84 protein-coding genes and 4 pseudogenes (2 of these 88 only partly in view) are annotated in these 115,343 nt (G+C 65.2%); 34 read left to right on the top strand and 54 right to left on the bottom strand.

Annotated features, from left to right (window positions below; genetic code table 11):
* The 14 genes and pseudogenes from lpxL to edd form a co-directional block, all read right to left on the bottom strand.
* Positions 1 to 926, bottom strand: partial view of an LpxL/LpxP family Kdo(2)-lipid IV(A) lauroyl/palmitoleoyl acyltransferase gene (lpxL, locus tag WQQ_RS10950; RefSeq protein ID WP_007185232.1) — the 5' portion only. 7 nt of this gene lie to the left of the window's left edge; the window shows 926 of its 933 coding nt (coding positions 1-926); its start codon is at positions 924 to 926; its stop codon lies off the left edge, out of view.
* 127 nt (positions 927 to 1,053) lie between these two features.
* Complete coding sequence (locus WQQ_RS25100) at positions 1,054 to 3,069, bottom strand: glycoside hydrolase family 32 protein (protein WP_040453404.1); 2,016 nt, start codon at positions 3,067 to 3,069, stop codon at positions 1,054 to 1,056.
* Positions 3,070 to 3,143: 74 nt separating this feature from the next.
* Positions 3,144 to 4,874, bottom strand: a complete 1,731-nt coding sequence (locus tag WQQ_RS10940) for a RagB/SusD family nutrient uptake outer membrane protein (RefSeq protein ID WP_007185230.1) — start codon at positions 4,872 to 4,874, stop codon at positions 3,144 to 3,146.
* Between the two features lie 54 nt (positions 4,875 to 4,928).
* Positions 4,929 to 7,940, bottom strand: coding sequence for a SusC/RagA family TonB-linked outer membrane protein (locus WQQ_RS10935; protein ID WP_202800623.1), 3,012 nt, complete (start codon positions 7,938 to 7,940; stop codon positions 4,929 to 4,931).
* A gap of 396 nt (positions 7,941 to 8,336) precedes the next feature.
* The gene (locus WQQ_RS10930; protein ID WP_007185228.1) at positions 8,337 to 9,308 is read right to left on the bottom strand and encodes a carbohydrate kinase family protein; all 972 of its coding nucleotides are present in this window, start codon (positions 9,306 to 9,308) and stop codon (positions 8,337 to 8,339) included.
* Positions 9,309 to 9,371: 63 nt separating this feature from the next.
* The gene (locus WQQ_RS10925) at positions 9,372 to 10,307 is read right to left on the bottom strand and encodes an ABC transporter substrate-binding protein (protein ID WP_007185227.1); all 936 of its coding nucleotides are present in this window, start codon (positions 10,305 to 10,307) and stop codon (positions 9,372 to 9,374) included.
* A gap of 61 nt (positions 10,308 to 10,368) precedes the next feature.
* A pseudogene (locus WQQ_RS10920) lies at positions 10,369 to 11,289 on the bottom strand (ABC transporter permease subunit); the annotation flags it as partial.
* Positions 11,290 to 11,403: 114 nt separating this feature from the next.
* Positions 11,404 to 12,948 (bottom strand): sugar ABC transporter ATP-binding protein, encoded by a 1,545-nt coding sequence (locus WQQ_RS10915; RefSeq protein ID WP_040453401.1) that lies wholly within the window; start codon positions 12,946 to 12,948, stop codon positions 11,404 to 11,406.
* Complete coding sequence (locus tag WQQ_RS10910; protein WP_007185224.1) at positions 12,938 to 14,182, bottom strand: ROK family transcriptional regulator; 1,245 nt, start codon at positions 14,180 to 14,182, stop codon at positions 12,938 to 12,940. Before WQQ_RS10910 ends, WQQ_RS10915 begins: the two co-directional genes overlap by 11 nt.
* A 221-nt stretch (positions 14,183 to 14,403) precedes the next feature.
* Complete coding sequence (locus WQQ_RS10905) at positions 14,404 to 17,184, bottom strand: glycoside hydrolase family 32 protein (RefSeq protein WP_157534584.1); 2,781 nt, start codon at positions 17,182 to 17,184, stop codon at positions 14,404 to 14,406.
* A 1,135-nt stretch (positions 17,185 to 18,319) separates the two neighbouring features.
* Positions 18,320 to 19,822 carry a glucose-6-phosphate isomerase gene (pgi, locus tag WQQ_RS10900; protein ID WP_007185219.1) on the bottom strand — a complete coding sequence of 501 codons (1,503 nt, stop codon included), beginning with the start codon at positions 19,820 to 19,822 and terminating at the stop codon, positions 18,320 to 18,322.
* A 27-nt stretch (positions 19,823 to 19,849) separates the two neighbouring features.
* On the bottom strand, positions 19,850 to 21,286 hold the full coding sequence (pyk, locus tag WQQ_RS10895; RefSeq protein ID WP_040453400.1) for a pyruvate kinase: 1,437 nt from the start codon (positions 21,284 to 21,286) through the stop codon (positions 19,850 to 19,852).
* A gap of 16 nt (positions 21,287 to 21,302) precedes the next feature.
* Positions 21,303 to 21,941, bottom strand: a complete 639-nt coding sequence (locus WQQ_RS10890; protein WP_007185217.1) for a bifunctional 4-hydroxy-2-oxoglutarate aldolase/2-dehydro-3-deoxy-phosphogluconate aldolase — start codon at positions 21,939 to 21,941, stop codon at positions 21,303 to 21,305.
* Between the two features lie 14 nt (positions 21,942 to 21,955).
* Entirely contained in the window at positions 21,956 to 23,776 is a 1,821-nt protein-coding gene (gene edd / locus WQQ_RS10885) for a phosphogluconate dehydratase (protein WP_040453399.1), read from the bottom strand.
* A 232-nt stretch (positions 23,777 to 24,008) separates the two neighbouring features.
* On the opposite strand from edd, the gene zwf reads away from it, so the two are divergent.
* The 12 genes from zwf (at position 24,009) to WQQ_RS10825 (ending at position 43,126) form a co-directional block, all read left to right on the top strand.
* The gene (gene zwf / locus WQQ_RS10880) at positions 24,009 to 25,469 is read left to right on the top strand and encodes a glucose-6-phosphate dehydrogenase (protein ID WP_007185214.1); all 1,461 of its coding nucleotides are present in this window, start codon (positions 24,009 to 24,011) and stop codon (positions 25,467 to 25,469) included.
* A gap of 5 nt (positions 25,470 to 25,474) precedes the next feature.
* Entirely contained in the window at positions 25,475 to 26,203 is a 729-nt protein-coding gene (gene pgl, locus WQQ_RS10875) for a 6-phosphogluconolactonase (RefSeq protein WP_040453398.1), read from the top strand.
* Positions 26,204 to 26,205: 2 nt separating this feature from the next.
* Positions 26,206 to 27,141, top strand: a complete 936-nt coding sequence (locus tag WQQ_RS10870) for an SIS domain-containing protein (RefSeq protein ID WP_007185212.1) — start codon at positions 26,206 to 26,208, stop codon at positions 27,139 to 27,141.
* Positions 27,142 to 27,390: 249 nt separating this feature from the next.
* Positions 27,391 to 28,635, top strand: coding sequence for a lipid IV(A) 3-deoxy-D-manno-octulosonic acid transferase (waaA, locus tag WQQ_RS10865; protein WP_007185211.1), 1,245 nt, complete (start codon positions 27,391 to 27,393; stop codon positions 28,633 to 28,635).
* Between the two features lie 112 nt (positions 28,636 to 28,747).
* Positions 28,748 to 29,785, top strand: coding sequence for a ligase-associated DNA damage response exonuclease (locus WQQ_RS10860; RefSeq protein ID WP_007185210.1), 1,038 nt, complete (start codon positions 28,748 to 28,750; stop codon positions 29,783 to 29,785).
* 30 nt (positions 29,786 to 29,815) lie between these two features.
* Complete coding sequence (locus WQQ_RS10855) at positions 29,816 to 32,602, top strand: type I restriction endonuclease subunit R (RefSeq protein ID WP_007185209.1); 2,787 nt, start codon at positions 29,816 to 29,818, stop codon at positions 32,600 to 32,602.
* A complete protein-coding gene (locus WQQ_RS23730; protein ID WP_007185208.1) occupies positions 32,599 to 33,672 on the top strand; it encodes a restriction endonuclease subunit S in 1,074 nt (357 codons plus the stop codon). The genes WQQ_RS10855 and WQQ_RS23730 overlap by 4 nt, the downstream gene beginning before the upstream one ends.
* Positions 33,669 to 35,660, top strand: coding sequence for an RNA/DNA-binding domain-containing protein (locus tag WQQ_RS10845; protein ID WP_007185207.1), 1,992 nt, complete (start codon positions 33,669 to 33,671; stop codon positions 35,658 to 35,660). Before WQQ_RS23730 ends, WQQ_RS10845 begins: the two co-directional genes overlap by 4 nt.
* Complete coding sequence (locus WQQ_RS10840) at positions 35,657 to 37,171, top strand: class I SAM-dependent DNA methyltransferase (RefSeq protein WP_007185206.1); 1,515 nt, start codon at positions 35,657 to 35,659, stop codon at positions 37,169 to 37,171. Before WQQ_RS10845 ends, WQQ_RS10840 begins: the two co-directional genes overlap by 4 nt.
* Positions 37,172 to 37,198: 27 nt before the next feature.
* Positions 37,199 to 38,458: a serine/threonine-protein kinase gene (locus WQQ_RS24895; RefSeq protein ID WP_007185205.1), complete on the top strand. Its 1,260-nt coding sequence runs from the start codon at positions 37,199 to 37,201 to the stop codon at positions 38,456 to 38,458.
* Complete coding sequence (locus WQQ_RS24325; RefSeq protein WP_040453397.1) at positions 38,346 to 40,097, top strand: tetratricopeptide repeat protein; 1,752 nt, start codon at positions 38,346 to 38,348, stop codon at positions 40,095 to 40,097. Before WQQ_RS24895 ends, WQQ_RS24325 begins: the two co-directional genes overlap by 113 nt.
* 224 nt (positions 40,098 to 40,321) lie before the next feature.
* Positions 40,322 to 43,126, top strand: coding sequence for a Calx-beta domain-containing protein (locus tag WQQ_RS10825; protein WP_157534582.1), 2,805 nt, complete (start codon positions 40,322 to 40,324; stop codon positions 43,124 to 43,126).
* Between the two features lie 36 nt (positions 43,127 to 43,162).
* Here the strand turns inward: WQQ_RS10825 and WQQ_RS10820 are convergent, their stop codons facing one another.
* Complete coding sequence (locus WQQ_RS10820; RefSeq protein ID WP_040453396.1) at positions 43,163 to 43,720, bottom strand: ECF-type sigma factor; 558 nt, start codon at positions 43,718 to 43,720, stop codon at positions 43,163 to 43,165.
* A gap of 158 nt (positions 43,721 to 43,878) precedes the next feature.
* Between WQQ_RS10820 and WQQ_RS10815 the strand changes: the two genes are divergently transcribed.
* On the top strand, positions 43,879 to 45,621 hold the full coding sequence (locus tag WQQ_RS10815; protein ID WP_007185201.1) for an ATP-dependent DNA ligase: 1,743 nt from the start codon (positions 43,879 to 43,881) through the stop codon (positions 45,619 to 45,621).
* 29 nt (positions 45,622 to 45,650) lie between these two features.
* Here the strand turns inward: WQQ_RS10815 and rarD are convergent, their stop codons facing one another.
* Positions 45,651 to 46,625 carry an EamA family transporter RarD gene (rarD, locus tag WQQ_RS10810; RefSeq protein ID WP_007185200.1) on the bottom strand — a complete coding sequence of 325 codons (975 nt, stop codon included), beginning with the start codon at positions 46,623 to 46,625 and terminating at the stop codon, positions 45,651 to 45,653.
* A gap of 231 nt (positions 46,626 to 46,856) precedes the next feature.
* Here rarD and csrA point away from each other — a divergent pair, with 231 nt between their 5' ends.
* Positions 46,857 to 47,084, top strand: coding sequence for a carbon storage regulator CsrA (gene csrA, locus WQQ_RS10805; protein ID WP_007185199.1), 228 nt, complete (start codon positions 46,857 to 46,859; stop codon positions 47,082 to 47,084).
* A gap of 243 nt (positions 47,085 to 47,327) precedes the next feature.
* On the top strand, positions 47,328 to 48,860 hold the full coding sequence (locus tag WQQ_RS10800) for a flavin-containing monooxygenase (RefSeq protein ID WP_007185198.1): 1,533 nt from the start codon (positions 47,328 to 47,330) through the stop codon (positions 48,858 to 48,860).
* Between the two features lie 60 nt (positions 48,861 to 48,920).
* Here the strand turns inward: WQQ_RS10800 and WQQ_RS10795 are convergent, their stop codons facing one another.
* The 3 genes from WQQ_RS10795 to WQQ_RS10785 form a co-directional block, all read right to left on the bottom strand.
* Entirely contained in the window at positions 48,921 to 49,343 is a 423-nt protein-coding gene (locus WQQ_RS10795; protein WP_007185197.1) for a hypothetical protein, read from the bottom strand.
* Between the two features lie 253 nt (positions 49,344 to 49,596).
* Entirely contained in the window at positions 49,597 to 51,033 is a 1,437-nt protein-coding gene (locus WQQ_RS10790) for a M20/M25/M40 family metallo-hydrolase (RefSeq protein ID WP_157534581.1), read from the bottom strand.
* 131 nt (positions 51,034 to 51,164) lie between these two features.
* Positions 51,165 to 52,097 (bottom strand): extracellular catalytic domain type 1 short-chain-length polyhydroxyalkanoate depolymerase, encoded by a 933-nt coding sequence (locus tag WQQ_RS10785; protein ID WP_157534580.1) that lies wholly within the window; start codon positions 52,095 to 52,097, stop codon positions 51,165 to 51,167.
* Positions 52,098 to 52,197: 100 nt separating this feature from the next.
* Between WQQ_RS10785 and WQQ_RS10780 the strand changes: the two genes are divergently transcribed.
* Positions 52,198 to 52,614 carry an HIT family protein gene (locus WQQ_RS10780; RefSeq protein ID WP_007185194.1) on the top strand — a complete coding sequence of 139 codons (417 nt, stop codon included), beginning with the start codon at positions 52,198 to 52,200 and terminating at the stop codon, positions 52,612 to 52,614.
* A gap of 112 nt (positions 52,615 to 52,726) precedes the next feature.
* Here WQQ_RS10780 and WQQ_RS10775 read toward each other — a convergent pair whose 3' ends face one another.
* The 6 genes from WQQ_RS10775 to aceE form a co-directional block, all read right to left on the bottom strand.
* Entirely contained in the window at positions 52,727 to 53,110 is a 384-nt protein-coding gene (locus WQQ_RS10775; RefSeq protein ID WP_157534579.1) for a hypothetical protein, read from the bottom strand.
* Positions 53,110 to 53,517 (bottom strand): VOC family protein, encoded by a 408-nt coding sequence (locus WQQ_RS10770; protein WP_007185192.1) that lies wholly within the window; start codon positions 53,515 to 53,517, stop codon positions 53,110 to 53,112. Before WQQ_RS10770 ends, WQQ_RS10775 begins: the two co-directional genes overlap by 1 nt.
* 145 nt (positions 53,518 to 53,662) lie before the next feature.
* Positions 53,663 to 53,938 carry a hypothetical protein gene (locus tag WQQ_RS10765; protein ID WP_007185191.1) on the bottom strand — a complete coding sequence of 92 codons (276 nt, stop codon included), beginning with the start codon at positions 53,936 to 53,938 and terminating at the stop codon, positions 53,663 to 53,665.
* 58 nt (positions 53,939 to 53,996) lie between these two features.
* Positions 53,997 to 57,449, bottom strand: coding sequence for a pyruvate carboxylase (locus WQQ_RS10760; RefSeq protein ID WP_040453926.1), 3,453 nt, complete (start codon positions 57,447 to 57,449; stop codon positions 53,997 to 53,999).
* Positions 57,450 to 57,772: 323 nt separating this feature from the next.
* The gene (gene aceF, locus WQQ_RS10755) at positions 57,773 to 59,491 is read right to left on the bottom strand and encodes a dihydrolipoyllysine-residue acetyltransferase (protein WP_007185189.1); all 1,719 of its coding nucleotides are present in this window, start codon (positions 59,489 to 59,491) and stop codon (positions 57,773 to 57,775) included.
* Positions 59,492 to 59,499: 8 nt separating this feature from the next.
* A complete protein-coding gene (gene aceE, locus WQQ_RS10750; RefSeq protein WP_040453393.1) occupies positions 59,500 to 62,157 on the bottom strand; it encodes a pyruvate dehydrogenase (acetyl-transferring), homodimeric type in 2,658 nt (885 codons plus the stop codon).
* A gap of 148 nt (positions 62,158 to 62,305) precedes the next feature.
* Here aceE and WQQ_RS10745 point away from each other — a divergent pair, with 148 nt between their 5' ends.
* On the top strand, positions 62,306 to 63,241 hold the full coding sequence (locus tag WQQ_RS10745) for a LysR family transcriptional regulator (protein WP_007185186.1): 936 nt from the start codon (positions 62,306 to 62,308) through the stop codon (positions 63,239 to 63,241).
* 161 nt (positions 63,242 to 63,402) lie between these two features.
* Here WQQ_RS10745 and WQQ_RS10740 read toward each other — a convergent pair.
* From WQQ_RS10740 to WQQ_RS23015, 3 genes and pseudogenes are all read right to left on the bottom strand, one after another.
* Positions 63,403 to 64,023 (bottom strand): annotated as a pseudogene (locus WQQ_RS10740) (SDR family oxidoreductase); the annotation flags it as partial.
* A gap of 3 nt (positions 64,024 to 64,026) precedes the next feature.
* Entirely contained in the window at positions 64,027 to 65,613 is a 1,587-nt protein-coding gene (locus tag WQQ_RS10735; RefSeq protein WP_007185184.1) for a DNA recombination protein RmuC, read from the bottom strand.
* Positions 65,614 to 65,713: 100 nt separating this feature from the next.
* On the bottom strand, positions 65,714 to 68,596 hold the full coding sequence (locus WQQ_RS23015) for a tetratricopeptide repeat protein (protein ID WP_007185182.1): 2,883 nt from the start codon (positions 68,594 to 68,596) through the stop codon (positions 65,714 to 65,716).
* Between the two features lie 343 nt (positions 68,597 to 68,939).
* Between WQQ_RS23015 and WQQ_RS23010 the strand changes: the two genes are divergently transcribed.
* The 4 genes from WQQ_RS23010 (at position 68,940) to WQQ_RS10710 (ending at position 73,688) form a co-directional block, all read left to right on the top strand.
* Complete coding sequence (locus WQQ_RS23010) at positions 68,940 to 71,510, top strand: Calx-beta domain-containing protein (RefSeq protein ID WP_192812956.1); 2,571 nt, start codon at positions 68,940 to 68,942, stop codon at positions 71,508 to 71,510.
* Positions 71,511 to 71,546: 36 nt separating this feature from the next.
* Positions 71,547 to 72,173, top strand: a complete 627-nt coding sequence (locus WQQ_RS10720) for an outer membrane beta-barrel protein (protein ID WP_007185180.1) — start codon at positions 71,547 to 71,549, stop codon at positions 72,171 to 72,173.
* Positions 72,174 to 72,286: 113 nt separating this feature from the next.
* Positions 72,287 to 72,922 carry an outer membrane beta-barrel protein gene (locus tag WQQ_RS10715; RefSeq protein ID WP_007185179.1) on the top strand — a complete coding sequence of 212 codons (636 nt, stop codon included), beginning with the start codon at positions 72,287 to 72,289 and terminating at the stop codon, positions 72,920 to 72,922.
* Between the two features lie 88 nt (positions 72,923 to 73,010).
* Complete coding sequence (locus tag WQQ_RS10710; protein ID WP_007185178.1) at positions 73,011 to 73,688, top strand: nitroreductase; 678 nt, start codon at positions 73,011 to 73,013, stop codon at positions 73,686 to 73,688.
* A gap of 46 nt (positions 73,689 to 73,734) precedes the next feature.
* Here the strand turns inward: WQQ_RS10710 and WQQ_RS10705 are convergent, their stop codons facing one another.
* The 3 genes from WQQ_RS10705 to WQQ_RS10695 all read right to left on the bottom strand — a co-directional run bounded on the left by WQQ_RS10705 (position 73,735) and on the right by WQQ_RS10695 (position 79,039).
* Positions 73,735 to 75,912, bottom strand: a complete 2,178-nt coding sequence (locus tag WQQ_RS10705) for a TonB-dependent receptor family protein (RefSeq protein ID WP_007185177.1) — start codon at positions 75,910 to 75,912, stop codon at positions 73,735 to 73,737.
* A gap of 216 nt (positions 75,913 to 76,128) precedes the next feature.
* Positions 76,129 to 78,186: a M13 family metallopeptidase gene (locus WQQ_RS10700; RefSeq protein WP_007185176.1), complete on the bottom strand. Its 2,058-nt coding sequence runs from the start codon at positions 78,184 to 78,186 to the stop codon at positions 76,129 to 76,131.
* Positions 78,187 to 78,394: 208 nt separating this feature from the next.
* Positions 78,395 to 79,039, bottom strand: a complete 645-nt coding sequence (locus WQQ_RS10695) for a lysoplasmalogenase (protein WP_007185175.1) — start codon at positions 79,037 to 79,039, stop codon at positions 78,395 to 78,397.
* A gap of 169 nt (positions 79,040 to 79,208) precedes the next feature.
* Here WQQ_RS10695 and msrB point away from each other — a divergent pair, with 169 nt between their 5' ends.
* The 3 genes from msrB (at position 79,209) to WQQ_RS10680 (ending at position 82,520) form a co-directional block, all read left to right on the top strand.
* Positions 79,209 to 79,622: a peptide-methionine (R)-S-oxide reductase MsrB gene (gene msrB / locus WQQ_RS10690; RefSeq protein ID WP_007185174.1), complete on the top strand. Its 414-nt coding sequence runs from the start codon at positions 79,209 to 79,211 to the stop codon at positions 79,620 to 79,622.
* 23 nt (positions 79,623 to 79,645) lie between these two features.
* A complete protein-coding gene (locus WQQ_RS10685) occupies positions 79,646 to 80,347 on the top strand; it encodes a type 1 glutamine amidotransferase (RefSeq protein WP_040453390.1) in 702 nt (233 codons plus the stop codon).
* A gap of 304 nt (positions 80,348 to 80,651) precedes the next feature.
* Positions 80,652 to 82,520, top strand: coding sequence for a glycosyl hydrolase family 18 protein (locus tag WQQ_RS10680; protein ID WP_007185172.1), 1,869 nt, complete (start codon positions 80,652 to 80,654; stop codon positions 82,518 to 82,520).
* A 133-nt stretch (positions 82,521 to 82,653) separates the two neighbouring features.
* Here WQQ_RS10680 and WQQ_RS23005 read toward each other — a convergent pair whose 3' ends face one another.
* Together WQQ_RS23005 and WQQ_RS24320 are read right to left on the bottom strand one after the other, a co-directional pair.
* Positions 82,654 to 85,062 carry a putative bifunctional diguanylate cyclase/phosphodiesterase gene (locus tag WQQ_RS23005; RefSeq protein WP_007185171.1) on the bottom strand — a complete coding sequence of 803 codons (2,409 nt, stop codon included), beginning with the start codon at positions 85,060 to 85,062 and terminating at the stop codon, positions 82,654 to 82,656.
* A gap of 27 nt (positions 85,063 to 85,089) precedes the next feature.
* Complete coding sequence (locus WQQ_RS24320) at positions 85,090 to 85,227, bottom strand: hypothetical protein (RefSeq protein ID WP_157534578.1); 138 nt, start codon at positions 85,225 to 85,227, stop codon at positions 85,090 to 85,092.
* On the opposite strand from WQQ_RS24320, the gene WQQ_RS10670 reads away from it, so the two are divergent.
* Positions 85,226 to 86,293, top strand: a complete 1,068-nt coding sequence (locus WQQ_RS10670) for a DNA topoisomerase IB (RefSeq protein ID WP_157534577.1) — start codon at positions 85,226 to 85,228, stop codon at positions 86,291 to 86,293. The two genes, WQQ_RS24320 and WQQ_RS10670, sit on opposite strands and share 2 nt — an antisense overlap.
* 150 nt (positions 86,294 to 86,443) lie before the next feature.
* On the opposite strand, the gene WQQ_RS10665 is transcribed toward WQQ_RS10670, so the two are convergent.
* From WQQ_RS10665 to WQQ_RS10635, 7 genes are all read right to left on the bottom strand, one after another.
* Positions 86,444 to 86,662 (bottom strand): hypothetical protein, encoded by a 219-nt coding sequence (locus tag WQQ_RS10665; RefSeq protein ID WP_040453388.1) that lies wholly within the window; start codon positions 86,660 to 86,662, stop codon positions 86,444 to 86,446.
* Positions 86,649 to 87,353, bottom strand: coding sequence for a glutathione binding-like protein (locus WQQ_RS10660; RefSeq protein ID WP_007185167.1), 705 nt, complete (start codon positions 87,351 to 87,353; stop codon positions 86,649 to 86,651). Before WQQ_RS10660 ends, WQQ_RS10665 begins: the two co-directional genes overlap by 14 nt.
* A gap of 13 nt (positions 87,354 to 87,366) precedes the next feature.
* Positions 87,367 to 88,911, bottom strand: a complete 1,545-nt coding sequence (locus WQQ_RS10655) for an efflux transporter outer membrane subunit (protein ID WP_007185166.1) — start codon at positions 88,909 to 88,911, stop codon at positions 87,367 to 87,369.
* Between the two features lie 28 nt (positions 88,912 to 88,939).
* Positions 88,940 to 90,016: an alkene reductase gene (locus WQQ_RS10650; RefSeq protein WP_007185165.1), complete on the bottom strand. Its 1,077-nt coding sequence runs from the start codon at positions 90,014 to 90,016 to the stop codon at positions 88,940 to 88,942.
* Positions 90,017 to 90,251: 235 nt separating this feature from the next.
* Positions 90,252 to 90,977, bottom strand: a complete 726-nt coding sequence (locus tag WQQ_RS10645; protein WP_007185164.1) for an SDR family oxidoreductase — start codon at positions 90,975 to 90,977, stop codon at positions 90,252 to 90,254.
* Between the two features lie 48 nt (positions 90,978 to 91,025).
* Positions 91,026 to 94,214: an efflux RND transporter permease subunit gene (locus WQQ_RS10640; protein ID WP_007185163.1), complete on the bottom strand. Its 3,189-nt coding sequence runs from the start codon at positions 94,212 to 94,214 to the stop codon at positions 91,026 to 91,028.
* Positions 94,215 to 94,239: 25 nt separating this feature from the next.
* Complete coding sequence (locus WQQ_RS10635) at positions 94,240 to 95,421, bottom strand: efflux RND transporter periplasmic adaptor subunit (protein ID WP_050997624.1); 1,182 nt, start codon at positions 95,419 to 95,421, stop codon at positions 94,240 to 94,242.
* Between the two features lie 220 nt (positions 95,422 to 95,641).
* Between WQQ_RS10635 and WQQ_RS10630 the strand changes: the two genes are divergently transcribed.
* Positions 95,642 to 96,271, top strand: a complete 630-nt coding sequence (locus WQQ_RS10630; protein WP_007185161.1) for a TetR/AcrR family transcriptional regulator — start codon at positions 95,642 to 95,644, stop codon at positions 96,269 to 96,271.
* Between the two features lie 70 nt (positions 96,272 to 96,341).
* The gene (locus WQQ_RS10625; protein ID WP_007185160.1) at positions 96,342 to 97,130 is read left to right on the top strand and encodes an aspartyl/asparaginyl beta-hydroxylase domain-containing protein; all 789 of its coding nucleotides are present in this window, start codon (positions 96,342 to 96,344) and stop codon (positions 97,128 to 97,130) included.
* Positions 97,131 to 97,280: 150 nt separating this feature from the next.
* On the opposite strand, the gene lexA is transcribed toward WQQ_RS10625, so the two are convergent.
* Positions 97,281 to 97,928, bottom strand: coding sequence for a transcriptional repressor LexA (gene lexA / locus WQQ_RS10620; RefSeq protein WP_007185159.1), 648 nt, complete (start codon positions 97,926 to 97,928; stop codon positions 97,281 to 97,283).
* A 92-nt stretch (positions 97,929 to 98,020) separates the two neighbouring features.
* Between lexA and WQQ_RS10615 the strand changes: the two genes are divergently transcribed.
* Positions 98,021 to 98,572 (top strand): phospholipase D family nuclease, encoded by a 552-nt coding sequence (locus WQQ_RS10615; protein WP_007185158.1) that lies wholly within the window; start codon positions 98,021 to 98,023, stop codon positions 98,570 to 98,572.
* A 74-nt stretch (positions 98,573 to 98,646) separates the two neighbouring features.
* Here WQQ_RS10615 and WQQ_RS10610 read toward each other — a convergent pair whose 3' ends face one another.
* From WQQ_RS10610 to WQQ_RS10600, 3 genes are all read right to left on the bottom strand, one after another.
* Positions 98,647 to 99,804: a M14 family metallopeptidase gene (locus WQQ_RS10610; RefSeq protein ID WP_007185157.1), complete on the bottom strand. Its 1,158-nt coding sequence runs from the start codon at positions 99,802 to 99,804 to the stop codon at positions 98,647 to 98,649.
* Positions 99,805 to 99,870: 66 nt separating this feature from the next.
* The gene (locus WQQ_RS10605) at positions 99,871 to 100,593 is read right to left on the bottom strand and encodes a site-2 protease family protein (RefSeq protein ID WP_007185156.1); all 723 of its coding nucleotides are present in this window, start codon (positions 100,591 to 100,593) and stop codon (positions 99,871 to 99,873) included.
* Between the two features lie 19 nt (positions 100,594 to 100,612).
* On the bottom strand, positions 100,613 to 101,506 hold the full coding sequence (locus tag WQQ_RS10600; RefSeq protein ID WP_007185155.1) for a DUF2167 domain-containing protein: 894 nt from the start codon (positions 101,504 to 101,506) through the stop codon (positions 100,613 to 100,615).
* Between the two features lie 293 nt (positions 101,507 to 101,799).
* Between WQQ_RS10600 and WQQ_RS10595 the strand changes: the two genes are divergently transcribed.
* On the top strand, positions 101,800 to 103,713 hold the full coding sequence (locus tag WQQ_RS10595) for a hypothetical protein (protein WP_007185154.1): 1,914 nt from the start codon (positions 101,800 to 101,802) through the stop codon (positions 103,711 to 103,713).
* Between the two features lie 21 nt (positions 103,714 to 103,734).
* Here the strand turns inward: WQQ_RS10595 and WQQ_RS10590 are convergent, their stop codons facing one another.
* Positions 103,735 to 104,097: a four-helix bundle copper-binding protein gene (locus WQQ_RS10590; protein ID WP_007185153.1), complete on the bottom strand. Its 363-nt coding sequence runs from the start codon at positions 104,095 to 104,097 to the stop codon at positions 103,735 to 103,737.
* A 150-nt stretch (positions 104,098 to 104,247) separates the two neighbouring features.
* Between WQQ_RS10590 and WQQ_RS25255 the strand changes: the two are divergent.
* A pseudogene (locus WQQ_RS25255) lies at positions 104,248 to 104,390 on the top strand (glutathione-dependent formaldehyde dehydrogenase); the annotation flags it as partial.
* A 303-nt stretch (positions 104,391 to 104,693) separates the two neighbouring features.
* Here the strand turns inward: WQQ_RS25255 and WQQ_RS10580 are convergent.
* Complete coding sequence (locus WQQ_RS10580) at positions 104,694 to 105,272, bottom strand: redoxin domain-containing protein (protein ID WP_007185150.1); 579 nt, start codon at positions 105,270 to 105,272, stop codon at positions 104,694 to 104,696.
* 278 nt (positions 105,273 to 105,550) lie between these two features.
* On the bottom strand, positions 105,551 to 105,769 hold the full coding sequence (locus WQQ_RS24650; protein ID WP_007185148.1) for a hypothetical protein: 219 nt from the start codon (positions 105,767 to 105,769) through the stop codon (positions 105,551 to 105,553).
* Positions 105,770 to 105,792: 23 nt separating this feature from the next.
* Between WQQ_RS24650 and WQQ_RS10575 the strand changes: the two are divergent.
* Positions 105,793 to 106,047: pseudogene (locus tag WQQ_RS10575) on the top strand (NADPH-dependent FMN reductase family protein); the annotation flags it as partial.
* An 80-nt stretch (positions 106,048 to 106,127) separates the two neighbouring features.
* Here the strand turns inward: WQQ_RS10575 and WQQ_RS10570 are convergent.
* Both WQQ_RS10570 and WQQ_RS10565 read right to left on the bottom strand, forming a co-directional pair.
* Entirely contained in the window at positions 106,128 to 106,691 is a 564-nt protein-coding gene (locus WQQ_RS10570) for an ATPase (protein ID WP_007185146.1), read from the bottom strand.
* Complete coding sequence (locus WQQ_RS10565; RefSeq protein WP_202800622.1) at positions 106,691 to 107,074, bottom strand: TA system antitoxin ParD family protein; 384 nt, start codon at positions 107,072 to 107,074, stop codon at positions 106,691 to 106,693. The genes WQQ_RS10570 and WQQ_RS10565 overlap by 1 nt, the downstream gene beginning before the upstream one ends.
* 178 nt (positions 107,075 to 107,252) lie before the next feature.
* Here WQQ_RS10565 and WQQ_RS10560 point away from each other — a divergent pair, with 178 nt between their 5' ends.
* The gene (locus WQQ_RS10560) at positions 107,253 to 107,798 is read left to right on the top strand and encodes a type I restriction enzyme endonuclease domain-containing protein (protein ID WP_040453385.1); all 546 of its coding nucleotides are present in this window, start codon (positions 107,253 to 107,255) and stop codon (positions 107,796 to 107,798) included.
* A 469-nt stretch (positions 107,799 to 108,267) separates the two neighbouring features.
* On the opposite strand, the gene glmS is transcribed toward WQQ_RS10560, so the two are convergent.
* The 3 genes from glmS to glmU all read right to left on the bottom strand — a co-directional run bounded on the left by glmS (position 108,268) and on the right by glmU (position 112,217).
* Positions 108,268 to 110,103, bottom strand: a complete 1,836-nt coding sequence (glmS, locus tag WQQ_RS10555; RefSeq protein WP_007185144.1) for a glutamine--fructose-6-phosphate transaminase (isomerizing) — start codon at positions 110,101 to 110,103, stop codon at positions 108,268 to 108,270.
* A 78-nt stretch (positions 110,104 to 110,181) separates the two neighbouring features.
* Positions 110,182 to 110,802: a glutathione S-transferase family protein gene (locus tag WQQ_RS10550; RefSeq protein WP_007185143.1), complete on the bottom strand. Its 621-nt coding sequence runs from the start codon at positions 110,800 to 110,802 to the stop codon at positions 110,182 to 110,184.
* A 47-nt stretch (positions 110,803 to 110,849) separates the two neighbouring features.
* The gene (glmU, locus tag WQQ_RS10545; RefSeq protein ID WP_007185142.1) at positions 110,850 to 112,217 is read right to left on the bottom strand and encodes a bifunctional UDP-N-acetylglucosamine diphosphorylase/glucosamine-1-phosphate N-acetyltransferase GlmU; all 1,368 of its coding nucleotides are present in this window, start codon (positions 112,215 to 112,217) and stop codon (positions 110,850 to 110,852) included.
* Positions 112,218 to 112,364: 147 nt separating this feature from the next.
* Here glmU and WQQ_RS10540 point away from each other — a divergent pair, with 147 nt between their 5' ends.
* Entirely contained in the window at positions 112,365 to 113,282 is a 918-nt protein-coding gene (locus WQQ_RS10540; RefSeq protein ID WP_007185141.1) for an alpha/beta hydrolase family protein, read from the top strand.
* Positions 113,283 to 113,394: 112 nt separating this feature from the next.
* Positions 113,395 to 113,826 (top strand): MarR family winged helix-turn-helix transcriptional regulator, encoded by a 432-nt coding sequence (locus tag WQQ_RS10535; protein ID WP_040453383.1) that lies wholly within the window; start codon positions 113,395 to 113,397, stop codon positions 113,824 to 113,826.
* A gap of 77 nt (positions 113,827 to 113,903) precedes the next feature.
* On the opposite strand, the gene WQQ_RS10530 is transcribed toward WQQ_RS10535, so the two are convergent.
* On the bottom strand, positions 113,904 to 114,323 hold the full coding sequence (locus tag WQQ_RS10530) for a F0F1 ATP synthase subunit epsilon (RefSeq protein ID WP_007185139.1): 420 nt from the start codon (positions 114,321 to 114,323) through the stop codon (positions 113,904 to 113,906).
* An 18-nt stretch (positions 114,324 to 114,341) separates the two neighbouring features.
* Positions 114,342 to 115,343: the 3' portion of a F0F1 ATP synthase subunit beta gene (gene atpD, locus WQQ_RS10525; protein WP_007185138.1), read on the bottom strand. 402 nt of this gene lie beyond the right edge of the window; only the last 1,002 of its 1,404 coding nucleotides appear in the window; the start codon falls outside the window, past its right edge — the gene reads right to left on this strand; it ends in the stop codon at positions 114,342 to 114,344.

Raw genomic sequence — 115,343 nt, 5'->3', positions numbered from 1 at the left:
AGCTTTCTCTCACCGGCAGGTCGCTTCTTGAAGCGACGATGGATCCAGAAATACTGGGGCAGCGCAAGCTGCACGCCCTCCTCGATGAGCGCATTGATGCGCCGCGCGTCGACCAGCTCGTCGCCGCTCGGGAAGTTTTCGAGCAGCGGCAGGAAACGGACCACCCAGCGCGAGCCCTCGCGGCGCGGGAAGTACGGCAGCACCCCGGCCCGGCCCATCTGCGCAAGCCGGGCGGTGGCGGTCAGGGTGAGCGTCTGCACGCCGAAAAAAGGGGCGAACACCGAAATCTTCTCGTCGAGGGTCTGGTCGGGCGCGTACCAGATCGCCCGGCCTTCGCGCAGGGCACGCACGAGCCGGCGCAGGTCGTCGCGCGGCAGGGCCGGCAGCTTCGATCGGTTCTCGCGCCAGCGGTGCATGCAGAAATCGAGCACCGCGTTGTTGTAAGGCCGGTACATGGCGTGGAACGGCAGCCGCGCGGAGGTGCACAGCACGCGGGCGCCGATCTCGAGCGTCGTGAAATGCCCGGTCAGCAGCAGGAAACCGCGGCCGGACGCCAGCGCCGCGTCGAGATGCTCGCGCCCTTCGATCGCAAACCGGGGGGCCAGCCGGGCATCCGACGCGAACCAGGCGATGCCGGCTTCGACCGCGCCCGCGCCCACCGCGGCGAAGTGCTCGCCCGCGAGCCGCTCGTGCTCCTGCTGCGGCAGATCCGGAAAGCAGACGCGCAGGTTGGTCAACACGACCTGCCGCCGGCTACCCGCGAGCCGGCCCAGTGCCCGGCCGAAACCCGATCCGAGGGCGAGCACCCAGGGCACGGGCAGCTGGACGACCAGCCAGAGCAGGCCGATCGCAAGCCAGGTCGGCCAGTACCAGGGGGCGATCAGGCGCGCGGTGAACGGAGGGGCTGCGGAGGAGTGCGGAGTCATGGCTTGCGCAGTCTAGGCAAGCCGCCGACCTGGCGTGCATTTTTCCGCAGTCCGAAGGAACTCTCTGCAAGCGGGAGAAAGTTCCTTCGGATATGGATCAACGTGCCTCCAGCACCATTGGGATGCCCTATCGAGAGGTGCCCTCCCAGATCGATCGCAGCTCATACGCCTGCGCCGACAACAGCGTGGTTTCGCCATCCGCGCTGAGCACCGCGGAGTCATAAACGGCGGTCGGAAACAACAAGCTTGTGAAGACCGTTCTTCCGCCATCGACGAATATTTCGATGGACGAGCGATCAACGAATATCTGCAGGGAAATCTTCTTGCCAGCATCCGCCATGGGTGCGGTCTGTATCGCGTTGAACGGGTGGCTGAACTTTGTTACCCCAGACAACGACCGGTCCAGTTTGTACTGGCCTGAGCTTCTGTCGATGCGGAAAGTCGTTTTCTCCCCTGCCTTGCTGGAGAGAACCAGATCCAGCGCTTTAGTGCCACGAAGATCCACGTCGATGTTCAGCTCGAACTGACCGGAACTCCTGGCGTTCAGCTGATCCAGCAGCTCGATCGGCTCGCCGATGGGCCCGCTCGCCAGCTCGACGCGCTCTGCACGAAGCACTTGCAGCTCTTTGACTGGCACGGAGATCAATTCGAGACCTTGCTTTCCGCGGCTCAGCTTCAGCTCACGAGGCAAGGTCATCGCACCGCGCCAGCCTTCGGTCGGGAGCTTCTGGGCGTACTCCCAATTGTTCATCCACCCCACCATGAGCGTGCGTCCGTCGGACCTGGGCACACCTGCCCATGAAACGCCCGCGTAGTTGTCCGTACCGTAGTCGAGCCAAGCCGCGATCACGGGTTTGATCGAGGCCGGCTTGTCCGAAAACCGGATGTCGCTGACCTCGGTGTATCCCCAGTCACCGCCAACCCCATCGACGATCTCGAGCGTTGCGGACTTCCCGATCCAAGCTGAAACATCCCAGTTGACCGTCACCGGATGCTCGGCGAGATCGTTGTTGCGACCGGTCTCCGTGCGCACGACGACATCGTCGACCAGAAGCTGCATGCCGGCGATTCCGGGATATCGTCCACCGCCGATCTGGAAATTGATGTTGCGCTTTTCGATTTTGAACGGGCGCGACCGCAGGACGCCGGTCGCGTCGGGGATATCCTTGGAGGATCGAATCGATAGCGGCGGGCGCAGCGCCGCCTCCGCGGCGAACGCGTTGCCGGAAGCCTTCCACTGCACATCGCTGAACGGATCGAAGGCGCTTCCCATTCGCTGGGCGGAAGGCGTAATCGCAAGCCGTTTTTGGAACTCCCTGTCGAGCGTGAACGCATGGCCGTCGAAATGGCCGACGAAATACTGGGTCCCGGAACCGCCATTGGGGCCTCCTGGATTCAGACTGACCACGAGCACGGTTTTCTTGGTGCCTTCGCCTTCAACCGGCATCTCGATGAGGTCGGGACACTCCCAAACACCGCCGTGTCCGCCCCATTGCTCGCCGAAGTCACTTTCATGTGTCCAGGTTTTCAGATCCTTTGAGGAATAGAAGCTGACATGGTCCGACACGGCCAGAGTCATGATCCATTTCTTCTGCGGTTCGAACCAGGAGACTTTTGGATCCCTGAAGTCCTGGATACCTGGATTGGGCAAGACCGGATTCCCTGCAAACTTCACCCAGGTGCGCCCTTTGTCCAGGCTGTACGCCATACCCTGTGCCTGGAAATCCTTGCGCCCGGCGCTTTCCGCTATCGCATCGTGATAGGTGAACAAAGCCACCATCGCGGGATTGCCTTCCGTGCCCAGGCCCGAGGTATTGTTTTGGTCTACGACGGCGCTACCCGAGAACATCGCCCCATGCCGATCGGGAAACAGCGCGATCGGAAAGTTTTCCCAATGCACCATATCCGGACTGATCGCATGCCCCCAATGCATTGGCCCCCAGGTGTTTCCGTAGGGGTTGTACTGATAGAAAAGATGATATTCCCCCGCATGGAACACCATTCCGTTGGGATCGTTCATCCATCGCTGAGGCGGCGAAAAATGAAATTGGGGCCGTAACGGCTCTCGGTACATTTCATCCGCCATCGCGACCCCGCTGGTGATGCATGTCGCAAACACCAGAATGCCAAGCTTGGTTCTCATTGCTTTTCTCGCTGTCCAAAGTGGCGGCGCAACTGGGCGCCGCCACCGATCGCTGCTGCGAAGAGTCTGATGGCTCAATAGCCGGGCAACTGCTGGTACAGGCCGCGACTCAAATTGATCTGCTGCTGCGGAATGGGCAGATACTCGTCCCTGCCTGCCGTGAACGAGGCACTCTGGAGGTAGGGCTTGCGGCCCCCTTCCACCGCGAGATAGGCATCGATCGTCGACTTGGCGACGCCCCAACGTACCAAGTCGAAGAAGCGATAGCCCTCAAGCCCAAGCTCCAAACGCCGCTCGATCCTCAACGCTTTGCGTGCGGCCTCCTGATCGGCGAATGACGAATAGGTCGAGATGCGGTAAGTACTGCCCGTGCCGACGAGCCGGCCCTGACTGTTGGCAGCCCGTGTTCTCAAGCTATTGATGATGGGTAGGGCTTCGTCTTGCCGCCCGAGTTCGATCAGGGCCTCGGCTTTCCACAGCAGCACATCGGCGTACCGAACCAGCACGGTGTTCATCGAGGAAATGAAGAACGGTCCATTCTGAGCAAGCGCCGGACTGTCGCGACTCACGAGTTCCTTCATCGACACATAGCTACCGTAAGTGGCCGGGTTGCGTGCCCATGCGTTCCCCTGATGAACGGCGGTCGGACCGGTGCCGGTGCTGTACTTGAAAGGCTTTCCCTCCATCGAGACCGTGTGATCGAGGCGTGGATCGACCGGATCTGACAGCTTGTAGTTCGCGTTGTTTGCCGCGTCGTACGGCAGCCCATTTTGAGTCTTGAAGGAGTTGACGAAGTTTTCCGTCGGAATATGGAACCCGCAGCAGCCGAACCCGCTGTTTCCGACCGGATAGTTCAGCGCAGTAGGCCACGATCCGCGCCCGCCGTTGCCTTCAACCGAGCCATCGTCGACCGAGCGCTGAATCGCAAAGACCGACTCCTTGTTGTTGTCGAACTGCGGCAGGAAGTTGTCGCCGTAATCCGATAGCAGTCCATACAGCCCCGAAGCTTCGATTTCCTCGACCAGGCTCACTACCTCCCGGAGCTTGGCCTGATCGATCGATACCACAGCGTGCGTATCGTTCTGGACATAGGCCTGATACAGCAGCGCCTTGGCCAGCATCGCCTTGGCGGCGAACTTTGCCGCACGACCCACCTGAGTTTGAGTAGGCGGAAGCTTTTCCGCCGCGATCCTGAAATCGGTGACGATCAGATCCCACAGCTCCTGATCGGAGAACTGCATGTTGGAGATGTTCTTGATGTCGTCCTGCGGGACATTCTCGTCGATGTAGGGAACGTGCTTGTGATGAATCTTCAAGTCGAAGTAGACGAGGCCACGCAGGAAATGAAGCTCGCCCTGGCGTATCGCCTTCTGCGGATAGTCGGCATCCGAAACGTCGGCCATCGTGCGCAGGGCTGTATTGGCACGAGAGATGGCAGTGTAGTTTCGTTGCCATTTCTTGTCGTTCAGATCGACGAAATCGGGCGGGAACGACGCCATGTCGGGCACGATCAGGTTGTACATCGACAGCGCGTGATAGACGAAGATATCGCTGGGACCGTTACCTCCCTTGTGCGCGTCGCCTGCCCTCAGGTTTCCCGTCGGCCACAGGAAGTTGGGAGCCGTGTAGTGGTCGTTTCCAATATAGGAATACGCTGCAGTCACCAGACCATCGAGATTCTCGATGGTCTGAACTTCAGCTTCGGTGAGTGTTCCGGAAGGCTCCTTCTCGAGCCCTGCCTCGCCGCACGCCGACAGCGCAAGGATCAGCGCAAGCGGCAGCAGTTTCTTGTGATGGATCTTCATGTCCAGCTCCTCATCGCTTAATTTGGTTTGTCCGGGTCGGATCGCAGCGCCGGACTAGAACGTGGCCTCGAGGCCAAACGTGTACCGCTTCGGTACCGGGAACGAACTGCCGGGGCTCTCCGGATCCTGGATGAGCGTTCCACTTGGCTTGACGGTCAGAATGTTCTGCGCCTGCAGGAAAACACGGGCAGTCTTCAAGTTGAAAAAGCTCAGTACGCGACCCGCCGGTGAATATCCGACGGAAAGGTTACGCAGCTTCAGATACGTGCCCTTTTCCCAGTAGTAGGTCGATTCCCGTCCTTCATTGTTGCTGTCCACCAGGGTCAGCGCCGGAACACTGCTGCCCGTGTTTGACGGCGACCAGGCATCGAGGGTGCGATAGCCGTAGTTGGAGCCTGCATTCAGCGATGTGAAGTCCGTGAAGCCCTGCCAGTAGTTCTTCACCAGGCCACCATGCACGCCTTGCCAGAACATGTTGAAGTCCCAGTTCTGGTACTTCACATCGAAGTTCAGGCCGAACGTGGAATCGGGATCGGTGGTACCGAAAAAGTCCTGGTCCTTGTCGTTGATGACGCCGTCGCCATTGAGATCCCGGTATCGAATCCGGCCTGGTGCGGCACCCGACTGAGTGGCGTGGGCCTCGACCTCGGCCTGATTCTGGAAAAGTCCGTCGGCGTAGTAGCCGAAGATCGAGTTGACCGATCGGCCAAGGATGGTTTTGGTCTGGCCATCGCCACCGAACGAGTTCACGACGTCATCGGGCAGCGCAAGCACCTTGTTGGTGACGACGGAGTAGTTCGCCGACACGCTGACGTCAAACCGTCCGATACGATCGAACTCGAGCGCCGTGTTGTATCCCAGCAGGATTTCGAAACCTTTGTTCTCGATCGTGCCGCCGTTGACCACCCGAAGTGCACCCTCCCCCTCGGCGGCGAGCGGCTTGGTGAGGGTCAGGATGTCGTCCGTGCGCTTCCTGAACCAGTCGAAAGAGCCGAAGAACTGGTTGTCCAGCATCGAGAAATCGAGGCCCAGATTCGTCTGGGTCGAGGTCTCCCACTTCAGATCCTCGTTGCCCATCTGAACTCTCGCGAAGCCCGATGGCAGGCTGCCCGAATTGACGCCATTGAGATCGTAGGCCGTTCCCTCATCCTGCTGGTTGGTGAACAGCGACGTCGTCGAGTATCGCGGCACGAAGATCGTAGACGTGGCGCCGGTGCTGATCTCCTGGTTTCCGTTCTGGCCCCAACTCGCACGGAACTTCAGATCGTTGATCGAATCGAGGTTGAAGAACGGCTCGTTGGAGATTCTCCAGCCCGCGGATACCGAGGGAAAGTTGCCCCAGCGGTTGTTGCTTCCGAACCGCGAGGATCCATCGCGACGTACCGTCACGGAGGCCAGGTATTTCTGGTCGTAGTCGTAATCGATCTTCGTGAAGTAAGACTGCAATCCCCAGGAATCGCCGCCGCCTCCCACTGAAGGGTTGGTCGTCCCTTGGCTGAGGTAGGCGAAATTCCGGTTCAGGGAAGCGAAGCCGCTGACGGCCCCAAAGAAGTTCTCGGACCTGAAATCGATGGTCTCGGTGCCCGCCAGGACCGTGAAGTTGTGATCGTCACCCAACGTGAATTTGTATTCGCCGGTGTTGGAGAAGACCAGCGTGTACTGCCAGGATTCGGAAGTGTTGAGACTGTCCAGAAAGCTCAGATTTCCCGCTTGCGCAGCGCGTTTGTAGTTCCTGAAATAGAACCTGCCGTAGTCGATGCCCAGGTTGCTTCTCAGCTGGAGATCTTCGATCGGGCGATACTCAACAAAGATGTTGCCCATGACCTTGTTGAACCTGCTGATGTTGTCCTTGTTCTGATCGATGATCCGAACCGGATTGTCGCGATCCGTGACGCCCCCGGTCGGTCCTCCATAGCCCTTGCCGTCCGCGGTGCGGATCGGCACGATCGATTGCTGCTCGATGGCGAGGCCGAGGATCTGTCCGGCCAGATCGTTGACCACATTCTCGCGTTGATTGTTGATGTAGAAGTTTTCGCCGATGGTGACTTTGTCGTCGAACAGGCTGTGATCCGAATTCAGTCGCAGCGAAATCCTTTCGAAGCCGGATTCCTTCACGATGCCTCTGGCATCGTAGTAACCGACCGATGTATAGAACCTCGATCCTTCGCCGGCGTTCGAGAGCGATACGTTGACATCGCGAACGGTTGCCTGCTGCGTGACGGCCTCGAACCAGTTGGTGTTGGCCGGCTGCATGGTCATTGCACCGTCGATGTAGCGATTGCCCGCGGCATCGGTAAAGCGACCGTAAGTCACTCCATTGAGGACAGGGTTGTCGAAGTCGTTGTTCCAGTCGTAGAGATAAAGCGAGCTGGCATTATTCGGATGGGTTCGATCATTGATCGCAGCATTGAACACAGCCTGCGCACGCTGCGGGGTGTTCAAGGGGTGAACGTTGTAGCCGAACTGCTCGATCGACTGGTTCGCACGGATGGACAGATCCATTCCGGGCGCGCCCTTCTTCGTCGTGATGACGATGACGCCGTTACCTGCGCGCGCGCCATAAATGCTCGCAGTCGCCGCATCCCTCAGAACCTGGATCGAATCGATATCGTTCGGGTTGAGGGACTCCAGCCCCGCAAGCGTGGGCACACCATCAATGACGTACAGCGGGTCGTTGAACCCCAGAGGTCCCAGTCCTTGTCCACGAATGCGTATCAGCGCTTTGGCATTCGGGTTGCCGCTGGTGGTGATCTGCACACCGGGTAATCGGCCCTGCAAGCTGCGAATGACGTTGCCCGAAGGCTGATCGGCGATCTCGCCGATATCCACGACCGAGGCGGCGCCGATGATGTCTTTCTTAGCGGACGTCGAGTAGCCCGTCACGACGATCTCTTCGATGGCACCGGTCGAAGCGGCCGGTTCCTCGCCTTGCTCGGATGCGTCCTTGTCCTCGCTGACCTCCTGCGTACTCGGCGCCGCCGAGTCGTCCTGCGCATGAGCCACGCTGCAGCCAGCCACACAGGCGGCCGCGAGCGTGTACAACATATATAATGGCGTGGTGTTCATGGTTCTCCCCCTCTCTCCTCACGTTAGTTGTCATCGTTGCTGCCAGAGAACTGCTTGCTGCTGAAACTCGAATCGAGCTTCTGGCGGTTTTCTCCCCACCGACGTGGAGATACGGCTACCTGAAACCGACGATGGGCAGGCCAAAGAGAGCCCCCCCCACATCGCAAAGGCGATCTGGAAAATGTTCGCTGGGAGATATCGGCTGCCGTCGGCAAAGAGGGGACGCTGCCGATTTGAGTCAAATCGGACAATCCCGCGCGGCCAGCGCTATCTCGGTGCAATGTTCCAAGCGAGCCTGCGTTGCACCGCCGCAGTGCCTGGTTAGTTGGTTTCAGATTTCCGCTGCTGGTTTTCCTCTTGTCGCGTTGCTTGGACCGTCTGAAACAGACGGACCAGTTACCCGAGCCAGGCGCGGTCGGCCGTTGAGCGACTGCACATCCAATCGATGATGTCCGCCTTGTACGGCATGTCGGCGCCCAGCCTGGTACAGGTCAATGCGGCGGCTTGGGCGGCGTATTCCAGCATGCGGTGGAGATGGATCGAATCGATGGACGAGGCCGCGCCTGCCGCCAGATTTCCGGTATCGGCCAGCCAGCTCAGCATTGCCGACTGAAATGTATCTCCCGCCCCCACCGTGTCGATGACATCGACGGGCTTGCCATCCACTTCCGCAAAGGCAGAATGATTCCAAGCCCGCGCACCGCGCTCGCCTCGAGTGATCACCACCAGTGCGGCGCCGGCATCGAGCCAGCGATGTGCAAGCTCCGCATGCTGGATTCCGTGATAGATGAGCTGAACATCTTCTTCGCTGATCTTGATGACATCCGACAGTTTCACGAGTTGTTCTATACGCGCGAGCCAGACTTCGATCGATGGCTCGACGTTGAGCCGCACATTCGGATCGTAGGAAATCAGGCGAGTGCCGCGCTCACGACGGATCAGGGTTTCAAAAGTCAGGCCGACAGGCTCCACTACCGCGCTGAACGAGCCGATATGAATCGCCCGGATGCTCTCGTCCAGCCTCATCAGATGCTGGACCGTGATCCCGCGATCCGCCGTGCCCACGCCGTAAAAGGCATATTCCGGATTCCCGCCGATGTCCGCGCTGACCAGCCCCAGCGCCGTTGGAGCATCGAGCCGAACCAGGTACTGGACGCCGACTCCGTCGGCCTCCAAGGCGGACACAAGCCGGCTTCCCAACATGTCGTTGGCGATACCTCCAAAAAACTGGACCGGCTTTTCCTGGCGCGCCAAGCCGATGGCGACGTTGAACGGCGAGCCGCCGGGCCGGGCAGCCATCTGCAAATGCGCGCCGGCACTTCCCGCAATGAACACATCGAACAGCGCTTCACCACACACCAGAAACATGGGACTACCTTTCGCAGGAGGAATCACGGGGAGAGACGTCGGTTGCGCGCACGACCAATCCGATCATTGAGGCGTGGCCCAGCCCCGATAAGTGGCGACGTCATCACGCGTGACCAGGGTCGGAGGGATCAGCAGTACCGGTTGCTCGGGACGCTTGCCACCGACGATGCCAGCGCCCAGCTCCACTGCCTGGCGCGCCATCGCCCAGGGGTTCTGGCTGGCGGAGGCGGAGATCAGGCTGTTCTTGTTCTTGAGGGCGACTTCGATGTCCGGAGCGCCGTCCACAGAGGTGATCACGATGCCGGTACGCTTGAACTGCCGCGCGGCCAGATCGCTGCCGATCGCCTGCGGATCATTGGTGGCGAACACGCCGTCGATCTTCGGAAAGCGCACCAGCAGCCCCTGCATCACGCTGAGGCCGCCATCGCGTGAACCCTTGCCATCCTGATCATCCGACAGCACCTTGATGCCGGGCTGCTTTGAAAGCACGCTCTTGCAGCCATTGACGCGATCGATCACGGCCGACACCTGCGGCCCGTTCTCGATGATGACGTTGCCCTTGCCTTGCAGCTTGTCGACGATGTGCTGACAAGCCATCGCTCCGGCTTTGACGTTGTCGGTTTGCACCGTGGCATCGGCCCCTGCGGCCGACACGTCGACAGCGATCACCACGATTCCCGCTTTCTGCGCACGACGCACGGCGGGCTCGATGGCTTTCGGATCGGCTGCGTTGATGACGATCATGTCGACGCGCGCCGATATGAAGCTGTCGATCTGATTGAACTGCTTGTTGAGGTCGTAGTCCGCAGACAGCGCAGTCACCTTGACGTGCGGGTTCAACAGCTTGGCCTGGCTTTCCACACCACGCACGATGGCGACAAAAAAGGGATTCCCCAGCGAACCGACGGTGACCCCGATGGACTTCAGTTCCTTGGCCGCCGCCGGGTTGGCGATGCAGGCCAAGGACACCAGCGCTGCGGTGAAAAACAATCTGATCATGCAACTCCTCCTCGGCTTCTGCCGGCGACGCTCGGCCGGGAAGCCTGATGCTTGTCAATGGTTATGTACGGGCACCCGAACGGCGGTAACGATCGAGCACGACAGCGCCGATGATCACGATTCCCTTGATGATGTACTGCCAGATATCGGACACGCCCAGCAGGATCAGGCCATTGGTCAGAACCGCGATGATCAACGCGCCTACCAGGGTGCCCACGATCGAGCCGACACCGCCGACGAAACTGGTGCCGCCGAGTATCACGGCGGCGATGGCATCGAGCTCGTACGACTGGCCAAGTTGCAGACCATTGGCGGCAAACAGCCGCGACGTCGTCATGATCGCGCCAATGCCCGACAACAGCCCGGAGATGGCATAGGTGAACAGCAGCACCTTCCAGACTTTGATGCCGGAAAGCCGGGCGGCATCCGGGTTGCCGCCGACACAGTAGATCTGCACACCGAGAACCGTGCACCGCAGGATGAACCACGAAGCTCCCACAACCGCCATTGCGATCACCACCAGCCACGGCATCCCCAGAACGGACTCGTTGCCGACGAAGGCAAACGGCAGGTCCGGGTTGAACACGGTCTTGTCGTCCGCCATCAGTCGGGCGATACCGCGAACCGCCGTCAGCGAACCGAGGGTCACGATGAACGGAGGGAGTTTCAGACCCGCGATCAGGCCGCCGTTGATCAGACCGAATGCCAGCCCGGTGAAAATGGCCGCCGGAATGCTCAACATGCCGTAACCGGGCACGTTCGACACCAGCACTGCAATCACCGCCGAAGCCGCCAGCACCGAGCCGACGGACAGATCGATGCCACCCGTGAGAATCACGAACGTGAGCCCTGCTGCCAGAACGATGTTGATCGACGCCTGCTGCGTCACGATGGACAGGTTCTGTGCACTCAGAAAGCCCTCTGCACCCAGGCTGAATCCAAGGCAGAGCACCAGGAGCACGGGCAACATGCCGGCGGCGCGAAACCATCGCATCAAGTGCTCGCGAAAATGGGTGCCGGGCTGGCCTGACAGGGGGGGCATGGTTGTCGTACCTGAAGATTTCATGGGCGTTTCGTTTGCTGTGTGGGTACGGAATCAGGCTGCTGCGGACAAGCTCGCCCGATCGCCGCTGGTCGCCAGGGCAATCACCGCTTCCTGCGTAATCGGCTGACCGGTATCGCCTCCAAGCTCGCCAACGAGCTCGCCCTCCCGCATGACGAGGACCCGATCGGCAGTGCCGATGATCTCGGGCAGTTCGCTGGAGATCACGACGACCGCCATGCCTTCCTGGGCGAGCTTCGCGATGATCCTGTAGATCTCGGATTTCGCTCCGATGTCCACGCCTCGCGTCGGCTCATCGAGGATCAGAACATGCGGGCTCAGTTCGATGAGCCGCGACAGCAGCACTTTCTGCTGGTTGCCACCGGAGAGCGATCCGACATTGACGTCCGGCGAGTGCACACGAATGCCGAGCGTTCGAATGGCATCACGGCTGCGCAGCCGTGCTTTCGACAAGCTCAGCACGCCTGCGCGCGCCTCGCGGGAATAGGTGCAGACGTTGATGTTCTCGTTGACGCTCATGTCGAGAAACAAGCCCTGCGCTTTGCGATCCTCGGTCAGATACGCCAGGCCCGCGCGGATGGCGTCCAGAGGCGTGCGCATATTGATGTCGGCGCCGCGCAGGCGAATCGAACCGGAGCGCCGACGCTCGGCGCCGAACAGCAAACGCGCCAGTTCCGTCCGTCCGGCGCCCACCAGACCGGCGATGCCGAGCACTTCACCGGCATGCAGATCGAAACTGCAGTTGCGGACACGGCGCCCGTCGGAGAGGCCACGTACGGAGAGCACGCATTCGCCGCGTTGATAGACGTCGTGGGTTTTTTTGTAGAACCCCGAAAGGTCGCGCCCGACCATCATCTTCACCAGCGTTTCGGCCGAGAGCACGCTGCGATCCAGCGTCCCCACGTAGGTTCCATCGCGCAGCACGGAAACCTGGTCCGCGAGCTCGTAGATTTCTTCCATCCGATGGCTGATATAGACAATCGCCATTCCGTCTTCGCGCAGCTCGCGGATCATGCTGAAAAGCTGACCGGTTTCGCGAGACGACAATGGCGTGGTGGGCTCGTCCATCACCAGGATGCGCGCCTTGGCATGCAGCGCGCGTGCGATTTCCACCAGCTGACGCTCCGCGATGGAAAGATCACTGACCAGCGCCTCGGGACCAAAGCTTGCTCCGAGGCGCCGCAGGATGGGCTCGCACCCCTTCGCCATCGCGCGGCGGTCGACCACGCCTAAGCGACGCAACTCCCTGCCCAGATAAATGTTCTCCGCGACGGTGAGATTGGCGGAAAGACTGAACTCCTGATAGATCACCGCAATGCCGAGCGCGCGTGCGCTCAGCGGTCCGTTGATCGTCACTTCGCAGCCATCGATCAGGATGCGACTGCCCGGATCGGCCGTGTAGGCACCGGACAAGATCTTCATCAGGGTCGATTTGCCCGCGCCGTTCTCCCCCATCAGTGCGTGAATCTCTCCGGCCCGCAAGGTCAACGACACCTCGGACAGAGCCTTGACTCCGGGAAAGCTTTTGGAGATCCGGCGCATCTCCAGGATGGGGGCCTGCTTCTGTTCAACCGGCATGATCTGCCTCTATCGATTCGACGCTGCCGCGCAGGATTTCAGCGCGCGGCGAATAACTGAAAAACATCGGCAGGCAGGCGGCTCCAACGGCACCTGCGTCGGATCCGAAAGTGCCACGGACGAACTCGGGCACACTTCGCGCTTCGGGCGCCTGTTGCTGCAGCAGGTTTCTCAGGCGCTCCATCAAGCAGTCGATCAACCCCGCATCGACGTCGGAGTCGATGACCAGAACCGGCACGTCGAGCAGACACACGATCGAGCGTAAAGCCGGCGCGAGTGCATCGACGCAGTCGTCCAGCCACTCCATGACGGCTGGATGGCGCTGCGCCACATAGGGTTCCAGTTCGGCAACGTTTGAGCCTATGTGCAGGCCGGAGTGACGCAGGTGGCGCTCCAGCGCGTTCAGCGATGCACGAGATAGCAGGATGTCCCATGCGGCTCGATTCGGACGTGCAGAAGGCAAGGTGCTCGAGGGCACCGGCATGACGGCGATGTCGCACGCGTTCCCGGACGCACCGAGGAGGCATTCACCGGCGATCACCGCACCTCCGCCGATGACAGCGCCCATGAACACATACGCGAAGTCATCGAACCTGCGGCCACAACCGTAGAACAGTTCGGCGATGACCGCGGCGTTGGCGTCGTTCTCGCTGAAGACCGGAATGCCGGTCGCGCGGGAAAGTTCCGCCGCGAAGTCATAGTCGTCCCAGGGCAGAAAATCCTTGCCGGCGTAGCCCAGTTCGTTTAGCCAGGCGCCCAGATTGTAGGGCTGTGCCAACCCGATACCGGCCAGTCGCTCTCGCTGCCGTGGCGGGATCACCTTCAGCACGTCCTTGATGTCCCGACACACCAGCTTCAATGCGTCTTGAGGCAACGGAAGCAGCTGACGATGTACCCGGCGCGTGAGGATTTCGCCGTTGAAATCGGTAAGAACAGTTTCGATCAACTCGCGGTCGAGGCGGACGCCTACTCCGAAAGCCCCCTTGGGATTGAGCATCAAGAGCGTGGCCGGCTGGCCGCGCTGCCCGTCGAGCATGCGTCCCTTGAGTTCGACCAGCCCATCGTTTTCCAGCGCCTGCACGATGTTGCCGATCGCGCTGTTGGCCAGATTGGTACGACGCGCCAGATCCGCTTTGGATGCCGGGCCCACGCGACGCAGCACCTGCAGAACAAGCCGCTCGTTGTAGCGTCTCAGATTGATCGAGTTTCGGCCCTGGCCGACGCGCGTTGCCATGCTTTTCTATCTCCTCGCCGCTGATCCAGTATTATTTATTTCTGGTGAATTAATTAAACAGGAGGCCCAAACCCCTGTCAACAAAATGGTGGATGCGTCAGCGACGTTGGCTTCATGTCGCGGATCACTGCCAGTCCTTGCAGCGATCCGCGACACGACTTCAGACCCAGCAACACAATGCAGGCACGAGGACTTCCTCATCCTCCGATGCTCCGCATCTCTTACTTGGTGTAGCGACTCAGATCGGTCACGGTCAGACCGTCCGCGTTGGAAAACAGGCCGACTTGGTAGTTGGCCAACGCATAAAGCCGGAAGCTGAGCGCGCGATTCCGATTCAGATACACCGCCCCCACACCCGCCACCGGATCGAGCAGCACTTCGATATCGATCCCGTCCGAACTATCGAGCGGAACAGCGACTTTCGGATTGGAGGCCGCGCCCTCCTCGCCCTGAAAGTAGAACTCGGCCTTGTCCGCTGAGGCATCTATTTTCAGGAACGCCCGTTCGTCAGGCTGCCCGCTGATTTCGCGACGCAATTGAATGCCGAACGTACTGCCTGCATTGGCACTCGTGACTTTGAAGGCCATGCGGTTCTTCACACCGAGTTCGGCGAGCGTGAACGCTGAGTTCGCCTCCATATTGACGGTCGTACCGATGGCCGAGACTCCTCCGGCAGACCACTCCATGGCGATGGGCTGTATGGCAGCAAGACCGTCGCGAATGCGCTGGGGCATCGATACGGCCAGCGCTCCGCTGCCGAGCGAGGCCACCTGATGCACCATCAGGCTGCCCCCAAAATCCGGGCCTGCATGGTCGACCCGGCCGACGGTATGGGGAACCCATCCGAACAGCAGGCGCTCGCCGGCCGTTCCCGCGCTTCTCGCGGCATAGAACCACTTGCCATCCAGTGCATCGAATGAGGGTTTGATCCAGTTGGCACCGCTCTGCTGGAGATACTTGACCTGGCGGGAAGCATCACGCTGATCGGAGTAGACGATGTAAGGCGTGTCGCCGAGCGTGAATTGATCGGCCACTTCGAAATTCAACGGAGATGCCTCGATGTACAACGGAGGCTCGGCAGACCAGTTGCTCAGATTGGTCGACGTGTATAGACCAATGGCGGCTTGCGAGGAATGCCGTGTGGTGATCAGCATCCAGTATTTTCCGGCAGACTGGTTCCAGTAGACGAACGGATCGCGGAAATCGAAGTCGCTGTAACCCGCCGATCCGCTGAAGGTATCGGCAGCAACGGGTGTCCATTTCGTCAAGGTGTTGTCGGCGGCCGTGGCGTGCATCACGGCTTCGACCGGCGCATGGTCCGCGTTGTGACCCGAATAGAAAAGATGGTACTGACCATCCTGCGCTTTCAGCACGCTTCCCGACCCGACGAACTGGTCTTGTCGGCTCGCATCACCCGAAGCCGGCAGCACTTCCTGCGGAAAAGTCGAGTTCAGCAGATCGCTGGTCTTCGCCAGTGCCCAGGAATGGAATCCCAGATTCTGCAGGTAGTAGATGTAATAGACGCCGTTCTCGTAGTACGGATTGGCATCCGCCATATCGAGATTCAACAGCTGCGTGTGACCCTCCGCTGTGCTGACGATCGAACTCGGGACCGGCGCGACAGCCGCCTTGTTCGCGGCGCGAATTTCATCGACCAGGATGAAGGGGCAGGCCCCCGTGCTGGCCGAGTTGTCGTGCCGATCGATGATCTCGATGACCGCAGTCTGACCAATCAGCGCGGATACATCCCACGACACCCAGCTCAGCTGCTTCTCCATGCCGTTACCGGTAGCGTGGCGAACGATCTTGCCGTTGACTCTCAGCACCACTGCCGTCGCCAGCGGCTGATCGTAAGCATTCGTGCCGCCACCGATGAGCAGGTTGAGATATCGCGTGGTGACCGTGAACTGGGGACTGGTCATCGTGCCGGTCGCCTCCCATCCGTAGTCGACGCCCGACGAACCCATGTCGTCGGCGAATCCCGGACCGTAACTGGCGAACAGGCGCTCTCCGACCGTACCCGCGATATCGGCGCCCCACTGGCCGCCATTCAGCCGGATGATATCCCCCGTGCTGACAAAGCCATGCTCCTGATAGGTGTTGTAGCCACCACAACAGAACTCGAAGCCCGCGATGTTCTGCCCCGGGTTGCCCACGCGCGTAAAGGCCGACGCGCCCTCGCTGGCCGGTGCCGCGCTCAAGACCGGAGTTGCGGGCACTTTGCTGGCGGCAGGCGGAGCCACGGCGGCCTTGTCCGCAGCGCGAAACTCATCCGCCAGGATGTACGGAACCGCAGTATCGGAGCCGTCGTTCGGATGATGGTCGATGAACTTGACGACGGCCGTCTGCCCCTCGAGATCCCTCACGTCCCAACTGGTCCAGACGATCTCGTTCTCCTCGTCGTTGCCGGGGGCCTGTCTTACGACGGCCCCGTCGACGATCAGGACGACAGCCGTTGCATTGACTCCATCGAATCGATTCCTGCCGCCGCCGATCAGAAAATTGATGTAGTCCTTGGTGATGACGAAGGCGGGGCTGGAGATCTCGCCGGTGGCACCCGGGCCGAGCTGTGCGGCGGTCGTATCCGTATCATCCTCGTAGCCGTCGCCATAGCTCGAAAAGACCCGCTCGCCGATGTGGCCCGCGATATCGGCGCCCCAGAAGCCGCCGTCGAGCTTGATGAAGTCTCCCTGTGCATCGGTAAAGCCGTGTTCTTGATAGGTGTCGTACTGCGCACAGCAAAACTCGAAGCCGGCGATGTTCTGCCCCGGGTCCGAGCTCCTGACGAAGAGGCTCTGCCCCTCCGTCGCGGGCACGTCGGTGATCGGCACGTCGGATTCGCCCGGTTCTTCCGGCTCTTCCGGAACCTCGGGCATCCCGCCCGCGCCCAAATCCGCCTCATCGAACTGAATGCTTACGCTGCAACCCGGAACCAAGGACGCACTGGCCACATAGAAGGCGCCGTGCATCAAGACTCTCAGCAGCTTCTCAACATTTTTCATTATTTTCTCCTCGCAAAAGCTGGCTACGTCGGCCGTTTCATTCGACGCCACGCAGCGTCGATCCGTACTTCCAGTCACCGGCGCGCATACGGCGAGCCAGTGGCCGTTGTTTCGTGGGTGATGCCGTGAAGCCTTGCGGATGCGCCATCGCCCGCTCCGCGCTCCGCCAAGAGCCGATCCGCGACGCGGGACGCTCAGGCGGGGAAGCGAATTCCGAACCAGCGCTTCCGGAAAGCGCTCACGACCGATCGGCAGAAGATTTCGTGAATGTTCGAAGCCCTGAGGGGGACTGCGTCCGCCTCTTCTTTCGACGACGTGAATCGCTCGTGATTCCCGCAGGGCGCAGAGCGTTCACCCGAAAAGGCGAACGCCGATGGACACTGCCGCCGCGCGGCGAATGCACGCCCGATTCACAGTTGAAGGCCATGTTGATTCTCCCCACCGCCGCTTCGTACTTCTATTTATTTTTTTCTCGTAAACAAATTAAATGACCCTCCCCGGGAGTGTCAACAGAGAAATTAAACCGCGAGATTTCCCCGCAACCGGCTGAGTGAAGCCGAAACAAGCCGATTCCTATCAATCAATTAAGAGACGGGTCGGCTAGGCCAGCGATCGGCTCTGCGCGATGAAAGGCGCTACAGGCAGGGCCGCGAGCGCTTCGACGTTGTCGCCACGGCTCACCGCGAGCACCCGCGCCCCTTCTTCGACGAGCCTCAAGGCGCCGGCGCGCGATGCCGGCGCCGGTCACGAGCGCGACCTTGTTCTCGAAGCGGCGAATGCCCGTCATGAGGCGGGCTCCAGAATCGGAACGTAAACCGGGCCGGCCATGTGACAACCACCCTCCGAGCAACAGAAGAACCGCGGCATGCGAGCTTGCGTTCGCCGGGGCGGGGACAAGCCGGTGCCTCCGATTGCGGCAACCAGGCCCGATGCCGCCAGGCATGGTCGTACTCCGACGCAAGCGCCGTCAGAGCCGTGCTGGCATGAACGCGCTCCGATCAAGCGTGGGAGCGAGCAGCGGCAGGATCGAGGGAATCCGACGATCTGCCGCCGTGCAGGCATGGCGGCGATTCACGACTTCATCAGCGCAACGCGGCGGGTCTGACTCGCACGTCCGCCGATGAATGCATCGCCCTCAGGCCTGTTCCAGCGCTGCCGCCATCTGCTTGCCGAGTTCCACACCAGGCTGATCGAAGGAGTTGATGCCGAGCGCCGCTCCGATCATCGCAGTGCGGTGCTCGAAGGCCGACAACAGCATGCCGAGCATGTGCGGGTCGAACTTTTTCATTGAGAGTACGGACACGGCATTTCCGCCAGCGCGACCGCCTACGCGGTCGGCCAGCGCATCGGCTTGCGCGCGGGCGTTGGCCAACAAGGCAACGTGGTGCTCGGCGCAAGCATGTGAAGGCTGCTGAACGCAAAGCAGATCGATGCTGGTTTCGCGCGTCCCTTCACGCAGCAACTGGAAGTAGGCGTGCTGATCATTGGTGCCGAGTCCTCCCCAGACCACCTGGCTGGTGGCATAGGCGAGGCGTTCGCCGGAAGCGGTGCGCCCCTTTCCATTGCTCTCCATTTCCAGTTGCTGCAGCCAATCGACGAACAAGCGCAGGCGATCGTCGTACGCCACTGCGCAATGGCTGGGCATGTTCAGAACCGTGCCGTTCCATATCGCCAGCAAAGCCATGCGCATCGGAAGGTTCTGTTCGAGTTCGGCCTTGGCAAAATGCTGATCCATGGCTGCAGCCCCGGCGAGCATTTCCTCGAACTTTCGATAGCCCAGCTGCAAGGCCACCGGCAGTCCGATCGCGCTCCATACCGAGAAGCGGCCACCGACCCAATCCCAGAGTGGCAGGATGTTGTCCGCTGCAATGCCGAATTCTTCAGCCGCAGCAGGTCGGGCGGTGACAGCAAAGACCTGCGCCTGCAACTCGCTCGCCGACAGTCCCGAGGCCAGGCACCACGCGAACAGGGTTTTGGCGTTGAGGCGTGTTTCCCGCGTCGCAAAGCTCTTGCTGCTGACAATGAACAGTGTCGCGGCAGGACGCAGCTTGCGCATCAGGCGAGCAGCGCCGGTGCCGTCGACGTTCGACAGGAAATGCACGCGCAGATGGTCGGGGGCTTCATCCTGCAATGCGTCGCAGACCAGGCGCGGCCCGAGATCGGAGCCACCGATGCCGATGTTGACGATGTCCGTGATCGGGGTGCCGCCGGCGCCGGTCAGCCGGCCGGCATGCAACGCGTCCGCAAGCTCGCGCATGCGCGCCAACGTTGCGTGCACCAGCGGCACGACATCCTGGCCGCCGGACACGATCGAGGCCGTCTTCGGCGAACGCAAGGCGCCGTGCAGCGCCGCCCGCCGTTCGCTGTGATTGACGAGCGCACCGCCGAGCAGCGCATCGCGCCGAGCTTCGAGCTGCTGTGCACGCGCGAATGCGTGAAGGCTATCGAGCGCCGCCGCATCCAACCATTGACGCGTGCCGTCGAGTTCGATGCCCAGTTCCTCGATCGCAAGCACGGCCGCGGGATCGCAATGGCGCAACACGCCATCGTCGCGGATTCGGTGCCGGATGCGAGCAGCGGCGGATTGCAGGGAACTCCATTCCGGTGACTGATCAGCAGGAATTTCTGGAAAACTCATGATGCCTCGAGGCTGTATCGAACTGTTCTAGAAAGATGGCCAAACCACATGCAGCTGATTCGTAGAGCCCGGCAGGCCGAACGGCGTGCCGCAGACAAGCACCATGGCCTTGCCCGGTTCAGCCAGTGCCTGTTCGTGCAGGAGTCGGGTCGCCCGCTCCACCGTGCGGGTATCGCCTGCCATCGCGGTGTCCGCATGTGGATGGATGCCCCACACCATCGTCAGCCGCTGTGCGACGGTGGTGCTCGGAGTGAGGCACAGGACCGGCGATCGCGGTCTCTGCTGCGCCATGCGCATCGCGGTAGCACCGGAGGCGGTGTAGGCCACGGTCGCCGACAGCGGCAGCAGCTCCGAGACGCGCCGCAGAGCCGAACCCAAGACATCCGTCGTGGTGGATTCGCCGTCCTTGCCGATCGCCTGCATCAGCGGCTGGCGCAAGCTGTCGCTCTCGGTGTGGCGGACGATGCCGTCCATCGCGCGCACGGCCTCTACGGGATAGCGGCCGGAAGCGGTCTCGGCCGAAAGCATCACCGCATCGGCACCGTCATAGACCGCTGTCGCCACGTCGGAAGCTTCCGCGCGCGTCGGACACGGCGAGCCGATCATCGATTCCAGCATCTGCGTTGCAATCACCACTGGCTTGCCGGCGCTGCGCGCGAGACGGACCAGTTGCTTCTGCACGCTGGGCACTTGCTCCATCGGCATTTCCACACCGAGATCGCCGCGCGCGACCATGATGCCGTCGGCGGCCGCGATGATGGCTTCGATCTCCTGCAAGGCGCCGGGCTTTTCTATTTTTGCCATCAGCAGGCAGCGCTGCTGCACCAGCTCGCGGGCTTCGATCACGTCCTGCACCCGCTGCACGAAGGACAGCGCGATCCAGTCGACACCGAGATCCAGGCCGAACTGCAGATCCCTGCGATCCTTGCCAGACAGCGCCGACAGCGACAGCGCGCGCGACGGCACATTCACGCCCTTGCGATCGGATAACGTCCCGGAGCGCAGGGCACGCACCCGGATCGACCCCGGTCCGACCTCGGTGGCGATGAAGGCCATGCGGCCATCATCCACCAGCAACTGATCGCCGGGCTGCAGCGCACTGAAGATCTCCGGATGCGGCAGGCAGACCCTGCGTTCGTCGCCCGGGGACGGATCGAGGTCGAAGCAGAAGGGCGCCTCTGCCGCGAGCGTGATGCTGCCGCTCGCGAAGGTGCCGATGCGCAGCTTCGGCCCCTGCAAGTCCAGCAGGACACCGAGCGGACGGCCCAGTGCCGCGGATACGCGGCGCACACGCTCATAGGTCAAGGCATGATCGGCCTGCGTGCCATGGCTGGCGTTGAGGCGAAACACGTTCGCGCCCGCCATGGCGAGTGCCTGGATGGTGGCCTCGTCGCGACTGGAGGGCCCGAGTGTCGCAATGATCTTGGTGCTTCGGGGTACGGCGCCGCTTCTGTCCGCGTTCATGCTTTGAAGGCTCCGTTCACTTGCGCAGTTGCAATGACTGCTGCGCCAGACGGGTAATCCCGTCCCAATCCCGCGCCTCGATCAGATCAGGCGGCGTCAGCCAGGAGCCACCGACACAAGCGACGTTCGGCAGCGCAAGGAAATCGGGCGCCGATTGCGGACTGATACCGCCCGTGGGACAGAAGCGGATTTGCGGAAACGGGCCGTTCAGCGCCTTGAGCATGCCGATGCCGCCTGCCTGCGCCGCCGGGAAGAGCTTGAGCGCCGTATAGCCCGCATTCATGGCCGCGATCACATCGGAAGGCGTCATGACACCAGGCAGCAGCGGGAAGCCCGCTTGCGTCGCGGCGGCCAGCAGCGACGGCGTCGCACCCGGGCTCACGCCGAAGCGCGCACCGGCGGCCTGCGCGCGCCGAATGTCGGCGTCGTCGATCAAGGTGCCGGCCCCGACCAGCGCCTCCGGCACCGCATTCGCGATTGCACGGATGCTGTCGATCGCGGCGGCCGTGCGCAGCGTGACTTCCAGTACCCGCACGCCACCGGCGACCAAGGCGCGCGCCAGCGGTACGGCATCCGAAATGTCCTCGATGACAATGACCGGAATCACCGGGCCCGACGACAGGACTTCGTCGATTGCGTACTGGGAAGGATGCATGTCTGGGTGATCGCTCAGGCTGTCAGAAACGAAACGGCGCCCTGCTCGGCACCGGCGACGGAGGCGCGGGCGGCGGAGAACAGTTCGCGGCCGACGCCGTAGTGGTTGGACGAAAGATCGGGCCCGGCCACTTCACGTTGCAGCCAGTCGGCCGCATCGACCAAGGCCTCCAAAGTCCCAGTCCCGGCATCCAGTCGGATGAGGTCGCCGTCTCGCACGCGAGCGAGAGGCCCGCCAGCCAGGCACTCGGGCGTCACGTGTATCGCCGCCGGAATCTTGCCGCTGGCGCCCGACATACGTCCGTCGGTGACCAGTGCGACCTTGAACCCCTGGTCCTGCAGAACGCCCAGCGCCGGTGTCAGCTTGTGCAGCTCCGGCATGCCATTGGCGCGCGGTCCCTGAAAGCGCAGGACCGCGACGAAGTCACGGTGAAGCTCGCCCCGCTTGAACGCGGCGAGCATGTCGTCCTGATCATCAAACACCCGTGCAGGCGCCTCGACCACCCGATGTTCCGGTTTGACGGCCGACGTTTTGATGATCGCCCGACCGAGATTGCCGCTCAGAAGCTTCAATCCGCCATCAGCGCTGAAAGGCTCACGAACAGAGGCCAGCACCGCGCGGTCCAGGCTGCTGGCAGCCCCGGGAACCCAGGTCAGGTTTCCGGAGGCGAGCGCGGGCTCTTCGGTGTAGCGGCGCAATCCTTTGCCCGCCACCGTCATGACGTCGTCATGCAGCAGTTCTTCGTCGAGCAACTGGCGGATCAGCAGGCCGATACCGCCGGCGGCATGGAAGTGATTGATATCGGCACTGCCATTCGGATAAACCCTGCAGAGCAGAGGCACGACGGCGGAGAGCGTATCGAAATCGCTCCAGTCGATGACGATGCCGGCTGCACGCGCGATCGCCACGAGATGAATCGTGTGGTTGGTGGAACCGCCGGTCGCGAGCAAGCCGATGATGCCGTTGACGATGGCGCGTTCATCGATCACCTCGGCGATCGGCGTGTACTCCGCGCCTGCTCGCGTTATCTGCGCCGCCCGCGTCGCGGCGGCCGCCGTCAAGGCGTCTCGCAGCGCAGTGTTGGGATTGACGAATGCGGCGCCGGGCAAATGCAGCCCCATCACCTCCATCAACATCTGATTGCTGTTGGCGGTGCCGTAGAAGGTGCAGGTTCCGGGACCATGATACGAGGCCATCTCCGCCTCCAGCAGCGCCTCGCGGCCAACCTTGCCTTCGACGTGAAGCTGCCGCACCTTGGCTTTTTCCGGATTCGGGAGTCCGGTGGTCATCGGCCCGGCAGGCACGAAAATGGCCGGCAGATGCCCGAACTGCAGCGCACCGATCAGCAGCCCCGGCACGATCTTGTCGCAGACACCCAAGTACAGGCCACCGTCGAAAACATTGTGCGAGAGGGCAATCGCGGTGGACATCGCGATCACATCGCGCGAAAACAACGAAAGCTCCATCCCCGCCTGGCCTTGCGTAACGCCGTCGCACATCGCGGGCACACCGCCTGCGAACTGGGCAACCGCCCCCGCCTTGCGCGCGGCGTCCTTGAGAATCGCCGGAAAGCGTTCGAAGGGCTGATGCGCAGACAACATGTCGTTGTAGGAAGAAACGATGGCGAGATTGGGCCACCGCCCGGCGCGCAGATTGGTTTTGTCGTCGGCAGGCGCAGCGGCAAAGGCGTGAGCCAGATTGGTACACGAGATCCGCGACCGAACCGTTCCCGCCTCGGCGGCATCGGCAGCACGCTTCAAATAGGCATTCCTCGAAACGAGGCTGCGGGCTTGTATGCGTTCGGTGACGGAGCGGATGACGGGATGTAAAGGCATGGCCTCGGACGTTCTTGGTTCGGTACAGGGACGCGGCGATTTAGGTAGCAATACTACATTATATTTTGAATCATGGAGGTTGCCTCCATCGCTTCACTCGTCAGAACAAGCTGAAAATCACGAGTTACTCGAATTTTCATGCATTCCACTGGGTCCGATAAATTTCTTGAAGGGTCGGACCGGCGCGCTATAGAATGTAGTAAAACAACATAACCTGAGTGCACGGCGGCCCATGTCATCGCTTGAATCGTTCGATTTCATTCTGTTTGGAGGCAGTGGCGATCTGGCCATGCGCAAACTGCTGCCGGCCCTGTTCTATCGGCATCGCGATACCTCGCCGAACCACGGCTGGCGAATCATCGGAACCGGCAGGGATGCGCTCAGCCGCGACCAGTACCTGGCCCTCGTCGAACAGAACTGCAGAAAGCACGTTCCCACCGACGATTTCACCGACGCCGCCTGGAACGCGTTTGCGCAGTGCCTCGACTACACGCAGCTCGATGCCAACAGCGAAAAAGACTTCGCCCTGCTGGCCGACTGGTTGAAGGACAGCGGCAGCCGGATCCGTGTCTTCTACCTGGCGACTGCCCCGGGCCTGTTCGCCAGCATCTGCGCCAACCTCGGCAATGCGGGACTGGTGACACCGAACAGCCGCGTCGTCGTGGAGAAGCCATTGGGACGGGATCTGCCTTCGGCGACGCGGATCAACGAAGACGTCGGCAAGGTGTTTTCGGAGGAGCAGATCTTTCGCATCGACCACTATCTGGGTAAGGAAACGGTCCAGAATCTCATCGCGCTGCGCTTCGGGAACGTGCTGTTCGAGCCGTTGTGGAATCGCTCGTGGATCAGCGATGTGCAGATCACCATCGCCGAAACCGTCGGCGTCGAAGGCCGTGGCGAGTTCTACGACTCAACCGGCGCGCTTCGCGACATGGTCCAGAATCACTTGCTGCAATTGCTCTGCATCGTGGCGATGGAGCCGCCTGTCAGCCTTCAGCCCGACGCCGTGCGGAACGAAAAGCTGAAGGTGTTGTGCGCGCTTCGTCCTTTCACCGATGCCGACGTGGGAACCAAGACCGTTCGCGGCCAGTACCGCGCCGGCGCCATCCGCAACAAGCCGGTCGCGGGCTATCTGGAAGAAGAAGGCATCGCTCCGAAAAGCCAAACCGAGACCTTCGTCGCCATCAAAGCCGAACTCGACAACTGGCGCTGGGCCGGCGTGCCGTTCTATCTCCGCACCGGCAAGCGCATGGGCGAAAGACTGGCCGAAATCGTGGTCAATTTTCGCGGCGTGCCTCACCCGATTTTTCCCAACGGCGGCGAAAGCGGCGCCAACCGCCTGGTCATCAGCCTTCAACCGAACGAAGGGCTGAAGCTCGAGGTGATGGCAAAACTTCCCGGCGAAGGCATGCAGGTTCAGCGGATTTCGCTGGACGTAGCGTTCGCCGAGACGTACCAGATGCGTCAATGGGATGCATACGAGCGCCTGATCATGGACGTGATACGCGGCAAGCTGACGCTGTTCATGCGTCGCGACGAATTGGATGCGGCCTGGAGCTGGCTGGAGCCGATCATGAGTGCCTGGGATCGACAGGTCACGCCGATGAAATTCTATCCATCGGGCACCTGGGGGCCCACCGCAGCAAGCGCCCTGCTCATGCGCGAATCCCACGCCTGGCATGAAGAGATGTAATCCTCATGGCGAAGGATCCACTACCGACATCCCGACACTCACTGCAGAAGCACTGCTGTGCAGACGATGAAAGCATCGGCGTGACCGCGGCCAGTGTCGTCGCCGGCATTCTCGCCCAGGCGCTCGACACGCGACCCCTTGCTTCGCTGATCGTCTCCGGCGGTCGCAGCCCCGCGCGCTTCATGGAATCGCTATCGACTGCGGCGCTCGACTGGAGCCGCGTGGTGATCGGCCTGGCCGACGAACGCTGGGTCGATCCGGCGTGTGCCGCCAGCAACGAACATCTGGTGCGCACCCATCTGCTCCGCAACGCGGCAGCCCGGGCTCGGTTCGTTCCCTTGAAGAACGCATCGCGGAGCGCGGCCGCCGGAGTGGGCTTCGCCGAACGCGCCATCGCCGAAATTCCCCGCCCTTTCGATGCCGTCGTGCTCGGCGTGGGCGAAGACGGGCACACGGCCTCCCTGTTCCCCTGCGCTTTGGAGACGGCCCGCGCGCTCGATCCGAAGCGGCCCGCAAATGTGGCGGCGATCAATCCCGAAACCGCCCCACACGAGCGAATGACCCTGACGCTGGGCGCCCTGTTGGACAGCCGTCAACTGATCATCATTGCAAGCGGCGAAAAAAAGCGGGAGGTTCTCGAGCGCGCTGCCGCGTCCGGCGATCCGCTTTGCTTTCCAATCGCGGCTGTTCTATTGCAGGATGCGGTCCCCACGCACCTGTTCTGCGATTTCTGACTTTGAAGAAACCCCGAAACCTTTCGTCCAAATCCGCAAACCCGAAGGAACAGACGGCGCCGACACCGGTTTCCAGCCGCAATCCGTTTCTGGAGCGCATCAAAGGCGAACTGGATCGGTTGCGAAAGTCGGAAAGGGCGGTCGCCGAATTCGTGCTGGCGCAAAGCCTCGAAGTGCTCAATCTGTCGATTGCCGAAACCGCATCACGCGTCGGCGTGAGCCAGCCGACGGTGGCCCGATTCTCGGCCGCGTTGGGATTCAGCGGCTTTCGCGAGTTCAAGCTCAGGCTGGCGCAAAGCCTGGCCGCCGGCGTTCCGTTCGTCCATCAGGACGTCAATCCGGACGACAAGATGGCAGTGGTCGCACAGAAGGTTTTCGACAGCACCATCGGTGCGCTGATGTCCGTGCGCAATCATTGCGATCCCGCGCGGATCCAGCAGGCCGTCGACATCCTCGCCAAGGCCAGGCGAATCGAGTTCTACGGCATCGGCAACTCCGGCATCGTCGCGCAGGACGGACAACTCAAGTTCTTCCGGTTCGGAATTCCCTCCGTCGCCTATCTGGACGGTCATTCCATCGGCATGGCGGCGACGGTCCTGAAGCGTGGTGACGCCGTGGTTGCGGTCTCGGCGACGGGGCGCACATCCGACATCATCGGCGCCGCCGAAATTGCGCGCGAGTGCGGCGCCGCCGTCATCGCCGTCACGCCCGGCGGCTCGCCGCTGTCGAAACAGGCCGACATCGCGCTGAACGTCGATGTGCCGGAAGACCCTGATGTCTACGCACCGATGACCACGCGTCTGGCCCACCTGGCGGTTCTCGACGTCCTGTCGGTGGGCGTCGCGCTCGCATTGGGCCCCTCCCTGCTCGAACGTCTCGAGCGAAGCAAGAGGACGTTGCGCGACAAACGCATTGGCCTGCCGGAGAGTCGCGCCTAGCCCCGTTGCCGGATCAGCTGCGCTTCGAGGTCGACATTGACACCGACGCCGCTGCATCATGCCTGCGGCGGCACGGCATGCGAAACGCTGCAGTCGCAACCGATTGGTTTCCCGGCGGTGGCGTGGCGGCATGTTCAGGCCGCGGTTTCATTGTTCTGGCCGGCCGAATGCGCCCGGACGGCTCCAATATCGGGGCCCGGTATCGCGCCGCCCTGATCGATCCCTCACTTGCCGATATGCTGGCCGGCCATGCGCCCGCTCTACACCCTGCTGCTCTACCTGTTGACGCCGTTCGTGCTGCTGCGCCTGTTGCTGCGCAGCCGGGCCCTGCCGGATTACCGCCGACGCTGGAACGAGCGCTTCGGCTTCGTGCCTCGGCCCGAGCAGCCGGTCGCGGTCTGGGTGCACGCGGTTTCGGTCGGCGAATCGCTCGCCGCGATGCCGCTGATCAAGGCGCTGGTCGAGCGCCACGGTCGCGGCCGGGTCTGGGTCACCACGACCACGCCGACCGGCTCGGCCCGCGTCACCGAGGCGCTCGGCGACGCCGTGCTGCACAGCTACATGCCCTACGACCTGCCCGACGCGGTCGCTCGCTTCATCGATCGCATCCGCCCCGGGCGCGTCGTGATCATGGAAACCGAGCTCTGGCCCAATTTGTTCCAGGCGCTCAAGCGCCGGCGCATTCCGCTGCTGGTCGCCAACGCCCGGCTGTCGCCGCGCTCGTTCCGCGGTTATTCGCGAGTGCGCGGCTTCGCGGCCGACACGCTGGCCTGCTGCCGCGTGGCCGCGCAAAGCCCGGCCGATGCGGAGCGCTTTCGCTCGCTCGGCGCCCCGCAGGTCACGGTCATGGGCAACATCAAGTTCGATCTCGCGCTACCCGAGGCCCAGCTCGCCGCCGGGCGTGAGCTGCGCGAGCGCGTCGGCACGCAGCGTCCGGTGTGGATCGCCGCGAGCACGCACGAAGGCGAAGAGCTCGCCGCGCTGCAGGCCCATGCAGCGCTGCGCCGGCGCTGGCCCGACGCGGTGCTGATCCTGGTGCCGCGGCATCCGCAGCGCTTCGACGAAGCCGCACGCACCATCGAGCGCCAGGGCCTCGCGTACCGACGCCGTTCCGAGCCGCGCGCATTCGGCGACGCCGCCGTGCTGCTCGGCGATTCGATGGGCGAAATTTTCGTGTACTACGCCGCGGGCGATGCCGCCTTCGTCGGCGGCAGCCTCGTCGACGTCGGCGGCCACAACGTGCTCGAACCCGCCGCGGCCGGACTGCCCGTGCTGTTCGGCCCGCGCATGCACAACTTCCTGCCCGCGCGCGAGCTGCTGCTGGCCCGCGAAGCCGCCGTCGAAGTCGCCGACGCCGCGGGCCTGGAACCCGCGCTCACACGCTTGTTCGAAGACGCCGCGCTGCGCGAACGCATGGGCGCGGCCGGCCGCGAAGCGGTCGCCGCCAATCGCGGGGCTTTGCACAAGCTGCTGCAGGAACTCGAAAGCGCGTGAGCGCCTTCAAGCCCTGCCCTGCAAGTACGCTCGGGCTCACGCGCTCGCGCCGACTCGCGACGCTACGATCCCCATGCTTCGCACGGGGCCCCTCCACGCTGCTCGCGCCGCTATGACCGACCTGATCATCCCGACCGACCAGGGCCTGTACTGCCCGGCCGGCGATTTCCACATCGACCCGTGGCGTCCGGTGCCGCGCGCGGTCATCACGCACGGCCACGCGGACCACGCGCGCTCGGGCTGCGGACGCTACTGGGGCGCGGCGCCCGGGCTCGGCCTGATGCGCGAACGCATCGGCTACGGCGCCGGCATCGTGCCGCTGGCTTACGGCCAGCGCGTCGAATTCGGCCCGACGACGGTGTCGCTGCACCCGGCCGGACACGTGCTCGGCTCGGCGCAGGTGCGCGTCGAGCATCAAGGCGAAATCTGGGTCTGCTCGGGCGACTACAAGCGCGATCCGGACCCGACCTGCGAACCCTTCGAAGTCGTTCCCTGCGACGTCTTCATCACCGAAGCCACCTTCGGTCTGCCGGTGTATCGCTGGCAGCCGACCGAAGAAGTCGCGCAGGAAATCTTCGACTGGTGGCAGCAGTGCAAGACCGACGGCGTCACCGCGATCCTGCATTGCTACGCGCTCGGCAAAGCGCAGCGCATCCTCGCCGAACTCGCGCGGCTGACCGACGAAACGGTTTACCTGCACGGCGCGATGACCAGGCTCGTGAAGCTCTACCGCGATGCCGGCATCCGCATGCTGCCGACCGACGCGGTCGGCAACCAGCCCAAGTTCTTCGACTGGAAAGGCAAGCTACTGCTCGCTCCGCCGGGTGCCGGCGGCACGCCGTGGATGCGCCGCTTCAAGCCGTTCTCGGCCGCCTTCGCCTCGGGCTGGATGCGCGTGCGCGGCACGCGCCGCCGCGAAGCCTACGACCGCGGCTTCACACTCTCCGACCACGCCGACTGGCCCTCGCTGCTGCGCACGATCGAGGAGACCGGCGCCCGGCGCGTGCTCGCCACCCACGGCAACACCGACGCGCTGGTCGCCTGGTGCCGCGAACGCGGCATCGAAGCACGCGAGCTCAAGACCGAGTACGAGGGCGAGCCGACGAAGGCGGACAAGGACGTGGAGGAAAGCGGAGCCGATCCGGCGTAAACCGGCCACAAGCCCAGGTAAGCTCACGGCATGACACCGGAACTGCGCGCCCGCCAACTCATCGACCAGCGGCTCATGGAAGCCGGCTGGCAGGTGCAGGACTACAGGACGCTGAATCTCGGAGCTTCGGCCGGGGTCGCGGTGCGCGAATACCCGACCGACACCGGTCCGGCCGACTACGTGCTGTTCGTGGACCGCCACGCCGTCGGAGTCATCGAAGCCAAGCGGGATGAGGCCGGCGAGAACATCACCGTCGCGGAAGACCAGACCTCGCGTTATGCCAACGCCACGCTCAAGTGGCGAAGCTCGGACCTGCCGCTCCCATTCCTTTTTGAAGCTACCGGCCAGATCATCCGCTTCACCGACGGCCGCGACCCGGTGCCGCGCTCTCGCGAAATCTTTCATTTTTTCCGCCCGCAGCAACTGGCCGAGTGGCTGGCGGAACCAGCCCAGCCCAACACCCTGCGCCGACGTTTGGCCCAGCAGATGCCGGACTTGCCGGCGCAGAACCTTCGCGACTGCCAAGTGGGCGCCGTTACCGGCCTGGAGGAATCGCTGGCCCTGGCCAAGCCGCGCGCGCTGATCCACATGGCCACGGGCGCCGGCAAGACCTTCACCGCCATCACCGCCATGTACCGTCTGCTCAAGTTCGCGGGCGCGCGGCGCATCCTGTTTCTGGTGGATACGCGGAACCTCGGCCAGCAGGCGCACCAGGAATTCATGGCCTACACGCCGCCGGACGACGCGCGCAAGTTCACTGAGCTGTACAACGTGCAGCGGCTGGCCAGCGCCAGCATCGACCCACACGCGCAGGTCTGCATCAGCACCATCCAGCGCATGTACTCGATTCTCTCCGGCGAGCCGATGGACGACTCGGCCGAAGACATCTCGCTCTCTGAGGTCAGGCAGACCGGCAAGCAGCAGAAGCTGGTGCGCTACAACCCGCAGGTGCCGATCGAGACTTTCGATTTCATCGTCATCGACGAGTGCCACCGCAGCATCTACAACCTGTGGAAGCAGGTGCTGGACTACTTCGATGCCTTTCTCGTCGGCCTCACCGCCACGCCGGACAAGCGCACTTTCGGCTTCTTCAACGAGAACATCGTCGCCGAATACACCTATGAGCAGTCCGTGGCCGATGGCGTCAACGTGGGCTACGACGTCTGGGAGATCGAAACCGAAGTCACCCGCGCCGGCGCCGAGCTGAAGGCGCGCGAATGGGTGGACCACCGCGACCGCGCCACGCGCGCCAAGCGCTGGGCCGAGACCGAAGAAGACACGCTCTACACGGGCAAGGAGCTGGACCGTTCCGTGGTCAACCCCAGCCAGATCCGGCAGGTGATCCTGGCCATGAAGACGGCGGTGGAAACCCAGATCTTTCCGGCGCGGCAGGAAACCCCCAAGACCCTGATCTTCGCCAAGACCGACAGCCACGCGGATGACATCATCCATTGCGTGCGCGAGGTCTATGGCCAGGGCAACGCCTTTTGCCGCAAGGTCACCTACAGCGAAAAAGAAGCCGACAGCGTGCTGCAGGCCTTTCGCAACGACTACCACCCGCGCATCGCCGTCACCGTGGACATGATCGCCACCGGCACCGACGTGAAGCCGCTCGAAGTGCTGCTGTTCATGCGCGACGTGCGCAGCAAGGGCTACTACGAGCAGATGAAGGGCCGCGGCGTACGCTCGCTGTCCGCCGACAAGCTGCGCAGCGTCAGCGCGAGCGCGGATGGCGCCAAGACCCGTTTCGTGCTGATCGACGCTGTCGGCGTGGAGAAATCCTGCAAGACCGAAACGCGCTCGCTCGAACGCAAGCCCGGCCAGTCGCTGAAAGACCTGCTGCAAGGCGTCGCCCTGGGCCATCGCGACGACGATACGGTGTTGAGCCTGGCCAACCGGCTCGTACGCCTGGCCAGGCTGCTGGATGCCAAACAGCAGGCGCGCATCGAAAAACACAGCGGCGGCGCGCCGGTAAGCGAACTCGGAAGGGCCCTGATCGCGGCCCTGAACCCGGACGCGATCCAGCAGGCCGCGCTGGCGGCCGCACAAGCCGCTGGCATCACGCGCAGCGCCGACACGCTCACGCAGCAGGAAATCACCGCTGCCCGCAATGCCCGTGTCGCCGCCGCCTGCGCGGCCTTTGACAAGCCCGAACTGCGGGACGAGATCGAATCCATCCGCCGCGAACGCGAGCAGATCATCGATCACGTCAACCTCGACACCGTGAACTTCTCCGGCTATTCCGGGCAGGCCGAGACACAGGCTCAGCAGACCGTGCAAGCCTTCCGCGACTACATCGCCGCGCACAAGGACGAGATCGCGGCCCTGAGTTTTTTCTATGCACAGCCCTATCAGCGGCGCGCGCTGACCTTCGACATGATCGAAGAACTGCACGAAGCCCTGAGCCGCCCGCCGCTGATGCTCACCACGGAACGATTGTGGAGCGCCTACGCCCGCGTGCAGCAGGCCCAGGTGCAAGGCGCCGGCATCCGCCGCCAGCTCACCGATCTCGTTTCCCTGGTGCGCTTCGCGATCGGGCTCGATGGCGAACTCCGGCCTTTCAGCGAAGCGGTGGACAAGCGTTATGCCGACTGGATCTGGCGCCACAACGCCAAGCGCGCCACCGCGTTCACGCCCGAACAGATGGAGTGGCTGCGACTGATGAAGGAGCACATCGCCACGTCGTGCAGCATCGGGCGGGAGGATTTCGATTATGCCGAGCTGGCGAGCCGCGGCGGCTTGCAGAAAGCGTGGGCGGTATTTGGAAAGGAGATTGATGCGTTGATGGTGGAGATGAATGGGGAGTTGGTGGCGTGAGTAAAACACTGCCTCACGGCTGGCAGATTTCCAATCTCAACGAACTGGCGCGCGCTGTCGGAGGCGGAACACCGTCCAAAGCAGAACCCGCCAACTGGATCAACGGCACGATTCCCTGGGTTTCACCCAAGGACATGAAGCGTTTTTTTATTGGCGCGGCCGAAGACCAAATTACAGAAGCCGCAGCGGAACGGCTTTCAGTGGTGCCGGCTGAAAGCGTGATGACCGTTGTTCGCTCGGGCATCCTTTCTCGCACGTTGCCCGTTGCAATCAATACGGTTCCAGTGACCGTCAATCAGGACATGCGGGCTTTCGTACCTGAGCCACAGGAGATTGCAAAACTAACCGCACTTCCTCCGGGCTGGGCTTGGACTTCTATTGGGCAGTGTTTCCACGTTGGCGTAGGCGCGACACCGAGCCGTAAAGAGGCAGCTTATTGGAACGGCCCGATCCCATGGGTCAGCTCTGGTGAAGTGCAGTTCGGCAGAGTCAGAAAAACCAAGGAGTGCATCACTTCTTCGGGATTAGAAAACAGCAGCACTCAGCTCAATCCGCCCGGCAGCGTGCTCCTTGGGATGATTGGCGAAGGCAAGACCAGGGGACAGGTTGCGATCTTGGACATTGAGGCAGCCAACAATCAGAACTGTGCTGCGATATGGGTCAGCGAAGCAGGCATCCCGCCTGAGTATGTGTACTTCTGGCTTTGGTCCCGCTACGACGAGACACGGCGTGGCAGCAGCGGAAATAATCAACCCGCGCTCAACAAGTCCATTATTGAAGCAATACCTCTGCCTCTTCCGCCACTAGCGGAGATAAAGGAGATCACGGCATTGGTTGAGCAGCGCTTCGAACAGATTCACAGGCAAGTCGATGCACTCTCTCTGAGCCTCAAACAATCCACCGCCCAACGCCAGAACATCCTGCGCGCCGCCTTCGCCGGCCAGCTCGTGCCGCAAGACCCGAACGACGAACCCGCATCCGTGCTGCTGGAGCGCATTCGCGCCGAACGCGCAGCAACGCACGGCACCAAACCGCGCAAATCGAAAGCTACGCGTAAGGAAAAGTCATGACCGGCAAGTGGCGCCTGGAAGATGTGGCCGCTCTGTCCGAGGGCGTGGACGTGGAATGCAAGGCGGCGCAAGGGCGTGATGGTCGCGGCGAAGTACCGGACGATTTCTGGAAGAGCTACAGCGCCATGGCCAATGGCGAGGGCGGTGTCATCTGGCTGGGCATCCAGGAGAAGCCGCGCGGCAATTTCTCGGTGCTGGGTCTCGCCGACGTGGAACGCGTGCGCAAGACCGTTTGGGATTGCCTGCATAACCGCCAGAAGATCAGTGCCAATTTGCTAAGCGATGTGCATGTGCAGCCGCTGATCGTGGATGGCAAGACTGTGCTGCAGATCGACGTGCCTCGCGCCACACGCAAGGACAAGCCGGTCCACATCGGCGGCAACCCCTTCGGTGGAACTTATCTGCGCCGTCATGAGGGTGATTATCAAGCCGATGACGAAACCGTGCGCCGCATACTGGCCGAGCGGGTGGAGGATTCACGCGACGACCGGGTTCTTAAAAACTTCGGTTTCAATGATCTCGACATGGAGACGGTTGCCGCATACCGCAATCGTTTCTCCGCAGTGAAGCCGGGCCATGTGTGGTCCGACCTTCCGGTAGAAGTGTTCCTTGAGAGAATCGGCGCCTATGGCACGGACCGTGAAAAAGGGCATGGCGGGTTGCGTATCGCCGGTCTATTGATGTTCGGTCGGGCCGAAGTCGTGCGCGATGCACTGCCCTACTACATGGTGGACTATCAGGAACGTCCGGAGGCACGAACCGAAAAGCGCTGGGTGGACCGCCTTGTGCCGGACGGTAGCTGGTCCGGAAACTTGTACGACTTTTTCCGACGCGTGTACCAGAAGCTCACCGCCGACCTGAAAGTACCGTTTCAGCTCAAGGAAGGACAACGCATCGACGATTCTCCAGTGCATGAAGCCTTGCGCGAGGCATTGGTCAATACGCTGATCCACGCGGACTATACTGGTCGAGTATCAGTCATGGTGGTCAAACGGCCGGACATGTTCGGTTTTCGCAATCCGGGGCGCATGAGGATTCCACCCGAGATTGCAGTGCATGGCGGAAACAGTGACTGCCGCAATCGACGCTTACAGACCATGTTCCAGCAAGTAGGCTACGGCGACCATGCAGGGTCTGGTCTACCGAAGATCTACAGCAACTGGGCCGGGCAGCACTGGAGCCGGCCGATCTTGTATGAGCTTGCCGAACCGGAACAGACGCTCATGGAATTGCGCATGAGCAGCCTGGTGCCGGAACAGGCAGTGGCGGAAATCGTTTCGCACTTAGGGGATCAGTTCTGGGCATTGCCAGAGCTAGCCCGGTTAGCGCTAGTCACAGCACAGAGCGAGGGCGTGGTCTCGCATGCCCGCCTACGAGAGATGTCGACAGAGCACCCGACCGATATCACCAAGATGCTGGCCGGTCTGGTCCGGAATGAAATGCTGGTTTCCTACGGCGCCGGGCGAGGGACGGTCTACTGTCTGCCATGGCAAGAGCGGGAACCCAAAGGGCTCTTCGAGACGACAGGTAGCCGGCCCGAATCACCGGAGCTGCATGCAAAACCACCGGAGCTGCATGCAAACACACCGGAGCTGCATGCAAACACACCGGAGCTGCATGCAAACACACCGGAGCTCAGCACCGAATCACAGGAGCGTGTCGACGAAGCTTCTAGCAAACCCGACGCGCCAATCTTGGATTGGTCATCGATCGCTCCCAGCGAGCAGGCTCGGTTGAGCGACCTGGCTTTGCCTGTTAGTTCCAATCGTCACGCCAGGAAAGAAGTTCTTCAGGGCGCGGTCCTAGCATTGTGCCGTGGCCAATATCTGGGCACACGTGTGCTTGCTCAACTACTGAGCCGCGACCCGGACGACCTCCGTAAACGCACGCTCAATCCCATGGTGAAAGCCGGCCAGCTCAAAGCGGCCTATCCAGCAGCTAACGATCCCCGGCAGGCCTACACCGCAGCCGACAAAGCATCTGAATGAACACCACCACCCTGATCCAGAAAGTCTGGAACTTCTGCCACACCCTGCGCGACGACGGTGTGGGCTATGGCGACTATCTGGAGCAGCTCACCTACCTGCTGTTCCTGAAGATGGCGCACGAGTACACGCAGGAGCCCTATAACCGCGATACGCGCGTGCCCAAAGGCTATGACTGGCCCAGCCTGCGGCGGCTGACCGGAGAGCCGCTGGAGGCGCATTACCTGGCCACCTTGCATGCGCTTGGCAGCAACCCCGGCATGCTCGGGGCGATCTTCTTCAAGGCGCAGAACAAGATTCAGGATCCAGCCAAGCTCAGCCGGCTGGTACAGATGATCGACGAGCAGAGCTGGATCGGCCTCGACGCCGATACGAAAGGCGACCTCTACGAAGGCCTGCTGCAGAAGAACGCGGAAGACACCAAGAGCGGCGCCGGCCAGTACTTCACGCCGCGCGCGCTAATCCAGGCGATGGTGGCCTGCCTGCGGCCACAACCGGGCAAGTCCATCGCGGACCCGGCTTGCGGCACCGGCGGGTTCTTCCTGGCCGCCAACGAGTGGCTGACCGGCACCGGCCACTGGATCGAGGACAACCGCAGCTGGCTCGACTACCAGCCGTCCAAGCTCAACCCGAAGCAGAAGGCTTTCCTGCGCGACGCCACCTTTCACGGCAACGAGATCGTGCCGGGTACGCGCCGCCTGTGCCTGATGAACCTGTTTCTGCACAACATCGGCGACGTCGTGGGCGAACCCTGCGTGGAGCGCTCGGATGCCTTGATCGCCGACCCGGCCAAGCAGGTGGACTACGTGCTGGCCAATCCGCCCTTCGGCAAGAAAAGCAGCATGACCATCACCAACGAGGATGGTGAAGAAGACCGCGACGCACTGACTTACGAGCGCCAGGATTTCTGGGAAACGACGTCCAACAAACAGCTCAACTTTTTGCAGCACATCGTCAGCCTGCTCAAGCCCGATGGCCGTGCTGCAGTGGTACTGCCAGACAACGTGCTGTTCGAAGGTGGCGCAGGCGAGAAGATTCGCCGCAAGCTCCTAGAAAGCTGCAACGTACACACGATCCTGCGGCTACCTACCGGCATCTTCTATGCGCAGGGCGTGAAGGCCAACGTGGTGTTTTTCGACAAGGCGCCCAAGGACGGCAAAGTGCATACGAAGGGTGTGTGGTTCTACGACCTGCGCACCAATCAGCATTTCACGCTCAAGACGCGCCAGCTCAAGCTCGCCGACCTGCGCGACTTCGTGACCTGCTACAACCCAGCCAACCGGCACGAGCGTCAGCCCACCGAGCGCTTCCGCCATTACGGCTACGACGAGCTGATCGCCCGCGACAAGGCCAGCCTCGATCTGTTCTGGCTCAAGGACAAAAGCCTCGACAGCCTCGACGATCTGCCGACTCCGGACGTATTGCAGCAGGAGATCATCGACCACCTGGAAGCCGCCCTGAGCTCGTTTCGCGACGTAGCCGCGGCCCTGCCGCGATTTTCCGCACGCGAGTAGCCGCAAGCACGCCTCGGGAATCAAGGCATGGACGCGGCGCGCTGGGCACGGCTCGAGGCTTTGTTCGATGAGGCGATCGAGCTCGGTGCCGATGAGCGTGCGCGCTATCTCGCCGAGCTGGGCGTCAACGAGCCCGAGCTGCACGCCGAACTGGTTCGCCTGCTCGCGGCGGCCGATGCGCCGAGTGCGCGCTTCGATGCGCCGGCCGTCGATGCGCTGCGTCCGGCCGCGATGCGCACGGTGCGCGACGCCGCCGGCCAGCAGATCGGCGCCTGGAAGCTCGTCGAACGCATCGGCAGCGGCGGCTCGGGCGAGGTCTACCGGGCCGAGCGCGCGGACGGGCGCTATGCGCAGACCGTCGCGGTCAAGCTGCTGCGGCGCGAGGCGATCGACACCTTGCCGCGCTTCGAGGCCGAGCAGCGCATCCTCGCGCGGCTGGAGCATCCCGGCATCGCGCGGCTCTACGACGCCGGCATCACCGACGACGGCCGGCCGTACACGGTCATGGAATGGGTCGAGGGCACCGACCTGACGCGCTGGTGCCTCGAGCACGAGGCCGATCTGCCGACTCGGCTCGCGCTGTTCTTGCAGATTTGCGCGGCAGTGAGCTGGGCGCATCGACACCTGCTCGTGCATCGCGACCTGAAGCCAGCGAACCTGCGGGTGACGCCGGACGGCCAGGTCAAGCTGCTCGATTTCGGCATCGCCAAGCAGCTCGACGACGACGCCACGCAAACCCTCAACGCGCCGCTGACGCTCGCCTACGCGGCGCCCGAACAATTGCGCGGCGAAGCGGCGACGACGGCCACCGATGTCTACGCGCTCGGCGTGATCCTGTTCGAGCTGCTGACCGGCCGCGTGCCCTGGGCCGGCGACGGCGGCGCGGCGCCTGCTCGATGCGCCGCTGCCGCTGCCGAGCCGCGCGTCCCGCGCCGGCACCAGCCCGGTGCCGCGCGCGCAGTTGCGCGGCGATCTCGACGCCATCGTCGCGCGCGCCCTGCGCGCCGAACCCGACGTGCGCTATGTCGATGCGCGCGAGCTCGCCGACGACCTGCGCCGCCATCTCGAACACGAGCCGGTGCTCGCGCGCTCGGGCTCGCGCAGCTACGTGCTGCGCCGCTCGCTGCGTCGGCACTGGCTGGCCTGGTCGGCCGCGGCGACGGTCTTCGTGACGATGGCCGCGGCGATCGGCGGCATCGGCTGGCAGGCGCGCAAGGCCCGCCTCGAAGCGCAGCGCGCGGCGGCCGTGCAGGACTTCATGGTCGACCTGTTCCGCACCAACAGTAGCCGCCAGGCCGATCCGGTGAAGGCGCGCCAGACCACCGCGCGCGAGCTGCTCGACATCGGCGCCCGGCGCATCGAAACCGGGCTCGACGAGGCTCCGCAGAACAAGCTCGCGCTGCTGCGCCTGTTCGGCGGTTTGTACGGCGAATTCGCGCTGTCGTCCGAGCAGCTGCCGGTGCGCAAGCAGGCGGTGGAGCTGAGCCGCCGGCTGTTCGGCGACGATTCGCCGGAGCTCGCGAGCGACCTCGTCGCGCTGGCCCGGACCGTGGGCGACCACGACGAGGCCGAGCGGCTCATCGCGCAGGCCGGCGCGATTCTCGATCGCCGGCGCGACGAGCGCTCTTTCGTGCGTGGCCAGCAGTTGCTCGCGAGCGCGATCAACAACGAGTCGAGCGACCCGGAAGGCGCGCAGAACGATGCGCGACGGGCCGTCGCGATCCTGCAGAACTTCGCGGATTCCGCCGAGCTCGCCGAGGCGCATTACATCGTCGGCATCACGCTGTGCAGCCAGGGCGACTACGCCGCCGCCATCGAGCCGCTCAAGCAGGCGATCGCGGTGTCGATCAGCGCGCTCGGCGTTCCGAACCCCAAGCTCTCTCAGTACTACGAGCAGCTCGGCAATGCGCAGGGCTTCACGCTGCGCTACGCCGAGGCCGAAGCCTCGATCGCCCAGGCGATCGAGCAGGCGCACGAGAACAAGGCCGAATACGACTACGACCGCGTGCGCGCCCTGACCACGATGGCGGTGGTGCTGTTCAACGAAGACCAGCCGCGGCGCAGCCTCGAATTCGCCGAACGCGCAAAGGCCGACGCCCCACCCGCGAGCGAAGGCGGCGACGCCTCGCTGCTGCGCGCCTACGTCTTCGATACCGCGAGCCGCAGCGCGCTGGCGGCCGGCGAATTCGACGGCGCGCTGGCCGATGCGCAGGTGGCGGTGCAGCTCGCGCGCATCCACGACCCCGAGGGCGTGGTGCTCGTGAGCGCGCTGCAGCGCAAGGCCGCGGCGCTCGAGGAGCTCGGGCGCATCGGCGAAGCCGCCGGCACCGCGCAGGAGGCCTTCGACGTGCTCGCCCGCCTGCGCCCGGAGCCGAGCCGGCTGACGACCTGGCTGCAGATCGGGCTGGCGCTCGATCAGGGCCGGCTCGACCAGGCGCGAACGCTGTTCGCCACGCTGCCGCCCGGTGGCGCCGATACCCAAACCGTCACGCCCAAGGCGCAGTCGCGCAACCTGTTCGCCGCCCGCATCAATCTCGCCGCGGGCGACTACGCGGGCGCGATCAAACTCGCCGCCGCCGCGATCGAGCAGTCGCGCGCCAGCCGGCAGGCGCCATACCTGCGCCTGGAGATCGCCGACGGCCAGCTCGTCGAGGCGCTCGCTCGCCTGCGCGGCGGCGATGCGGCCGGCGCCCGGGGCTTGCTCGCGGACGCACTCGCGACGCGTACCGAGCTCTACCTGCCGCAACACCCGAAGATCGCCGAAGCCCGGCTGGCGCTGGCCGAATGCGCGCTCGCGCTCGGCCGGCGCACCGAGGCGGCCGGGCTGATCGCGCAGGCCGCCGCGATCGAGCAGCGGCACAGCTCGCTGTCGGTGCGCTATCGCGAGCCGCTCACGCGGCTGCGCAGGCAAATCGCGATGCGCTGACCGTCCCGCCGCGCCCGGCGACGACTTGCACGCGCGATGTCCGCCTTCGCCGCTCCCCTGCGTCATTGAGCAGTACGGATGACCATCAGGGGCTTGGGAGCATGAGCAGGAAGCAGCAATTGGCAGTAGCCAGACTTGGACTGTCATTCCCGCGAAAGCGGGAATCCAGGGCTTTTTCCGATGCGGGCGCAGGACCGATGGACGGGATTCGCGCCTTCGCGGGAATGACGGCCTCCCTGGGATTCGTCACTCGACGTCTGTCGGCGGCAGTTGCCTCGATCGCGATCGCCGCGCTGCTGCCGCTCGCATCGGCGCAGGCGGCGACGTTCACGGTGACGACGACGGCCGACAGCGGGCCGGGTTCGCTGCGGCAGGCGATCGTCGATGCCAACGCGACCAGCATCGGCAGCGAAGGCCATCACACGATTGCGTTCGCCATCGCCGGCGAGGGATTGCAGAGCATTCGGCCCACCACGCCGCTGCCCAAGATCAGCGCCTCGATGCTGATCGACGGCTACACCCAGCCCGGCAGCTCGGTGAACAGCTTGCCCAATGGCAGCAACGCGGTGTTGCGGATCGAACTCGACGGCAGCCTGGCCGGCGCCAACGCGGACGGCCTCGCGATCGGCCAGAACGACTGCTGCGGCTACACGCCGCCGCTGACGGTTCGCGGCCTGGTCATCAATCGCTTCAGCGGCCGCGGCATCGTCGCGACCGGACGCAGCGGCTGCGACCCGAATCTGGTCGGCTGCCGCGCCCAGCTGACGGTGCTCGGCTCGCGCATCGGCACCGATGCGAGCGGCACGACGGCGGCCGGCAACGGCGTCGGCATCGACATCGGGCTCAATGCGGTCGGCTACATCGGCGGTGAGATTCCGGGTGTGCAGGCGCCCAGCCGGCCGCCGGCAGCCGATCGCAACCTGATCTCGGGCAACCTGGGCGCCGGCGTGCGCATCGACGCGCCGACCGCGACTCCGGGCGCCGCCTACGACTGCTACGCGCATATCTACGGCGGCGACATCGGCACCGACGCCAGCGGCACGCAGCCGCTCGGCAACGGCGGCAACGGCGGCAACGGCGTCGAAGTCGGTGATTTCGGCGCCGTGCGGATGCTTTACTCACGCGTGTCCGCGAGTGGCGCCAACGGCATCGACATCACCCGCAGCGCGGCGCTGCCGAATCAATTTTCGCTGACGAGCGTGGTCGACCAGACCACCGTCGGCGGAGCGCAGGCCGGCCTCGGCAACCAGGGCCACGGCCTGCATTTCTCCGGATCGACGGGCGCCTCGGTCAACGCGACGATCCAGCACAACGGCGGCGCCGGCATTCGCGTCGACGGCCAGGCGCGGGTCGACTTTTCGGGCGGCGTCATCAGCGACAACGGCGGCCTGCCGATCGACCTCAACACCGAAGGTCCGGACGCCAACGATGCGCTCGACGCCGACGACGGCGCCAACGAGGGGGTCAACTGGCCGGTACTCACCTCGGCCACCACCGGCAGCAACGGCATCGTGCGCGGCAGCCTCGACTCGCTGCCGAACACGCGCTTCGAGATCGCCCTCTACCAAACCAACCGCTGCGACGCGAACGGCGGCCAGCTGCAGTTCCGCCAGGTCAACAAGTCCGGCGTCTCCGTGATGACCGACGCCAACGGCCATGCCGACATCGACGTGACCTTCGGCAGCGGCTTCGATATCAGCACCTATCCCTACCTGACCGCGCTGACGCGCTTCATCTCCAAACCGACGCCGTTTCAGGACGCGATCGTGGTCTCGGAGGTGTCGCGCTCCTGCGTCGCGATCACCGGTGGTGGCGGCGCGCCGAGCCCGGGCAGCGTGCAGCTCGAACAGGCGAGCTATTCGGTCAGCGAAAGCGGCGGCAGCGTCGAGGTCGTCGTCACGCGAACCGGCGGGTCTTCCGGCGCCGCGAGCGTGAACCTGGCCACCGCCGATCAGACCGCGCTGGCCGGCAGCGACTACACGGCGGTGTCGACCACGGTGAACTTCGCCAACGGCGACGCCGAACCCAAGCGCGTGGCGATCGCGATCAGCAACGACTCGACGGTCGAAGGCGACGAAAGCTTCACGGTCTCGCTGAGCAACGCCAGCGGGGCCGCGCTCGGAACGCCGGCCAGCGCGACGGTGACGATCGGCGACGACGACAGCCCGACCACACCGCCGCCGACCGAGCCGCCTCCTCCCACCGAGCCGCCGCCGTCCAATCCGCCGACGCCGGTCGATGGCGGACTCAAGGCCGGCGCCGGAGCGCTGCAACCCGCGGCGCTGGCGCTGCTGGGCCTGCTCGCGATGCTGCGACTTGCGCGGCGTCGCGACGGCGGGGCTCGATCCGCCCTGCGCGAGCGGCCCGGTGCACCTCGAAGCGCGCGCCTGCTGGTGCTCGCGCTGGCCGCCATCGGCCTGCCCGCGCAGGCCGGCGAACTGCGGCCGGTCGACGAGCCGCTCTACCTGCCCGGCCTCTACCTCGGCACCCAGCTCGGCGTCGGCCATTACGGCCTGCCGCGCGCCGGCTTCGAGCGCGAGTTGCGCGCCGCCGGCCACGAGGTCGGCGCCTCGTTCGATCGCAGCGCGTTCTCGGGCTCGGTCTACGCGGGCTTGCCGGTCTATCCGGGCCTGGCGATCGAAGCCGGCTGGCAGGAGTTCGGCGAGTACGACGGCGAGCTGAGCGGCAGCACCGCCGACGTCGCCGGGCTGGTCGACACCGCGGCCGAATCGCTGCGCCCGGCCGGCCGCGGCGTTTCGCTCGGGCTCAACAACCGCACCGCGCTCGGCGACTGGCGCTTCAACCTGCGCCTCGCCGGCGTCGCCTATCGATCGACGCAGAAGATCCGCATCGGCGGGCTCGGCGCCGAGAACAAGGACAACGGTTTGGGCATCGGCGGTGGAGTGGGCATCGGCTACCGGCTCGGTTCGCGCTGGAGCCTGTCGCTGACCGCCGATTCGTACGCGCTCGGCGGCAGCGCCGCGATCACCCGGCTCGGGGCGCAGATCGAGTGCCGGATCGGCCGCTGAAGCCCGTCCGGAAAAAGCCGAAGCCGTTGCAGGTGCTCATTCGCCGAGCGCCTGCTGCAACCAGGCCCGCGCCTTGACCCAATCGCGCCGCACGGTGCGTGCGGTCAGGCCGAGCGCGAGCGCGGTTTCCTCATCGTTGTAGCCGGCGTAGAAGCGGCATTCGACGACCTGCGCGAGCCGGGGGCTCAGCCCGGCGAGGCGCTGCAAGGCCTCGCCGACCTCGAGCAGCAGGCGCTCGCCGGCATCTTCGTCGGCGACTTCGCTGGCCGCTTCGAGCGGCAACGCGGCGCGGCCGTGATTGCGCTTCTCGGCCTGGCGCTCGCGCGCATAGGAGATCAGCGCGTGGCGGATCGCGATCGCGGCCGAACGCAAAAAATGCCCTTCGCTCGCGAACTCGGGCTGATGCCGCAGCTTGAGGAAGGCCTCGTTGACGAGCGCGGTGGTCTGCAGGGTTTCGGCGCCGCCGTCCCAGCGGCGCCGCTCGCGGCGCGCCATCGCCCGCACCTGCGGATAGAACACCGGCAGCAGATCGCGGGCGCGGCGGCGCTCGGGTTCGGTGGCGATCAGATCGTCGAGGGCGTCGTCGTTCGGCATCGGTGGGAAATCGGAGGCGAAGAACCGGCTGCGCCGCGGCAGCGCCGTAGCAGTTATCACAGCGGCCGATCGTCCATCAACGACCGCGAGCTTGCGCCTGCGGTTCAAGCGGCTTGGCGATACTCGGCGCACGACCGCCACGCAGGACCGCCCACGGAATGGAGCGCTTCGCCCGTCTGTACGCCGAACTCGATGCGACGACCTCGACCTCCGCCAAGGTCGCGGCGATGCGGCGCTATTTCGAATCGGCGCCGGCCGAAGACGCGGCCTGGGGTTTGTTCTTCCTGCAGGGCGGACGGCTCAAGCGGCTCATCGCACCGACCCGGCTGCGCGACTGGATCACCGAGCTCACGCAGCTCTCGCCGGCGCTGGTCGAGGAGGGTTACGCGCACGTGGGCGATCTGGCGGAGACGGTGGCGCTGCTGATCGATACGCGGTTTGGTGGGGAGCGCGATGACCCGCTTATCCCCTCTCCCGCTGGCGGGAGAGGGTGGCGCGAAGCGCCGGGAGAGGGAAAGCCCGAAAGGGCTGCTCATTCTCCGAATGAACCCTCTCTCCCCTCGCTGCGCGAGGGACTCTCTCCCGCCAGCGGGAGAGAGGACGAGCCAGCAACGCCCGCGCTGCACGAATGTGTCGAACTGCTCCAAAATCTCTCAACTGCAGATGAATCCACACAGCGCGAAACCGTCTTCGCCTGGTGGCGACGCCTGCCGTTCGCCCAGTGCTTCCTGTTCACCAAGCTGCTGACCGGCTCGCTGCGCGTCGGGGTTTCGTCCGGCCTGGCCGCTCGCGCGCTCGCCGCGCATGCGGGGCTCGATACCGCGGTCATGCAGCATCGGCTCATGGGCAATTGGCAGCCGAGCGCCGAGTCCTACGCGAGCCTGCTGCAGGCCGGCCGCGCCGAGGCCCTGCCCTCGCAGCCCTACCCTTTCTGCCTCGCGCATCCGATCGACGAGGCGACGCCCGAGGCGGTCGGCGAGCTCGCCGGCTATCTCGCCGAATGGAAATGGGATGGCATCCGCGGCCAGCTGATCCGCCGCGCTGGCCAGACCTGGCTGTGGTCGCGCGGCGAAGACCTGCTCAACGGCCGCTTCCCCGAAGTGGAGGCGATGGCCGAGCGCCTGCCCGACGGCAGCGTGCTCGACGGCGAATTGCTGGCCTGGCGCGAAGGCGCGGTGATGCCGTTCTCGGCGCTGCAGACGCGCATCGGGCGCAAGAACCCGGGCAGGAAAAGCCTCGCCGATGCGCCGGTGACCTTCCTGCCCTACGACCTGCTCGAATGGCGCGCCGAGGACTGGCGCGGCCGCCCGCTGTCCGAACGCCGCGCCCAGCTCGAAACCGTCTGCACCGAGTTCGGCCTGCTGGTTTCGCCGCGCGTCGACGCGAGCGATTGGGATGACCTGAAACGGCAGCGCGAGCAGGCACGCGAGCGCGGCGTCGAAGGGCTCATGCTCAAGCGGCTCGATTCGCCGTACACGCCAGGCCGCAAGACCGGGCTCTGGTGGAAGTGGAAGCTCGGGGCGCTGACGATCGACTGCGTGCTGATCTACGCCCAGGCCGGCCACGGCCGGCGCAGCAACCTCTACAGCGACTACACGCTCGCGGTCTGGGACGGCGACGCGCTGGTGCCGGTCGCCAAGGCCTACTCGGGGCTCACCGACGAGGAACTCGCGAGCATGGATCGCTGGATCCGCTCGCACACGATCGAGAAGTTCGGGCCGGTGCGCAGCGTCGAGCCCGTGCAGGTGTTCGAGATCGCGTTCGAGAACATCCAGGAAAGCCGGCGCCACAAGGCCGGCGTGGCGCTGCGGTTTCCGCGCATCGCACGCTGGCGACGCGACAAGCCGGCACGCGAGGCCGATACGCTGGCGACGCTCAAGCAGCTGCTCGCGACGCGCTGAGCGTGGCGAGCAGCTGCTTGAGCCGAAACTCAGGCCGCCTCGGCCGCCTGCACGCTGGCCGCCGGCTTCGGCGCGCGCCCGCGCACGAAGCCGTCGATCGCGTAGATCACCAGCGCCGCCCAGATGCAGGCGAAGCCGATCAGCTGCACGTGCGTGAACGGCTCGCCGAACAGCAGCACCGCCGTGATCAGCTGCAAGGTCGGAGCGGCGTACTGCATCAGGCCGACCGTACTGAGCGGAATGCGCCTCACGCCGTAGGCGAACAACACCAGGGGCACTGCGGTCACCAGTCCGCTGAGCACGAGCAGGGCATCCATGGCCGGCCCCTGATGCCCGAACGCGCCCTGGCCGCGCCAGGCTTCGAAGCCGATCCAGGCCAGCGCGAACGGCAGGATCAGCACCGTCTCGATCGCCAGCGCCGCCACCGAATCGACACCGGCCACGGTCTTGCGCACGAAACCGTAGAGCCCGAACGAAATCGCGAGCGCGAGCGCGGCCCAGGGCGGATGGCCGAGTTGCACGGTCAGCCAGATCACGCCCACGGCCGCGACGGAAACCGCCACCCACTGCCAGCGATTGAGCTTCTCGGACAACAGAAACACGCCGAGCATCACCGACACCAGCGGATTGATGAAGTAGCCGAGGCTCGCATCGACGACGTGGCCATCGGCAACCGCCCAGACGTAGACCGCCCAATTGACGCTGATCAGGCCCGCCGTCAGCAGCAGCTTCGACAGCGCCTGGGGTTGCCGGAACACCCGGCCCGCCGCGCCGAGCTGCCCGCGAAGGCCGAGCCAGGCGAACACGAATACGCAGGCCCAGATGACGCGATGCCCCATGACCTGGAACACCGGCACGCTGGCCAGCAGTTTCAGGTAAAGGGGCAGCAGGCCCCAGCTCAGGAAGGACAGGCCGGTCGCCAGCAAGCCGCGCCGGTCCAGCCTCGGATTCACCGCCGGGCCCACCGTCGCCGGTGCGGAGCCCTTGCCGCCACTGCCGCTCATGTCGCCCTCGCGGACCGAAACGCCCGTCCGCCGGATGTCTGGGAAAAAGGGCGCGCATTCTGCGCCCACGGGCCGGCGTTAGGAAATGAGCCCGCAACAATCCGAAACAGCCTTCGTCCCTGAACAGCCGTTAAGCTGACATACTGCCGGCTCGGTCGGCTTCGGCTCGGGGACAGCCGAAGCGGCTCGCTCAGGACGAGCCGCGCGTACGACGAGGTAGCGGGGAAAGCAATGTTGATACTGACAAGGCGGGTCGGAGAAAGCATTCTGATCGGCCAAGACATCGAAGTCGCGGTTTTGGGTTTGAAAGGGAATCAGGTTCGTATCGGCATTCGGGCACCCACGGGCGTGCCGGTGCATCGCGAAGAGCTGCTTACGCGCGGCAAGGCCGGCGAAGGCCAGCAGGGCGGCCAAGCCGTGGGCCAGCCCCAGGACGGCAAGGATCGTCGCAGCGCCTGATCGCGCTGCCGGCTGCTCCGGCTGAGTGGGACGAGGCCGCCGGCTCGCGCCGGTGCCTCGATCGTATCGAAGCATCTGTCGCGGGCCGGGCATTCGCCCATTCTGGTCGCGACGCTCCCGCGTAGGCTTTTCCGCCCGCAGACATGGGCGCTGGAATCTTGACATTCATCGATGTCATTCTTAACTTGACATCGAACGTTGTCAGTTTAAGCGTCCGGCTTGGTCCGGAGGAGAGCGCAGCGCATGGGCATCAACCAGAACCTCGCCGCCGGTCTGGCCGGCGGTAGCGGCAGCATCAAACCGGATCATCAGGTCATCGTCGTCGGCACCGGCTTTGGTGGCCTGTGCATGGCGATCAAGCTGCGCGAAGACGGCGTTCGCGATTTCGTACTGATCGAGCGCGGCGACAGTGTCGGCGGCACCTGGCGCGACAACCGCTATCCGGGCGCGGCCTGCGACGTGCCGAGCCACCTGTACTCGCTGTCGTTCGCGCCCAAGAGCGACTGGTCGCGCATCTACCCGACGCAGCCGGAGCTCCACGCCTACCTGCGCTCGGTCGCCGAACGCTACGAGCTGCTGCCCTCGATCCGCTTCAACACGAATTTCATCGGCGCGGATTACGACGAGGTGCAGCAAATCTGGTCGGTGCGCATCAAGTCCGCGCTCGGCCTGCAGACGCTCACGGCGCGCGCGCTGGTGCTCGCCAACGGTGGGCTCGCCGAGCCCAAGCTGCCGGAGATTCCGGGCGTAGAGCGCTTCAAGGGCAAGACCTTCCATTCCTCGGCTTGGGATCACGGCTATGACCTCGCCGGCAAGCGCGTCGCGGTGATCGGCACCGGCGCCTCGGCGATCCAGTTCGTGCCCGAGATCGCGGCCAAGGTCGGTCATCTGGACGTCTATCAACGTTCGCCGAACTGGATCATTCCGCGTCCGGACCGGCCGTATTCCGACGGCGAGAAACGGCGCTTCGCGAGCTGGCCGCTGTGGCGCAGGCTCTATCGGCAGATGATCTATTGGGGCCACGAGGCGCGCGTGTTCGGCCTGGTGCTGCAACCGGCCTTCATGAAGCTGTTCCAGAAGATCGCCGAACGCCATATCGCCAAGCAGGTGAAGAGCCCGACGCTCAAGGCCAAGGTCACGCCCGATTACCTGATCGGCTGCCGGCGCATCCTGATTTCGAACGACTGGTATCCGGCGATCGGCCGCAGCAACGTCGAGCTCGTGACGACGCCGATCCGCGAGATTCGCGAGAACGCGGTCGTCACCGCCGACGGCCAGGTTCGCGAAGTCGATTGCCTGATCTTCGGCACCGGCTTCTACGCCACCGAAAATCCGATCGGCCAGGTCGTGCGCGGTCGCGCCGGCCGCAGCCTCGCGCAGGAATGGGTCAACGGCGAAGAAGCCTTTCTCGGCACGCTCGTGAAGAACTTCCCGAACCTGTTCATGATCGTCGGCCCCAACACCGGCGTCGGCCACACCTCGATGGTCTACATCATCGAAAGCCAGGTCGCGTTGATACGCCGGCTGATCGGCAAGCTGCTCGCCGGTGGCCCGCAGTCGCTCGAAATTCGCGCCGACGTGCACGACGAGTTCAATCGCAAGCTGCAGCAACGGCTCGCGACCTCGACCTGGTCGACCGGCTGCAACAGCTGGTACAAGCACAAGAGCGGCAAGATCACCGCGCTGTGGCCGGGCTTCACGTTCGACTTTCGACGGCAGCTGCAAAAGGTCGGCGACGCGGATTGCGTGATCGTGAAGCACCGCTCGACCGTCTGATCACGCGCATGAAAAGGCCTGCTCGAAGCAGGCCTTTTCATGCACTGTCGGGTACGCGAATCAGCGTCCGCCACCCGAACTGTCGCTGCCGCCGGTGCCATCGCTTCCCTGGTCGCCACCGCCCTGGTTGAGGCGGCCCTGCTGCCGACGGGCCTCATCTTCGTTGACGATGTTGAACTTGGTCTTGTCCGGTCCCGAACCGCGATTTTCCGAATTGAATGCCAGGCCATAGACCTGCCGCGACGGTTGCGGCTTCATGGCCTGAGGCTGGGCCTGGGAACTCTGAGGCGCGCGCTGCATCTGCATGCGCTGCTGCTGTTCCCGCTCAGCCTGCTCCTTGTCGATGACACGGACCTGCGGCGTGGGGGCATTCGGCACCGGTTGAGGACCGCGGTATCCGGAGTCGCTCTGGGCCAGCACGGGAGCCGCGAACGCCGCGGCAACGATTACGGTGGAACCGCACAGCAATTGGATCTTCTTCATGACGACACTCCTTGTCGCGTGAAGCCTCGGGGGCTTCGGATCGGTATCGCTTCATCGGACGATGAAGCGGGAGTCCCTGGAGCCGATTTGAGTATGAGAGTGCAGCGGGTGCCGATGACGCTTCCTTGCGTCGATGCCTGCGTCCTTGCAGAGCGAATCAGCGGGTTCCAGAGTACGCGGGCACCAGAAACCGGGCCTGAACTCCAGCGCCGGATTCCGGGGCGATCGATTCAGTGCCGATTCGAGCGCGACATCACGGTGCCGGAACGCGTTCGAGCGGCTCGTTCATTTCGGCCAGCGCATACGCGAGCACGGCGAGCACCGCGGTCTGCCGGCGCAGCGCCAGCGGATCGACCTTGTCGAGCGTATCGGCCGCGGTGTGGTGCAGATCGAAGTAGTGACGGCCATCGACGATCGGAGCGAAGCCCGGAACGCCAAGCGCCTGCAGCGGCGCGATGTCGGCGCCCGCGTTGCCCGCGCGCGTCTCCATCACGCCCGCACCGATGGTCCGCAGCACGCGGCCGACGGCTTCCAGACGCTTGAGCTGCGTCGCGTTGATCGAGCCCGAGAACCCGAGCGGCCCGCTGAGCCCGAAGTCGCTTTCGATCGCGGCGATCTGCGTTTCGATGCGCGGCTTTGCTTCGGCCTGATACGCGACTCCACCGCGTCCGCCGTTCTCCTCGTTCATCCAGGCCACCATGCGCACACTGCGACGCGGGCGGATGCCGAGCGACTGCAGCACCTGCAGCGCACCCATCGACGAGGCGACGCCGATGCCGTCATCCACCGCGCCGGTGCCGAGATCCCAGGAGTCGAGATGGCCCGAGACGATCACGACCTCGTCGGGCTTCTCGCGACCGCGCAGATCGGCGAGCACGTTGTGGCTGTCGGCGTCGGGCAGGGTCTTGGGCGTCAGCAGCAGGCGCAGCTTCACCGGGCCTTGCGCGGACAGGCGTTCGATGAGCATCGCGTCCTCGGCCGCGAGCGCCGCGGCCGGAATCTTCGGACCGTCGGCATCCCAGCTCGTGTTGCCCGTGTGCGGCAGCCGGTAGTTGGCCCCGCCGACCGAGCGTACGAGCACCGCCGCGGCACCGAGCCTGGCTGCGACGGCCGGGCCTTTGAATCGCGCCTCACCGGCTTGCGAATACGCGGTTCCAGCCTGGCCGTTGTCGGCGAGATTCTGATCGAACGGCATGTTGATCAGCACGATCTTGCCGGGCACTTCGGCCGCGCGGCCTTCGAGTTCGGCGAGGCTGCGAACGAACAGCACGACGGCGACGATGCCCTTGGCCGGCGTCGCCACCGAGGCGCCAAGCGTGCTCAGGTGCAGCGGCTGGGTGATGCCCTCGGGACGGCCGGCGTAGTCGACGAGTTCGGCTTGTTCGGCTCCGCGCACCCAATGCGGCACTTTCACGGGCTGCAGGCGCACGTCGAGCCCGGCGTTCCTCATCGCCTGGGAAACCTGCACGACCGCCGCCTCGGCGCCCCTGGAGCCCGACAGTCGCGGACCGATCTTGTCGGACAGGTCGGCCAGCCGCTGCCAGGCGTAATCGCTGCTCATCGCCGCATCGCGGATACGTTCGAGCGTGGCGGTGTCGAGATCGGCCTGGGCGCTCGCGCCGGCGACGAAAAGGCCGAATGCGGCCGCGAACGATCGGATGGTTTTGCTGGACTGAAGCGGGATTTGCATGAGCTCGCGGGGATTGAAGCAAGCGGCCAGTGTCGGCCGGCAGCGCGGGCCATCCAAGCCGGGAAAGCACTCAGGACGCCTGCGGGTCGGCGGACTCTGGTCTGGGCGGATTGCCGACCGCCCCGCAGGCGCTATTTCGGATGCGCTGCGAAGAATTTCCAGATCACATCGGTGGCGTCGAAGTGCGTGCTCGGCGTGTCGCCGCGCCGGCTGCCGGCCTGCCCGCCCGGCCAGGCGTGGCCGTTGTCCTTGACCAGATACAGGCCGACATCGCGACCCGGCGGACAGCGATAGTCCCAACGCAAGGCGGTGCCGATGTCGGTTTGCGCGGGCGGCTCCGCGCAAGCATTGGCCTTGCCCCAGAACGCGGCCTGGTCGAGCGCCGGACGCGTTTGAATATCGTCGTCCCAGGCACGCGCACCGCGTCCGCCGGGCTTGCCGCCCGCGGGCGGAACGTTGTCGTCGAGCGCTCCGTTGATGATCAGCGCCGACACCGGCGCGCGTGCCTGCGGCTCGTCGCCGAACACGGTCGCCACCACCGGCGCGATCGCGGCGATGCGATCGCCCAGGGCGATGCCGAGACGGTGCGTCATCATGCCGCCGTTGGACATGCCGGTGACGTAGATGCGCCGCGCGTCGACCGGGTAGCGCGCCGACAGCGTATCGATCAGCGCGCGGATGAAACCGACATCGTCGATGTTCTTCTTGAGCGCGTAACCGCAGCAATGGCCGGCGTTCCAGGTGTGCAGCTTGCCCATGCGGCTGCTGCCTTCGGGATAGGCGACGATGAAGCCCTGCTCGCGCGCCTTGGCGGTGAAGCCGGTCATCTGCTCGGCATTGCGCGCATCGCCACCGCCACCGTGCAGCACGAGCACGAGCGGCGTCGGTCCCGGCATCGCCTGCGGGGCGCGCACGAGATAGTGGCGCTCGAGGCCGCCGTGCATGAGCGTCTGCAGATCGCGATCGGCCGCGCCCGCAGGCAGGCCCAGCGCGAGCATGCAGACGCCGACGCAGTGGCTGATGAACCCCTTGCTCCATCGCTTGCTACGGACTTGCGGCGGCATCATCGGCTCCGTTTCTGGTTTCTCGTTGAAGGTAACGCGCAGGCCGCCGCTTGGTTGACAATGCGGAACTTCAGGACGAACCGGACCCACAGGAAGCCCCATGAGCTACGACCCGCAAAATCCCTTCGCCAAGATCCTCCGCGGCGAACTGCCCTGCTTCAAGCTCTTCGAAGACGACAAGACGCTGGCCTTCATGGACATCATGCCGCAGTCCGACGGCCACGCCCTGATCATCCCGAAAGAGCCTGCCGTGACGCTGCTCGACCTGTCCGAGGAAAGCGCGGTGGCGATGGCCAGGCTCACGCGCCGCGTCGCGATCGCGGCGCAGAAGGCGCTCGGTTGCGCCGGCATCCAGGTCATGCAGCTCAACGGGCCGATCGCCGGCCAGACCGTGCCGCACATCCACTTCCACGTGATCCCGCGCTACGAACGCGCCGAGCTCACGCTGCATGCAGCCAAGCTCGGCGACATGGAGAAGATCAAGGCGCTCGGCGAGAAGATTGCGGCGGCGCTGTGAGCGCCCCACAGTAAAACGGGCCGTCGGCTTCGACGGCCCGCAATGGTCCAGCGGGAATACCGGCGAGTGCTCCGAGCTGAGCCCGCCGGCGTCGATGTCGCCGGTGGTCCGGTCAGTCCAGGCCGGCCAGAATCTGGCTCATGCGCTTGCCGGTCGCCGATTTCTTCAAAGCGAAGATGATGGCCTTCTTCAAGGGCTCTTCGGCGAACTTGGGGTCCGCGAGATCGGTCGCGCAAGCCAGCGGGCCGACGAACGAAGGCCAATCATTGCCCACCCACCAATCGCAAAAAGCCGGGTCGGCATCGTCATCGATGGGCTTGGCGACAAAGCACTGCTTCGCGGAATCGAAGCTCACATCCTCGTTGATACCCGTGACGACGAAGCGCACCACGGCGTCGGCGTACACGGCACAGAATGACTCGTGGATCTCTTTTTCACTTTTCATTGCGCAATTGTAACCGCGAGCAAGCTGCGGAAATGCTCCGCCTCGTGGCATCAAACCGCTGGAAATGCGGCCGGGTCCATCCACATCGCGCCCCAGATGTGGCCATCGGGGTCCGCCATGTCGCGGCCGTACATGGAGCCGTGATCCTGCACCGGGTTGATGTCGGCCGTGCCGCCGTTCGCGCCTGCGGCCTGGTTCATGGCGTCGACCGCTTCGCGGCTTTCGCAGGTCACGTTGAACGCCACTTCGCTCGAGGTCGACGGCGGGATCGGGCGGGTCGTGAAGCTGCGCCACTTCGCGTGAGTGAGCAGCATGACGCTGATGGTCTCGCTCCAGACCATGCAGGCGGCGGTGTCGTCGGTGAACTGCGGGTTGTTGGTGAAACCGATCGCCTTGTAGAAGGCCACCGACTTGTCGAGGTCGGCGACGGGCAGGCTGATGAAGATCGTCTTGGTCATGCGGGCTACTCTGTTGGATTCGGGCGTGACACGAATCGGGTCACTCATGACCGTCGAACGGGCCCGGGCGATTTCGACAGGCCAGGGAGATTATTTTTCTACTGCCAGCGAATCGTTCGCCGCCGCCATCAGCGCAAGGCTTGCACTAAGGCCTGCACTTGAGCCCTTCACCCGAAATCAGCACGCCCTTTTCATTCTCGCTCTGGTTGCGAACGTAGAGCGCGTCGCCCTTGTAATGCTTCACCTTGGCGTAGGCCGCCTGCAGCGCGTCTTCGGCGCTGCTGCCGCGCACGTCGATGAAGTGCATGAAGCGGCACTGCGATTTCTGCTCGGCCGTGACGACGAGAACGGAGTCGGCGGCGAGTGCATCGCCGGAGGCGAGCAGGGCGGCGACGAGGATCAGCTTGCTTGGAGTCTTCATGCCGCTGGCAATGCAATAACAGCGCCGCCCGCGTTCAGGCCGGCGGCGCTGTCACGACTCAGCCGAGTTCGATCAGCAAATCCTTGGCCGACACGCTCTGGCCGGTGCTCGCGACCACGCGCTTGATGGTGGCGTCGAAGTCCGCGCGAATCTGCGTCTCCATCTTCATCGCTTCGATCGACACCAGCGGATCGCCCTTGGCCACCTTCTGCCCGGCCTTCACCGCGATCGTCACGACCATGCCCGGCATCGGCGCGCCCACGTGCTTCGGGTTGCCGTCTTCGGCCTTCGGCAACGCGGCCTTGGCCTTCGAATCGGGCTTGGCGAGGCGCGTCATGCGCGGCTGGCCGTTGAGCTCGAAGAACAGCTTGTCCTCGCCTTCTTCGAGATTCTCGGTGCTGCCCTGCAGGCGAATCAGCAAGGTCTTGCCGGGTTCGAGATCGACCGAGACTTCCTGCTGCTCCTTCATGCCGTAGAAGAACACCGGCGTCGGCAGCTGGCTGACGTCGCCATAGGTCTTCACATGCGCCGCGTAATCCTTGAAGACCTTCGGATACATCAGGTACGAGGCGAGTTCGGTGTCGCTGGCCTTGTGGCCGATGGCCTTCTCGACTTCGTGCCGCGTGGCTTCGAGATCGACCGGCGGAATGTTGAGGCCCGGACGTCCGACCAGTGCCGGTTCGCCGCGCAGGATCTTCTTCTGCAACTCGGGCGGGAAGCCATCCGCCGGATAGCCGAGCTCGCCCTTCATGAGCGAGATCACCGACTCGGGGAACGCGATGTCGCGCGCCGGATCGGCCACTTCCTCGGGCGTCAGGTCATTCGCGACCATGTACAGCGCCATGTCGCCGACGACCTTGCTGGTCGGCGTGACCTTGACGATGTCGCCGAACAGTTGATTCACGTCCGCATAGGCCTGGCTGACTTCGGGCCAGCGATGTTCGAGGCCCATCGCACGCGCCTGTTCGCGCAGGTTGGTGTACTGGCCGCCCGGCATTTCGTGGCGATAGACATCGGCCGTGCCGCTGCGGATATCGGCTTCGAACGGCGCGTAGAACTTGCGCACGCCTTCCCAATAGAACGACAGCGCCTTCATGTTCTCGAGATCGACGCCGCCGGCCAGGTTCGGGTCGCGCTCGCTGCCTTGCAGCGCAGCGGTGATCGCGCCGAGATTGGGCTGCGAGGTGAGGCCCGACATCGCGTCGAGCGCACCGTCGACCGCATCGACGCCCGCTTCGATCGCGGCGAGCACGCTCGCTGCGGCGATGCCGCTGGTGTCGTGCGTGTGGAAGTGCAGCGGCAGGCCGACTTCGTTCTTGAGCGCCTTGACGAGCTCGCGCGCCGCACGCGGACGGCAGACGCCGGCCATGTCCTTGATGCCGATGATGTGCGCGCCGGCCTTTTCGAGCTCTTTGGCCATCTTCACGTAGTAGGCCAGGTCGTACTTGGGACGCGCGCTGTCGAAGATGTCGGCCGTGTAGCAGATCGTGCCTTCGCAGAGCGCACCGGTCTCGACCACCGCATCCATCGCCACGCGCATGTTCTCGACCCAGTTGAGCGAGTCGAACACGCGGAACACGTCGATGCCGTTCGCGGCGGCCTGCTGCACGAAGAACTTCACGACGTTGTCGGAATAATTGGTATAGCCGACCGCGTTGCTCGCACGCAGCAGCATCTGGAACAGCACGTTCGGCACCGCCGCGCGCAGCTGATGCAGGCGCGCCCACGGGCTTTCCTTCAAGAAGCGCATCGCCACGTCGAAGGTCGCGCCGCCCCAGCATTCGAGCGAGAACAGGCCCGGCAGCATGCGCGCGTAGTACGGCGCGATCGTCGTCATGTCGGTGGTGCGCATGCGCGTCGCGAACAGGCTTTGATGCGCATCGCGCATGGTGGTGTCGGTCAGCAGCACTTGCGGCTGCGCCTTCATCCACTCGCTGAAACCCTTGGCGCCGAGTTCTTTCAACTTGTCGCGCGTGCCGGGCGGAATCGGTGCGAACAGATCGGCGCTCGGCAGGATCGCGGGCGCGAGCTCACCGGTCGGCGCGATGCGGCCCTTCATTTCCGGGTTGCCGCGCAGCGTGGTCTCTGACAGGAAGCGCAGCAGCTTGGTCGCGCGATCGCGACGCTTCTTGAAGTTGAACAGCTCGGGCGTGTTGTCGATGAACTTGGTGATCACGTCGCCCGAGATGAAGTCGGGATGGTTGATCACGTTTTCGAGGAACTGCAGGTTCGTCGACAGGCCGCGAATGCGGAACTCGCGCAAGCCGCGATCCATGCGATGAATCGCTTCTTCGGCGGTCGGCGCCCAGGCCGTCACCTTCACGAGCAGCGAGTCGTAGTACGGCGTGATGATGGCGCCCGCGTACGCGGTGCCGCCGTCGAGACGCAGGCCGAAGCCGGCCGCGCTGCGATACACCGAGAGCCGACCGTAGTCCGGCGTGAAGTTGTTCTCGGGGTCTTCGGTGGTCACGCGGCATTGCAGCGCGTGGCCGTTGAGCTTGATCTCGTGCTGCACCGGCACGCCGGCGTCCTTTCCGATCGTCGCGCCCTGGCATACACGAATCTGCGCCTTGACGATGTCGATGCCGGTGACCTGCTCGGTCACCGTGTGCTCGACCTGGATGCGCGGGTTCACTTCGATGAAGTAGAACTGCCCGCTGTCCGCATCCATCAGGAACTCGACGGTTCCCGCATGCGTGTAGTTGACCGCGCGACCGAGCTTGAGCGCCGATTCGCAGAGCGAGGCGCGCGTGGCCTCGTCGAGATACGGAGCCGGTGCGCGCTCGACCACTTTCTGGTTGCGGCGCTGCACCGAGCAATCGCGCTCGAACAGATGCACGAGGTTGCCGTGGCGATCGCCGAGAATCTGCACTTCGACGTGACGTGCGCGGCGCACGAGCTTTTCGAGATAGACCTCGTCGTTGCCGAAGGCCGCAGCGGCTTCGCGACGCGCAATCTCGATGTTCGACGGCAAGTCGGCTTCGCTCTCGATCACGCGCATGCCGCGTCCGCCGCCGCCCCAACTCGCCTTGAGCATCAGCGGATAGCCGACCGCGGCCGCGAGCTTTTTGCTCGCTTCGATGTCGTGCGGCAACGGGGCCGTGGCCGGCATCACCGGAACGCCGGCCGCGACGGCCGCGTTACGCGCCGCGACCTTGTTGCCGAGCGTGCGCATCACCTCGGGCGTGGGCCCGATGAACAGGATGCCGTTGGCCGCGCAGGCCTCGGCGAATTCCGGGTTCTCGGACAAGAAGCCGTAGCCCGGATGGATCGCATCGACCTTGGCCTGCTTGGCGATGCGAATGATGTCGGCGATGTCGAGGTAGGCCGCGATCGGCTTCTTGCCGGCGCCGACGCGATAGCTTTCGTCGGCCTTGAAGCGATGCAGGGCGAAGCGATCCTCGTTGGCGTAAATCGCCACCGTCTTGATCCCCATCTCGTTCGCCGCGCGCATGACGCGGATCGCGATCTCGGATCGGTTGGCAACGAGAATCTTGCGAATGCTGGCCACGTAAATCTCCCCGAAACTGCCGCCAAAGGCACGGGCCCGGCGGATGTTGAACAAATCGGCGTACCACACGGTCAAGCTGGCTCAGTCGGCCGCTCGATCCAAAAGATCACTAGACGCGTATTGTCGAACAAATGAAGCGCGCTGCGTAATGGCCCCGCCAAAATACTTGGCGACGGCAAGCCTCGGGGCACATGACGGCAACGCGATGCCGATACGGCCAAACCAAAGTCGGGGATGCCGGTGGATTGGGCGGCTGCGCCTCAGACCCACCCTGCATGTTCGTTGGCCGCAAGGCGGGTCGTGACCCGCCTTGCCTCGCCTTCCTATAGCGCCAAGCGCCGCAGATCGCCCAGCAGCTTGCCGAGCAGCACGATCGCGCGCGCCGCGTAGGCGCCGTCGATGACGCGATGATCGTACGACAGCGACAGCGGCAGCATCAGGCGCGGCTGGAAGGCCTTGCCGTCCCATACCGGCTTCATGACGCCTTTCGATACGCCGAGGATGCCGACTTCCGGCGCATTGACGATGGGCGTGAAGTAGCCGCCGCCGATGCCGCCGAGGCTGCTGATCGAGAAGCAGCCGCCCTTCATGTCGTCGGGCTTGAGCTTGCCGTCGCGCGCCTTCTTGGCGAGCTCGCCGCATTCCTTGGCGAGTTCGACGATGCCCTTCTTGTCGACATCGCGCACCACCGGCACCACCAGGCCGTTCGGCGTATCGGCGGCGAAGCCGATGTGCACGTACTTCTTGCGGATCAGGCTGGCGCCGTCGGGCGACAGCGAGCTGCAGAAATCCGGATACGCGACCAGCACTTTCTCGACCGCCTTCATCACGAACGGCAGCAGCGTGAGCTTCACGCCGGCGTCGTCGCTGGCCGATTTGCGGAAGGCTTCGAGATCGGTGATGTCGGCTTCGTCGGTCTGGGTGACGTGCGGAATGTTGACCCAGGCGCGATGCAGATGCTGCGCCGAAATCTTGCGGATGCGCGCGAGCGCCACCGTTTCGATTTCGCCGTAGAGCGAGAAATCCTGCGCCGGGATCGGCGGAATGCCGCCGCCGGCCGGCGCTGCCGCTGCAGGCGGCTGCGCGAGCGTCTGCTTGACGAAGCCCTGCACGTCTTCGATGACGATGCGGCCGCCCTTGCCGCTGCCCTTGACCTTGCCCAGGTCGACGCCGAGCTCGCGCGCGAACTTGCGCGTGCCGGGGCCGGCGTACGGCATTTCGCCGGGCTTGCCGCTCGCCGCCTGCGGCGTTTCGGCGGCGGGCGCGGCGGGCTTGTGTTCGGTGGACTTGGCAGGAGCGGCGGCTTCGGGCTTCTCCGACTTCTCGGCCTTGGCTTCCGGCGCGGGCTGCGGCGCTTCGGGTTCGGCCTCGGCTTCATCGGCGGAGGCCTCACCGCCGCCCTCGCCCTGCAGCGTGCAGATCGCGTCGCCCTTGCTGACCTTGTCGCCGACCTTGAGCTTGAAGCCCGAGACGACGCCGGCCGCGGGGCTCGGAATCTCCATCGTCGCCTTGTCGGTTTCGAGCACGATGATCGCCTGCTCGGCCGTCACCGTATCGCCATCCTTGACCAGTACTTCGATCACCGGCACGCCGGCGAAATCGCCGATGTCCGGAATCGTCACGTTGGTGGTGGTGCTGCCGCCGGACTTCGCGGGCTTCTTCGCGGCGGGTGCGGCGGCCTGCTTCTCAGCGGCCGGGGCCTTGGCTTTTTCGGGCTCGGGCTTGGTGGCCGGAGCCGCCTGGGCTTCTTCCTTCGCGGCGGGCTTGGCTTCGGACTTGGCGGGAGCTTCCTCCGCCGCGCCGCCGACTTCGAGCACGCCGATCACCGAGCCGGTGCTGAGCTTGTCGCCGACCTTGACCGCGAGGCTCTTGAGCACGCCGGCTTCGGGCGACGGCACTTCCATCGTCGCCTTGTCGGATTCGAGCACGAGCAGCGCCTGCTCCTTGGCTAGCGTGTCGCCCACGGCGACCAGCAATTCGATCACCGGAACGTCGTGACTGTCGCCGATATCCGGAACCTTGATTTCGATCGTCTTGGCCATGGCTGTCCTTATACCGTCCAGGGCGACTGGCGACCCGGCTTGATGCCGTAGATCTTGATCGCCTGCGTCACGCGCTCGGCCGGAACCAGCTTGAGTTCGGCGAGCGCCTTGAGCGCCTTGACCGCGATCCAGCGACGATCGACTTCGAAGAAATCACGCAGTGCCGGGCGATTGTCCGAGCGGCCGAAGCCGTCAGTGCCGAGCACGTGATACGGCAGCGGAACGAAGGGACGAATGCTTTCGGCATAGGCGCGCACCCAGTCGGTCGAGGCGATCACCGGGCCGCTCATGCCGGACAGGCATTCGTGCACGTAGGACATCTTCGCGGGCTTGCCCGGATTGAGCAGGCTGATGCGCTCGGCTTCGCGGCCGTCGCGCGCGAGCTCGTTGAAGCTCGGCACGCTCCAGACGTCGCTCGTCACGCCCCAGTCCTCGCGCAGCAGTTCGGATGCGGCGATCACCTCGCGCATGATCGAACCCGAACCCATCAGCTGCACGTGCGTCTTGGCGGGCTTGTCTTCGGACTTGAACAGATACATGCCGCGCACGATGCCCTTCTCGACACCGGCCGGCATCGGCGGGTGCTGATGGTTCTCGTTGTAGATGGTCAGGTAGTAGTAGCGATCCTTCTGCTGCTCGATCATCTCCTTGAGACCGTGCTGGATGATCACTGCAAGCTCGTAGCCGAACGCCGGATCGTACGAAACGCAGTTCGGAACCAGGCCGGCCATGACCAGGCTGTGGCCGTCTTCGTGCTGCAGACCTTCGCCGTTGATCGTCGTGCGGCCCGCAGTGGCGCCGAGCAAAAAGCCGCGCGCGCGCATGTCGCCGGCTGCCCAGCACAGGTCCATCACGCGCTGGAAGCCGAACATCGAGTAGAACGTGTAGAACGGAATCAGGTTGATGCCGTGGTTCGCGTAGGCGGTGCCGGCCGCGATGAAGCTCGACATCGCGCCCGATTCGGTGATGCCTTCCTCGAGAATCTGGCCCTTGATGTCTTCCTTGTAGAAGGCGAGCTGGTCGGCGTCTTCGGGGCTGTATTTCTGGCCCACGACCGAATAGATACCGAGCTGGCGGAACATGCCTTCCATGCCGAAGGTGCGCGCCTCGTCCGGAATGATCGGCACGACCCGCTGGCCGATGTTCTTGTCGCGGATCAGCGTCTGCAGCAGCTGCACGAAGGCCATCGTGGTGCTGATCTCGCGCTCGCCGGTGCCTTCGAGCTGGCGCTGGAACACCGAGAGCGGCGGAATCTCGATCTTGTCGGGCTTGATCACGCGCGCCGGCAGCGAGCCGCCGAGTTCGGCGCGACGCGCCTTGAGGTACTGCATCTCGGGCGAATCTTCGGCCGGCTTGTAGAACGGCAGCTTTTCGAGCTGGTCGTCCGGAACCGGAATCTTGAAGCGGTCGCGGAATTTCTTCAGCGCGTCGAGGCCGATCTTCTTCTGCTGATGGGTGATGTTCTGGCCTTCGCCGGCCTCGCCCATGCCATAGCCCTTGACGGTCTTGGCGAGGATCACGGTCGGCGAGCCGGTGTGCTTCATCGCCGCCGCGTAGGCCGCATAGACCTTGTGCGGATCGTGGCCGCCACGCGGCAGCGCGGCGATCTCCTCGTCGCTCATCGTCGCGACGAGGCGTTCGAGCTCCGGATACTTGCCGAAGAAATGCTCGCGCGTGTACTTGCCGCCGCGCGCCTTGTAGCTCTGGTATTCGCCGTCGACGGTCTCGTTCATCGCCTCGACGAGCTTGCCGCTCGCATCGCGCGCGAGCAGCGCGTCCCACGGCCCGCCCCAGACCACCTTGATGACGTTCCAGCCGGCGCCGCGGAAGTAGCCTTCGAGTTCCTGGATGATCTTGCCGTTGCCGCGCACCGGACCGTCGAGACGCTGCAGGTTGCAGTTGACCACGAACACGAGGTTGTCGAGCTTCTCGCGATCGGCGATGTCGAGCGCGCCGACGGATTCGGGCTCGTCCATTTCACCGTCGCCGCAGAAGCACCAGACCTTGCGGTTGGTCATGTCCTTGAGGCCGCGGTGATGCAGGTACTTCATCAGGCGCGCCTGGTAGATCGCCATGATCGGCCCGAGGCCCATCGACACGGTCGCGAACTGCCAGAAATCCGGCATCAGCCACGGATGCGGATAGCTCGAAAGCCCCGGCTCCAGGGCTTCCATGCGGAAGCGCTGGAGCTGTTCTTCGGTCAAGCGGCCTTCGAGATAGGCGCGCGCGTAGATGCCCGGCGTGCAATGGCCCTGGATGTAGACCAGGTCCTGGCCGTCCGGGTGGTCCGGGCCTTTCCAGAAATGGTTGAAGCCGATTTCGTAGAGCGTCGCGGCCGAGGCGTAGCTGGCGATGTGGCCGCCGATGCCGCTGTGCTCCTTGTTGGCGTTGACGACCAGCGCCATCGCGTTCCAGCGCAGCAGCGAGCGGATCTTCCACTCGAGCTCGTGGTTGCCCGGGCTGCGCTCTTCGAGGTCGACCGGAATCGTGTTGAGGTAGGGCGTGTTCGGCGAGAACGGAATGAAGGCGCCCGACATGCGCGCCTTTTCGACCAGCGATTCGATCAGCTGGTGCGCGCGCTCGGGGCCTTCGCGCTGCAGGACCGATTGGAGGGCGTCGAGCCATTCCTTGGTTTCAATGGGGTCTTGGTCCATCTGGTTCATCATCGGCCTACTCCACATAGGTGCGCGCGCATTGGCGAGGCGCGCTGTCGCGCATTCATTTTTGCAATCTAGGTCTTGGACTGTAGACCCGGCCTTAACGATACGTCCAATATATGGCACCTACCCTAGTCATTTCTTCTGGATATTGCTGATGGAATTGCGACACCTGCGCTACTTCGTCGTCGTCGCCGAAGAACTGCACTTCACGCGAGCCTCGCAGCGGCTCGGCATCGGCCAGCCGCCGCTGTCGCAGCAGATCCAGCAGCTCGAGCAGGAGCTCGGCTCGCAGCTGTTCCGCCGGCTGCCACGCGGCGTGGCGCTGACCGAGGCTGGGCTGGCCTTCTTCTTCGACGCCAAGGCCATCCTCGCGCAGGTCGAGCGCGCCACGCGCAACGTGCAGCGCATCGCGCGCGGCGACCAGGGCGCGATCACCGTCGGCATGATCAACTCGGCCCCGTTCAATCCGCGCATTCCGCGCATCCTGCGCGAATTCCGCCAGCGCTTCCCGCAAGTGCAGCTCTCGCTGACCGAAGCGAGCACGCCCGAGCTCGCAAAAGACGTGCTCGCCGGCACGCTCGACGCCGCCTTCGTGCGCCCGCTGATCAGTGACGACCCGGGGCTCATCGTCGAGCCGCTGTTCGAGGAGGACGTGCTGATCGCCCTGCCGACCGGGCATCCGCTGACCCGGCACAAGTCGCTCTCGGTGGGACAGCTCGCACGCGAGCCCTTCGTGCTGTTCTCGCGCGTCATCGGCTCGGGCCTCTACGACGAGATCATCGCCGCCTGCACGCGCGCCGGCTTCTCGCCGCGCATCGAGCAGCAGGCCTCGCAGGTGACCTCGATCGTCAACCTCGTCGCCGCGGGCCTCGGCGTGTCGATGGTTCCGGAATCGATGAAGCAGATCAATTCGCAGGGCGTGACCTACCGGCGCATCGAGGGGGAGGCCCCGCGCGCGCACATGAGCATCGTCTACCGCGAGAATCACGTATCGCCGGCAGTGACGCAGCTGCTGATGCTCGCGCGCAAGCTGTCGAAGGAGAAGCGCGCAGCACGCGTGAGCCGCAAGCCGACGACCGAAGAGACCTGAGGCCAGAGGACTCGCCGCGCTCACCTCGGCGCTCGGCGGAGCCCGTCGGGCCGTTGAGCGTCGCCGCCCGAGGTCGCGCCCGCGCGGGGACAGGGACCAGAGAGGAGCCCTCGGCTCGCGGCTGTGGGCGGAGCGCCGTCATCCGGGTTCTCGCGCCCGGCTCAGGCCGTCAGATACCCGCCATCGACATTGATGCAGGCCCCGGTCGTGTAGCTCGATGCGTCCGAAACCAGATACAGCACGGTGCCGGCCATCTCGTCGGGCTGGGCGTGGCGCTGCATCGGCGTATGCGAGACGAACAGCCGGTTGGCCTCGCCCTCGCGAATCAGCGCCCCCGCGAACCTGGTATCGGTGAGCCCCGGCAGCAGCGCGTTCACGCGCACCTTGAGCGGCGCGCATTCGCGCGCGTAGGCCTTGGTCATCGAAATCACGGCCGCCTTGGTGATCGAATAGATGCCTTGCAGCGGAGCCGGAATCACGCCGTTGATCGAAGCCGTGTTGACGATCGCACCGCCGCCGTTCTCGGCCATCAGCTTCACCGCCGCCGAGCTCATGAAGAAGTAGCCCCGAATGTTGACGTCGACGGTCTTCTGGAACGCATCGAGCGGCGTGTCCTGGATCGGTCCGTAATACGGGTTGGCCGCGGCGTTGTTGACGAGGATATCGAGCCGCCCGAAGCGCTCGCGCACTTGCGCGAAGAAGGCTTCGATCTGCGCCATCTCGCCGACGTGGCAGGCGATCGCACTGGCCTGGCCGCCGGCCTGCCGGATCGATTCGGCGACGCGCTACGGGTTCGGCGCGTCCTCGTCGGCCTCCGGCTCGGCGTCATCGGCCAGCGGCAGCGCCTCCTGCGCAGCTACGAGCTCGACGATGCGAGCCTTGCCCTTGGTGCGCAGGCCCATGTCGCGCATATCCTTGGCGAGCTTGAGCGCGTTGCCGCGCTTGCTGCTCAGATGATCCCAGGCGTCGTCGAGCGCCTTGTTCGCGCTGGCCAGGCCCTTGCGCACGCTTTCGAAGCTCGCGACGAACATTTCGAGCTTGTCGTAGAGCTTGCCGCCGGCCTCGGCGATCTTCTCGGCGTTCTGCTCGCGCCGGCGCACCGACCACATGCCCTCGACCATCTTGATGACCGCGAACAGCGTCGTCGGCGACACCAGCACGACCTTGCTCTTGAAGGCCTCGGCGTAGAGCTTGTCGTCGCCGCGCAGGGCTTCGAGCAGCGCCGCTTCGATCGGCACGAACATGACGACGAAATCGACCGTGTGCAGATCGGGCGAGCGGGTGTAATCGCGCAGCGCGAGTTCGCGCAGATGCGCGCGCACCGAGCCCAGATGCCGCTTCAGGCAGGCGGCGCGCTCGGCCTCGTCCCTGGCCGCGCAGTAGTCGGTCCAGGCCGTCAGCGAGACCTTGGAATCGACCACCAGCTGGCGATCTTCCGGCAGGTAGATCACCGCATCGGGACGCTGCGTGCGCCCGGCCTCGCTCTCGATGCTGTCCTGGATCTCGTACTCGCGCCCGCGCGCCAGGCCCGATTCCTCGAACAGCCGCTTGAGCACCATCTCGCCCCAGTCGCCCTGCACCTTGCTGTTCGAGGTCAGCGCCTGCGTGAGGTCTTCGGTGCGATCGGACAACGCCTTGTTGAGCGAATGCAGCTGCTCGACCTGCGCCTTCAGCGCGCTGCGTTCCTTGGCCTCGTCGGTGTAGACCTGCTCGACCTTCTGCTTGAAATCGCCGAGCTGCTCGCGCAGCGGGTTGAGCAGCTCGCCGAGCCGCTCCGCGTTGAGCGCGGTGAAGCGCTGGGTCTTCTCTTCGAGAATCTTGCCGGTGAGGTTCTCGGCCTCGGTGCGCAGATGGCGCGTCTGCTCCTCGAACCAGACCTTCTGCTGCTGCAACTGCTCGCGCAGCGCATCGGTGCTCGTGCGCAGCGCGCTGAGCTCGCCCTGCAGCTTGCGCTCGGTACTCGCGAGCGCCTCGTGCTGCTGCAGCAGCACGTCGTGACGTGATTGCAGCTCCGCATGCTGAACCCGCGCCGCATCGCGAGCGCCTTCGACGATCCGCACCTGGCTCTCGGCCTGCATCGCGCGCTCGGTCGCGGCGACGCGCTGCTCGTCGAGGACGCGCGCACGCTGCTCGAACTCCTGCGCACGCGATTGCAGCTGGCGCAGCTGTTCGGCCAGCGTCGCTTCGCGGCCGGCGGTCGCGGCGGCGGACTCGGACAGCTGGCGACGCAGCGCCTCGGCCTCGGCGCGCGCCGCATCGACCTGCGCGGCCCTGTCGGCCAGCGCGGCGACCTTGAGCCGGCCGATCAGCCAGCCGAGCGCGACACCGGCGACGAGTGCGAAAACCGCTGCGAGAGCGAGGCTGAGCGTCATGAAAATCCTGGGAGCCGGAAACGTCCAGGTATTGTGGCGCGTCTGTCCCTGAGGCGGTTATGCGCTGCGCGCCACCCCATGCTCCGCGTCGCGGATCGAGCTACGACCGCCGCGCCTGTGCGAGTTGCTCGCGCACTTCGAGCAGCAGCGGCGCATCGGCCACGAGTCGCGCACGCAGATCGGCTTCGATGGCGACGAGCTGGTCGATCGCGGCCTTGGCCTGCCGGCGAGCGAGCCGCAATCGTGCCTGCCCGAGTCCGGTCAGGGCGCGGGCATCGTAGGACGTCGAATCGTTGCGCTCGTAGGCAGCGGACGCGGCCGCGAAGTGGCGCTCGGCGTCGTCGAGCCGGCCCTCGGCGAGCTCGGTGTTGCCGAGCAGACGCTCGCGACGAGCCCGTTCGAGCTGCGCGGCGGTACTGTCGAGATCCTGCGCGACTTCGCTGTTCAGCAGCAGCGCGCGCGCCTCGGCGGTGCTACCCCGAGCGAGCAGCACATCGGCCAGATCGAGCCGGCGGCGAAGGCTCTGGAAGCCGTTCGCACCCTCGGCTTTTTCGGTCATCGCGAGCGCATCGCGCAGCAGCGGCAGGGCCTCGTCGCTATCGCCGAGCTGGGCCAGCGAGCGCCCGAGATTGGCGAGCGACTGGCCCATGTCGGGGCCATCGGGCGCGCCGGCGCTGCGTTCGTCGGCGATCACGCGGCGGAACAGCGGCACCGCCTCGCGCACGCGGCCGAGCTGGCGTAAGGCCGCCGCCAGATTGTTGCGCACCGTGGTCACGTGATAGCTCGTCGGGGCGTAGAGCTTTTCGTAGCGCGCCAGCAGCTCGCGGCGCGCGGCCTCCGCCTCGGTGTAGTGCGCGGAGACGTAGAGCAAATAGCCGTGATAGTCGAGCTGGTAGAGATACTGGATGTTGTCCGGACCGAGCACCTCGCGCACGCGGTCGACGGTCTTTTGCGACAGCGCGAGCGCCTCGTCGGTGCGACCCGCCTCCTGATAGCTCAGCGCGAGCGAGCCCAGGGCCTCGAAGGCAGGCTGCGAATCCGCGCCCTGGCCCGCCGCTGCGAGCGTGCGCTGCAGCGCTTCGAGCACGGCGATGCTCTGCTGCGGCTTCTGCAGCGCGCGCAGCACGTAACCCAGGCTGGACTGCACCTCGATGCTGCGTTCGGAGTCGGCCGGCACGTCGCCCTCCTGCAGCAGTCGCGCGGCCTGTCGCAGGCTGTGTTCGGCGAGGTCGTAGCGGCCGGCGCGTATCTGCGAATCCGACAGATCGAAGATGAACTTGGCGCGCACCGCCGGATTGCCGTTCGGATGCTCGCCATCGAGCGCGAGCGCTTCTTCGATGTCGCGCCGGCATTCCTCGGTGTGGCCCATCACGCAGTAGACGCGACCGAGCATGCCGAGCATGCGGGCGCGCACCTGCGGCTCCTTGCCGAAATGCTTTTGCAGGGCCTGGTGGCCGAGATCGACGAGCTTGCGCGGCTCGATCGGCGCTCCGCCGGATTCCTCCGGGCTCGCGGCTTCGAACAGCGAGACCAGGTAATCGCTGACCTGCTCGGACACCGCGGCCTCGCTGCGCGCCCGTTCGAGCGCGGTACTGCGCTCGCGATCGGTCTCGTAGAGCCGCCAGGACAGCGCCACCGTGACGGCCAGGCCGAGCACCAGCACGACCGCCGCCGCCAGATAGCCGCGCCGCGCAGCTTCGGCCCGCTCGAGCCGGCCCTGCAACGCCAGGGCGCGTTCGCGCGCGAGCCGCTCGGCCTCGCGCGACCGGTGCCGGGCTTCGAGGTGGCGCAGGCGTCGGCCGAGTTCGGCCGCATCGGCGATCCGGCGCGCCGGATCGCCATCGACCGCGGCGGCGATATCCTCGCGCAGCAGCTCGTCGGCCACTTCGCGCTCCCAGCCCGGAGCGAGCGGCTTGCGCCAGTCGCCGGTCACCGCCTGGTACAGCATCACCCCGAGCGCGTAGACATCGGCCTGCGTGGTCACCGGCTGGCCGGCCAGCACTTCGGGCGACAGATACAGCGGCGTTCCGCTGGTGGTGTCGAGCGCGGCGATGGTCTGCGTGAAGCCCAGGCGCGTGATGTCGGAAGCGAGCGCCCCGCCGTCGAGCACCCCGCCGCTGCCGAAATCGGCGAGCTTGATGCGCGGCGTTCCGCCGGTGTCGGCGACGACGAGCACGTTCGAAGGCTTCAAATCCTTGTGCAGCACCCCGACGCCGTGCGCGGCCGCGAGCGTGTCCGCGCACTGGGCGATCAGGTCGAGCCGCAGGGCCAGCGCGAGCGAGTCCAGGCCGCCCTGCGCCTCGCTCCACTGCACGAGGCTGCCGGCGGGCACGTACTCGGCCTCGATAAAGAACGGCTCCTGGTCGATGCTCCAGTCGACGATGCGCAGCAGGTCGGGCCGCTCGCCGAGGCTTTGACGCAGCACGCGCGACAAGGTGATCTCGCGCTTGAGCGAGCGCAGGGCGGCACCGCTGACCGCGAACTTGGCGACCCGCTCCTCGCCGCTCTTGTCCTGGCGAATGCGCCAGACATCGGCGCTGCCACCGCCGCCGAGCCGCTCGACGAGCTGCCAGTTCGGCCGTCCGGGCACCGCGGCACCGATGACGAAATCGAGGCGCTCGGGCAGCTCGCCGCCGGTGGCTTCGACCGACACCGACACCGGCACCGCGAGCCGGTAACCGAAGCCGTGCACGGTCTTGATCAGGCTGGCGTCGTGATCGCCGATCGCGGCGCGCAAGCGGTTGATCGTGGTCGTGAGCACCGACTCGGACAGCACCCGGCGCGGCCAGCAGGCTTCGGCGAGTTCGTCCTTGGTCACCACTTCGCCGGCGTGCTGCAGCAGGTGCAGCAGCACCGACATCGGCTTGCGATGCAGCGGCACGAGCTGGCCCTGGACGCTCAGCTGCAGGCTGCGCTCGTCGAGTTCGCGGCCGTCGAAATGCCAGCGCCGCGCCTGCGTCGTCGACTCGGTATCCCCGTCCATCCCGCCCTGCCGCCTTCCCCTGGTTCTGTGCAGGCCGCCCCGGAACGGCCCGGCGCGCAGTATGCCAGCGCCCGCAAACGCTACACAGCAATTCTTACTTTCGTCTCACAAGCCTTTCGATTCAGTGGCTTGCGGATGTGAGGCGTTTGTAAGACGGGTGTCAGGACTGCCCAGCCCGCTCGCCCTCAGAGTGCGCCACCTCGAAGCGCCGGCCCTGCTCGGCCGCGCCGTTGAGAAGGACGGGCGCCGGCTCTACGGCGCACTGCCGCAACAGGACGTTCGAAGGAGTCTGGCAATGTTTGTCTCGATGTTCGCATCCACCAGGCGCGGGCTGGATCGCGCCGTGTCACTGGTCTTTCTGTTCGCTTTCATGGCGGTGCTGTCGGCGGCCGCCGACGCCGCCCCGCCGCAGGTCAAGACCATCAACGGCTCGCCGCTGACGATCAGCGTCGGTGACGACTTGTCGTTCCAGGTACTCAACGCCGAGGTTCCGGGCGTAGGCCAGTTCTATCCGAGCGACGCCACCGACATCGCCGACGCCGGCTGGATGGTGGAAGTGGACGGCGCGCTCTACGCGCCGAGCTTCGCGGAACACACCGGCGGCACCGCGACGAGCGCACTCGGCGAGACGCAGCCGTTCTCGCCTCAGAGCATTGCCACCAGCGGCACCGGCACCCAGGCCGATCCGTATCGCATCACCGCGGTCGCGAGCCTCGGCGACACCGGCCTCACGGCGACGATGGTCGTGAACTACGTCAACGGCAGCGGCTACTACGGAAACACGCTGACCCTGGGCAGTTCGCTGCCGACGCCGACGAGCGCCAAGGTGTTCCTGGGCGGCGACATCTATCTGGCCGACAGCGATCAGGGCCAGCCCTACTTCCAGGATGTCGCCGGCAGCCCGGGCGGTCGCGATTGCCCCGACAGCGGAGCCGCGGGCGAATACTTCATCCTGCTGATTCCGCAGAGTCCGGCCGATCGCTATACGGCCACGGACTACTCCGATGTCTGGCGCCAGATCGGCGAGGACCGAGGGCTCGACAACCGCATCGACGGGGAAGGTTGCCTCGACAACGGCGCCGCGCTGCAGTGGAACGTTCGCGTCAATCCGGGCCAGACCGTGCGCCTGGGCAGCGCGACCTCGTTCGGCGAAATTCCGCCGATCGCCCAGTTCAACATCACCGGCCTGTCGGTGACCCAGGGCCAGGCTGGCAGCAGCCTGCAGCTGGAGATCGCCGGCATCGGCTTCGTCAGCGAAACCCGCTTCGATTTCGGCACGGGCGTCGCGGTCAGCGACATCGTGGTCGCCGACGACGGCCGTACCGCGCTGGTGACCTTGAACATCGCCATCGACGCGGCGGTGGGTCTGCACGATGTCGGCGGGCAGCAGGTTCCGGGCGGCGATCGCAACGCCACGCTGGCGGGTGCCTTCGAAGTGCTGCCGCCGCCGCCAGCCGGCCAGCTGCAGTTCGCCCCGACCGCCTACACCGTCGACGAGGCCGCAGGCACCGTGCAACTCACGGTCTCGCGTACCGACGGCGGCCGAGGCGCGGCCAGCCTGCGCTACGCCACGGTCAACGGCAGCGCCGGTTCCCCGGCCGATTTCGGCGCCGCCAACGCCAGCTTGAACTGGGCCGACGGCGACACCGCGCCGAAGACCATCCACATCAGCATCGTCGACGACAGTGCCAACGAGGGCGACGAGCAGTTCACTGTCGTGCTCAGCGAAGCCACCGGCGCCACGCTCGGCAGCGCGATCACCGCCACGGTCACGATCATCGACGACGATGGCGGCACCGAACCGCCGCCGCCGGCCGGACGTCTGCAACTCGGCCAGACCGCGTATTCGGTCAACGAAGGCGCCGGCCAGCTCAGCGTGACGGTGACGCGCGTAGGCGGCAGCGCCGGTGCGGCGAGCATCCGCTACGCCACCGTGAACGGCAGCGCAGTTGCGCCGGGCGACTACACCGCCAGCAGCGGCACCCTGAACTGGGCCGACGGCGACAGCGCGCCGAAGACCCTCAACATCGCCATCGTCGACGACAGCCTCGTCGAAGGCGCCGAAACCTTCGCCATCACGCTCGGCAATGCCAGCGGCGCACAGGCCGGCGAACGCCTCAACGCGACCGTGACCATCGTCGACAACGACAACCCGACGCAGCCCGGTGGTGGTAAGGGCAACGTCAAGACCGGCGGCGGTGCGCTCGGCGTCTGGCTGCTGGCTCCGCTCGCCGCGATGGCCGGGCTGCGCGGCCGTCGCCGCAAGGCGCTGATGCCGCGTGGGCTCAAGCTCAGCGCGCTGGTGTTCGGTCTCGGCATCGTCAGCCTGTCGCTCGCCGAACCGGCCAGCGCCAGCAGCGACGACTGGTATCTGGGCCTGCGCGCCGGGCTCGCCGAAGCCGGCGTGAGCGACGGCTCGCTGACCCGCGGGCTGCGGGCTCGCGATCACGAGGTCAACGCCGATCTCGACGGTCGCGATCTCGGCGGCGTGCTCTACGCGGGCTATCGCATCGGCCGCGTCGGCATCGAACTCGGCTACCTGCGCCTGGGCCAGTACAAGGCCAGGCTGAGCGGCGATCTGTCTTCGCCCGAAGCGCTCGTCGAAGACACCGCCGACTCGATCCCCGGCGCCGGCAACGCCGTGCTGCTCGCGACCAGCTGGCGCCTGCCAGTGGGCCATGGCGTCGACCTGCGCCCGCGCGTCGGCGCCTTCTGGTGGAGCAGCAAAACCGAGCTGCGCGTCGACCAGGCCCGCTACACGCATCGCCGCGACGGTCTCGGCGTCGACCTCGGATTCGGGCTCGACCTGCCGATCGCCGAACACCTGCGGCTAGGACTGAACTGGGAACTGCTGCGCGCCGACGACAGCGGCGCCCAGCGGCTCACCACTCTGCAGCTCGAATACACGCTTTAACAACAACACCTCTCTCACGACGCAAGGGAAAACACGATGAACAAGCAGATCCTCATGATCACCGCCGCCGGCCTCCTGGCCTGGGACTATCAGGCGCACGCGGCAGGCGACGTGCGCGCCGCCTTCGGCGCCGGCACCTATGAAGTGGACACTTCCGAAGGCAAGGCCGAATCCGACCTCATCGGCTTCGACCTGCGCGGCAGCTTCAAGCCGACCGAGAACATTTTTCTGCGCGGCGAATACCTGTCGACTTCGGGTGACAAGATCGAGGCCGACGGCGAGAAATTCGACATCGACACCGATATCGACGTGCTGCGCCTGGGCGCCGGCTACGGCGTCAATGCCGGTCCGGTACGCGTCTACGGCGTGCTCGAATACGCCAACGTGAACGTCGAGATCGACGGCGAAGGCGACGACACCAACGGCTGGGGCGTCAGCGCCGGCATCGGCGACCAGGGCAGCGGCCCGTGGCTCTGGAACGTCGAGCTGTCGTGGCTCTCGCTCGACGAAGTCGACGGCGCCAGCCTCGACGCGACGCTCGGCTACCGCTTCACGCCCGCGCTGAGCGGCCTGATCGGCGTCCAGAGCTACGCACTCGAAGCCGACGGTGGCGACGAGCTGACGCTCTCGCAGTTCTACCTCGGTGGACAGTTCTCGTTCTGATCCTGCGGTTGTCGCTCCGGTTGGGCATCAGTGCCTGGAAGCCGACATCCGGCGCCCTCAGAATGCGCGACCCGGCGGGTCTGCCGCCGGGTTTCATTTATCTGGGGAGAGCTATGAAGCGCAGTTTGGAATGGATCGGGGCGGGTCTGTTGTTGGGAGCTAGCCTGCAAACGCAGGCGGCGGTCGATGTTCGCGCTGCGATCGCAAGCGGTTACGGTGAGATCGAAGCGCCGGGACTCGATGCCAAGGTCGAGGATTTCGTCGGCGGTGATTTTCGTGCGCGCTTCCAGGCCAACGAGCACGTCTTCCTGCGTGGCCAGTATCTGACGATGTCGGGCAACGACTTCCGCGCCAACGGCCAGGACTACGACATCGACACCGATCTCGACGTGCTGCGCCTGGGCGTCGGCTACGGCTCAAACTGGAACTCGATCCGGCTCTACGCCGCTGCCGAATACGTCGACCTCGAGCTCGGCATCGAGGGAGAAGACGACAACGCCGATGGCCTCGGCGCCACCGTCGGCATCAGCGACCAGGGCAATGGCAGCTGGTTCTGGAATGCGGAGCTTTCGGCCCTGATTCTCGACGATCTGCGCGGCGCCAGCCTCGACGCCTCGGTCGGCTACCGCTTCACGCCGACGGTTGCGGGCCTGATCGGGGTGCAGAGCTACTCGCTCGAAGACAAGGACGACAGCGACTACGAGTTCGGCTTCGGCCAGGTCTACGCCGGCTTCCAGCTCTCGTTCTGATCGCAGCGTCCGCAGCAGCGAGGCGACGCCGGCTTGCGCTGGCCTCGCCTCGATGCGTTATGGTCGAACTTTCCTTCCGGAGGCCTCGATGATCAGCGTCAGCCAAGCATTGCAGCAGCGCATCTCGGTGCGCGCCTTCCTCGACAAGCCGGTATCCGAGGCGCTGCTGCGCGAGGTGCTCGAAGCGGCGCGCTGGTCGCCGTCGGGCGGCAACCTGCAGCCCTGGCGCGTGATCGCGGTGGCCGGCCGGGAGCGAGAGGCAGTCATCGACCTCGCCAGGAACGGCCAGTGGGCCTCGCAGGGCGGCGCCGAGGACGGCGGCTACGCGATCTATCCGCCTTCGCTGTGGGAACCCTTCCGCAGCCGCCGCTTCGCGATCGGCGAAGCCATGTACGCGCTGCTCGGCATCGGGCGCGACGACAAGCAGGGCCGGCTCGCGAACTTCGCACGCAACTACGAATTCTTCGGCGCCCCTGTGGGCCTGTTCTTCGTCATCGATCGCCGCATGGGCCACGGCCAGTGGGCTCACATGGGCATGTTCATGCAGTCGCTGATGCTCGCGGCCACCGAGCGTGGTCTGGGAACCTGCGCGCAGGAAGCCTGGGGCGTCTATCGTGGGCGGCTGCACAAGCACTTCGGGCTGGCCGCGAGCGAGCTGCTCTACTGCGGCATGGCGCTGGGCTACGCCGATCCGGACGCGCCGGTGAATCGCCTGCGCAGCGAACGCGCGAGCGTCGACGAGATCGCGACGCTGCGCGGTTTCTGATTCCGCAAAGAATCATGCCCGCCAAAGCGGGCATGTCTTCACCGCTTTACGATTTCCACTCGATCGCGACCCCACCGATATAGGTGCGATCGGGCGCCGGCTCGTAGTAGCGGCCATTGCCGTCGTTGACGATGACCGAGCCGATGTAGTCCTCGTCGAAGACGTTGTCGACGCGCGCATAGGCGCGCAGGTTCCAGTGCGTGAACGACCAGCGCCAGCCGGCGCCGAGATCGACCACCTCGTAGGCGTCGGCGGATTCGGTATTGGTGTCGTTGACCTGCACGCTGCTGACATGGCGCGCATCGAGCGTTGCATAGGCGCCGAGTTCGCCGCCGAAGCGCAGCTGCGTGCTGGCGACGTTGCGGGCGATGCCGGGAATGCGATTGCCCGCTTCCACCGTGGTGTTGAGCGCGGTGCACGGCGTGCCCGAGCAGCTCATGTAGTCCTGGCGCACTTCGGCATCGAGGTAGGTGTAGGCCAGCTGCCAGGACCACAGGCGCGCGAGCCGGGCGTCGGCGCTCAACTCGACACCGCGGCGACGCGACTTGTCGATGTTCAGGTACGTCGAGCGGCCGCCGCTGTTGCTCGCCACCGCGAGCTCGCCCTTGGTATCGGTCTGGAACAGCGCGATCTCCGAACTCAGCCAGCGGGTCGGACGCAACTTGGCGCCGATCTCGTAGTTCTGGCTGCGCGCCGCATCGAGCGCGTTGGAGCCGGATGCGCCGGCGCCTTCATCGCGCCGATAGGCGAGTTCGGCGAGCGTCGGCGTTTCGAAGCCGCTGCCGTACGAGGCATAGAAGTGCGCGCGCGGATCGGCACGGAACATCAGGCCCACCACCGGCGTGGTGCGCGAATAGTCGCGCGTGTAGCTGTCGTCGAGGTTGGTGCCGACGATGTAGTGATCCTTGGACTCGAAGTCGATCTGGCTATGCCGCAGGCCCGCCATCGCGCTCCATTTTTCGGCGAAATCCCAGCTCGCCTGCAGGTACTGCTCGAAGGCATCGACGGTGTTGTCCTCGTCGCGACGCAGATTGCCACGCACGCCGAAGGTGGTGCCGACGTAGTTCTCGTAGCCACGGCGCTGTTGGTCGAGCGTATCCCAGGTGAGACCCGCGATCAGCGAAGCCGGGCGGCCGGCGAGCGAGCCGCGCCAGGCCCAGCGCGCATCGACTCCGCCGTAATCGGTGCCCAGATCGATCACGCCACCCGAATGGCCGGCCGAGCCGCTCTGCGGCCCCTGCGGAATGGCGAGGAACTGCACCACATCGCGCTGGCCGTAGTAGCCCAGCACGTGGAGGCTCTGTGACTCGCTGATCCGCAGGTCGTAGACCACGCCGCCGACGGTCTGGTCGACCGACTTGCGCGTATCGAACTGGGTGGCCTGCGTCGCCACCTGGCGCGGGTTTTCCTCGGCCTGGGCGGCGGTCAGTCCGAGCGGATCGTCGGCGTCGGTGGTGAACGAGTTGAGCAGGAAGGTCAGCTTGCCCGCATCGTTGAGCTGCAGGTTGAGCTTGCCGTTGAAACCGTCGCGCGTGGCCTTGCTGTGATCGCGATAGCCGTCGGTTTCGAAATGCGTGTAGCCGAGGTTGTAGTCGGCGATGCCGATGCTGCCGGTGGTGCCGACGCTGCTGCGCGAGGTGCCATAGCTGCCGATCGAGGTGCTCGCCGAGACCGTCGGCGTCTCGGTGCCGTCGGCCGTGAACATCTGGATCACGCCGCCCGAAGAATTCCCATACAGGCTCGAGAACGGACCGCGCAGGATCTCGACGCTCTTGGCCGTGGCGAGGTTGAAGTGCGAGACCTGGCCCTGGCCGTCGGGCTGCGTCGCCGGAATGCCGTCGACGTAGAGCCGCACGCCGCGCAGGCCGAAGGCCGAGCGCGTGCCGAAGCCGCGCACCGAAATCTGCGTGTCCTGCGCGTAGTTCTGGCGATCGCGCGCGACGATGCCGGGCACGTTGAAGAGCGCTTCCGACAGGTTCACGCCGACGCGCTCGCCGAACAGCTCGCCGCCCGACACGCTGTCGATCGACGCCGGCGTGTCGTAGCTCGGCGCGGCCAGGCGCGTCGCCGTCACGGTGACCGTTTCGATGGGCGCCCCGCTGTCGTTCGCAGCGACCTCGGCGGTCGCCGCGTCCTGTGCGGCGGCGGCGAGGCTGGCGAGCAGACCACTGGCCAGCAGGCTCAGGCGAAACCGGCCGCGATGGCCGTTCGGGGACGAACGCATGCAACTCTCCTGATGTTTTATCCGTGGCGCGCCAGCTGAGGCGCGCGGCGCGGTATGGTGCCGTCTGCGGACGCCGGCGTATCTCACGATTTTCATGAGTCGCCTGCGCCAGCCCTCCGACGCCGCATTGGGCGAGAGCCCAAACAAAAAGCCCTTCGACCAAAGTCGAAGGGCTTTGCGCGCCGCCGGACCAGGCTCAGCGCTTCACCGTCCGGATCACCAGATCTTGATGCGCTGCTCGGGCGCGCGGAACAGCTTGTCTTCCGGCTTGACCTCGAAGGCCGTGCCGAACGCCGGCACGTTGATCACCACGCCGTTGCAGCGGTATTCGCTCGGCGAGTGCGGGTCGGTCGACAGGCGGTTCAGCAGGTTTTCGTCACGGTACTTGCGGCGCCAGACCTGGGCCCAGCCGATGAAGAAGCGCTGGTCGCCCGTGAAACCGTCGATGACCGGAGACGGCTTGCCGGCCAGCGATTTCAGGTAGGCCGAATGCGCGATCGTCAGGCCGCCGAGGTCGGCGATGTTCTCGCCGAGCGTGAACTTGCCGTTGACGTGATAGCCCTTGACCGGCTCGTAGGCGTCGTACTGCGCGGCGAGCGCGTTGCCGAGCGCCTCGAACTTCTTGCGATCCTCGGCCGTCCACCACATGCGCAGGTTGCCGTCGCCGTCGTACTGGCTGCCCTGGTCGTCGAAGCCGTGGCTGATCTCGTGGCCGATCACCGCGCCGATGCCGCCGTAGTTGACGGCGTCCTCCGCATCGGCCTGGAAGAACGGCGGCTGCAGGATCGCGGCCGGGAACACGATCTCGTTCATCTCGGGGTTGTAGTAGGCGTTCACCGTCTGCGGCGTCATGTGCCATTCCTTGCGGTCGATCGGCTTGCCGAGCTTGGCGATCTCGCGCTCGTAGCCGAACACCGCCGCGCGCTGCGCGTTGCCGACCGAATCGCCGGCCTTGACCTCGAGCGCGGCGTAATCGCGCCAGACGTCCGGATAGCCGATCTTGTAGGTGAACTTCGAGAGCTTCTCCTGCGCGGCCTTCTTGGTGTCCGCGCTCATCCACTCGAGCCCGTCGATCGCAACCGCGTAGGCCGCGATGAGGTTCTTCACGAGCTGCTCAATGCGCGCCTTGTTCTCGGCCGGAAAGTGACGCTGCACGTAGATCTGGCCGGCGGCTTCGCCGAGCGCGTTCTCGATGCCTTCCACGCCGCGCTTCCAGCGCGGACGCTGCTCCTGCTGGCCGTTGAGGATCTTGCCGTTGAACGCGAAATCCTCGTCGACGAAGGCCGCCGACAGCAGCTCCGCATGCGCGTTGATGACGTGCCAGGCGAGATAGGTCTTCCAGGCCTCGAGCGAGCGGCTGTCGAGCAGCTTGCCGAAGCCCGCGACATAGGTCGGCTGCGAGATCAGCACCTGCTTGAGCGCGCCGTAGCCGGTGGCGTCGAGATATCGGGGCCAGTCGATCCGCTCGCTGACTTCGGCGAGCTTGGCCGGCTCGTAGGCGTTGTAGGTCTTCACCGGATCGCGGTTCTCGACCTTGTCCCACTGCACTTGGGCGAGCGCGGTTTCGAGTTCGAGCACGCTCTTGGCTTTCTGTGCCGCGCCGTCGATCTTGGCGAGCTCGAAAATCTTCTGCACGTGCGCGACGTAGCTCGCGCGAATGCCTTTGAACTTGTCGTCCGCGATGAGGTAGAAGTCGCGATCCGGCAAGCCCAGGCCGGCCTGGAAGAAATCGCCCGCGTAGCGCGTCGAATCCTTCGGATCCTGGTGCACGTAAGGCACCAGCGGCACGCTGACGCCCTTGCGCACGAGCTCGGCCATCAGCACCGGCAGCTGCTGCTTGTCCTTGATCGCGGCGATGCGCTCGAGCTCCGGCGCGATCGGCGCCAGGCCGAGCTGCTCGGCCTTGGCCTCGTCCATGAATGCGGCGTAGTAGTCGCCGATCTTCTGCTCGACGCTGCCGGGCTGCCGGTCGGCCTTGGCCGCGAGCTCCTCGATGATCGCGCGCAGCTGCGCTTCGGCATCGTCGGCGAGCTTGGTGAAGGCGCCGTAGTTGGACTTGTCCGCCGGGATCGGCGTGTTCCTGAGCCAGGTGCCGTCGATGGCGTGGTAGAGATCGTCCTGCGGACGCACGTGGGTATCGAACAGCGCCTGGTCGACGCCCGAGCCGGCGGCGGGCACGCTGCTCGCGCTTTTTGTGGGAGCGGCGTCAGGTGCCTGCTTGTGGCAGGCCGCCAGCGACAGCGCGCAACAGGCGCCGGCCAGTAGTTTCTTCATGGGGGAACATCTCCGAAAAGGGGGAATGGAGCCGCGGCTGCGGCGGTGCGGCGAGGAGCTTTCGCACCGCGAGCACGACGTGAATCGATCAGGTTCAGGCGGCTGGACCCCGCGATTGTCCCGCAGGTTCCCACGGGTCGCCTGAAGGAAAGACCCTATTGCCCCTGGCAGCCAGCCGCGTTAAAGCCCGGCTCGATGACTCCGGGCCTCAGCCCCAGTGCGAGGCCGCGATGAGCCCGATCGCGAGCCAGTAGCTCGACAGGATCAAAGGCTGTGCCCCGCGATACGGGCCGTTGAACTGACGCACGGCGAGCACCGAATCGGAGAACGCGAACAGCAGCGCACCGATCAGGCTCAGTTTCGTCGCCGGCGTGGCGAGCGTTTCATGCGCCGCTGCCGAGGCCAGCACCATGCCGGTCAGCACCACGCCGTAAGCGAGCGTCGGCCACTTGAGTTCGCCGGTCTTGGGCAACAGCCAGGCGAAGAAGCCGACCGCGTAGGCGACGAAGATCAGCGTCCACCAGGGCGTTGCCGACAGTGTCGCGCCATCGAGAAACACCGCGACGAAGGCCAGATGCGCGATGAAGAAACTGCCGAGCCCGGCGAGAAACGCGGCCTGGCCTTCGAACATCAGCGCGATGTCGCCGGCCAGCGCGAACGCGAACGCGGCGATCAGCAAGGGCCCGGGCGGCGCATCGACGAACAGGGTCGCCGCGATCAGCACGGTGGTCAGCGGCTTGAGCAGCAGGAACGCGGCCGGGCGTTGGCCGCGCCGCTCGTTGACGACTTCGCAGGCGATCGCGAGCAGGCCGCTCGCGACGGCGGCCAGGCACAGCAGCGTCAGTGTCGACATGATCGTTTCTCCCCTGCTTTCGTTATGGACGCAGCCTAAACGCGAACTCGCACCGCGCACTTTGGCTGCCGCGCCAGCTTGAATGAAAGCCCGGGCGGACCCATCTATGCTGTTCCGCGACACCTCACTCCGCATTTAGCCAGCGCATCGCGCGCCAACGAGGCCCGACATGACCCAGACGCCGACGACGCAGAAAATCGTCAAGACCGACGCCGAATGGCGCGCCCAGCTGACCCCCGAGCAATACCAGGTCACCCGCCACGGCGGCACCGAATGCGCGTTCACGGGCCAACTCTGGGACGACCATCGCGTCGGGGTCTATCGCTGCGTGTGCTGCGACGCGGAGCTGTTCGAGTCGGGCTCCAAGTTCGAGTCGGGCACTGGCTGGCCGAGCTTCTTCAAGCCCGCGCCGAACGCCCCGATCGGCACGCACGAGGACAACAGCTACGGCATGCGCCGCATCGAAGTCACCTGCGACCGCTGCGACGCCCACCTCGGCCACGTGTTCCCGGACGGTCCGCCGCCGACGCGCCTGCGCTACTGCATCAACTCGGCGTCGCTGAGCTTCGAGGAACGCGCTTAAGGCCGGTTGACGCTATCGAGCTCGTGAGTTCCCGCGTCCACTGGGTGCAGCACGCGCCCGCAGACGATCTCGGCTGCATCGCGCCGTGGCTCGCGGCTCGTGGCCTCGGCCCGCGGCGAACCGCGTTCTATGAAGGCGATGCGGCGCCGCCACTGGGCAGCTTCGACCGCCTGCTGATCCTCGGCGGCTCGATGAACGTCGACGAGGAAGCGCTGTACCCATGGCTCACGGCCGAGAAGCGCTTCATCGCAGAGGCGCTCGCAGCCGGCAAGCGCATCCTGGGCATCTGCCTCGGCGCGCAGCTGCTCGCCGAGGCGCTCGGAGCGCGCGTCGCGCGCAATCCGGTCAACGAGATCGGCTGGTTCGACCTGACGCTCAGCGAGGCCGGACGGCGCTCGCCGTGGTTCGCGGACTTTCCCGGCGTTTATCCGGCGATGCACTGGCACGGCTACGGCTACGAGCTGCCGCGCGGCGCGACGCTGCTGGCCAGCAGCGGGCTCAGCGAACAGCAGGCTTTCGAATACGACGGTGGCCGCGTGCTGGCCTTGCAATACCACCCCGAAGTCACCGCCGCGAACCTGCGCCGCTGGCTGTCCGACGAGCACCTCGATGCCGCCTCGGGCCTGCCGCATCCGGCCGGCATGGCCGAAGACCTCGCCGCCTTCGCAACGGCCAACCGGCTCACTTACGCGATGCTCGATCGCTGGTTCGGCTCGAACGCCTGAAGCTCCCTCTCCCTTCGGGAGAGGGCTCGGGCGAGGGAGTCTCCGGCATAATCCGGCTTTGCTATCGCGGCGAATCCCTCATCCGCCCTTCGGGCACCTTCTGCCGGTGGGAGAAGGGAGAAAGCACCGCCGATCGGCCGCGAAGCACCGCTCGCGGCGACCTCATCAAAACCTCATGAATCGATCAGCCCGACCTCAAGCCTGATCGCAGCGGGATCCCGAGACTGCGCCACGTCGCCGGCCGGCTGTCGGCCAGCGGCGGTCAACCCGCCTTCCCGGCTTCATCGCTCCCTGGGGGAACTCCATGTTTCGTCTGTCTCGGGCGCCCGGCGCCCTTGCCTGTCTGCTGTCGATCCCGGCCGTCACGGCTTCCATGCCCGCCTCGGCCGGGCTGCTCGATCTGTTCAAGCCTCCGGCCGTGACGCTTGCGGCTTCGACGGCCAACGTCACCGAAGGCGGCCAGGTGACCGTCACGGTGAAGCTCTCGCAGGCCAGCCTGCGCAACGTCAAAGTGCCGCTGACGCTCGGCGGAACCGCGACCAAGGGCCGCGACTATCGCAACGACATTCCGGCCAGCTTGAGCTTCGGCGTGCTCGAGACCACGCGCCAGTTCACGCTGACGACGATCGACGACAAGGAGATCGAGCCCCTCGAGACGCTGACGATCGCGCTCGGCGCGCCGAAGAACGCGACGGTCGGCACGCCCGGCAGCCTGAGCCTGGCCATCGTCGACAACGATGCGCCTGCGCTGCCGACGCTGAGCTTCTCGTCCGCCAGCGCGAGCGCACCCGAATCGCAGGACAGCGAGGTGCAGATCAAGCTGTCGAAGGCGAGCACCCAGACCGTGACCGTGCAGCTCGCGGCCAGCGGCACGGCGACTCCGAATTCGGACTACAAGCTCACGCCGGCGAGCCCGGCTTCGATCAGCTTCACGCCCGGACAGACCAGCAAGACGGTCAAGATCAAGCTCATCGACGACAGCCTCGTCGAAAGCAGCGAAACCGTGGTGCTGAGCCTGAGCGCCCCTGGCAACGCCACGCTCGGTGCCACCGCGACGCACACGCGCACGATCGTCGACAACGACAGCGCGCCGTCCGCGGGCAAGTGGGTAATGGGCTATTACGTCGGCTACAACCGCGACCTGTATCCGGTCGACAAGGTGGACTTCTCGGCGCTCTCGCATGTCGCGGTCGGCCGCATCACGCCGAAGGCCGACGGCGGCCTGGTGACCAACTTCGACATCGACGACGTCTACGGCCCGGAATGGGCCAAGGAAGTGATCACGCGGGCGCACGCGGCCGGAACCAAGGCCATCGTCATGGTCGGCGGCTTCGGCGAGTACGAGAGCTTTGTTTCCGCCACCCGGCCCGAGAACCGCGCGCGCTTCGTGCAGAACCTCGTCAAGCTCGCCAACGACTACGGCTTCGACGGCTGGGATCTCGATTGGGAGCCGATCGAGCAGCCCGACCAGCCGGCCTTCACCTGGCTCGCCCAGGCGCTGCGCAATGCGGCGCCGAACAAGCTCATCACGGCGCCGATCTACTGGGTCAACAACAACTTCCCGGACGAGGCCGATGCCTTCTATGCCCAGGTCGCGCCGCTGCTCGACCAGATCAACGTCATGAGCTACGGCATGTCGTCGGGCTACTGGAACTGGGATACCTGGCATTCGTCGGCGATCTACGGCGAAACCGCGACCACGCCGAGTTCGATCGATTCCACCGTGCGCAACTGGCTGCGCGTCGGCGTGCCGGCGGCCAAGCTCGGCATCGGCATCGGCTTCTACGGCTCGTGCTGGCGCGGCGTCACCGAGCCGTATCAGGTGATGAAGGCCAGCGACGACACCAGCGGCCTGCCGCGCATGGGCAACGACGACAACGACATGAGCTACACCAACATCATGACGCTGTACTCCAAGCCCGGCGTAAAGAAATGGCACGAGGCGGCGAAGACGCCGTACCTGAGCTCATCGAGCCCGCTCGGCCCGCAGAAGTGCAATTTCGTCTCGTACGAAGACGAGCGGTCGATCGCCGAGAAAGCGCTCTACGTGAAACAGAACGGCCTCGGCGGCGCGATCGTCTGGACCATCGACCAGGGCTATCTGCCGAACGCGCCGGAAGGCGCGCGCGCCCCACTCATGAAGGCGCTCAAGGACGGTTTCCTGAGCCCTTGAGGCGAGCTGTTCTTGCCTCTCCGTTCGGGAGAGGGATCGAGGATGAGGACTGCTCGTCATAACCGGGCTTCGCTCTCACGGCGAATCCCACATCCCTGCCCCTCTCCCAAGCGGAGAGGGGTTTTCGCTTTCCTCAGATCAGCGTCGGAGGCCGCAAGGCGTTCGGCGCCCGATCGAGCCAGTGCTCGAGCTGCCGGAGGATCTGCTCCTCGGGCGCCGCCACCGCGTAGTGATGACCCTGCGCCACGTCGCACTGCAGCTCGCGCAGGAGGCGCACGGCTTCGGCGGTCTCGATGCCCTCGGCGACGATCTCGTAGCCCAGGCTCCTGCCGAGCTGGATGATGGCCGAGACGATCGCCACGTCCTGCGCGTTCACATGCAGGTCGCGGATGAACTCGCGATCGATCTTGAGCGCGTCGATCGGCAGGTTCTTGAGATACGAGAGCGACGAATAGCCGGTGCCGAAATCGTCGATCGCGATGCGAAAGCCGAGCTCGCGGATCGTGCGCAGCTTGTCGCTCAGATCGCCCAGGTCGCCCACCAGCGCGCTTTCGGTGATCTCCAGGCTCAGCAGCTGCGCGTAGTCGGCCGATTCGCGCACGAGTTCGCTGAGCGTGGCGAGCAGCCGCGGGCTCTGGAACTGCAGGGCCGAGACATTGACCGCGAGCACCACCTCGCGGCCGAGCCGCTTGCGCCAGCGCATCGCCGTGGCCGCCGCGCCACGCAGTACCCAATCGCCGATGTCGACGATCAGCCCGGTCTCCTCGGCGATCGGAATGAACAGGGCCGGCGACACCCGGCCCAGGCTCGGGCAATCCCAGCGCAGCAGCACTTCGGCCGAGGCGAGCCGGCCGCTGGCCAGCGCGAACATCGGCTGGAATGCGAGCGAAAACTCATCGCCGTCGAGCGCGGTCTTGAGCGCCTCGGCGATCACCAGGCGCTTGCGCGCCTGCTGCTGCAGGCGGTCGTCGAACAGTGCGACCGTATTGCGGCCGAGCTTCTTGGCCGCGAACATGCCCAAGTCGGCCCGGCTGATGAGCTCGTTGTAGCCGTCGCCATGCTCGGGAAACAGGCTGATGCCGATCGAGCAGGACACGCGCAGGTCGTTGCCCGCAACGCGATACGGCCGGCGGATCTCGCTCATGAGCGCTTCGGCGTAGGCGGCGACCGCCGCGTCGTCGCCGGGCGATGGCATCACCACGATGAACTCGTCGCCGCCGTGCCGGGTCGCCCACGCGGGGGCGCGCACGCTCGCGCGCAGTCGCTCGCCGAGTTCGCGCAGCAACAGGTCGCCGGTGCCGTGGCCGAGGTTGTCGTTGATGAGCTTGAAGTTGTCGAGGTCGATGAACAGCACCGCCACGCGTCCCCCCGCGCTGCGCGCGCGCTGGATTTCGAACGGCAGTTTTTCGAGCAGCAGCGAGCGGTTGCCGAGGCGGGTCAGGCTGTCGTGGAAGGCCTGGAACTCGATCTGCCGTTCGCGCGCGATCTCGTTGGAGATATCGCGAAACACCACGATGAGCGCGACCTCGCCGGTGTCGATGGTCGGCATCAGGCTCAACTCGGCGCAGAACGACGGTGCCCGGGTCCCGACCGGGCACAGGCTCAGCGTGCCGCGCATGGAACGGTTGTCGCGCGTGCCGATGGTTTCTTCGATGAGTGCGCTACGGTCGCTGCCGTCGGCTTCGTCGATCAGCGTGAACAGGCTGCGGAAGTGCCGCCGGGGAACGTTGCGGTCGACCAGCCCGAGCCGCCAGCGGGCCGCCTCGTTGAGGTAGATCAGCTGTCCGTGGCGATCGAGCGTGACCACGCCCGAGGTGAGCGCCGCCAGCGTGGTCTCGGTCTCGGCGATGCGCTGGCGCAGCTCGGTCTCCGCCTTCGCCTGACCGAGATGAAAGCGGTTGAGTGCATCGACGAGCTCGTCGAGTTCGTCGCGCCAACCGCTGCGGCGACTCCAGCCGATCAGACCGATCGCTCCAGGACGCTGCAGCGTCTGCAGGTCGTCGACGATCGCGGACAGATGCCGGGTGATGAGCCGGTAGACGATCAGCAGGATGACCGCCGACAGCCCGGCGATCTGCAGCAGCTCGATCATCACCAGCAGCGAGGCATCCGAGCGGATGCGCTCGCGGATCGAGGTATACGATTCGTAGACGCGCAGCTGGCCGATGCGACGGCCGCTCGCGTCCGGCAGATCGAGCTGCCAGCTGCGATCGATCTCGCGGTTGGCCACGCCGTCCCGGCGGTTCGACCGGAGCAGCGTGTTCCGTTGCACCACCAGCTCGATCGATACGATGGCGCCCGTCTGCACGAGGCCCGCAAGAAACGCGCGCAAGCTCTCGACGTCACCTTGCGCGAGCTCCTGGGCGATCGCGTCACGGCTTTGCAGAACCGATTGCAAGGCCGCCTCGTGCGCCTCATCGAGCAGGCGCGAACGCTGGTAGGCGTAGGTTCCGCCGGTGATCGCCACGAAGGCGGCGAGACTCGCGATCAGCACCCAGGCCAGCGTCTTGACCGAGATCGACAGCGACTTCAGCGGGCGCATCTATCGACTCGTGCAGGGCGTCGCCCTTCAAGCCTCCTGCTCATCGAAGATTTCCCTGGCCCAGTCCAGTTGCAACCATATCGCGTCGGCCCAGCGAAGCCCAACGGCAATCGCGCTCGACGGGCTCATGATCGATTCATTGAGCCCGAGCATGCTCATGGACATGGACGCTCCCATCACGATCGACAGCCGCAACGAGCTCTCGGAGCTCGCCGAAATGGCGGCCCGTTCGGCCGGGCTGCGCTATGTCGCAGCCGGCGAGCCCGGCATTCGCCGCGAGCGCGACGGCAGAGGCTTTCGCTATCTCGATACGCGGGGGCGGGTGATCCGCGATACCGACGTGCTCGAGCGCATTCGCAAACTCGCGATTCCGCCGGCCTACGAGAACGTCTGGATCTGCCGCAACGAGCGCGGCCACCTGCAGGCCACCGGCATCGATGCGCGCGGACGCAAGCAGTATCGCTATCACCCGCGCTGGCGCAGCGTGCGCGACGGCGCCAAGTTCGAGCGCATGGTCGAGTTCGGCGAGGCGCTGCCGCGCCTGCGCCGGCGCGTGCGACACGACCTCGCGCGCAAGGGCCTGCCGCGCGAGAAGGTGCTCGCGGTCATCGTCGCGCTGCTCGACTCGACGCTCGTGCGCATCGGCAACCATGAATACTCACGCAGCAACAAAAGCTATGGACTCACCACACTGCGAGACCGGCATGTCAGCTTCGTGCGCGATGGCCGCGCGCTGCTGCGCTTTCGCGGCAAGGGCGGGCTGGAACGCGAGATCGTCGTCAACGACAGGCGTCTCGCCGGCATCGTGCGCCGCTGCCGGCAGATTCCGGGGCAGCAGCTGTTCCAGTATCTCGACGACGAGGGTGAGCAGCATCCGGTCGATTCTGGGCAGGTCAACGACTATCTGCGCGAGGCGACCGGCCAGGATTTCACTGCCAAGGATTTCCGCACCTGGGGCGGCACCTTGCGCGCCATCGCACTGATGGGCTGCACGCCGATGCCCGAGCTCGTCAGCGAGCGCTCGCTCACGCAATGCATCAACCATGCGATCAAGCAGGTCGCAAGCGAACTCGGCAACACGCCCGCGGTTTGCAGGAAGTCCTACATCAATCCGGTCGTGTTCGAAGCTTGGCGCGACGGCCGCTTGCACAAGGTCGTGCGCGAAGACCTGTCGCGAGCGCCTCGCAAGGCCGAGACACTCGCGCTGCGGTTTCTGAAGCGGGTGACTTGACGGCTTTGGACCGCGTGGTTTGAACCACGCGGCTTGAAACGTGACACCTCGTTCACAGGCGTTTGGCGACGCGCGCAAGCCGCCGGGGCAGCGGATTGCACGATGGCTCACGCGGCCCGGCCGTCAGGTCCACCGACCGAGTGAATGACTTCAACCGTTGTGCGTGACCGCGGCGACGGGCGCGACGCTCGGCAGTTCGCCGCGGCTCACGCGCTCGTCGCTTCCGCCGCCATGCGCCGCGAACAGCAGCAGCGTGGCCAAGGCGAGCGGAATCAGCAGCAGCTGCAACCAGGGCTCCTGCGAAGGAGCGGGGTCGCAACCCTGCAGATTCTGCAGTGCGTCTTCGACGGTGGCGTCAGCGTTTTGCATCTTGTCCGAACAGTACACGGCGAGCCTCGTCGTCCGTGGGAGAGAGATTGCCGGTCGATTTCGCGAGGCGGTCTGCCAACTCGTAAGCGCGAATCGTGCCGGGCCTTTGCCGGATCGTCTCGAACCAGCGCTTCAGATGCGGGAAATCGTCGAGCGACTGGCCCTGATCCGCATGCGGAACGATCCATGGATAGCTCGCCATGTCGGCGATGCTGTAGTCGTCGCCGGCGACGAAGGCCCGATCGGCCAGGCGCCGATCGAGCACGCCGTAGAGCCGTGCGGTTTCCTTGCGATAACGCTCGATCGCATACGGCAGCTTTTCGGGCGCGTAGCGGGCGAAGTGATGGTTCTGCCCGGCCATCGGTCCGAGCCCGCCCATCTGCCAGAACAGCCATTGCAGCACTTCGGCCCGGCCATGCAGATCGGGCGCAATGAAACGCTGGGTCTTCTCGGCCAGATACAGCAGGATCGCGCCCGATTCGAACAGGGTCACCGGCGCACCACCGCCTTGCGGCTCGTGATCGACGATGGCCGGAATGCGGTTGTTCGGGGCGATGGCCAGAAACTGCGGCTCGAACTGGGCGCCGCGCAGGATGTTCACCGGCAACAGGCGATACGGCAGGCCGCTCTCTTCGAGAAACAGCGTGACCTTGTGGCCGTTCGGCGTGGTCCAGTAGTGCAGATCGATCATGGCTTGCCGAGGCTCAAGGGGCCGCCGAGTGGGGAAGCGACATCGATGCGATGCGCTGGGCCGCCAGCATGCGGGGCGCAGCCTCGCTCGCAACTGAATCGCTCGAAGGCATCGGTGAGGAAATCGCCTGCATCGCGACCGCCGAATCGCTCGCCCAGCCGCCGCCCAGCGCCTTGTACAGCGCGATCAGCGTCGTGCCGGTGGCCGTGCGCGCCGCGGCGAGTTCGTCCTGCGCCTGCAGCTGCGCACGTTCGGCCGTGAGCACGTCGAGGAAGCCGCTGGCGCCGCCGTCGTAGCGCACATGCGCAAGCTCCACCGCGCGATCACCGGCGGCGACGCTGTCGCGCAGGTATTCGAGTTGCTGGCGCGAGCGGCTGTACGAGACCAGCGCGTTCTCGGTTTCCTCGAGCGCGCGCAGCACGGTCTGTTCGTAGCGCGCGAGGCTGCCGTCCTGCATCGCCTTGGTCTGGTCGATGCGCGCCTTGACGCGGCCCAGATCGAACGCGGCCCAGGTGATGCCAGGGCCATAGCTCCAGGTTTCGCCGGCGGCGTGGCCGATGTCGTCGACACTGCCGGCCGCGAATCCGATTTCGCCGCGGAAACTCACGCGCGGAAACAGATCGGCCGTCGCCACGCCGACCTGCGCGGTCGAAGCCGCGAGCCGGCGTTCGGCCGCGCGAATGTCGGCGCGGCGGCGCAGCAGATCTTCCGGAGCGCCGATCGCGGTGAGCTTGGGCAGCTCGGGCAGCGCCCTGATCGGACGCAGCGTGTCCTGCAGCGCGTTCGGCTGCTGTCCGGTCAGCACCGACAGACGATGAATGGCGTTCTGCACGTTGGCGTCGAACTGCGGCAGTGCCGACAGCGTCGTCGACAGCTGGGCCTGCGCCCGCGCGACGTCGAATTCGGTGCCGCTGCCGGCGTCGAGCTGGGCCTTGGCGAGTTGCACGGTCTGCAGCTGGTTGTCGGCATTGCGCGCCGCCACCGCATGGCGCTCCTGCGCGCCGCGCAGTTCGAAGTAAGTGCGGGCCACTTCGGCGGCGACGCTGACCTGCGCATCGGCGAGCGTGGCTTCGAGCGCCTGCTCGGTGGCCTTGCTGGCCTGGTTCGCGCGGCGCACGCGGCCGAAGAAATCGAGTTCCCAGGTGGCGTCGAAACCGCCACTGTAGATCTCGTTCTCGCGCACGTCGCGGCCGAAGCCCGGCAGCTGCGCTTCGGGCAGCAGGCGATTGGTATAGCCCGCATCGGCCGTGATTGTCGGCAGGTAGTCGAACTTGGCTTCGCGGCGCAGCGCGCGCGCCTGGTTCAAGTTGGCGAGCGCGATGCGCAAGTCGTGGTTCGAGCGCAGCGACTGCTCGACGATCGCGGTGAGCTGCGCATCGTCGAACACAGTCCAGAACGCAACCACCGGCTTGGCTTGCTGGAACTCGTCGCTGCCGGAGACGTTGGCGAAGCTCGTCTGCGTCTGCGTGGCCGGGCGCTCGTAGTCGGGCCCGACCGCGCAGGCGGCGAGCAAAGCCGTGAGCAGCGGCGACAGTTTGAGTAGTGATGCAGTCTTCATGGTGAAACTCCCACTGGCCGCTCGCGCCTCATGAGGCGAGGCGCGGATAGTCGTTGTAGCCCTTGGCGCCACCGGCGTAGAGCGTGGTGAAGTCGACCGCGTTGAGCTCGGCACCGATTGCAAGGCGCTCGACGAGGTCGGGATTGGCGATGAAGGGCTTGCCGTAGACGATGGCGTCGGCGCGGCCGGCGACCACGTCTTCGTCACCGTCTGCACCGCCGTAGCCGCCGTTGCGCAGCAGCGGCACCGAGCCGAGCTTGGAGCGCGCGATGCGCGCGAGTTCGAGCTCCTCCGCTTTGCTGTGATCGTTGTGGCGCAGCTCGAAGAAGCCCGTGCCGCGCTTGGCGTACTGCTCGGCGACGTAGGCCACGAGCGCCTGCGGATCGGCATCGCTGATGTCGTTGTAGGCCACCAGCGGCGAAATGCGCACGCCGACGCGGCCGGCGCCGAACACGCCGATGACCGCATCGGTGATCTCGAGCAGCAGGCGCGCGCGGTTTTCGAGCGAGCCGCCGTATTCGTCAGTGCGATCGTTGACGCTGCTGCGCAGGAACTGGTCGATCAGATAACCGTGGGCGCCGTGAATCTGGATCGCGTCGAAGCCCGCGCGCCTGGCGTTTTCGGCGCCGGCCTTGAACTGCGCGACGATGCCCGGAATCTCGTCGGTGCGCAGCGCACGCGGATTGGCCTGCGGCACCGTGCCCTTGGGCGTGTGGATGCCGTCGTCGCGAATCGCGCGGTTGGTCGACGAGATCGATTCGGCACCATTGTTGAGAAATGGATGTGTCGCGCGGCCCGGATGCCAGATCTGCAGCGCGATGAGCCCGCCCTTGGCATGCACGGCGTCGGTCACGCGCTTCCAGCCGGCGACCTGCGCCTCGTTGTAGATGCCCGGATCGTCGCCGAAGGCCGAAGCGTCGGCCGAGACGCTCGTGCACTCGGTGATGATCAGGCCGGCGTCCGCGCGATCGGCGTAATGCTCGACCACCAGTGCGCCCGGCACGTGGCCCGGTTCGTTGCGCGTGCGCGTCATCGGCGACATCACGATGCGGTTGCGCAGGCTCAGATCACCGAGCTGCGTGGGCGTGTGGAGCTTGAGCGTCATGGGAATTCCTTTGATCTTTTTCGAAGTGGAAAGTGGATTTGGCTTGTGGCTGATCGTCGCGGCGAAACGGCCCTGCCGTTCCTCTCTCCCGCTTGCGGGAGAGAGTCCCTCGCGTCAGCGAGGGGAGAGAGGGGCTTTCGTCGCCGGCGAGAGCACCGCCAATCCCCTCTCCCGGTCCTGACGGACCACCCTCTCCCGCAAGCGGGAGAGGGGACTGCAAACGGCCGCTACCGTCTCACCAAGGCAATGTTTCACCGAGATGAGAGAAACTACCGTTCGGGCCATCACTGTCGATCAGCGCGAGATCGACACTGGTCTTGGCGCCGGTGGCGAGGTCGAGATCGCCGCCGCCCTTGTTCATGTCGGACTTCACGTAGCCCGGGTGGATCGCATTGACCTTGATGCTGGTTCCGGCGAGCTCATGCGCCAGATGCAGCGTGTACGCATTCAAGGCGCTCTTGGAGACGTTGTAGGCCGACAGGTTCTTGAAGGCATCGAGCGTTCCGGGCTGCGCGTGCATCGCCACCGAGCCGAGCAGGCTCGACACGTTAACGATGCGGCCGGCTTCGGACTTCCTGAGCAGCGGCAACAGCGCCTGCGTGGTTTCGATGACACCGAACAGATTGGTGTCGAACACCACGCGCCAGTCCGACACCGGCTGCTGCGAGGCGGTGCCCGGCTTGTCGCCGACAATGCCGGCGTTGTTGACGAGAATGTCGAGCCGGCCGTGCTTGCGACCGATTTCGTCGGCGGCCGCGATGATCGTATTGCGGTTCGACACGTCGAGCTCGACGGTCTCCACCGACAGGCCCTGCAATTGCAGCTGCATGGCCGCTTCGACGCCCTGGCCGCGACGGCGCGCGCCGATGATCACGTGCACGCCCTGCTGCGCGAGCTGGCGAGCGGTTTCGAAGCCGATGCTGCGATTGCCGCCGGTCACGAGTGCGATCTTCTGTTGCATGGTGTTTCTCCGATTGTTCAGTGGTGCGAGTCTTGCGCGTGCAAGTGCTCAGTGATGCGTCACGGCGTGCTCGGCCGTGTGATTCGTTGGGGTGATTTCGACCTCGAGCGCCTTCTTGCGCTCGCTCCAGCCGCGCATGGCGACGTAGAACAGCGGCGTGAAGAACAGGCCGAAGAAGGTCACGCCGATCATGCCGAAGAACACCGCGATGCCCATCGAGCGCTGGATCTCCGCGCCCGCACCGGTGGCGAGCACCAGCGGCAGCACGCCGAGGATGAAGGCGACGCTGGTCATGATGATCGGGCGCAGGCGCAGGCGGCAGGCTTCGAGCGCCGCTTCGATCACGCCCATGCCTTCGGCCTGTTTTTCGCGGGCGAACTCGACGATCAGGATCGAATTCTTCGCCGACAGACCGATCAGTACGAACAAGCCGATCTGCGTGAAGATGTTGATCTCCGAGTTCATCAGCAGGATGCCGAGCGAGGCCGACAGCAGGCACATCGGCACGATCAGGATCACCGCGAAGGGCAGGCGCAGACTTTCGTACTGCGCCGACAACACCAGGAACACCAGCAGCACGCAGAGCGGGAACACGTAGCCGAGCACGTCCTTCTGCACCTGCTGATAGGTGATCTCGGTCCAGTCGAAGCCCACGCCCGGCGGCAGCGTCTGCTCGGCGATCTGCGTCAGCGCGGCGACCGCCTGGCCCGAGCTGACGCCCGGTGCCGGAGCCGCGTTGATGTCGGCGGATGGATAACCGTTGTAGCGCTGCACCGTGGTCGCCCCGAAGCTCTCGCGCAGCTTGAGCACGCTGCCGAGCGGAACCATCTCGCCTGCGGCATTGCGCGTCTTGAGCAGCAGCGCATCCTGCGGGCGATCACGATACTGCTCGTCGGCCTGCGCGATCACGCGGAAGGTGCGGCCAAAGCTGTTGAAGTCGTTGATGTAGAACGAACCCAGATACGTCTGCAGCGTCTGGAACACATCACCGAGCCGGATGCCGAGCTGCTTGACCCGCACACGGTCGATATCGGCGTAGAGCAGCGGTGCGTTGACGTCGTAGTTGCTGAACGCGTTCATGAGCTGCGGATTGCTGCGCACCTTGGCGAGCACTTCCTGCGTGAGCGCGTAGAGCTCCTGCTGGCTGCGATTGGTCTTGTCCTCGATCTGCAGCTTGACGCCACCGGCCGGACCGAAGCCCTGGATCGGCGGCGGCGGCACCATCAGCACCATCGCACCGTCGATCGCCGACAGCTTCTGGTTCAAGCTCGTCGCGATCGACTGCCCGGTGATCTTGCTGCCGCGTTCTTCGAACGGAGCGAGCGTCAAGAACACCACGGCCGCATTCGACGAACGCGTGAAGCCGTTGATCGACAGGCCCGGGAACTGCACCGCGTGGATCACGCCGGGTTCCTTGAGCGCAATCTCGCCGACCTGCTTGGCGATGCGCTCGGTGCGCTCGATCGAGGCCGATGGCGGCAACTGCACGATGCCCACCAGATAGCCCTTGTCCTGCGCCGGAACGAAGCCGGTCGGCGCCGCCTTGAACGCACCGCCCGCGAACAGCACCAGGCCCGCGTAGACGACCAGGCCGATCACGCCGAAGCGCAGGATGCGGCGCACCGCGTTGGTGTAGCCGTTCCCGGTCGCATCGAACGCGCGGTTGAACGGACGGAAGAACCAGCCGAGCGAGCCGTCGATGACCCGCTGCAGCGCATCGGGCCTGGCGTGGTGATCGCGCAGCAGCAGCGCGGCGAGCGCCGGCGACAGGGTCAGCGAGTTGATCGCCGAAATGACCGAGGCGAACGCGATGGTCAGCGCGAACTGGCGATAGAACAGGCCCGTGAAGCCGGGCACCAGTGCCGGCGGCACGAACACCGCGCAGAGCACCAGCGAGATCGCGATGATCGCGCCGCCCACTTCATCCATCGAACGGTGTGCAGCCGCGCGCGGCGCAAGCCCTTCGGCCACTCCGCGCTCGACGTTCTCGACCACCACGATCGCATCGTCGACGACGATGCCGACCGCGAGCACCAGCCCGAACAAGGTCAGCGTGTTGAGCGAGAAGCCGAAGAACTGCAAGGCCGCGAGCGTGCCGATGATCGACACCGGAACCGCGATGATCGGGATCAGCGCCGCGCGCCAGCGCTGCAGGAACAGCAGCACCACGAGCACGACCAGCAGCGTCGCCTCGACCAGCGTCTCCATCACCTTCTTGATCGAGTCGCTGACGAACACGGTCGGGTCGTAGACCACCGAATAGTCGACGCCTTCCGGAAAGCTCTTCTTGAGCTCGGCCATGGTGGCGCGCACGTTCTTGGCGAGATCGAGCGCGTTCGCGCCGGGCTGCAGGAACACCGGCAGCGCCACGGCGGACTTGTTGTCGAGCAGACTGCGCAATGCATATTCGCCGGCGCCCATTTCGAGGCGCGCGACATCGCGCAGACGCGTGACCTGGCCGTCGCTGCCGGTCTTGAGCACGATGTCGCCGAACTCCTGCTCGTTGGTCAGGCGACCCTGCGTATTGATCGCGAGCTGGAATTCGACGTCGCTGTGCATCGGTGCGCTGCCGACGCTGCCCGCGGCGACCTGCACGTTCTGCTCGCGCACCGCGCCGATGACGTCGCCGGTGGTCAGGTCGCGAGCGGCCATCTTCTGCGGGTCGAGCCACAGGCGCATGGCGTAGTCGCCGGCACCGAAGATGCGCACGTCGCCCGCACCGGGAAGGCGCGCGAGCACGTCGCGCACCTGGATCACCGCGTAGTTACGCAGGTAGAGCCCGTCGTAGCGGCCATCGGGCGAGAACAGATGCACGACCATCGTCAGGTCGGGCGAGCTCTTGCGCGTGGTGACACCGAAGTTGCGGACTTCCTCGGGCAAGCGCGGCAGCGCCTGGGCGACGCGGTTCTGCACCTGCACCTGCGCAGTGTCGATGTCGGTGCCCTGGCGGAACACCACGGTGATCTGCAGCGTGCCGTCCTGCTGCGCCTGCGAGTTCATGTAGATCATGCCCTCGACGCCGATGATCTCCTGCTCGAGCGGCGACGACACGGTGTCGGCGATGACCTGTGGATTCGCGCCCGGATACTGCGCGGTGACGACGACGGTGGGCGGGCTGACTTCCGGGTACTCCGAAACCGGCAGCACGAACGCGGAAACCAGACCGGCGAGCAGGATCAGCACCGAGAGCACGCCGGCGAAAATCGGGCGCTCGATGAAGAAATGGGTGAGTCTCATGGGTTGCTCCCTGGGCCGCTGTTTTTCAGGACTTGGCCGGGGTTGAGTTGGATGCCTGTGCTGGCTGAGCGGCTTGCTGCGGCGTGACCTTGGAACCCGGGTGTGCGCGCTGAAGGCCGCTCACGACCACCTGTTCGCCGGGCGCCAGGCCATCGCGGACCACGCGCTTGCCTTCGTGAATCCCGCCGAGCTGAACGGGGCGGTACTCGACGGTGCCGGCCTCGTCGACGACGAGCACGTAGCGCCGGTCCTGATCGGTCGCGATGGCCGCCTCGGGCACCAGCGTTGTCGAATAGCGCTCGCTGCCCGGAATGCGCACGCGGGCGAACAGGCCGGGCGTGAACTGGCGATCCGGATTCGCGAGCAGGGCGCGCACACGAATGGTGCCGGTGGCCGGGTCCAGGGCGTTGTCGAGGAAATTGAGCCGGCCCGTGTGCGGATAGCCGCTTTCGTTGGCGAGTCCGACGAACACCGCGCTATCGGCGCTGTCGCCCCCGACCTTGGGCCGAAAGTTCAGATAGCTCTGCTCGTCACCGTCGAAGGACACGTAGATCGGATCGAGCGAAACCACCGAAGTCAGCACGTTGCCGCCCGCGCTGACGTAGTTGCCCTCGGTGACCACCGCACGCGAGACGCGGCCGGCGATCGGCGAGACCACGCGGGTGAATTCCAGATTCAGGCGGGCCGCATCGACCGCGGCCCGCGCAGAACGCACATCGGCCTGCGACTGGCTGTGCTGGCTGACCCGCGAATCGTGCTCGCCCTGGCTGATCGCCTTCGAACTCAGCAGGCGCTCCGCGCGCTGGGATTCGCTGTCGGCGTAGACGGCCTGAGCCTGGATACGGGCCAGTTCGCCTTCGGCGCGATCGAGCGCGGCTTTGTAGGGACGCGGGTCGATCACGAACAGTACATCGCCCTTCTTGACCTCGGCGCCTTCGTGGAAGCGCACCGATTCGATATAACCCGACACGCGCGGCCGCAGTTCGACACGGTCGACGGCCTCGAAACGACCGGTAAATTCAGCCCAATCGGTGACGTCGCCCTGCTGCGCCTTGGCGACGGTGACGGACGGCGGAGGTGGTGGAGCGGGCTGGGATTCGGCGCGCTCGCGCCCTGCCAGCAACGCGATCGAAAGCAACGGAACCGCAATGGCGGCGCCCTGGAAAACGCGGCGGGCGGTGTTGCGAAAGGAAATGCGGTGACTCATGACCAACCCCTTTTTCTTGGAACAGCGGTCCAAACTTCTTATTCGAACTTCGAGATGCCCCGCCCGGCCCACTTCACTAAAATCTCCGAGGTTCCTCATCCGAATGCCGCTTTACCAAGCGGCCAGATGAGCAGAGAATGCGCAGATGGGTGTTACCGGTCAGTAACGATGTGTGATAAGTTACTTACCGGTAACACCCACTGTCAAGAGGGTTTGGAAAATGAAACGCAACGAAGCGGCCACCGCCGACGTAGCCACGACCGACGCATCACGCGATACGCCGCGCAAGCCCTGCGTGCGCGACCGCATCTTCGATACGGCCTGCGACCTGTTCTACAAGCAGGGCATCCGCGGCGTCGGCGTCGATGCGATCGCCAACGAGGCCGGCACCAACAAGATGAGCTTCTACCGAAGCTTCTCGTCCAAGGACGAGCTCGTGGCCGAGTACCTGCGCGACTCCGAACGCGACTTCTGGCTCTGGTGGGATGGCGTCATGGCCGCCCACGAGGGCAATCCGCGCGCCCAGTGCGAGGCCCTGTTCGCCGCCAGCCCCTGCGACACCAACATGCGCGGCTGCCCGATGGCCAACGCGGCCGTCGAAATCCGCGAGGAAGACCATCCGGCGCTGATGGTCGTGCGCGTCCACAAGACCGAAATCCGGGCCCGCTTCCGCGCGCTCGCCCACCAGATGCAGGCGCACGACCCCGACGTACTCGGCGACGGCCTCATGCTGCTGATGAGCGGCAGCGTGCAATCGCGACTGATCTTTCCGTGCGACGGCGGACCGGCCGTGAACGCCGGGGCGGCGGCGCGCAGCCTGCTCGATGCGCACCTGAAGAAGTGCGTCTGATCGGCCGCTGGATGGGCTGACCGACGGCCGGGCCCGCTGCTTCGCATCCCAAGTACCCCACATTCATTCCATGAAAACAGAAGCCGCGGATTCGAAGACCCGCAAGCGCTCGCCGCTGCACCAGCTGGTGCACGTGAGCGGCAAGAACCTGCTGCGCTCGCTCTGGGCCTTCCAGGGCAAGCATTCGAAGATTCCGGTCAGCCCCTTCCTGTTCGCCGAAGACTTCCCGCAACTGGCCACGCTCGAGGCCAACTGGCGCGAGATTCGCCGCGAGCTCGACGAGGTGCTCAAGCGCCCGGACGACATCCCGGCCTTCCATGACCTGTCGCCGGACCAGTCCCGCATCTCCAAAGGCCGCCAGTGGACGACCTTCGCGTTCCTGATGCTCGGCGAGCGCATCGACTACAACCGCGAACGCTGCCCGCACACCGCGGCCGTGCTCGACGCACTGCCGGGCCTGCAGAACGCCTGGTTCTCGATCCTCGCGCCCGGCACCAAGATTCCACCGCATCGCGGCCCGACGCGCGCCCTCGTGCGCTGCCATCTGGCGCTCGAGGTGCCGAAGGATCGCGAGCGCTGCTGGATTCGCGTCGACGACCAGCGCTACAGCTGGACCGAAGGCAAGGCCGTGCTGTTCGACGATACCTACGAGCACGAAGTCCACAACGACACGCCGGATCGCCGCGTCGTGCTGTTCCTCGATTTCGACCGCCCGATGGACGCCGTCGGCACCGCCGCCAACCAGGCACTGCTGGGCCTGATCAAGCTGAGCCCCTACTTCAAGGCACCGATCAAGAACATCGCGCTGTGGAAAAAACCGATCGGCGAGCGCGTCGACCTCGACAACCTGGTCGGCTGAAACTCGAGGCCGGCCAAGCGCTTTGGCCGGTCAAGAACAACATCGCAGGACGGGAAAGCGGAGCGCCGTCGCCTTCGGAATAGGCGCCAGCGCCGCGCGCATGGTTTCACGCCCGGTTTCCCGGCCGCTCTCCCGCGCCACGATTCAATGTCAGTGCGTCCGCGCTCGAATCAAGCCGACGAACAGGCCTTCCACCTGGAACAACTGCTGCCGCGGATCGAGACGGATCGGCGGATAGCTGTCCTGATCCGGATTCTCCGAGTACAGCACCACCACCTCGCGCTCGCGCTGCAGGCGCTTGAGCGTGAGCGTGGGCTCGCCCGTGAGCGGATCCTCGATACGCACGGCGACGATCTGCCCGCGCGCGGCTTCATAAGTGGCATGCAGGCCGACGAGGTCACCATCGAAGATGTTGGCGCTCACCATCGACTCGCCCTGCACGCGGCGGAAGTAATCGGCGCGCGGCCGGAACATGTCCGGATCGATGGTCAGGAAATCCTCGACGTTCTCGTCCGACAACACCGGCGAACCGGCTGCGATGCGGCCGACGATCGGCACGCGGTTGGCCGGCAGCGCGCTCAGCGGGCTGCGCAGCACGCGCAGGCCGCGCGCGGTGCCTTCGTTGAACTCGATGTAGCCCTTGCGGGCGAGCTGCAGCAGCTGATCGCGCGCGGCCGTGCGGCCCTTGAAGCCGAAGGCGAGCGCGAGCTCGGCCTGGGTCGGCGGGCGCCCCTGGCTTTCGATATGCCGCTGCAGGAATTCGAGAATCTGGGCCTGACGTTCGGTGAGGGCTTCCATGGGCACTCCGGGCTTGACTTCCGGCGACTGAACTAACAATAGTGCCTAACATTAATGTTAGAACCCATTCCTGTCCAGTGTCACAGATCGCCATGAAAACCGCTCCCTCGACCATCCGCGCTCCCCTCACTGCCCTGCTCTTTCTGGTCCTGCTCGCGTTCGGGCAACGCTCCTTCGCCGCCGACGTGGCGGTCGCATTCTCGCCGGGCATTGGCGATCTGACCGCCGAGGCGCTCGTGCTCGAAGGCATTCGCGATGCGCGCAATTCGATCGACGTCGCGGCCTACAGCTTCACTTCGCGCTCGATCGCCAAGGCGCTCGTCGAGGCGCGCAAGCGCGGCATCGACGTGCGCGTGGTGGCGGATCAGTCGAGCCGCAGCATCCAGTACAACGGCCCGCAGTCGCTCGCCAACGCCGGCATTCCGGTGCGCGTGAGCACGGTCTACGCGGTCATGCACGACAAGTTCATGGTCATCGACGGCGTGTCGATCCAGACCGGCAGCTTCAACTACACGCAGGCCGCGGCCGATCGCAACGCCGAGAACGTGCTCTACATCCGCAACCACGCACCGCTCGCGCAGGAGTACAAGAACGAATGGCTGCGACTGTGGGACAACGCGGAGCCGCTGGTCGCGCATTACTGATTCACTGCGATCAATGCACGCATACGAAGAAGCCCGCTAGCAGCGGGCTTCTTCGTTATCGCGACATCGGCCCATCAAGCATCGGCGCCGGGAACCACGTGCCAGCACAGGGCGCTGATCAATGCAGCTCCAAGCGCCGCGCTGCGCGCTCCATTCCAACCCGTTTCGGGGCGCGGATCGTTGGCGTTGTCCTTGAACGGCAGCTCGAGCGTCAGCGCGAGGCAGCGGTAGTGATAGCCGATGTACTTGGTCGCGAGCTTGAGCACTTCTTCGCGGAAGTGATTGCTCGGGTAACCGTGCTGGGTCTGGAAATCTGGGCTCGCGCGCAGGAAGCGCTGCAGGAACGCTTTCTGCTCCGCGGCCTGCGCGTCGTCGAAGGTCGGCAGGCCGCCGCAGCCGTCGACGAAGACGTAAGGCAGCGCTTCGTCGCCGTGCACGTCGAGAAAGAAATCGCAGCCGGTCGCCGCGATCGCCTCGCGCACCGCGAGCACTTCGGGGCTGCGCCCGGCGCTCGGCTCCATCCATTCGCGATTGAGGTTCGCGCCGGCCGCATTCGTGCGCAGGTTGCCAAGCGCCGCACCATCCGGATTCATGTTCGGCACGACGTAGAACACCGCATGCTGCAATAGCTTGTTGCCGAGCGGATCGCCCGCGTGATCGCCGAGATTCAGCAGGCGCTTGAGCAGGCCTTCGACGAGCCATTCGGCCATGGTTTCGCCCGGATGCTGGCGCGCGATGATCCAGAGCTTGCGCTTGCCCTCGCCGGGCGTGCCGATGGTCAGCAGATCGAGCGGACGGCCCTGCACCGAGCGGCCGACTTCGCTGAGCCTTACCGACGAATGCGTCTGCACCTGCGCCATGAAGGCCTGATGACGCGATTCCGAATAAGGCTCGAAGTAGGCGATGGTGACCGCATCGACTTTCGGCGTCAGCGAAAAACGCAGCTGCTTGCCGTCATAGCTCGCCGGCACGCGATACCAGCGTTCGCCGTCGTCGCTGACCGCGACGCTGTAGTGGCGCCAGCCATCCGGGTACGCGCATTCGCCGGCGTTCTCGAACGTGAGGTTGCAGGCCAGCCCGCGCGCGCCGCTCAGGCGAAAATGAAACCACTGCGCGAACTCGGCCTGCGTATCGGGGCGAATGCGCAGCCGGATGTCGGCCGGGTCGGCGAGCGAGAGAACTTCGATGGCACCGCTATCGAAGCGGTCGCTGATGTGCAGGCGGGACGTCATGGGGTTTTCCGGAGTTCGATGAGTCGCACGAAGTCGGCGACGATGATCCAGTGTACCCGCAGCGCCTCAGAAGCTCGCGCGCGGCAGCGAGCGATGCAGCTGGTCGCACATGAGCGCGAGAAACGCCGCGAGCCCGAGATACAGCACCGCGTAGGTGAAGCGCGTCTCGGCGCTCGCGCTGCCGTAATAGGCCTTCGCCTCCTCGGTCGTCGAATCGTGACGCAGCGCCTTCATGACCTGCGGCGCGGCGAGCACGGCCATCAGAATCAGCAGCGGCGACGGTCGATGGAAGAACAGCGCGATCAGCATCGGCACGCCAAGCAGCCAGATGCGTGGGGACAGCACCGCGGTGATGCGTCCGCCATCGAACGGCGACAGCGGAATCAGGTTGAACAGATTGAGCATGAAGCCCGCGTAGGCGACCGCGTAAAGCCACGGCGAATGCTGGTCGCGCGCGATCCAGTAGACACCGAGTGCGGCGAGCGAACCAATCAGCGGGCCGGCGAGGCCGATGTAGGCCTCGGTCTCGGCATCGCGCGGCATCTGCTTGAGCGCCACCCAGGCGCCGACGAACGGAATGAACGTCGGCAGGCCGACTTCGAGCCCCTTGCTGCGCGCGGCGAGGTAGTGCCCCATCTCGTGCGCGAACAGCAGCGCGACGATGCCGACCGCGTACGGCCAGCCGAACATCCAGCCATAGACGGCGACCGACAGCAGCATGCTGCCGCTGCTCAGCAACAGCTTGCCGAACTTGCCCGCAGTGAGCAGCAGCAACAGGCCTTTGATCACGTTCGCACTCGCAACGAAATCAGGGCGAATTCTTCTTGAAGAACTTGCGATAGATCGGCATGCCGATCGCCGCGAGGCCGACCAGAATCAGCTTGAAGAATTTGGCAAAGAAAGCCGCCGCCACCGCGAACAAGCCGGCTTTCTTGAGCAGCGCGCCACCGACGAGCGCGCCGATGCCGTAGGCCGCGATCTTGTCGGTCGAAGCCGAGAAATCCGCATAGCTGCGGCCCTGGTTGAACTCCACCGCGGCGAGCAGCTGGCGCGCGATCGGCTTCTCGGCTTCGATCGCCGCCTTGGAGGTAATGAAGTTCAGCGAGATGTAGCCTTCGCGTCCGAGCACATAGGTGTTGTAGTTGACGCCATCGTCGGCACTCGCCGCGGCGCCCTTGTCCTTGATGCCGACCGACCACACGAGTCGATGCGTCGCCGCGTCGTAGGCGGGCGACTCCACCCAACCGGTCACCTCGATCGGCTGCGCACCGTGCTGCTGGCGAAATTCGTTGCCGTGCTCGGTGCCCTTCTTGAGATTGTCGAGCAGCTCGTCCGCATTCCAGTTCTTGGCTTCCTCGTCTTCGATGTAACCGTCGCCGGTGTAATCGAGCGTGGCGAACCAGTGCTGCTCCTCGTCCGCGATCGGAAACACCAGGCCGATGAAGTCGTCGCCGGTCTGGTTGCCCATCATGTTCATGACCACGATGGATTGCTCGCGCGGAACGAAGCCGAAGCCCTCGGGCAGATGCAGCGTGGCTTCGCTCTTGAGCGGCACATCACTCGGCCCGCGCTGCATGGCCATGTTGGCGGCCCGCCAGGCCGCCGCGGCGGGATCGGACTGCTGCGTCTGTTCCTGCGCCTGGGCGCAGCCGGCGAACACCAGCGCGACCACGGCGCAGGCCCGCACGAATTCACGAATCATCTGAAAACCCCCATTCGAAAAAAGCCACCGATATGCGCGGCCACGCGAGCATCACGCTTCCCCTTCGCGTGACGACCGCCTGAGTCACCCAAGCCGCGTAGCGAGTCTGCCTGCCGCAGACGAGCGCTCGCAAGGACGCAGCGCACATGACCACTGGGCGGCTCGCCGCGCACGCTGGATACGAACCGGGGTCTCGGCAGACTGGCGCTATGCTAGTGAAGGGGAACGTCCAAATAACGAATCTTCGGAAAGAGCCTTTTCACGGGGAAACAAAGATCGTGGCTCATCGTCGGATGACTAATCGCGGGCTCGTTCGAGCGCTGCTGCCGCTGGCGTTGCTGCTGCACGCGGCAAGCGCGGCCGCGGACTGGAGTTGCAGCAAGCGGCTGCCGAGCGGCGAATGTCTCGGGCCCGCCACACTGAGCGAAGGCGGCGAGCGTCTGAGCGGATTGCGAGCACTGATCGCTCCGCCGGAAGTGGTCTGGCTCGGCAAGCTCACGCGCACCGAAAATTCCGGCCTGCGCAGCGAATGCAGCTATGCGCCGAGCGGGCGCTGCGAAGGCCAGCTCACCACGTTCTTCCCGGATGGCAAGCGCAAGATCGAGTCGCTGCGCATCCAGTCGGGCATCGACGAATACGAAGGCATCTCGGTCACGATCCATCCCGACGGTCGCAAGCTCGAGTGCGTGGTCGACGCGACGGGCGCCTGCAACGGCGAAGCGGTGATGCGCCTGCCATCGAAAGAGATTCTGCACGGCATCCTGCGTACGCAGGGCTACGACATGCAGTGGGTCGGCACCGGCCGCTGGATTTTCGCCGGCGGTGAGATCAAGGACTGCGTACTCGGTCCGGAAGGCGAGTGTCGCGCGGGACCGGTGGTGTTCTGGAGCCGCGACGCCAAGCTCGTCGGCACGCTCGACGCCAACGGCGATCTGTCTGGCCCGATGACCACTTACGACCATCGCGGCCAGCAGAAATCCTGCGCCTCGGCGACGCCGACCGGATGCAAGGTCGCCGAGGTGGTCAGCGCCAAAGCGCCCGCGGGCGCAGCGGAAAAGCCGCGCCCGCGACAGTACGGTCCACAGCGCTCGCAGGAGATCATCGCCTCGCTCGGCAAGACCGCGAACGTGGTGATCGGACCGCCGCTCGACAGCGCCGAGATTCGCTATCAGTTTATGGCCTGCGGTGACGACATCCGCGTCGCGTACACGCTCGCGCGTGCGGCGAGCCGCACGGTGCCGCTCAAAGGACGGGTGTTCAATCGCGGCGCGCTGATCGGCTCGTTCGACGATCCACGCGCCGCCAAGTTCGCGGTGCCCCAGCTTTCGTGCAAGGGCGCACAGACGCGCACCGTCGGCTCGCTCAAGCAGCATCAGCAGGATCTGGTGCAATACACGTTTTCGGACGGCAGTGAAGCCTGGTCGATGGACGACCGGATCCGTCGCTTTCTGAATCAGCTCACGATCAAGGTGTTGCCGGTCGTGGGCCCGCAAATCACCGCGGCCGTCGCCCTGCCGATCGCGATTCCGATTCCGATCTCGTCTCCGCAGCCCGCAGCGGTCGCACCGGCTGTGGTGGCGGCACTGCCTGTTCCGGCGGCACCTGCCACACCACCGAAACCGGCCGCGGTCCTTGCTCAGGTCGTTGCGCCCGGCCCCGCTGCGGTCGCGGCGACGCCATCGCGTGCCACACCTTCGATGTCCAGTGCCGCAACGGCGGCGACGCCATCGCCCACGCTGCTGCGCTTCGGCCAATGGACGAGCCTCAGCCCCGACCAGCCCATTGTTTACCGGGTCGCGAAGATCGCGCAGAACGGCGAGCTCGCGACACTGCGATATCAATTGCGCATCGATCACGGCGCGAGCACGGCCTGCCGGAAGGCGCAGTGCGAGGGCTATTGGATCGCGGCCTACAGCTTCGATCCGGACAGCCGCGCGAAGCGTTCGCGCAGCCTGTTGCTGCCCGCTACGTTCACCGGCATCTACGACTACCCCGACCTCATCAAGGTGTACTTCAAAAGCTTCTCCACGCATCGCGCGTTCTGGGACGGCGCGCGCGGCCTGCCGATGGTCGAGCCCTTGCGCAAGCCGGATCCCATCCTGATGCCGCTGTTGCAAGGCTGCGTCGATGCCAGGCTCGGCGCGACGAATCGAAGCAGCCGTTGCGCGGAGCTCGATCCGGCCAGAGTCGAAGTCGTCGGGCGCTGAGCCCTGGCACGCGGCGCTTCGCTAAGCCTGAGCCTCACCGCCCATCGCCGCGCAGCTGCTGGCGCAGCGGCGGCAGGCGTCGGCGCAATCTTGCATGTCGTCGATCGCGCCGCAGTCTTCGGCGCAGGCGGCGCAGACTTTCGCGCAGGCCGCGCAGACGTGTCGATGCTGCTCCAGGCCGCTGAGCATGAACTGCGCAGCAGTGCGGCACAGCACGGCGCAGTTGAGCATCAGGGCCAGATGCGGATAGCGCACATGCGCCCCTCCCTTCTCGAGGCAATGCGTGGTCGCCATGCGCCAGCAGATCTCGGCGCAGGCCGAGCAGGCGTCGATGCAGTCCTGCATCGACGAAGCTGAATGAAGCTGCGAATTGGATGTGGCCATGCGAATTCTCCGTGTCAGAGGGGACGGCGCTACCGCCGTCAATCCAACTCAGCAAACCACGGTCCTGCATCGCGTCCGCAATTGCGATGACCAACGGCGGGTACGGCGGTTGCGGTCATCCGGTTCTCTTCACATTTCCGGAGAATCCGCATGAAGGCCGTCGTATTCCGGGCATCGGGGACCTTCGCGTCGAAGACGTGCCCGAGCCCACCATCCAGCATCCCACCGACGCCATCGTGCGCCTGACCTCCTCGGCGATCTGCGGCACCGATCTGCACTTCGTGCGCGGAACCTGGCTCGAGACCGCAGGCTCGGCATCAGCAGCGCCGAGCGCAGGCAAAGCCGAGCCGACATCGACACCCCCGTGATCGCGGCGGGCGCCGATGCCTGGCAATCCGGCCGCGTGATCCAGTTCGCCGATCCGACCGGAGCGCAGCACCAGCACGTGCCCGCAGCGCAGCCGCCGGCCGAGCGGAACGCGACGTCGAGTGTGGGGCGCGAGCCTTGAAGTCCAGTCACTAAGCGATCGGCAACTTCCCGCAAGCCCGTTCGCGCAAAGCGCAGGTCGAGGCCTCGGTCTTCTGCAAGGCTGAGGCCTAGTCTCGATTGCCGCTTTCAGATCGGGCGCCGCAGGCATCGGCGGTGCAGTCGCCCGCTTCGGTCACATGAGATCCGGCTGCGGCCTGCCGCAGCGCGAGCACATCGACCGCCTCGGCGACGAGGCTTGCGATCTGCGCGCCGAGAAGCAAATCGCCGACCTGCCCGAAGTGCTCGTGCCGTATCCGGCCCTGCGCATCGATGAGGATCAAGGTTGGTGTGCCCTGCATGCCGTAGGCGCGCATGGTCTCCGGAATTCCGGTTGCGCGCGGCCGATCGACGCCGACCGGGAATCCGATTCGATACTCATGCAGAAACGCCGCAAGTGAAGTCGGCGTCATCGCAGCATGGTGTTCGAACACCGTATGCAGGCCGATCACCGCAACCTGCGCAGGCGAGAAAGTCTGATGCACCCGCTGAGCCTGGGGCAAGCCGTGGGACACGCATCCCGGACACAGCATCTGGAAGGCCTCCAGCACGATCACTTTTCCACGCAGGCTGGCGAGCGTCGGCGGCGTGCGTGCATTGAACCACTGGTCGACCTGCCACTCCGGCGCGTCTCGGTACGAACTCGACATGATGCTCTCCTTGTAAGAGCCGGCCGAATGGAACGACCGGCTCAGTGCTGACCACGGCCGTCGAAACTGGCCGCATCGACCACACCGGCACCGCCGAAGGGAACGCGGACTTCCGCGGTCTCTCCGGAAAACGCCGGATCCCAGTCCGTCTCGCATCAGCCCTGGACATCGCTACCGCGGCGGCGGCAACTTGAACTGCACGATATTCCAGCGGCTGACCTGCTCTTCCCACTCGTCGCCCTTGGCCGGCGTGATCGGCAAGGCCAGGTTGACCACGATCATTCGCTCGCCGGGAACAGCAGCCCTAGCGGAGAGTCGTCATCGGCGATACCCAGAAACTCGCCGGCACGCACGGCTTGTCTCCCGCTTTCGTCCAGGCCGACGACGACGTCGGCCTGGTTGGCCGCAATCCAGAACAGGCCGGCGTGGTGGCGCAGGCCGTCGGCGCCCGGCAGGCTTTCCGCGACGATGCCGACGCGGCCCGACGGCAGCGGCATCTTCAGCAGGCGACCGTCGCCCGCAGCACGGCGGCCAGGAGGTCACCCTGTTCTCGGTCATCACCAATCTTTTGCACTTCGGCATGACCATCGTCGGCCTTCCATACAGTCATCAAGGGCAGATGAGTCTCGATGAAATCGTCGGCGGCAGCCCCTATGGGGCGACGACCATCGCAGGAGGACAGGGGCAACGCGCACCGAGCGCCATCGAGCTGGACGGCGCACGTCACCAGGGCCGCCTGATCGCAGAGACGGCAACCAAGCTCAAGCGGAACTGATCACCGCATGTCGTTCACGCCCATCCACTCGCCCCACGCTTCGACTGTCATGAACGGATCGCCAAGAGTCCATGCTTCTGTCAGGTCGTACGAAGTTCAGCCCAAACCGGCCAGTCCGCCTTTCCTATCAATTTTCCGTTCTCGTACCGAGCGACCAATCGGTATGGATGTTTCGCGGAGCTGTTGTCGTAGGCAATCCCCTCGTTGGCAATACGCAGCGCTTCCGCCACCAAGGGCCATAGTCGCGGGAAGCGCTCACGTTGCTTCTCGACCGGCACGTCATGCCCGCCATGAAGAACCCGCGCTTCGACGCGCCGCATCGACAGCGCCAAAGGCACCAGAATCACGTGGACGATCACGAGAAAGCCCGCGCCCTGTGCCTGGCGGATCAGTTCGACCTTGGACGGATGTGAAAAGACGGTCTCGGCGATAAAGGATCGCCGTTGCACGATCATCTCGTCACGGCGTTGCTCGGCGATCTTTGCCGCCTCATAGGAGCGATCTCGGTCCGAGCCCGGCCAGAGTTGCCGCGCGATGACATCCGCGTTGATGAAGGGCAGCCCCGTGACGGGCCCCAGCACCTGTTCATAGAAAGTGGTCTTTCCTGATCCGTTGGGACCGGCGAGCAGATGCAGCAGCGGCACTATCGAGCGTTCCGCTTGGAGCGAACGCCTCCCGGATTACGGACGACTACGCCACCCTCTGCGTCCAGTTCGACGATTTCGCGGCCTTGTTCCGCCAACACTCGATCCAGACGCAGGCCGGCACGAGCGGCGTCGATGCGCTCGGCCCAGTTCGCCCGAACGATGGCCTGCTCCTGGGTGCTGAGATCGTCGTAGCCGCCCCTGCCTTCGAGAACGGCTTGCACGGCGCTTACTGTGACGCCGGGGCTGCGCTCCAACTCCCTGCCGATGCGCGCCCAATGAGCAATCTGCTGCGAAAGGCTACGGCTCATACTTTTAGCGGTCGACTTCGCCGAAGCGGCAAGCTCCTGATCGAGGCGCATTGGGCTGTTGGGGGCGGGCATGGCAGACTCTGGGCACGTCGGTGTAGCAGAATGCTACATCACTTCAGCATCTGCTGGAGACCAGCCGCCCAATGCCATCAGAAGTCGATCCCCGATATCCGATCGCGCGATTCAGGGCATATGCATGTTGACGCGCGCCGGCGATTGACCATCCTGCGCGTTGAATGCTGGACCATAGGTGGCCGCCATTATCTGTATAGCTGTCAACGGTCTATGGGTCGCGCTGGTGCTCAAGCCCGGCCTCGCAATAGCATGCGTAACTGATCAATCCCGCACAAGCAGCAACAAACGGCTGCAGAAGGTGATCGACGCCTACAACTCCGGCGCCACTGCGACCGAGAGCTACTACGACGAGCTGACCGCCTACGCCCAGGAACTGAAGGAAGAGGCCGAACGGCACATCCGTGAGGGTCTGACTGAGGACGAACTGGAGCTATTCGACCTGCTCAAGAAGGATTCACTGACGCAGGACGAAACCCAGCGCGTAAAGCTGGCGGCCAAGCACCTGCTGAAGCGCCTGGTGGAGGAGGAGCCCAAGGTGCTGATCCAGAACTGGCATCAGAGCGCCCAAACCAAGGAGCAGGTCCGCGCAGAGATCGCGCGGGTCCTTGACGAAGATCTTCCAAATTCTTACGAGCGCGCGATCTTCAAGCAGAAGTGCGACAACGTGTTCGATCTGGCTCTGGGCTACGCGATGGGCGGCAGGAGATGGGCCGCAGCGTAGCGGCGGAATGTTCTCGACTACGCCAAAACTGCTCAGGCAGTTATATCAACCTGCGGTCAGAGCTGCCCCACAGAAAGCCACAACCCGAGCCCGCGCGCTGCTAAGCCCGTCCAGTTCACGACTTTAATTGCTAGTTCACGACTTTAATAACCAGTTCACGACTTTAATTGTCGAGAACAATCGCGTCGCCGCCGTTCTTGTCCATGCACCCATCAAGGCGATGAACGCCTTGCCTGTGCCACTGGGCCTTCTTTCGTTCGACCCCGCAGTGTTGTCTAGGGTCGAAGCTTTCCTCAAACAGAGGGCGAGTGTTGCAGGTCTTCTCTAGCTAGGTGCGGTTTTTAACCCAAGTTTCTCCTTGCTGCCCCTTCCGTTCGCCGGTCCGAGAGTCCCGGGCATCTGTTACGGGCTTTACCAAAAGTTACGGGTTTTACTAATACGATCACATCGCCTAAAGCGCAGCAGCCGCTCACTCCACCGTCACGCTCTTGGCCAGATTGCGCGGCTGGTCGACGTCGGTGCCACGCAGCACTGCGACGTGATACGCGAGCAGCTGCAGCGGCACCGTGTACACGAGCGGTGATTGGATCGCTTCGATGTGCTCGGGCATCAGCATCACTTCGACGCCGTCTTCGGCCTTGAAGCCGGTGTTGGGATCGGCGAAGACGAACAGCTGGCCGCCGCGGGCGCGCACTTCCTGCAGGTTGCTCTTGAGCTTTTCGAGCAGCGCGTTGTTCGGCGCGACCGCGATCACCGGCATGTCCGCGTCGACCAGCGCGAGCGGGCCATGCTTGAGTTCGCCGGCCGGATACGCCTCGGCATGGATGTACGAGATCTCCTTGAGCTTGAGCGCGCCTTCGAGCGCGACCGGATAGGTCGGCCCGCGGCCGAGAAACAGCGCGTGGCGCTTGTCGGCGAAGTGCTTGGCCCACTCCTTGATCTGCGGCTCGAGCTTGAGCGTGTGCTCGACGATCTCGGGCACGTGCGCGATCTGCTTGACGAAGGCCGCTTCGGTCATCGCGTCCATGCCGTTGTGGCGTGCGAGCACGATGCCGAGCAGCGACAGCGCCGCGAGCTGCGTGGTGAACGCCTTGGTCGAGGCGACACCGATCTCGGGACCCGCGCGCGTCATCAGCGTGAGATCGGCTTCGCGCACGAGTGAGGATTCGGGCACGTTGCAGATCGCGCAGGTGGCCAGATAGCCGAGCTTGCGCGCCTCACGCAACGCGGCGAGCGTGTCGGCGGTTTCGCCCGATTGCGAGATCGCGACGAACAAGGTGTCGGCCGGCACCACCGGATCGCGATAGCGATATTCGCTCGCCACTTCGACCGTGCACGGCAGCTTGGCGCCCTGCTCGACGTAGTAACGCGCGATCAGACCGGCGTGATAGCTGGTGCCGCAGGCGACGATGTGCACGTTGCGCACGCGCGGCAATATGGCCTGCGCCTTCGGGCCCATCGCGGCTTCGAGCACGCTCTTGCCGGTGATGCGCTCGGCGAGCGTGTCGGCGATCGCGCGCGGTTGCTCGTAGATTTCCTTGAGCATGTAGTGCGCGTATTCACCGCGCTCGACGCTGTCGGCCGACAAGGTCGATTCACGCAACGCACGTTCGGCCGGCTTGCCGCTCGCATCGAAGATGCGGATGCCGGACTGGCGCACTTCGGCGACATCGCCTTCTTCGAGAAACTGAAAGCGGCGCGTGACCGGCAGCAGCGCCTGCACGTCGGAGGCGACGTAGTTTTCGTTGTCGCCATGACCGACGACGACCGGGCAACCCATGCGCGCCGCGACCACGCAGTCGGGATCACGCGCGGCGACCGCGACGATCGCGTAGGCGCCGTGCAGGCGCTTCACCGCGGTCTGCATCGCGGCGAGCAGCGAGCCGCTCTGCTTCAGGCATTCGTTGACCAGATGCACGACGACTTCGGTATCGGTCTCGCTCGTGAAGTGGTAGCCCTTGGCGCGCAGCTCGCTGCGCAGCTCGTCGTGGTTCTCGATGATGCCGTTGTGGACGAGCGCCACCTGGTCTTCCGAAAAATGCGGATGCGCGTTGCGCTCCGACGGCACGCCGTGCGTGGCCCAGCGCGTGTGCGCGATGCCGCGCAGGCCGGAGATCGGCTGCTGTGCGATGCCATCGGCGAGCTGCTGCACCTTGCCTTGCGCGCGACGGCGATCGAGCTGCCCGCTTTGCGTCAGCAGCGCGACGCCGGCGGAGTCGTAGCCGCGATATTCGAGGCGGCGCAACCCCTCGACGAGAATGGGCGTGACATCACGAGCGGCGACGGCGCCGACGATTCCGCACATGGTCTTCCTGGGGAATTTGTTGGAGTGACAGTGTACCGGCCCCGCCGGAACGAGGTTCGGCCCGGACGCAGGCGCCCTTCAGGCCTTCGCGCTGGGGCGCTCGGCGATGCGATCGCGATAGGCCTGCAGGTTCGCGAAACCCTCGTTTGCCGGCACGAACTTGAGCAGCCCGCGCACGAACTCGAGTGCGCAGAAAGCGGTGATGTCGGCCGCTGTGAATCGGTCGCCGGCGACGTAGGCCTGCTTGCCGAGCAGCGTCTCGTACCAGGCCGCACTGCGGCGCAGCTTGTCGATCTGCGTGCGACCGAAATCGGCCAGCTGCGGCTGCTCGATGCTCGCGAAACCCGGATGCGAATGGCGCACCGCATTCATCGCATGCACGAGCAGAAAGAACTCGGCCTGGCGATCGGCCATTTCGATGAAGGCGCGCTCCTCGCCGTCGCGGCCGAACAGGTTCGGCTCCGGATGGCGGCTTTCGAGATAGCTGCAGATCGCCCGGCTTTCGGACAGCCGGCGACCATCGTCGAGTTCGAGCACGGGCAGCTGCGGCGTCGGCGCCACCTCGCAAACCGGCGAGCGCGCGTGCTCCTGCTTGCCAAAATCGAGCAGCACGACTTCGATATCCCGAATGCCCTTTTCGGCCAGGAACAGCTGCACACGGCGTGGATTGGGAGCGAGCTTGGCGGTGTAAAGCTTCATGGGTTCTCCTTCATTGCTGATGTGCCGAATTTCATCGACGCGGCGCTTTATTTCTTCTTCATCGGCCGCTTCCAGCCCGGCACGGTTTTCTGCCCGCGAGCGCGGCAGATCGTGAGCTGGTCCGGCGGCGCGGTCTGCGTGATGGTCGATCCCGCCGCGATGAAGGCACGGTCGCCGATCGTCACCGGTGCGACGAGCTGCGTATCGGTGCCGATGAAGGCGCCGTCGCCGATCACGGTCTCGTGCTTGTTGGCGCCGTCGTAGTTGCAGGTGATGACGCCGGCACTGATGTTCACGTCGGAGCCGACGCGCGCATCGCCGACGTAGGCCAGGTGCCCGGCCTTGGTCGCCTTGCCGAGCCGGCCCTTCTTCACTTCGACGAAGTTGCCGATATGCACTTCGTCGTCGAAATGGCTGTCCGGACGCACGCGCGAGAACGGTCCGATGCGACAGGCCTCGCCGGCATCGAGGCCTTCGAGCACGCAGTGCGAGAGCACTTCGGTGTTCGCGCCCAGGCTGACGTTGCGCAGCACCGTATAGGCGCCGATGCGCACGCCGTCGCCGAGCGAAACCTGGCCTTCGACGACGACGCCGACGTCGATGAACACGTCGCGCCCGGTCGACAGCGTTCCGCGCAGATCGAAGCGCAACGGGTCGGCGAACTGCACGCCGGCGCGCATGAGCTGATTCGCCTGCTGCTTCTGGAAGAAGCGCTCGGCGCGCGCGAGCTGCAGGCGATCGTTGACGCCTTCGACGGCTTCCGCATCGAGCGCTTCGACCGTACGCACTTCGACGCCTTCGGCGACTGCGAGCGCGACGACGTCGGTGAGGTAGAACTCGCCCTTGGCGTTCTCGTTGCGCACCTGCGCGATCCAGCGTTTGAGGCTGCCGGCCGGCGCCGCGAGCAGGCCGGTATTGATCTCGTCGATCGCTTTCTGCTGCGGCGAGGCGTCGTTTTCTTCGACGATGCCGAAGACGCGTCCGAAGCTGCGCAGGATGCGACCGTAGCCGGTCGGGTTGGCGAGCTTGACGGTGACGAGCGCGAGGCCCGCTTCTGCCGCGTCGACGAGCCCAGCCAACGTCTGCGGCGGAATCAGCGGCACGTCGCCGTAGAGCACGACCACGAGCGCATCGTCGGCGATGCCCGGCAGCGCCTGGGCGACCGCGTGCGCGGTGCCGAGCTGCTCGGTCTGCTCGGCGATGCTCGGCGATGCTCCTTCGCGCTTGCGCAGCCATTGCTGCACCACCTCGGCGCCGTGACCGAGCACGAGATGGCATTGCGCCCCGCTGGCCTGGGCGAGATCCAGCACGTGATCGAGCATCGGGCGACCGCCGACGGTATGCAGCACCTTGGGCAGCGCGCTGTTCATGCGGGTGCCGCGGCCGGCGGCGAGGATGATGGCGTGAAGGCTCATGACGGCGTTCGGTAGCGGCTCGGCTGTGCAGTTTAGGCGTTCTGACGTCGGAGTCGCCCGCTGTTCGGGTAGTTCTGCGGTTGGCGGGCGCTTGAATTTTATTTCGCTAGCGAAATATATTGCGCCGTCAATCTTCAGGAGGACGCCATGTCCGCGACATCCGCACACCAATCGAATCAGGCCCCGATCCGGTTTAAAGCCGGCGACGGCTACCGGCTCGCCGGCACGCTGTACCCGGCGCAAGGGCGGCGACCCGGGCAGGCGGTCACGGCAGCCGTCGTGATTCATCCGGCCACCGCCGTGCCGCAGCGGCTTTACCAGCCCTTCGCCGAGTTCCTCGCGAGCTGCGGCTATGCGGTGTTGACCTATGACTATCGCGGCATCGGCAGCTCTGCTCCGGCATCGCTGCGCGGCTTTTCCGCGAGCATGCGCGACTGGATGGAGCTCGACGTCGCCGCCGCCACGCAGGTGCTGCGCGAACACTTTCCGGGCGCGAGCCTGCTGGCGGTCGGCCACAGCGTCGGCGGCCACGCACTGGGGATCAGCGAGGCGACGCATCAGCTGCGGGCGGCATTGATCGTCGCCGCGCATGCGGGCTACACGGGATTCATCGAACAGTCCGTGGAGCGCTGGCGCGTCGGTGCAATGATGCGCCACGTCGGTCCGTGGTGCTGTCGCCTGCTCGGCTACATGCCCGGCAGCAAGCTCGGGCTCGGCGAAGACCTGCCGGCCGGCGTCATGCGCCAGTGGGCGCGCTGGACTCGGCTTCCGAATTACTTCTTCGACGATCCGCAGCTGGGCGCCGTCCAGCGCTTTGCGCAAAAGCGCCTGCCACTGCTCGTGCTCGGCTTCGACGACGACCCGTGGGCCACGCGCCGGGCCATCAGCGCGATGATGCGGCACTACAGCCATTGCCCGATCGAGCACCGGCAGATCGCGCCGGCAACCGTCGGGCTGGACGCCATCGGGCACATGGGCTTTTTCCGCCGCGCCTCGGCGAGGAAGCTCTGGCCGATGGCGGAAGCCTGGCTACGGGCTCAAGTGAGCGAGCGCAACGCCGCCTGATCCTGCTTGCGCTCGAAACCCGGCTATCGGGACCGTGCGCCAAGCCCGATAGCCAATTTGCGGTTCATGGCGGCGATTTATGATCGGAGCCGTCACCCCAGCCTTCCCGTCCATGAAAGCATCCGCCGACAAGCGTCTCGTCTATTTGCTCAACGTCGGGCAACGCCGCTTGAATCGCTGGATCGAAGCCCGGTTCGGAGCCGAAGGCGGTGCGTCGGTTGCGCAGGGGGGAGCCTTGTTTTTCCTGTCCAAAAACGACGGCGCCCTGATCGGTGAGATTTCCGCCGCGCTCGATCTCGCCCCGTCGGCGATGACCGGTCTGGCGGATCGCATGGTTAGGGCCGGGCTCATCGAGCGCCGTCGCGACGAAAAGGACGCGCGCTCGATGCGCGTCTACATCACCGAGGCCGGGCGCGAAGCGCTCAAACAGGTCAATCGCGGGCTCGGGGCGATCAACCTGCGGCTTGCCGAAGGCTTCAGCGAAAGCGAGCTCGAAGTGGTCGCGCGCTGGCTCGCGAGCCTGCAGACCAAGTTTCGCGACTAGCGACGCGGTCCGACCTGCACCGCAAATGAAAAAGCCCCGGAAATCCGGGGCCTTTTCGTTGCACGGGGCGGTGAAGCTCAGTGCGTGATGTTGTGCAGCTTGCGGGCGAACTCGAGGCGCGCGGCGGCTTCGACGAGCTCCTGCTGGGCCTTGGCCAGATCGGTGCTGGTCTTGGCGCCGGCGAGCTTCTCTTCGGCTTCCTGCTTGGCCTTGAGCGCGGCGGCTTCGTCGGCGTCCTTGCTGTGCAGGGCGCTGTCGGCGAGCACGGTCACGAGATGCGGCTGCACCTCGAGAATGCCACCGGTGACGAAGAACGCGAGCTCCTGGCCCGACGTCGTGCGCACGCGCACGGTGCCCGGCTTGAGGCGAGTCAGCAGCGGAGAGTGACGCGGCGCAATGCCGACTTCACCCATCTCGGCCGGAGCGAAGACCATCGCCGCCTCGCCCTTGTGGATGTGGCCTTCGGCGCTGACGATGTCGACTTGGAGTTGTGCCATTTCGATTCCCCGACTGCCTTAGGCAGCGAGCTTGGCGCCCTTCTCGACCGCTTCGTCGATGGTGCCGACCATGTAGAACGCCTGCTCGGGCAGGTGGTCATAAGCGCCGTCCACGATGCCGCGGAAGCCGCGGATGGTTTCCTTCAGCGACACGTACTTGCCCGGCGAACCCGTGAAGATCTCGGCGACGTGGAAGGGCTGCGACAGGAAGCGCTGGATCTTGCGGGCGCGCGACACGATCTTCTTGTCGTCTTCCGACAGTTCGTCCATGCCGAGGATCGCGATGATGTCCTTCAGTTCCTTGTAGCGCTGCAGCAGGCCCTGCACGTCGCGGGCGGTGCCGTAGTGCTCTTCGCCGATCACGTTCGGATCGAGCTGGCGCGAGGTGGAGTCGAGTGGATCGACGGCCGGGTAGATACCCAGCGAGGCGATGTCACGCGACAGCACGACGGTGGAGTCCAAATGCGCGAAGGTGGTGGCCGGCGACGGATCGGTCAGGTCGTCCGCGGGCACATACACGGCCTGGATCGAGGTGATCGAGCCCTTCTTGGTGGAGGTGATGCGCTCCTGCAGCTGGCCCATTTCCTCGGCCAGCGTCGGCTGGTAACCCACCGCCGACGGCATACGGCCGAGCAGCGCCGACACTTCGGTACCGGCCAGCGTGTAGCGGTAGATGTTGTCGACGAAGAACAGGATGTCACGGCCTTCGTCGCGGAAGTATTCGGCCATGGTCAGGCCGGTCAGCGCCACGCGCAGACGGTTGCCCGGCGGCTCGTTCATCTGGCCGTACACCATCGCGACCTTGGAGTTGCCGAGGTTCTTCTCGTCGACGACGCCCGATTCCATCATTTCGTGATAGAAGTCGTTGCCCTCACGGGTACGCTCACCCACGCCGGCGAACACGGACAGACCCGAGTGCGCCTTCGCGATATTGTTGATGAGCTCCATCATGTTGACGGTCTTGCCCACGCCGGCGCCGCCGAACAGGCCCACTTTGCCGCCCTTGGCGAACGGGCACAG

This window comes from Hydrocarboniphaga effusa AP103, from assembly GCF_000271305.1.
GTDB lineage: Bacteria > Pseudomonadota > Gammaproteobacteria > Nevskiales > Nevskiaceae > Hydrocarboniphaga > Hydrocarboniphaga effusa.
Note: the sequence above shows the minus strand (reverse complement) of the source record. Positions and strands in the feature narration are given on the sequence as shown.

What these genes read in the sequence shown, in the direction of transcription:
- WQQ_RS10595 (WP_007185154.1), top strand. Translation starts at nt 101,800, where the DNA reads ATGACTAATCGCGGGCTCGTTCGAGCGCTGCTGCCGCTGGCGTTGCTG.
- WQQ_RS10930 (WP_007185228.1), bottom strand. Translation starts at nt 9,308, where the DNA reads ATGTTTCTGGTGTGTGGTGAAGCGCTGTTCGATGTGTTCATTGCGGGA.
- WQQ_RS10670 (WP_157534577.1), top strand. Translation starts at nt 85,226, where the DNA reads ATGGACGCTCCCATCACGATCGACAGCCGCAACGAGCTCTCGGAGCTC.
- pyk (WP_040453400.1), bottom strand. Translation starts at nt 21,286, where the DNA reads ATGAACGCGGACAGAAGCGGCGCCGTACCCCGAAGCACCAAGATCATT.
- WQQ_RS25100 (WP_040453404.1), bottom strand. Translation starts at nt 3,069, where the DNA reads ATGAGAACCAAGCTTGGCATTCTGGTGTTTGCGACATGCATCACCAGC.
- WQQ_RS10600 (WP_007185155.1), bottom strand. Translation starts at nt 101,506, where the DNA reads ATGATTCGTGAATTCGTGCGGGCCTGCGCCGTGGTCGCGCTGGTGTTC.
- edd (WP_040453399.1), bottom strand. Translation starts at nt 23,776, where the DNA reads ATGCCTTTACATCCCGTCATCCGCTCCGTCACCGAACGCATACAAGCC.
- pgl (WP_040453398.1), top strand. Translation starts at nt 25,475, where the DNA reads ATGGCGAAGGATCCACTACCGACATCCCGACACTCACTGCAGAAGCAC.
- zwf (WP_007185214.1), top strand. Translation starts at nt 24,009, where the DNA reads ATGTCATCGCTTGAATCGTTCGATTTCATTCTGTTTGGAGGCAGTGGC.
- WQQ_RS10765 (WP_007185191.1), bottom strand. Translation starts at nt 53,938, where the DNA reads ATGAAGACTCCAAGCAAGCTGATCCTCGTCGCCGCCCTGCTCGCCTCC.
- rarD (WP_007185200.1), bottom strand. Translation starts at nt 46,625, where the DNA reads ATGAGCGGCAGTGGCGGCAAGGGCTCCGCACCGGCGACGGTGGGCCCG.
- WQQ_RS10860 (WP_007185210.1), top strand. Translation starts at nt 28,748, where the DNA reads ATGACCGACCTGATCATCCCGACCGACCAGGGCCTGTACTGCCCGGCC.
- WQQ_RS10815 (WP_007185201.1), top strand. Translation starts at nt 43,879, where the DNA reads ATGGAGCGCTTCGCCCGTCTGTACGCCGAACTCGATGCGACGACCTCG.
- WQQ_RS10565 (WP_202800622.1), bottom strand. Translation starts at nt 107,074, where the DNA reads ATGCCCGCCCCCAACAGCCCAATGCGCCTCGATCAGGAGCTTGCCGCT.
- WQQ_RS23005 (WP_007185171.1), bottom strand. Translation starts at nt 85,062, where the DNA reads ATGCGCCCGCTGAAGTCGCTGTCGATCTCGGTCAAGACGCTGGCCTGG.
- WQQ_RS10775 (WP_157534579.1), bottom strand. Translation starts at nt 53,110, where the DNA reads ATGCCACGAGGCGGAGCATTTCCGCAGCTTGCTCGCGGTTACAATTGC.
- WQQ_RS10720 (WP_007185180.1), top strand. Translation starts at nt 71,547, where the DNA reads ATGAACAAGCAGATCCTCATGATCACCGCCGCCGGCCTCCTGGCCTGG.
- WQQ_RS10660 (WP_007185167.1), bottom strand. Translation starts at nt 87,353, where the DNA reads ATGATCGATCTGCACTACTGGACCACGCCGAACGGCCACAAGGTCACG.
- glmS (WP_007185144.1), bottom strand. Translation starts at nt 110,103, where the DNA reads ATGTGCGGAATCGTCGGCGCCGTCGCCGCTCGTGATGTCACGCCCATT.
- WQQ_RS10820 (WP_040453396.1), bottom strand. Translation starts at nt 43,720, where the DNA reads ATGCCGAACGACGACGCCCTCGACGATCTGATCGCCACCGAACCCGAG.
- glmU (WP_007185142.1), bottom strand. Translation starts at nt 112,217, where the DNA reads ATGAGCCTTCACGCCATCATCCTCGCCGCCGGCCGCGGCACCCGCATG.
- aceE (WP_040453393.1), bottom strand. Translation starts at nt 62,157, where the DNA reads ATGATGAACCAGATGGACCAAGACCCCATTGAAACCAAGGAATGGCTC.
- WQQ_RS24895 (WP_007185205.1), top strand. Translation starts at nt 37,199, where the DNA reads ATGGACGCGGCGCGCTGGGCACGGCTCGAGGCTTTGTTCGATGAGGCG.
- pgi (WP_007185219.1), bottom strand. Translation starts at nt 19,822, where the DNA reads ATGAGTTTTCCAGAAATTCCTGCTGATCAGTCACCGGAATGGAGTTCC.
- lexA (WP_007185159.1), bottom strand. Translation starts at nt 97,928, where the DNA reads ATGGAAGCCCTCACCGAACGTCAGGCCCAGATTCTCGAATTCCTGCAG.
- WQQ_RS10780 (WP_007185194.1), top strand. Translation starts at nt 52,198, where the DNA reads ATGAGCTACGACCCGCAAAATCCCTTCGCCAAGATCCTCCGCGGCGAA.
- WQQ_RS10540 (WP_007185141.1), top strand. Translation starts at nt 112,365, where the DNA reads ATGTCCGCGACATCCGCACACCAATCGAATCAGGCCCCGATCCGGTTT.
- WQQ_RS10710 (WP_007185178.1), top strand. Translation starts at nt 73,011, where the DNA reads ATGATCAGCGTCAGCCAAGCATTGCAGCAGCGCATCTCGGTGCGCGCC.
- WQQ_RS10790 (WP_157534581.1), bottom strand. Translation starts at nt 51,033, where the DNA reads ATGCAAATCCCGCTTCAGTCCAGCAAAACCATCCGATCGTTCGCGGCC.
- WQQ_RS10925 (WP_007185227.1), bottom strand. Translation starts at nt 10,307, where the DNA reads ATGATCAGATTGTTTTTCACCGCAGCGCTGGTGTCCTTGGCCTGCATC.
- WQQ_RS10785 (WP_157534580.1), bottom strand. Translation starts at nt 52,097, where the DNA reads ATGCCGCCGCAAGTCCGTAGCAAGCGATGGAGCAAGGGGTTCATCAGC.
- WQQ_RS10630 (WP_007185161.1), top strand. Translation starts at nt 95,642, where the DNA reads ATGAAACGCAACGAAGCGGCCACCGCCGACGTAGCCACGACCGACGCA.
- WQQ_RS10695 (WP_007185175.1), bottom strand. Translation starts at nt 79,039, where the DNA reads ATGTCGACACTGACGCTGCTGTGCCTGGCCGCCGTCGCGAGCGGCCTG.
- WQQ_RS10890 (WP_007185217.1), bottom strand. Translation starts at nt 21,941, where the DNA reads ATGCATCCTTCCCAGTACGCAATCGACGAAGTCCTGTCGTCGGGCCCG.
- WQQ_RS10650 (WP_007185165.1), bottom strand. Translation starts at nt 90,016, where the DNA reads ATGACGCTCAAGCTCCACACGCCCACGCAGCTCGGTGATCTGAGCCTG.
- WQQ_RS10935 (WP_202800623.1), bottom strand. Translation starts at nt 7,940, where the DNA reads ATGAACACCACGCCATTATATATGTTGTACACGCTCGCGGCCGCCTGT.
- WQQ_RS10635 (WP_050997624.1), bottom strand. Translation starts at nt 95,421, where the DNA reads ATGAGTCACCGCATTTCCTTTCGCAACACCGCCCGCCGCGTTTTCCAG.
- WQQ_RS10825 (WP_157534582.1), top strand. Translation starts at nt 40,322, where the DNA reads ATGACGGCCTCCCTGGGATTCGTCACTCGACGTCTGTCGGCGGCAGTT.
- WQQ_RS23015 (WP_007185182.1), bottom strand. Translation starts at nt 68,596, where the DNA reads ATGGACGGGGATACCGAGTCGACGACGCAGGCGCGGCGCTGGCATTTC.
- WQQ_RS10915 (WP_040453401.1), bottom strand. Translation starts at nt 12,948, where the DNA reads ATGCCGGTTGAACAGAAGCAGGCCCCCATCCTGGAGATGCGCCGGATC.
- WQQ_RS24325 (WP_040453397.1), top strand. Translation starts at nt 38,346, where the DNA reads ATGGCCGCGGCGATCGGCGGCATCGGCTGGCAGGCGCGCAAGGCCCGC.
- csrA (WP_007185199.1), top strand. Translation starts at nt 46,857, where the DNA reads ATGTTGATACTGACAAGGCGGGTCGGAGAAAGCATTCTGATCGGCCAA.
- WQQ_RS10905 (WP_157534584.1), bottom strand. Translation starts at nt 17,184, where the DNA reads ATGAAAAATGTTGAGAAGCTGCTGAGAGTCTTGATGCACGGCGCCTTC.
- WQQ_RS10770 (WP_007185192.1), bottom strand. Translation starts at nt 53,517, where the DNA reads ATGACCAAGACGATCTTCATCAGCCTGCCCGTCGCCGACCTCGACAAG.
- msrB (WP_007185174.1), top strand. Translation starts at nt 79,209, where the DNA reads ATGACCCAGACGCCGACGACGCAGAAAATCGTCAAGACCGACGCCGAA.
- WQQ_RS10705 (WP_007185177.1), bottom strand. Translation starts at nt 75,912, where the DNA reads ATGCGTTCGTCCCCGAACGGCCATCGCGGCCGGTTTCGCCTGAGCCTG.
- WQQ_RS10645 (WP_007185164.1), bottom strand. Translation starts at nt 90,977, where the DNA reads ATGCAACAGAAGATCGCACTCGTGACCGGCGGCAATCGCAGCATCGGC.
- WQQ_RS10910 (WP_007185224.1), bottom strand. Translation starts at nt 14,182, where the DNA reads ATGGCAACGCGCGTCGGCCAGGGCCGAAACTCGATCAATCTGAGACGC.
- WQQ_RS10665 (WP_040453388.1), bottom strand. Translation starts at nt 86,662, where the DNA reads ATGCAAAACGCTGACGCCACCGTCGAAGACGCACTGCAGAATCTGCAG.
- WQQ_RS10530 (WP_007185139.1), bottom strand. Translation starts at nt 114,323, where the DNA reads ATGGCACAACTCCAAGTCGACATCGTCAGCGCCGAAGGCCACATCCAC.
- waaA (WP_007185211.1), top strand. Translation starts at nt 27,391, where the DNA reads ATGCGCCCGCTCTACACCCTGCTGCTCTACCTGTTGACGCCGTTCGTG.
- WQQ_RS10655 (WP_007185166.1), bottom strand. Translation starts at nt 88,911, where the DNA reads ATGAAGACTGCATCACTACTCAAACTGTCGCCGCTGCTCACGGCTTTG.
- WQQ_RS10640 (WP_007185163.1), bottom strand. Translation starts at nt 94,214, where the DNA reads ATGAGACTCACCCATTTCTTCATCGAGCGCCCGATTTTCGCCGGCGTG.
- WQQ_RS10700 (WP_007185176.1), bottom strand. Translation starts at nt 78,186, where the DNA reads ATGAAGAAACTACTGGCCGGCGCCTGTTGCGCGCTGTCGCTGGCGGCC.
- WQQ_RS10610 (WP_007185157.1), bottom strand. Translation starts at nt 99,804, where the DNA reads ATGACGTCCCGCCTGCACATCAGCGACCGCTTCGATAGCGGTGCCATC.
- WQQ_RS10745 (WP_007185186.1), top strand. Translation starts at nt 62,306, where the DNA reads ATGGAATTGCGACACCTGCGCTACTTCGTCGTCGTCGCCGAAGAACTG.
- WQQ_RS24320 (WP_157534578.1), bottom strand. Translation starts at nt 85,227, where the DNA reads ATGTCCATGAGCATGCTCGGGCTCAATGAATCGATCATGAGCCCGTCG.
- WQQ_RS10845 (WP_007185207.1), top strand. Translation starts at nt 33,669, where the DNA reads ATGACCGGCAAGTGGCGCCTGGAAGATGTGGCCGCTCTGTCCGAGGGC.
- WQQ_RS10680 (WP_007185172.1), top strand. Translation starts at nt 80,652, where the DNA reads ATGTTTCGTCTGTCTCGGGCGCCCGGCGCCCTTGCCTGTCTGCTGTCG.
- WQQ_RS24650 (WP_007185148.1), bottom strand. Translation starts at nt 105,769, where the DNA reads ATGCCGCTGCCGTCGGGCCGCGTCGGCATCGTCGCGGAAAGCCTGCCG.
- WQQ_RS10795 (WP_007185197.1), bottom strand. Translation starts at nt 49,343, where the DNA reads ATGAAGAAGATCCAATTGCTGTGCGGTTCCACCGTAATCGTTGCCGCG.
- WQQ_RS10840 (WP_007185206.1), top strand. Translation starts at nt 35,657, where the DNA reads ATGAACACCACCACCCTGATCCAGAAAGTCTGGAACTTCTGCCACACC.
- WQQ_RS10800 (WP_007185198.1), top strand. Translation starts at nt 47,328, where the DNA reads ATGGGCATCAACCAGAACCTCGCCGCCGGTCTGGCCGGCGGTAGCGGC.
- WQQ_RS10550 (WP_007185143.1), bottom strand. Translation starts at nt 110,802, where the DNA reads ATGAAGCTTTACACCGCCAAGCTCGCTCCCAATCCACGCCGTGTGCAG.
- WQQ_RS10535 (WP_040453383.1), top strand. Translation starts at nt 113,395, where the DNA reads ATGAAAGCATCCGCCGACAAGCGTCTCGTCTATTTGCTCAACGTCGGG.
- WQQ_RS10615 (WP_007185158.1), top strand. Translation starts at nt 98,021, where the DNA reads ATGAAAACCGCTCCCTCGACCATCCGCGCTCCCCTCACTGCCCTGCTC.
- WQQ_RS10715 (WP_007185179.1), top strand. Translation starts at nt 72,287, where the DNA reads ATGAAGCGCAGTTTGGAATGGATCGGGGCGGGTCTGTTGTTGGGAGCT.
- aceF (WP_007185189.1), bottom strand. Translation starts at nt 59,491, where the DNA reads ATGGCCAAGACGATCGAAATCAAGGTTCCGGATATCGGCGACAGTCAC.
- WQQ_RS10855 (WP_007185209.1), top strand. Translation starts at nt 29,816, where the DNA reads ATGACACCGGAACTGCGCGCCCGCCAACTCATCGACCAGCGGCTCATG.
- WQQ_RS10625 (WP_007185160.1), top strand. Translation starts at nt 96,342, where the DNA reads ATGAAAACAGAAGCCGCGGATTCGAAGACCCGCAAGCGCTCGCCGCTG.
- WQQ_RS10735 (WP_007185184.1), bottom strand. Translation starts at nt 65,613, where the DNA reads ATGACGCTCAGCCTCGCTCTCGCAGCGGTTTTCGCACTCGTCGCCGGT.
- WQQ_RS10580 (WP_007185150.1), bottom strand. Translation starts at nt 105,272, where the DNA reads ATGTCGAGTTCGTACCGAGACGCGCCGGAGTGGCAGGTCGACCAGTGG.
- WQQ_RS10940 (WP_007185230.1), bottom strand. Translation starts at nt 4,874, where the DNA reads ATGAAGATCCATCACAAGAAACTGCTGCCGCTTGCGCTGATCCTTGCG.
- WQQ_RS10590 (WP_007185153.1), bottom strand. Translation starts at nt 104,097, where the DNA reads ATGGCCACATCCAATTCGCAGCTTCATTCAGCTTCGTCGATGCAGGAC.